We start from the raw sequence: 80,905 nt of genomic DNA, 5'->3' as shown, positions 1-80,905 counted from the left end.
TGCGCTCGGAAAATTCGGCATCGCCAACATAAAACCCGGCAGCTACGATATAGAAGTTACCCTCGTGGGCTACAACACCCTCACCGAAACAAACATCCGCTTCGCCCCCGGCAAAGAACTAAAACGCAAATACATCCTAATAGCAATCCTGCCACCTCCACCACCGCCTCCTGTTCAGGTTCCGTAGTGATCCTCAGAAAATAGTCAACTCAAAACTTGACTTTTGATTTTTATTAGTGTTCCTTTGTCCTCGTAATTTTTAAATCCGGCTATCTGATCATCGCAATCTTGTCTTTTTTCTGTAATCTGTTTACTCGCAGCATAACTAACACACCATAAACTTTTTCTATGAAAAAATCCATTACACTTTCTGTTTTCCTGATTGCGGCAGGCATTGCCTGCTGTATTTCATCGTTTGCACAAACAACTGGCAATCTTGATGTGCAAACTATTCCTGATGGCGCAAAATACTGCGGGCAGGTGCAGTATGAAAATTATCTCCGCTCCAAAGACCCGTATTTTGATATGAAAAAAGAACGCATGGAAAAACAAATTCAGGCACAGTTGGAAAATTTTATGCAGCAAAGAGCAAACGGAAATCCCAATACATATACTTTATATACTATCCCAACGGTTGTGCATGTGGTGTATAGCACCGCTTCGCAGAATCTCAGCGATGCGGCAGTCACACAGGGCATTACACGGCTGAACGAAGATTTCAGAAAACAAAACAGCGATATCGGGCAGACTCCTTCCGTCTGGCAATCTATTACTGCTGATTTGGAAGTGCAGTTTTGTCTTGCCTCCAAAGACCCCAGCGGAAATCCCACCACCGGAATTATCCACAAGTCAACTACACATGGCGCTTTTACAACCGATGATGCTATAAAAAGCACCGCTGCCGGAGGAGATGATCCATGGAATTATAATAATTATTTTAACATCTGGATTGGAGACCTGTCGGGAGGATTAGGCGGCTACGGGGTATTTCCTCCTCTTAGTGCCAGTTATGGAGCCGTGGCGGATTACTGCACTATCACAGGGCTTTGTGCGGGCTATGGATTGAACCGTGTGATGGTGCACGAACTTTCTCACTGCTTTGCTCTCTACCACATCTGGGGCGATGACGGAGGTGCGTGTACCGGGGACGACCAGATTTCGGATACTCCCAATCAGGCAGACGCAAACTTCGGATGTCTTAGTTATCCTGCTATGGATGCCTGCTCACCTAATGCTGACGGGCAAATGTTCATGAACTACATGGATTATACTTCTGATAACTGCAAGGTGATGTTCACTGCCGGACAAAAAGCACGTGTGCAGTGGTGTGTTTCCAATTATCTCATGTCGCTGGTTAACTACAGTGCCACTGCCTGCACTCCCGCTGTAGCTATTGATGCGGGAATAAACAGCATTCTGACTCCCACCGGAACAATTTGCAGCGGCACTTTCTCTCCGGTTGTTAAAGTGAATAATTTTGGTGCGACTACACTTACATCCTGCACCATCAATTATCATTATGATTCAAACCCAAATCAAACACAAAGCTGGACCGGCTCACTGGCATCGGGGCAATCTGCCAATGTTACACTGCCAAGCATGACCGTTCCCGGAGGAGCGCATATTTTTTATTCTTCCACCAGCAATCCCAATTCTTCTACTGACCAAAACACAAGCAATGATCAGTCAACGTCTAACTTCACCGTAGGCACCACGGCTTCTTTGCCCCCCATCGTGGAAGGATTTCAATCCGCGTTTCCTCCTGCGGGATGGTCGCTCTACAATCCTAACAGCGATGTAACATGGGTAGCGAATGCCTCCATCGGAAATCCCGCCCCGTCTGCTCTGTTTGACAACTGCACGCAGAATGTTCCGAACACGCGCGACCAGTTGAGAACCACCGTATATGATTTTTCAAACGCAACTTCCGCGCAAATGACTTTTGATGTGGGCTATTCTCCCTGGGATAATACCTACAGCGATACGCTTGCCGTAGATTATTCGATCAATTGCGGAAGCACCTGGACACAGATTTACATCAAGGGCGGAATGACATTGGCTTCTGTTCCCTGTGCCATGAGCAACACGGTTACCTGCGGTCCCTATGCCGATGCGCAGGGATGCTTTACGCCTAACGGAGCCGGTGCATGGAGAAATGACAATATTAATCTTTCTGTTGTGGTTGGGCAGCCGAGCGTGATGTTCGCATTTGAAAACCATGCGCAATACGGCTCCAATTTGTTCATTGACAATATCAATATTACTTCTGTGGTGGGCATGGCTGATTTGTCTTCTGCCAGCGGGTTCAGCATGTATCCGAATCCCGCTTCCTCATCCATTACGATTCAGGGAACAACGCACTCGGAAAAAATTCACTATTCCATCTGCAATATTATCGGAGATGAAATAATAGCGGGAGATATTTCTGCTAACGGGAATTCATACACCGGAAACATTCAGGTGAGCGATATTTCCAAAGGAATGTATTTCATCAAAGTTTCTGACAAAAATTCCTCCTTCACCAAAAAACTGAACAAGCAGTAAGAAACAGTAATCGTCATGAGCGAAAGGGGTTATCATATTGTGATAGCCCTTTTTTATTTTAAGCAGGTAGAAAAAAAATCTACATTTGTTTCATAGTAACTCTTCCCCTATGAAACGCTTTTATTCTTGCTGTGTTTTCTTTTTTGTTTTTTCCATCTGCCATCTTATTTATCCCTTCGGGACCTCTTACCTCTTGCATTCACAGGAAACCTTTCCTGTGAACGGTGCGCCCGACAATCGCCATAACTATTATGCTTTCACCAACGCAAAACTGTATGTAGATTATCAAACGGTGATGGATAAAGCAACCTTGCTTGTTAAAGACGGAATGGTGGTTGATGCAGGCGTTCAGGTGCCGATTCCGAAAAGCGCGGTGGTCTATGACTTAAAAGGAAAAAGCATTTATCCATCGCTCATAGATATTTATTCCGCTTACGGAATGCCCGAAGTGAAAAAACCCGAGCGCAGCGGAGGCAGAGGTCCGCAGATGGAAAGCAATACCAAAGGCGCTTACGGATGGAATCAGGCGATTAAGCCGGAAACAGAAGCCGACAAACTTTTTTCTGCCGATGCAAAATCAGCAGAAGACATGCGCAAACTCGGATTTGGTGCAGTGCTCACATTCAAACGTGACGGCATCGCGCGCGGCTCATCCGTTTTTGTTTCGCTTTCAAATAATAATGAGAACAAAACCATTCTCAAAGACAAAGCCGCTGCCATGTATTCATTTGACAAAGGAACCAGCACGCAGGATTATCCAAGTTCTCTGATGGGCAGCATCGCTTTGCTGAGACAAACGTATTACGATGCGCAGTGGTATAAACAAATCACAAGCGATAAAGAATATAACATATCACTCAATAATTGGAACAAACTCCAATCGCTGCCGCAGATTTTTGAAGTGAACGATAAACTTTCTGCGCTTCGCGCTGATAAAATCGGAGATGAATTCAAAATTCAATACATCATCAAAGGAGATGGAGACGAGTACCAGCGAATGGATGAAATCAAAAATACCAACGCGCGTTTCATCCTCCCGCTGAATTTCCCGGCAACGTTTGATGTGGAAGACCCTTACGATGCCGCCCTGGTTTCGTATGCCGAACTCAAGAACTGGGAAATGGCTCCTGTCAATCCTTCCGCATTTGAGAAAAAATTTATTTCGTTTGCGCTTACTACGGATGGGCTTAAAGACAAAAAAGAATTCTGGAAAAACCTCCGCAAAGCAATTGAATACGGATTGAGCGAGAAAACCGCTTTAAGAGCGCTCACCGTTTCTCCTGCTGAAATACTCGGCATGCAAAATCAAATCGGCTCGCTGAAAAAAGGAATGATCGCCAGCTTCATCATCACTTCAGGCAATCTGTTTGACGAAAAAAATGTTATTTATGAAAACTGGGTGCAAGGCGACCAGTACGTTCTGAGAGACATGAACGTGACAGACATTCGCGGCAACTACAATCTCAAGGTCGGAGCCGGCACATTCAATCTGAAAATATCCGGTGAAGCGGAAAAACCTAAAGCGGAAGTTTCCGCCAACGACACGCTGAAAGCAGAAACCAATATATCACTTTCAGGAAAACTTATTTCCATCAATTACATTTTCAGGAAGGACGATGGCACTGTGCGATTGAGCGGAAATGTTTCTGAAGTTCCGTTAGCGATGAAAGGTAAAGGACAAATGCCAAATGGAGACTGGATAGAATGGAACGCAGAATACAAATCCCCTCTTGAAACAAAAAAGGACACCATTAAAAAAGATACTATCCCCTCCCATTTAGGAGAGGGGAAAGGGCTGAGGAGCTATCCCACCCTCGATGATGTAATTTATCCTTTCACTGCTTACGGGCAGAAAAAACAAGACACTTCACTGATGGAAAAGTGGTGGAACCGCTGGGATGCCGTCATTATTAAAAATGCAACCGTGTGGACAAATGAAGCGGATGGCATTCTTAAGAATAAAGACGTGATGATAACAGACGGAAAAATTGTTGCGATTGGAACTAACTTATCAGCGCCTTCAACTGTCAAAGCAAAAATAATTGATGGCACGGGGAAACATCTTACAGCAGGAATCATTGACGAACATTCTCACATTGCCATTTCACAGGGAGTCAATGAGGGAACGCAGGCGTCAAGCGCTGAAGTAAGGATAGGTGATGTAATTGACTGTGAAGACATAAACATTTACCGGAATCTTGCCGGTGGAGTGGTTGCTGCGCAATTGCTTCACGGTTCTGCAAATCCCATAGGAGGGCAGTCAGGAATTGTAAAGCTCCGCTGGGGAAAATCTCCGGATGAAATGAAAATCAAAGGAACTGACGGTTTCATAAAATTTGCGCTCGGAGAAAATGTAAAGCAAAGCAACTGGGGAGATTTCAATACGGATCGCTTTCCTCAATCAAGAATGGGAGTGGAGCAGGTATATTATGATTTCTTCACGCGCGCGAAAGAATATGATTTGAAATGGCAAACATATGCCGCCACCGTTTCCAAGTCGAAAACATTTATTCCCGCTCCGCGCATAGATATTGAGATGGATGCGCTGGTGCAGATTCTCGACAAAAAAAGATTTATCACTTGCCATTCGTATGTCCAGTCAGAAATCCTCATGCTCATGCACGTAGGCGACTCAATGGGTTTTCAGGTGAATACCTTCACGCACATTCTTGAAGGATATAAAGTGGCGGACAAAATGAAAGCGCACGGAGTGGGTGCTTCTTCCTTTTCTGACTGGTGGGCGTATAAAATGGAAGTGAAAGAAGCTATACCTTACAATCCAACGCTGCTGGAAAAAATGGGAATTGTCACCGCAGTGAATTCGGATGATGCGGAAATGGCAAGAAGATTAAATCAGGAAGCCGCCAAATCAATCAAGTACGGAAATCTTTCCGAAGAAGAAGCGCTGAAGCTGGTTACGCTCAATCCCGCGAAACTTTTACACTTGGATTCTCACATGGGAAGCATTAAGGTTGGCAAAGATGCCGATGTGGTGTTGTGGACGGACAATCCTCTTTCCATCTACGCAAAAGCTGACAAGACAATTATTGACGGACAAATTTATTTCGATGCCGATGCCGATAAAAAACTCCGCGAGGAAATGCACAGCGAACGCGCGCGCATCATCAACCTGATGATTCAGGCGAAGAAAGGCGGTGAGCCAACTCAAAAACCGGAGAAGAAAGAGAAGAAGGAATATAATTGCCATGAAGAATTGGAAAGTTCTTCAGAGTATTAATAAAACACATACTCATACTGCAGAACGAGATTCCCCTCCACCAGATTTTTTTCAATAAGCAATCCTTTCGGATTATACGTTTCAGAGTAAACAAGTTTCTGTCCCGTATAGTGTTCAACAATTTTATTTTTTTTCTTGTCCGGTTTTACTTTTAAAATGGTTTTGTCTGGCGATGCTTGTTTTTTTTCCGCTTGTTTTTCAGCAACCGGATAAGGCGGATAAGCAAGCGTTGCGGGAGGAGCATACGGTTCGCTGAAGGTTTTCAAAACTTTTCCTTTCGTGCTCGTCAGCGTGCAGGTGATTTTTTCTTTCTCATATTTTTTCTTTTCGTTTGTTTTGGCAACCCCGTCTGTAATGTTTATCTCGGTAAGCGCACCCTGTTTATCATAGTGATAGGTAAAAAATTTGTGCTCCGTCATTTTTCCTTTTTCGTAGCGGATATACTCGGCAGGCAATCCCTTCGCATTATATTTTATAAAATCTGAAACGTTCTTTGGAAAATAATTATTGATGGTTCTTTCAAGAGGAACTCCGTTGCCGGCATATTTAATATCATCATTCGAAATGGTATCTTTTCGTACCAGGATTTTTGAAAAGGAAGATTCTGTTTTCTCTCCTTTGGCAGAATAAGAATATTCCCATTTCACAACCGTCTGCGACATTTCTCCTTCGTAAATATCTTTACGGTAACTGCTCAGCAGCCCTTCATAGTTGTAGTTATACGCTTCGCTGAAAGAAGCAAGCTTTGCCGAATCTGCATCAATCTTTCCTTCACGGTATTTAGCAAGCGATCCTTTTTCAGTAAACTCCCATTCTTTAAATCCATAAGTGCCGGGCGCGGCTGCATCAGGCCAGATGTGTTTGGTGAGGCATCCGTTCTCGCTGAACTCCCGCACGTTGCTGAATGTTTTTTTCTTTGTCTTTTTATCCGCCCTGTATTCCCATTGCTCCAGCACTGAATTGTTCCGGAGAACCGCAGTTCCGCTCGTGTCGCAGGGTGCGGGAGTGGTTTGGGAAAAAGAAGTTTCTGAAAATAAAAAGGTGACAACAAATGAATAAAGAAATAATTTCATAAAAAGGATTAAGTGAGCTAAGATATTATTTTTTTTTGTCCGCCAGCCCATAGGAAGTTTTCAGCCAGTTCAGTAGTTGCCTGTCCACTTCTTTTGGATTTTCCAGCCGTACATAATGAACCGTTTTGTTTTTTGTATAGCGAAATGTTTTATAAATCGGAAATTCATTTGTTTCTTCTGCAAGAAAAAACTCTATATCAAGAAATGACTTTTTCAATCCGATTCCAAGAAACGTGCTGAGATTTTTCAGCAGAATACCGTTCTTCACCGGACTCACATTCACTTTACCGAATTTTTTTGTTTCCTTCAGGATTTTTTCATACACCGCTTTCACGTTTGGATTTTTCCCGGTGAAATGTGAATCAGGATTCACCTTCACGCAGGAGTGATAACTGACTGCGTGTTTGAACAGGCGGTTGCATGTGGGACAATTCCAGGGCATGTAAATTTAATGGTGGTCAAATATACCACCCATTTCTATACCATCGGTTCGATAGCGGGCGAATCAATCCTTCGGCTGATAATCAGGTTTCCAAAATGAAAGTCTCACGTCTCAAGTTCCAAGTCTCAAGCCCCAAAGATTTTTTCTTGGAACTTGGTACTTGGAATTTGGAACTTGTCTGAAGGACTCCTTCGGAGGGGCTTTACTTAGCTGTTCCTCTCCATCTCCCCATGCGCCTCCGCAATCTTCCCCTCCTCAATCGTTGACAGCACATGCAGGTCCGTGTAAGCATCCTTCTGCATCTTCAGCGTATAATGACCCGCATGCAATCTTCGCATTTCATAAATTCCATTTGCATTTGTAGTGGTCGTCATCGTGCGTGTTGCGCTTCGTGCATTTATTCTTGCACGGTGAACGGGAGCGTTAATGCTTATCAGCACACCTTCAAGCGGTGCGCCCGTAATTTTATCTCTCACAACACCCCTCACACCGCTTCCACCGCTTCCGCTGTCCACAATGATTCTTGCATTCTTGTGCGTCTCAAAAAATTCCGGCTGGCTCTTCTTCAGCGTTTCCATAATGCCATCTATGATTTTTAGCGGCTCATCCATTTCTCGGAACAACCTCGTAATCGCCTCAGTAGCATTCTTGCGGATGTTCAGCGCCACTCTCGGTTTCGGTATCATCAGCGCGTAAGCCGCAATCGCTGCGCTCAGCGCGTTCACCTCCGTGCCCGTCACATTGTAATCTCCCAATGAACCAATAATGGCAGTGGCTTCATCCCTCACAATCTTCAACCGGTCAGCCACAACCGTATCCCTCGCCTTTTCTAGTTCATGTCGGGTGTAATCAATTCGCTTCAGCAGGGTGTTGTCATTGTTCGCCCTCGCAAACGCTTTCAATCCCCCGATTACAATCAATCCCGCATCAATCGCATCCTCTTTCTTCTCTTTCTTGTCAATACGCACACCGCGCAGATCCTGTTCTTGAATCAACCGCACGCTCTGTATCGCTGCAATGTTGGTTCCCAGTCTGCTCACAGCAATCACCATGGCGGCAATACCGCCCCACAAACTGCTGTTGTCGTTCATCACTTGCTGCGTGGTCAGTCCCATGTTCAGCTTGTCTTCCAAATGGTCTTTCATTGTATTTTGTTTTTGCTCCACCGTTCCACACGCTGCTCCCCTCTCCTGAAGGAGAGGGGCAGGGGTGAGGTCGGGTGAGGCGTTATCCTGTCACGTTATTGCTTCAGGATTCAGCTCGATTTTTTATGTCTTGCCTGAGTAGAGTTTCTTCATTATATATAGGTATCTGGTTTTATTTTTTTTGTCTTTTCCATCTGCCCTCTGCCATATTACATCTTACATATATGATGCCAAACCACCCGTTTTCCCTATGAAAAAGTTTGTTAAATTATGTTAAACGATAAAATATTTCTCTCCCGCTTTTCGTTTGCCCCGCTTTTTTTATTCCCGCTTTCAGAAACTTCTCTCCCCTTTGGGGGAGAGACACAGAGAGGGGGCAACACCCACCCCCGCAAAAAAAACCTCTCAACTTTCTTTTACTTTACTCCCTCTCTATTCATAGAGAGAGGGAAGGGGTGGGTATTTGAAGTAAATATCTATTAACAATTTTTAGGAATCGTGATTTTAGTATTACTTTCGCTGAAACGCCTGTAATATGCTCAAGGAAAAGAATAAAAAAAAGTATAAAAACAAAGTAAAACCAAGCTTTGTTAAAGAATCTGATGATGAACGCTATTTTTTACATCCGCCTAAACATCTAAGCCAAAACAGGCAAGAGACTTTCCTATCAATCAAGCAAGCGAGCGAATGGGCAACTGATTACTTGAAAAAAGAAGTTACCACATCAAATATTTCTTATCTCATACAATACGGCAGAGTAAAAAAAATGGGCGATAATGGCTCTACGCTCGTTGAAAAAAATGAATTGCTTAAATATTATGAATCGTTAAATGGTAGCAGAGAATTAAATTGGAAAGAAAAATTAGGCAATGATTTAAATTGGACACTTTCATTTGATCAATACAAAGAATCAGAAACCACCAAGCATGTTCACCGCCTTCATCCATACAAAGGAAAATTTATTCCTCAGTTGGTAGAATATTTTTTAGACAGCAAAAAGGATAAATTCAAAAAAGAAATTTATTTCAAAGAAGAAGATATTGTACTTGACCCTTTTTGTGGGAGCGGTACAACATTGGTGCAAGCAAGTGAATTGGGAATGCACGCCATCGGAATAGATGTTTCTGCTTTCAATGCGATGATTAGTAATGTTAAGGTAGGCAGATATGATTTTGTTCTCATTCAAAAAGAAATCGATAAGATTTCAGAAGAATTAAAAAAGTTCATAGCAAAATCAAAGATTGACGAATTTGAAAATGCCTTGCTGGAAGAATTAAATAAGTTCAACAATAAATATTTCCCCGTTCCCGAATACAAATACAACCTCCAGCGCGGAAAAATAGATGAAAACAAATACGGAACAGAAAAAGAAAAAATGTTTTTCCCAGTATTTGAAAAACTAGTTAAGAAATACAAGATTAAACTAAAGCAAAAACAATCCAAAACATTTTTAGATAAATGGTATTTTGAAAATGTTCGGCAAGAAATTGATTTCGTTTACAAGAAGGTTCGCAAAATAAAAGATAAAGATGTTCGGAATGTTATAAGTGTTATTCTTAGCCGGACAATCCGCTCATGCCGTGCAACTACACATGCAGATTTGGCCACTTTGCTTGAGCCAGTTAACGGAACTTACTATTGTTCCAAGCACGGAAAAGTTTGTAAACCTCTTTTTTCAATTTTCAAATGGTGGGATTCATACAGCAAGGACACAGTTACCCGCTTCAAAGAATATAAAGAGAAAAGAAAAAATAATTGTCAGCGATGTTTAACAGGAGATTCACGAAGCATAGACATCTTTAAAGAACTAAAAGAACAAGACCCTTATTTCTCCCGCTTTGCAAAAAAGAAAAAAATAAAAGGCATCTTCTCTTCTCCGCCTTATGTTGGCGTCATTGATTATCATGAACAGCACGCCTATGCGTATGATTTATTTCGCTTTGAAAGAAAAGATAATCTTGAAATTGGTCCGCTGTCTAAAGGGCAGGGGCGCGAGGCAAAAGAATCTTACGCAAAAGGAATTGCAGAGGTATTGAATAACTGCAAAAAATTCTTTGTTGAAGATTACAATGTGTTTCTTGTAGCCAATGATAAATACAATATGTATCCTACCATTGCTGAAAATGCCGGAATGAAAATCGTAAATCAATTCAAGCGCCCTGTATTAAACCGCACAGAGAAAGATAAAGGCGCTTATTCGGAAATAATTTTTCATTTGAAAGAAAAATAAATGTCTATATCCAAATCCGAAATACAATCCATAGAAGAAGTTCTGAAAAATTGCTTGCGCAATAAATTCAAGAACTACAATCCTGAGCCAGCATCAATGCCTTTTCACACGCGTTTGCTTGGCACAGATAGACTGGCATTATTTTCATTTATTCATTCCCTCAATACTAATTTTGGAACAAGTGTATTCGAACCCGTTGCCGTAGAAATAGCAAAAAAGAATTTCTTGACGGTGCAAATCCATAACAAAGTTGGAAACCAAATAAGCGAAAGCGCACATAAAGTGATTCAGGAAATAATGGATGGCTTATCTACTGCCGATGTTTCTCCGAATAAACATAAAGAGATTGAAGCCATCAGAAAAGTTTGCCAGAAAGGAAAGATGAAAAAAGTAAAACCTACTGTGGTGGATGTTTGGGTAGAAAGCAAATCAAAAGAATTATTTCTTTTCGATATTAAAACTGCAAAACCGAATGCAGGTGGATTCAAAGAATTTAAAAGAACATTATTGGAATGGGTTGCAGTTGTTCTTGCAGGAAATCCAAAAGCAAAAATCAATACGCTGATTGCGATTCCGTACAATCCGTATGAACCAAAACCGTATTCCCGCTGGACCATGCGCGGAATGTTGGATTTAGATAATGAACTTAAAGTAGGAGATGAATTTTGGGATTTCCTCGGAGGCAAAGGAACTTACCCGGAATTGCTTGATTGTTTTGAACGCGTTGGAGTAGAACTCAGACCTGAGATTGATAAGTATTTTTCAAGGTTTAAGTAAAAAGAGCCTACTTTTGAGCGATGTTACAACAGCAAGTTATTGAAGAGGAAAAGGCAAAACCATTTCTCAGATGGGCTGGAGGCAAAAGAAGATTACTTAAAGAAATTGAAAACTATATTCCGGAAAAATTCAATGACTACCATGAGCCCTTTTTAGGAGGTGGATCGGTATTTTTTCATTTATCTCCTACAAACAAATGTTACTTATCAGATTTAAATAAGGATTTGATCAATACCTATATTCAAATTAGAGACAATGTAGATAAAGTAATCACTGGATTGGAGGAATATAAGAATACAAAGAGATTTTATTATGAGGTAAGGAAAAACAATGAGACAGGAAAAATAAAACAAGCAGTACGATTTATTTACTTAAACAGAACTTCCTTTAATGGTATATATAGAGTGAACCGTGATGGAAAATACAACGTACCTTATGGATATAGAAAAAAAATTAATGTTGTTGATAAGGAAACTTTATTGATTGCCAGCGAACGATTACAAGGTGTTATATTAAAACATCAAGATTTTGGAAAATCATTAGCAAAAGTAAAAGAAGGAGATTTGGTTTTTCTCGATCCGCCATACACAGTTGCCCATGAGAACAATGGTTTTATTGCATATAATCAAAAAATATTTTCCTGGCAGGATCAAGTTAGGCTTAAAGAAGTAGTCACTATACTTGAAAGAAGAGGCGTGTATTTTATTGTTACTAATGCCTATCATCAATGTATAAAAGATTTATATAATAATATAGGAGGTTCTGATCGTCTTGAAAGATTCAGTGTTGTTGGTAAGTTAATACCTATTGGTGAATCAAGAAAGGCAAAAGTTATTTCAGCAGTTTGCTACTGTGATGGAAAAAATATTAAGATTTTCATTGGAGAAACAATAGGTAAGATCTCAGATAAAGGAAGAGGCTCAAAAGGGTTTCAGTTTGATCCTATATTTATACCAACTGGTAGTTCAATAACATATGCTGAAATGGATCTTAAAGAAAAGATGTCATTTTCACAAGCAACAAAATCTTATGGAGCATTAATTGCTTTTTTAAAAACTTTATGAATCTTTATTGAAACCTGCTTCATTATTCACTTGCGCTGGCCGGGATTTAGTTTGGATGTTAGTTCGGTAATCCCGACCTGAGAGTTCTAGGCGTGAGGTCAATATTCCCTCCCCCTTGGGGGAGGGACAAAGGGAGGGGGCAATTCAGGGTGAGCTTTGCAATCCGCACCAATTACTTCACCATCCCGCTCAATTTCCTGACAAAACCAGAAAGATGATTGACAATCAGAGGCAGATGATGAACACTCCGCTCCATGTACGGCACCCTTCGCGCCATCCGCACCATTTCCGCACCGCTTCCGCTCCTGTACGCACCTGCCCCGATGACAATCGGGGTCGCCCCGCTACTATACGTATCACTTCCGCTCCTGTCGCAGCGTTCCCGCTCCTGTACGCACCACTTCCGCTCCTGTACTCATCGTTCCCGCTCCTGCACGTATCACTTCCGCTCCTGTCGCACCTGCCCCGATGACAATCGGGGTCGCCCCGCTCCTGTCCGCACCGTTCCCGCACCTGTCCGCATCGTTCCCGCCTCTCTCCGCGTCTTCTGCATTATCCTCCCTCTCCTTTTTTATGTCTTTTTCTCCACTTCCCCGTTTCTCCGTTTCCTCTTCCAGCGTTTCTCCCTTTAGGGCGGGGCTTCTTACCGTGAGGCAAAACAAAAACCCCCGATACTTTTCAGCACCAAGGGTTTCTGTATTTGTTGTATCCATTCCCCTCTCCTAAAGGAGAGGGGTTAGGGGTGAGGTCATCTGAACAGCACCACCCTTCTGTTCACCGTTCCTTTCTCCGTCACGATCTCAATAGTATAAACTCCTTCCGTGAAGGCGCTGGTGTTGATCAGGTATGTATGTTTCATCAGCCCGCCTCCTTGCACCTCATCGCTCTTCATCACGCTTACTCTTTCTCCAAGCATGTTGAGCATATAAATGTTAATGGGAGTTTCTATCGTGGAGTTGAACTCAAGCGTGAACTGGTCTATCGCTGGATTGGGATAAATAGTTACATCCTGCACCGCGTTGCCGAAGTCAATCACGCCCAGCGGATTTACAAGAACCAGTATGCTTACACTGCTGGAGCATCCGTATTGGTTGGTGCCGGTTACGGTGTAAGTAGTGGTTACAGAAGGATTCGCCACAACGGTTGAGCCGGTAGTTGTGTTTAATCCCGCAGGCGGAGCCCATATATAGGTGGATGCATTATAAGCAGTGAGATTGGTGGAATTGCCCAGCAGAATAGCGGTGGAATATGTATTGGCAGTTACCAGCGGAACAGGATTGATGGTGAGCACAGCCGTATCAGCCGGAGAATTTCCGCATCCTGCAGCGTAATCAGTCACATAGTAAGTGTAAATTCCCACCGCGGTGATGCCTGTGGTGTATGTGCTTCCCGCATGCACCATGTTGATGAGCGTAACATCGCTGTACCACTGCGGATTTGCTCCGTTGGAACTGAGTACGGATGAACCGCCATAACAAATAGTCACATCAGTTGCAGTTGGTTCAAGCGGAACTGCGTTGATAGTGAGTGTTGCAGAATCTGCAGAACTGCTTACGCATCCTGTTAAACTGTCCGTCACCCAATACGTGTAAACACCCACAGCGGTTTGTCCGGTGTTGAAACTGTTTCCTGTGTTCACAAGAGTAGTGAGTGCCGCATCACTGTACCACTGAACATTTGTTCCGGTGGATGTGAGCGGAGGAATCGGATTGCCGGTACACACTGCCACATTGTTCGCAATCGGAACAGGAGGAGAGAGCATAATAGTGAGCGTTGCAGTATCAGCAGCGCTTTCGCAGCCGGTTATTCCATCCAGCTGAGTTACATAATAAGTATGCACGCCAACAGATGTTTGTCCGGTTGAATAAGAATTTCCGGTGAAGACAAATGCACCCGAAGTATCATACCACTGCACGTTTGTTCCGGTGGAAGTTAAATTCGGAATGGCTGCTGCCGAACAAACTGCTGTATCAAGTGCAACAGGTGTTGAAGGCAAAGCATTTATTGTCAGCAACACCGAATCCGCAACACTTGCACATCCGGTTACCGTGTTGGTCTGCGTTACGTAGTAAGTATAAGTGCCAGCCGCAGTTTCTCCTGTCGCGAACGTATCGTTCACAGAAACAATTGCCATCGCAGTATCATACCAGGTAATGTTTGTTCCAACGGCAATCAGATCGGGAGTAAGACTTCCGAAACAAGTGGCGGTATCATTCACTGAAAGTGTTGCCGGCAATGCATTAATCACAAGCACCGCAGGGTCAGCAGGACCTTCAGGACATCCCGGTGTGCTGTCAGTTGCGAAGAATGTATAGGAACCCACAGCGGTCATTCCTGTCGAAAATGGATTTCCGCTGAAGAGAGGATTCATCAGTGCATCATACCAGTTAATAATTGTTCCGGTTGTTGAAACTAAATCCGGAATCACGGAACCGAAACAAGCATCCGTATCAGAAACGGAAGGAGGCAATGTCGGTTGTGTGCTGATGATTAAGTAAACTGTATCCTGCGGACTGGAACAAGTAGTGACAGTGTTGGTCTGCGTTACATAATAGGTGTAAGTGCCCACTGCAGTTTGTCCCGTGTTGAACGGACTTCCGCTAAAGACAAGCGCCCCTGAAGTGTCATACCACTGAATGTTTGTTCCTGTGGCAACCAGTGGAGGAACAGGATTTCCGAAACATACCGCCACATCCGGAGCAAGAGGAGGAGCTATCGAATTTATTGTGAGCAGGACTGTATCGCCTAAGCTTTCGCAGGTGGTTACCGTATTGGTTTGCGTTGCGATGAAGGTGTAAGTGCCGGGTGCGCTTACTCCCGGAGGGAAAGGACTTCCCGTAGTCACAAAATTTCCTAAGCCATCATACCAGGTAATGTTTGTTCCTACAGCAGATAAGTTTGGAATAGGATCTCCAAAACAAATCGCGGTGTCATTGCTTGCTGTTGGAGTTGCAGGCAATGCATTGATGGTGAGTGTAACAGTATCTGAAGGACTTTCGCAAGTGGTTACAGTGTTTGTTTGAGTCACCATGTATGTGTAAGACCCAACCGCAGTTTCTCCTGTAGCGAACGGACTTCCGGTTCCAACTACAGCGCCTGAAGTATCATACCACTGTATGTTTGTTCCCGCTGCAATCATGTCAGGAATGATTCCGCCAAAGCATGCGTTCTGATTGGAAGATACCGGAACAGAAGGAAGCGCATTGACGGTGAGCAACACGGTGTCGCTCGGACTCTGAACAAAATTTATTGTCTGCGTAACATAGTACGTGTACGTTCCGGCAGCAGTTTGTCCTGTAGCAAACGGACTTCCTGTTCCTGCAAGAATTGTAAGAGCAGGATTGCTCCACCACTGAATGTTTGTTCCCGCAGCAGTTAAATCCGGAACCGGTTGACCGAAGCAGACTGTTCCTCCTACTCCCAGCGGAGCGCCCGGGAAAATGGTGAGTATAACTGTATCCTTCGCGCCTTCGCAATTATTCATCGTCTGCGTTACATAATAGGTATAAGTTCCTATTGCAGTTTCTCCGGTGTTATAGGAATTTCCTGTACCCACCACTGCGCCTGAAGTATCATACCACTGAACATTTGTTCCGCCTGCGGATAACACCACAGGAGGTGTTCCAAACGAAACGTTCGTATCATTCACAGCAAGGGCAGGAGTGAAGTTGATTAAAAAGTTTACTGTATCAGAAGGGCTCTTGCATCCGGTTGTTGTCTGCGTTACATAATACGTGTAAGAACCGGCAGCAGTTACTGTGGGCGTAAAGGCAGCTCCTGAAAAAACAAGCGTTGTCAAAGTTGGATTGCTCCACCATTGAATATTTGTTCCGGCTGCTGTGAAAGTTGGATTCGGATTTCCAAAACAAATGGTATCTCCCTGCGGAACAGAAACCGGAGCAACGGGAATGGGATTAATGGTAACATTAATAACATCTGTTCCGGTGCATCCTCCGGCATTAGTCACCACAACTGAATAAGTTCCGGTAACCGAAACTATGATTGACTGAATGGTTGCACCTGTTGACCACAAATAATTTGAAATCGGATTTCCTGCATTCAATGTTACCGTTCCACCGCATTGAGTGACATCGGCTCCAAGATTTACAACAGGAACAGGATTAATTCTGAATGTAACTGTATCGGATGGACTCTTGCAACCAAGCGAAGACTGAGTAACATAGTACGAATATGTTCCGGTTGCAGTCACAGTAGGAGTGAACGGACTTCCAGCGAAAACAAGCGTTGTTGTTGTCGGATTGCTCCACCACTGAATATTTGTTCCGGCTGCGGCAAAAGACGGATTCGGACTTCCAAAACATATCGAATCTTTTTGCGGAACAGATACAGGTGCAATAGGAACAGGATTGATCGTAAGCACGGCAGTATCAGCAGGGCTTTGCGGGCATCCGGCAACACTATCCGTTACAAAGAATGTGTAGGTGCCGATAACTGTGAGCCCTGTATTATAAGGACTTCCCGTGTAAATCACAGGAGTCAACGCTGGATTATTGAACCACTGCGGAATTGTTCCGCTTGAGGTAAGAACCGCAGGGCTTCCAACACAGACCGCTACATCATTTGCAGTTGGTTCTACAGGCGCGCCATTAATGGCAAGTGTTACTGTATCGGATTTACTCCTGCATCCGGTTGCTGTATCAGTCTGAGTTACATAATAGGTATATGTTGCAACTGCTGTCTGCGTTGTAGCAAAAGGATTTCCGGTAAATACAATCGGTGCCAGTGTTGGATTGCTGTACCAATGCACGGTATCATTTCCTGTAATGTTTGTTGCAACTAAATCAGGAGTCGGATTTCCGAAGCAGACAAACGTATTTGTTGCAATTGGGGTAACAGGCAGCGCATAAATATCCAGATAAACAGTATCAGATGGACTCGGGCATCCAGATGTTGTTTGAGTTACGTAGAAAGTATAATTTCCTACCGCGGTCAATCCTGTGTTGTAGGGACTTCCTGTTGCTACCAATACAGTAAGCGCGGCATCGCTGTACCATTTTATGTTTGTTCCGGTTGCCGTAAGGGGTGGAGTAGGGCTTCCGAAACAGGAAGAAACATCAGGAGCAACAGGAGCTGATGGAATTGGATTTATAGTCAGCGTTACCATGAGCGGATTGCTTGGACATCCGTTCAATGTTTGAGTTACATAGAATGTATATGTTCCTACAGCAGTCAATCCGGTTATGAGCGTATCATTTGCTGCGAGTGGATTCATTAAATTATCATACCACTGAATAGAATTGTTTGGTGTTGCAACCAGCGGAGGAGTAGGACTTCCGAAGCAGGAAGAAACATTATTCGAAGTTGGCAGAGGAGTGCTGTTGATGGTGAGTTTTGCGGTATCCCTCACGCTTTCGCAATAAGTGACGGTATCAACGGATGTTACGTAATAAGTATAAGTTCCGGCAGCAGTTTGTCCGGTGTTGAATGTATCACCGCTTGCCTGAAATATCATGGCAGTGTTATACCAGCGGATGCTGTCGGTTCCGGTTACAGTAGCTGTCAAAGGTGGAATAGGCCCGCCAAAACAAACGGCAGTATCTTTTGCCAGCGGTTTATTCGGCAAGGCGTAAATACTAAGTACAACTGTATCGGCAATACTTTCAGGGCACCCACCCGTACTGTCGGTAACAAAGAACGTGTATGTTCCCACTGCAGTTAATCCAGTGCTGTAGGGTCCAGTACCTACAGGTGCTGTTGGAGGCAATGAAGTGTACCATTGTATTATTGTTCCAGAAGAAATAAGAGTAGGAGTTGGATTTCCAAAACAACTTGATGCATCTGAAGCTGTAGGTTCTAATGGAGCAGTGTTAATGTATAAATGCACTGTATCCGCAAGGCTTTGACACATCGTAGTGGTGTCAGTTGCCGTTACATAGTAAGTATAGGTGCCGACTGCTGTTTGTCCGGTATTGAAAGTTCCTCCGACATAAACAAGAGTAGTTAATGCACCATCGCTGTACCACTTAACCGTATCGCTTGAGTTTACAGGAACGGCAATCAGCGGTGGTGTTGGATTTCCAAAACACACATTTACATCATTTGCAACGGGCGGAGCTGATGGAAGAGAATCAATAGTGAGATTTACAATCACTGTATCAAATGAATTCAGAGGATCATTGGAGTTGATTAGTATCGGAATGGTGTAAGTTCCGGCAACCAACCCTGAATCAGTAAAATAAATAGTAACGATGGTTGTATCGCCAGCAGCAGTTGTGTCAGAAGACGGAACCGGAATAATATTGGCGCTTCCTGTGGTTATGCAAACATTATCAAGCGCCCAATGATCGCAGCAGGATCCGCTGTGCGATAATTGTCTCCATCTGAATCGGGTTGAAGAAGTTTTAGCTCCAGCCGGAACCGGAATGACGTATGAAGTAAATGTAAGATTTGTTCCTGAATAATAAGTGGAAATGTTTGTCCAGCTACCTCCTCCGTTATTGGAATATTCAAAAACAATATCTTCTCCCGGATCTAGATACTCGCAGATTCCTCCGCTACCGAGACGAATTGCGAAATTAATATTTCCGCCTGCTAATGTGTTGAGGTCAATAGTTGCCGCCTGCCTTACACCCGCATTATTAAAGTAGAGCGCATTGCCGCTCATAGAACCGCAGTTTGTACTGAGGAATCCATTTTCAAATGACCACATGGGATTGTTAATCGCTGGATCAAAATCATCACAAATGCTTGATTGAGTAAGAATGTTCCAATATAAATTGGAGCCGCCTGAATTACATATAAGCAATTGGCTGGTAACTGTATCCTGACAAATGTTTATGGTGATATTAAATGTATCCGGATTGTGGCAGATAATCGGGCGCGGATAGGCATAGCCATTCAAACAAATTGCAGAGTCGCCAGCGTTGGTATAAAGGTTGAGAGTGCCGGTAAAATTTCCTGCAGAATCAGGAGAAAAGAATATTGGAATTTTGGCGGTGTCTCCAGGTAAAATATATCCGCTTGCAGAATCTACACTTAGTGAATCAATCCAGAAGTTTAATGTAGTTGTTGCGCTCACAAACAAAGTATCGCAGCCGGTATTTGAAATATAGAAAGTGTCTGCTATGTTTGTGAATTCCATAATGGTATCAAAGAACAAACACGTATCAGAAACTGCAAGCCCTGCAGCGCCCACAACGGTGAGATTAACCGGAACAATAAGCGGGTTATTGAGCGGGTCGTTGGAAGAGATCTGGATGAAATCAGAATAATTTCCAATCGTTAATCCGGTAGAAACAAACTGAACTGCAATTTGAGAAGAATCACTAGGAGCAACTGTGTCGTTCAGATTTCCATTCAGAGAATAAAATGTAGCAGCGTTGTCATTAAGGATTGTTGCATTGCCGGCTAATGAACAGTTATTGGAACCGGCTAAGTCATTTGCATTTATGTTGTCAAAATTAAAATAGCTAACCAGATTTGGCTCATTGCCTGTGAGTTCCTGATTCATGGTAGAAAGAATTTCTGCCTGTGTTCTGGCTTTATTCCATATTCTGACCTCATCAATTCTTCCTGTAAAGAATCTTCCCCACCAATCGGTGCATCCTATGGCGAGATTTGTGGATGTGAATCCTTGAGTGGGGGAAATAGTTCCGCTCACAGGAACTCCATTCATGTATAGAGTTACAGAAGTTCCATTGAGAACGCAGGCAATATGGTTCCACTGATTCAATGTTGCTGCAGGTCCTGAGCCCGGAACAAAATCGTTGCACCACAAAGCCATGCTCGGACGTCCGTTGCTTTGTATGGAAAGTACAAATCCGTTTCCGGTGCAGCCGCGGTTTCCCCACGATACAATTCCGTTATAACTTGCATCATTATAACCCTGCGGATAAATCCATGCTTCAACGGTAACAGGCGTGTTGCCGGTTGGTAATCCTGAAGGGACGTTTCGATAGATCACGTCTCCGTTTCCGTCAAAACGGGCAGAATAATCTGAAGTATCAATATTGTAAATCAGATTATTTAATCCCGTGTTATAAATGGTCAGTGTGTCAATAAGCGTATCGCTGCAGGTTAAAGTAATATTGAAAGTATCAGGGTCAGTAGAAATAACCGGGCGCGGGAATGATTTCCCTTTCAAACAGAAAACAGTATCGAGATCATTCGTGTAAACGCTGGCAGTGCCTGTGAAATTTCCTGCTGAAACAGGGGAAAACTGTGCTACAAATCCGCCCGTATCTCCCGGGAGAATGTAAGGTGTAAAGATACCTGATGAAAATACGGATGGAGAAAATTTCAAACTGTCAATGAAAAGAGTGTCGCATCCGTTGTTGGCAATATAAATTGTGTCGTTGCTGGTTGTGAACTCCATGATGGAATCCAGATCGAGGCAGTTAGGTGCAGTAATGTCACTCATGCCGGCATAAACAAAATTTCCTACACCAGTTACATTAAGAGTGCATGGAATCTGCACATTAGGATTTTGAGGATCATTGCTTGCAATAAAAAGTGTAGTAGTATATTGACCAACGTTTAAAGTTGAAGCGTTGAATTCCACATTCACAATCATAGTATCATTGTATGCAACAGTTCCTGAAGTTGTGTCTGGACAAATCCATTCCAATCCTCCGCCTCCGTAACGAACAACTTCCTCTATCATATCCTGAACAACTGCATTGTAATTCGGAGCATCCTGATAATCCCAGTTGAAGAGAATTATTTTTCCCTGACCATATTTTTTTTCTACAAGAAGTGGATTTATCCCGTACGCACTATGATTGACATTTATAATTGTTTTTGCAGCCGGGTCAGTTATATTAAGGTCATACATAAAATCGCAAGGGTTTGCTCCAACAGGCATGCTTGCCCAGTTAATGTTTTGCGCTAGATAATGAGATGGGTCATTGATGGAAACACTTATTGATCCGCTTGTTCCTCCACCCGTAGTACCGGTAATGGCTCCCCAAGTGCTTATTGGAAAAGGGTTGCTGCTCCATTCGCCAATCCATGTTCCGCCATTGCTGATCCAATTCAATACTGCTGCCTGATCTAAATTACTGTTGCGAATATTCATAAGTACATCATAGTTGGCAAGAGAGGCAGCATTGTATGTTGAAACGGTAGTTGCTGTCATGTCTGCTTGAGTATTCAGCAGGGCGGTAATGGTTGCATTGTTGTAAACTGCAACCCTGATGTTTCCTGCTGTGCCGCAGAATCCATCTTGTCCTGTGAGTCCAAAGTTCAGGTTTTGATTTCCGGTGTTGCAAATAATAAGCGGTAAGGTTATAGAATCACCGCAGCCAAGCGTAACATTGAACGTGTCCGGATTCCAGCACATGATAGGATTTGGAAATGCTTTTCCTTTAAGGCATATTGCTGTATCCAGTTCATTTGTGTAAATATTCAAAGTTCCGGTAAATGTTCCGGCAACAATTGGAGAAAACCTTACAACAATATTTTTGGTTTGTCCCGGAGCAACTTTTGCCGGTGACGATACCAATGAAAATATTGAAGGAGAAAATTTCAAACTATCTATTCTCAGCGTATCGCAGCCGGAATTTGAAATCGCAATGGAATCTTTGCTGGTTGTCAGCGCCATGATGGAATCCAGATCAAGGCAGGAAGGGGCAATAATATCAAAAAGAGAAACGCCCATATTTGGATTGCCAACAACACTAAATGTAACAGGAACCGTAACAACAGGATTTACAGGATCATTAGAAGTTACTGAAATGGTTGTGGTATAGGTTCCGGCAGATAAACCGGTTGAATTAAATTCTACGGCAATTTTTGTAGAGTCACCGGGACTAATTGTATCTGCAGCGGGTGGCGACAATGTCATCCAATTCACACCACCGTTTGCACTATAGTGAAGAGCATTTGCCATGAGAAGCGCCCCATTAGTTGAAGAAACCCATGAGTTGCCTCCTGTAACATCATTAGAAGCGGGCCACATTCCTAAATCCACCCTTTTGTGACCATTCACATTTTTAGTTACAACCAAAGGTATTCCGTCCGACCAATCAGCAATTTTGACTGCGCCAGCCATTATCGCAGTGGAATTCGGACGGGAATTGCCTGTCAAGCTCACAACATTTTTCATGATCGGATGTGTCGGGTTATAAATTGTTCCGAGCGTTTGATTGGCTCCCCCATAATAATAGCCCGTAGGGTTAATGCACCAGTAATTTTGAGAATCAAATCTGCCTCCAATGCGCGAATAATTACCGGTAGTGAAAACGGCAGCAACAACGCCACCACCCCCATCTATATAATCTGCAAGATTATTTCCGAGTAGTGTGGAATTACTGTAAGAATAATCGGTCCATGTCAATACAGCATCATATGCCTGCAGTTGAGCTAATGTGGGCGTTCCGTTTCGGGCATCAAAAATATCTACTACAGAAAATTTTCCTGTGCTCATGAGTTTGGTCTGAACATCTGTGTAATAGTTTGCATAATCAGCGCCCGCCAAAAGCACTTTTATTTTTTGCGCACCTCCTCCTGTAATCTGGCAATATAAATCTGAGCCGCCAACATTATAAATAGTTAACGTATCAGTAAGTGAATCACTGCAGGCAACAGAAACATTAAATGAAGTTGGATCTACCACAATAGTAGGCGGGGGAAGAGCAACTCCCTGCAGACAGAAAGTGGTATCGGCATCGCTGTTCTGAACCAGTATGCCGGTAGCGAAACTGCCGACAGCAGTCGGCTGAAAGGTGATCAGAATGGTTCCGGTGGAGTAGGGGGATATTTTAGCTGGGAAAGTATCAACTATAAAATAAGTGGTGGAAGGTACATTTGAAATATACAACGTATCGCATCCGAGATTTTGAACCTGAAAAGTATCCTGATCCTGTGCGCCAACGAAGAGTGTATCAAACTTTGGGCAAGAGTTGAGAAGAGGAATGTTAATGTTCGGACTTCCGTTTACGGTTAATGTACATGGAACTGCAACTTGCGGAGTTAACGGGTCATTTGAATTTACAAGTATATTTCCGTAATAAGTTCCATCAACAACATTTGACGACTTCATTTTTACATTCACTATTGATGAACCAAAAGGAGCAGAAGTTCCTGAAAGAGGAGATGGGAAAAGCCATGCAGAAGGATCGTTGCCAATAACGATCTCATCGTATTTTGACGTTTGACCAGGATCCCATCCCATCAAATGAATGACATTAATGCTATTAATATTTGTATTCCAGAAAGTAAGATTAGAGCCAACCAGACTTCCATTTACATAGTAATCAAATTTTTTTGTAGTGTAATTTATATTTCTGTATTCGATTTTATACCATTGCCCCTGAACCATGGGTACTGTATATGTTCCGGATGAACAATACAGATAAACTTCCATAGATGCATTATCAATCCAGGAGTCGGCAATTCCTTGATTGGTCGTAATGTCAGAAGTTCTTCCCACTCCAACACCGCAGTTCCAACCAGTAGAACCAATAGGAGACATGAATTTGTAGGATAAATAATTTGAAGTGCTAAGCGGAAACGTGTGATTTACGCCATCGTAATTAACGCCATTGCCTCCAATTAGCTGGAAGGAATATAATCCATTGGCAGGATTAGTTGTTGTAACAGTTCTTGTATATGCTCCTGCTCCGATATTCCACGATGCAAAATTCCCGCTTTCAAAACCATCATAAAACTTTGCTCCGGAAGTTGACGGGCTAAGTATTAACGAATAATTAAGAGGGCCTCCGCCTGTATTATTAATAGTAAGAGGAAGCGTGATTGAATCATTACATGAATTAATTGTAGCGCTCAGTGAGGCAGGAGAAATACCAATCGTGGGAGCAGGAAGAGAAACTCCCTGCAGGCAGAAGGCAGTATCGGCATTGTTATTTTGAACAGTAATAACAGTAGTTTTATTTCCGATTGAAAGAGGATTGAATGCAACAATAAGTTGTCCTGAAGAATATCCGGGAATGGATGCAGGATAAGAAACAATATCAAAATCACCTGAAGAAGAAACAATGTTTGTAATGTTAAGGGTTCCACAATTCAGGTTTTGAATATTAAAAGTGTCAGCATCAGCAGCATTTACCAGAATGGTGTCAAACTTCGGACATGAATTAGCCAGAGGAATATTAATATTAGGGGCGCCAACAACAGTAAGTGTGCACGGAACGGCAATACTCGGGCTCGAAGGAGCGTTTGAATTAATATAAATCACGCCCGTATAAATTCCGGCACTGAGTCCCAGCGCGTTGAATTCTACATTCACTACAGTGTTTCCGCTTGCGGCAATAATTCCTGACTGTGCACTCTCATTCATCCAGGTTGCCCATGAGTTAAGGGATGCCAAGCCCGCGGGCCAAGAATTTGCTCCACCGGAAGTATTTGTACTTGATGCAATGGTGTTATTGGAAAGATCGATGATGATAAAATTAGGGTTGTTCCACTTGTTTGTTACGTAGGCATAATCACCTTTTGGAGAAATCACCAGATCCCAGCCGTTGTAAAACCGACCATCAATAATTGTATCAACTACAGTATTTGTACTTGTCTGAATTACCTGCACCCAGCCATTCCATTTATCCAAAGCATATAGATATTTTCCATCAGGAGTGATATCAATTCCGTGCACTTGGTCAAAAATCCCCACGCTTGCAACTACTGTGTTGGTGGCAGTGCTGATGACTACAACATTATCAGTAGAAAAATTTGCTTCTCCAACATATACATATCTGCCATCCGGATGCATTACAATGGAATGGCCGTTCATGATACTTGCAATCGTAGTAATATATGCATTGGTATTTGCGTTATAAACGGTTACATTGTCTGTGTTCTTATTAATAACATATAGCTTGTTGCCGTCAGGAGTAACCGCTGCATCCATGGGTCCGCTGATATTTACCGTAATAGTTGCTATTACTGTATTTGTAGAGCAATTAATTTTTGATACTGAATTTCCATTTCTGTTTGTCACAAAACAAAAACGCCCGTCAGGAGTAAAACACATTCCGGATGGAAAATTTCCTACGGGGATTATTGTTATCAGAGCATTATTAGCAGTATTATAAACATAAACATTGTTGCTGTATCTGTTAGAAGCAAAAATCCTATCTCCTTTCGGGCTGATGGCTAATCTCCACGGGCTGTTGCCAGACGAAAAAGGGCCACCAGTGAAAGTATTGGTATTCATGTCGAATTCCGAAATATTATTAATGTCTTCATTGCCGGCATACAACTTCATGAACGTTGTCTGGTGGTCATAGAGATTGAAAGTAAGAGGAGCGGTTCCGGTATTATTTATCGTCAGCGGAAGAGTGACAGAATCATTGCAGTTTGCAATGGTAACGCTGAAAGATGCAGGCGCTATCGTAATATTCGGCTGTGCGTAAGAGTTAAGTGAAAAACAAAGGGCGATGATAAGTGAGTGTAAAAACTTCTTCATGAGTTGTATTTTATAATATGATTTATAGAGCGCATAGTAAGAGTCGTAAAACTAATAAAATGTTTCGTATCAAACAGTCAAATTTTTTACATCAATATTTCATAATTAATCCATGTGTCTAACAGAGGAATTATTTACATTTGTCGCTCGAATACTGCAACTAAAAATAAATTCACATGAAAAAATATTTTCTACTTTCTTTTTCTCTTCTTTCACTCTCATTGTTTGCCGGAGGCGATGAAAAAAACAAATCACCCATGCCTTCGCCCGCAAATACGCTGGTGGATAATGGCAACAAACTTCTCACTAAAGGAGAATTCAGCGCGGCAATAGCAATATGGACAGAAGTGCTAAGGCAGGATGTCGAGAATGCCAATGCGAACTTCAAAATGGGAATGTGCTACTACAATTCCATTGACGAATCTCCCAAGGCGTTGCCCTTTCTGAAAAAAGCAGCAAAAAACATTTCTGACAAATATGATTTCTTTTCTTCAACGGAAAAAAATGCTCCGTATGATGTTTTGTACTTTCTTGGCGAGACGTACCTTACTGCCGACCAGCCCGACAGCGCCCTTTGGATGTTTTTTCAATACGAAGATAAGTTCGGAGGATTTCCTCCCATTCCCGTTGACCGCCAAATCCGCAATTGCATCAACGCGAAGAATTCAAAAAAGAATCCGCGCGATGTAACTATGAAAAATCCCGGCAAGAATGTGAACACCACTTTTGCTGAAACTAATCCTGTCATCACCATTGATAATTCCGTTATGTTCTTCGCATCGCGTAAAGCAACGAAAGAACAGAACAAGCAAGTGAGCAACGTGAATGGAAAATATGACATGGATATTTATTACACGCACAAAGACGCTTCGGGAAAATGGGACCCTGCCATTGCTTTCAAGTGGAACACCGACAAAGATGAAGCGCCTCTTTACATTTCTCCTGACGGATTGACTTTTTACTTCTGCAAAATGGTGAACGGACAGAGCGATGTTTACATGAGCAATTATGTGGACAAAGTATGGAGCAATCCAAAACCTATTGCAGAAATTAATTCACCGTCAAACGAAACAGGGCTCAGCATTTCTGCCGATGGAAAATATCTTTACTTCTCTTCTGACCGCGCTGGCGGAAACGGGAAATTCGATATTTATCAGTGCGTGAAGACAGGAGCAAAATGGGGTGCGCCTGTAAATCTCGGCACAGCGCTCAATACAGGGTTCAGCGAAATTTCTCCCTACATCAACCCCAACGGAAAAACTTTATTCTTTTCTTCCAACGGCTACCGCGATGGAATGGGCGGCTACGATATTTTTTATTCTGAACTGAAAGATAACGGAACATGGTCTAAGCCCGCTAACATGGGCTTTCCCATCAACACCACGCGCGATGACATAAATTTTTACATCACAGGAGGAGGAACACGCTACTATTCCACGGTGCGCGATAATGCCAACAGTTTCGACATTTTCAAAATTGAAGGAGGCGGGTTTGCGGTGGAGAATATTGAATCAGGTGGAATGGTAACACTTACTCAGGAAATGAATGTATCGGATGTGGTGGAAGTTCAAAAAACCGTGGAGAAAGAAGTGGAAGTGGTGGAAACCGTTGAAACCACCGTGGAAGTGATAAAAGAAGTAGAGAAAATAGATGTGGAAAAAGATAAAATGAAAATGGATTCCATGATGGTGCTTGCGAAAAAGGAAGCGCAGCTGGAAAAACAGCAACTCGAACTTGAAAAAGCTAAATACGAAGCGCAGAAAGTTCAGGCAAGAGCCGACAGTGTAAAAGCAATTGCGGATATTAAAATGGCAGAGGCAAACAAAGCCAAAGCAGATGCTGAAGCAAAAAAATCTGATGCCGACAAAGCAAAAGCAAATGCGGACGAGGCAAAATCAGAAGCGGCAAAATCTGCTTCCGATGCAGCGAAAGCAAAATCAGACGCAATGATTGCTGCAGCGCAAAAAGCAAAAGATGATGCAGCGGCAGCCAAAGCAAATGCCGATGCAAAAATGGCTGACGCGAACAAAGCAAAAGCTGATGCGGCATTGGCTCAGGCAGAAGCCACCAAAGTAAAAGCCGAAGCCGATAAATTAAAAGCGCAGGAAAGCGCAGCGAAAGCCATTTCAGACAAAGCAGTTGCCGAACAAAAAACACTTGAATTGAAAAATCAATTAGCGGAAGCCGAAAAACCAAAGAACGAAGCGATGAAAGCAAAGGCAGAAGCCGACAAAGCAAAAGCCGAAGCCGATAAACTCAAAGCGCAGGAGACCATTGCTGCTGCGAATAAATCAAAATCAGACGCTGTGATTGCCTCAGCCGAAAAAGCAAAAGCAGACGCAGATGCGAAAAAATCTCAGGCGGATATTGCCAATGCCGAAAAAGCAAAAGCCGATGCTGCAAAAGCCGATGCCACCGCAAAGACAACGCAAGCAACTGCTGAAAAAGCAAAAGCAGATGCAGACAAAATAAAAGCGCAAGCCGACATTGCTAATTCAGCAAAGGCACAAGCGGATGCAACAAAAGCCGATGCTGCTGCGAAAACAGCGCAAGCCGTTGCTGATACGAAAAAAGCAGATGCAGATAAACTAAAAGCGCAAGCCGACATTGCTAACTCAGCAAAAGCACAAGCCGATGCTGCGAAAGCCGATGCCGTTGCAAAGACGGCACAAGCAGCAGCTGACAAAGCGAAAGCAGATGCAGACGCGAAGAAAGCCGATGCAGAAAAATTAAAAGCGCAGGCAGATATTTCCGCAGGAGAAAAAGCAAAAGCCGATGCTGCTAAAGCTGAAGCAAATGCCAAGACCGCACAGGCAAATGCCGATAAAGCAAAATCAGATGCGGAAGCAAAGAAAGCGCAGTTGGAAATTTTGAAACTAAATCCTCCTAAAACAGGCGGAGCAAAGCCAAATCCAGCGAACGAAAAATAATTTTTTAATGTTATCGGAGAGAAAGGAGGGAGTAACATTCCTCCTTTTTTATTTCTTTCATTTCGCCCGGCTGCAGTTTTTCTAAAGAAAGTTTTTCAATTGCGGTTCTGATTAACCGAAGAGTGGGGAAACCCACGCTCGCGGTCATCTTTCTCACCTGACGGTTTTTGCCCTCGTGCAGAGAAATAGTAATAAATGAAGTGGGAATGTTTTTCCTGAAACGGATGGGTGGATTTCTTTCTGATAGATTATTTGGCTCGCTAATAATTTCAATTTTGCAGGGAAGAGTTTGGTATATTTTTCCTTCAACTGAAATCGAAACTCCTTTCTCCAATTTTATTTTTGCTTCCTCAGAAAAAATTCCTTCCACTTGCGCGAGATAAGTTCTGTTATGTTTGAACTTCGGGTCAAGGAGTTTGTGATTGATGGATTTATCATTCGTCAGAAACAATAATCCTTCGCTGTCGGAATCCAATCTTCCCACGGGATAAACATCTTTCGGGAAATTAAAGCCGAGTCCGGCAAGAGTGGTGTGGTCGCCATCTTTCGTAAACTGCGAAAGCATTCCGAATGGTTTGTAGGTGATGAAGTATCTCAATTTTAAGAGAATTACCCGCCAGAATGACCCTGTTGGAGCGGCAAGGTACGAAAATAAAAAAGGGGAAATATTTTTAGATTTTATCGAAACGTGTCAGCAGGGCATGTAGAATAAAGGTTTTTGACAGTGCAAAAGTAAAAGAATGATGTTGCTCATGTCATTACAACTGCTTTTTTAATTCCTTTGTAAAAAAATAAATCATGAAAAAAATAATCATATCTGCAATTTTTTCAGCAGCTTTTTTCTCCGGTGCTGCTGCCCAGCAAATTGCCAACGGAAATTTTGAAAACTGGACTACACAAACTCTTTATGAAGATCCGAACGGTTATTTATCTACAAACGGATGGACCTACACGTCTCTGCCGGGAGGGAATGTTATAAAAGTCACACCTGCTTATCACGCCCAGTATGCAGTGCAGCTTACTACCATTCAAACACAAACTGATACTATGTTTGGTGGATTATTTATCGGCACACCGGGCAATCAAACCATTGATGGCGGTATTCCTTACACAGGTCAGCCCGATTCTATTTCTGTTTATGTAAAATATAACATCATGCCCAACGATACAGCATTTTTTATTGTGGCATTTAAAAACAGCGGAAGCATAATCGGCATGGCTGTGAAAACATTCACAGGATCACAATCAACCTATCAACGCGTATGTATTCCTACTAACCTTCCCGTTTCTCCTGCGCCAGATTCGCTGGTCGCAATTTTTTCAAGCTCGAATTTAGATCCGCCTCGTTTTCCAGGAAGCACGCTGACGCTTGATAGCATCACCATGATAGGAACAACACAGGCGTTTCCCAATCCAAGTTTTGAAAACTGGACTCCGCTTGTAACAGAAGAACCAGATAACTGGGCAACAATAAATTATGCAAAGACTTCAGTTGCCTCTTCAACAAAATCAACCAGCAGTTACAGCGGAACGTATGCGCTGCGCCTTGAAACAATTCAAACAAGTTGGGGAGATACATCGGGGTATATTACAAACGGCTATATGGGTCCGAGCGGTCCTGCAGGCGGAATGCAGGTTTTTGCAAATCCAAGCAAGATAACGGGCTACTATAAATATTTTCCTGTCGGCAACGACACGGCACTGGGTGGTGCGTTCTCTTATATAAATTCCGGACTTGTTGACAGCAACATAGTTTATTTAACTGCGAAAAATACCTACACATATTTTGAAATTCCGTTGTACTACACAGGGTGGCCATTTATTGATACACTAAATATTATTTTTACATCCAGCAATATGATAGACAGCTCCTATGTTGGATTAGGAAGTGTATTATTCATAGACGATTTGACTGTTTTATATAATCCGGTTTCTGTTAATTCGCCTGATAATTCTTTTTCTCATTCTGTTTATCCGAATCCGTTTTCCAATTCGGCAATTATTTCTTTGCCGAACATACAGGGAAATAATTATGACTTTGTAATGTATGACATGTTGGGCAATGCGGTGATGAAGAAAGAAAACAGTTCATCGAACAGCATAGTGATTGACAGAAACAATCTTCCGGCAGGAATTTATAATTACAAAATCACATTACGCAGCACATCCAACATTATTGCAACCGGAAAAGTGGCAGTGCAATAACTAAAAACATAAGTTTGTGGAACGGTGGTAATTCTCTCTGAGGTCAATAAAACAAAAATCCGCGTCATGCGAATTACGTTGCTCTTCAGCGTTGCGCTGATGGCAATTAAATTTTTTGCCTACTTCATTACGCACTCGGTTGCGGTTTTATCAGATGCGCTTGAATCTATCATCAATGTTGTGGCAGGGGGATTTGCTTTGTACAGCATTTACTTCGCTTCTCAGCCCAAAGATGCCGACCATCCTTACGGTCACGGGAAAATTGAAAATCTTTCAGCAGGATTTGAAGGTGCACTCATTTTCATAGCGGGAATTTCCATTATAGGCAACGCAGTATATTCTTTTTTCTATCCGCCTGTTCTTGAAAAGCTGGATGTAGGACTGGCATTTTCCGGATTTGCCGGGTTCTGCAATTTTGCTATGGGAAGTTATCTTGTGAGAAAAGGGAATAAATTTAATTCTCTGACAATGATTGCTGACGGGAAACATCTCATCAGCGATACCATTTCAAGCGTAGGGTTAATTATCGGTTTAGGATTGATTTACTTCACAAATATTTCATGGATTGATAATGTGATGGCAATTATTTTCGGAAGCGTAATTCTGTTTACCGGATTTAAACTCGTTCAGGAGTCAGTAACAAATCTTCTAGACAAAGCGGATATTGAAAAACTGAATCAACTCGTTGCTATTCTTATTAAAAACCGAAGAGCAAAATGGATTGATATGCACAATCTCCGCATTCTTAAATATGGTTCACGATTGCATATTGATGTTCATCTTACACTGCCTTGGTATGATTCGCTGGAAGAATCTCATAAGGAAATGAGTGCAGTAGAAAAAATTGTGAAAGAAAATCTCTGGGACGAAATAGAGTTTTTCATTCATGCCGATCCCTGCCCGACTTCATCCTGTCCATTATGCACGATTGAAAACTGCGCTCACAGAAAACATGCATTTGTAAAGAAACTGGATTGGACAATAGAAAATCTTTTACCCGACATAAAACATGAAATTTCCTGATTATGGCAAAACTTCCGATGATAATTCTCTATGTTGCAAATCAGGAGAGTAGCAGAGATTTTTATTCAACCGTGCTTCAGCAACAACCTTCCCTTGATGTTCCGGGAATGACAGAATTTTTTCTTGCCGATAATTTGAAGCTCGGATTGATGCCGGAAAAAGGAATTGCCAAAATCCTTGTTCCATTTACTCCTCATCCTGAACTTGGCAATCGAATTCCCAGATGTGAATTATATTTGTTTGTAGAGAATCCGGAAGAAGCATTAGCGCGAGCGGTAAAAGCAGGAGCAAAAGAAATCAGCAAAGCAGAAGCAAGAGATTGGGGCGACCTAGTTGCCTATTGTGCCGATCCTGACGGACATATTATCGCGTTCGCAAAATAAACACAACGCTTTTCGTAATAAATCAGGTTCGTGTTGAACTTTTTTTCTGAGATTGAATTTCAACTTCCGGCTTCATCAGTTTTTTATGAATGTTAATAGTGAGCACAGGCAGCGGAGAATGATTCACTAAATCTTCGGCAATGCTTCCGTTAAAGAAATGGGACAAGCCGTGTCTGCCGTGAGTGCCAAGCGCAATCATATCGGCTTTCATAGTGTTGGCATAACCTCTAATGCCTTCCTGCTTCACATCGTCATAATATATGAATACCGAATGTTCTTGAGCGCCTGCCTTTTTCTTGAATCTATTGATTGACTTTTGTGTTTCTCGTGTGGTTTCAAAGTCAATCCTTGTAACTACTTTCATGAGATCCAGTTTGGCTCCGATTGTTTGTGCGATTTTTTTAATGATAGGAAATACGATAAAGGTTTCTTCTGAAAAATCTGTGGCATAAATAATATTTTCCAATTTAAGATTTTTTATTTTGTTCTTGATGGAAAGTACAGGCACGTCCGCATCGCGGACAATGCGTTCTGCATTACTGCCGATGAACGCCTCGTGCCAGCCGCTTGCGCCATGAGTTCCCATTACAATCATATCAGCTTTGTGTTTTTTTGCCGCTTCATTTACTTTCCGACTAATAGAACCAACTTCAATGGCATCGGTAACTTCAACACCTTTCAGTATCGGTTCTCTCATTAATTTTTGCATTCTGACCTTGGTGGTGTTCATCGCGGCTATCATGTAAGGTGCGTCAGAAGTATTTCCTTGAACGTCCAACACGTGCAGGAGTAAAATTTTCGCTCCTGTTTTTTTTGCGATAAGAACCGCATAAGGAAATGTTGCTGTGGAACATTCGGAAAAGTCAGTGGGGACAAGAATTGTTTTCATAGGGGTAGAATTAATTAATTGTTTTTATGTTGATTTATAATCTTTTCAAAATAAGAATATCAAGATAGGTCATTACTGCGGTTACTGCAGGTTGTTATCGTGATATTTATCATGTAGGGGCAAATATCAGTATTTATTTTTGTTCTCCGCCAAATTTATACTTTCGTGCCAAATCTACTCTACAAAAGAAAATGGAAGGAAAAGAAGGTATTGAAGCCCTTTTTTTATTTGCTGTGGAAGGAATTCTTGTGATTAATGAAAAAGGCGAAATCACCAGAATGAATCCAAGCGCTGAAAAACTTTTTGGCTATGGAAAAAATGAACTCATTGGAAAGAGAATTGAAGTGCTTGTTCCACAGCGGCTGGCTCAAAGGCACGTTGAGCACAGGGATAAATACAATGAACATCCGCACGCCCGTTCGATGGGAGGTGGAATGGAACTTTTCGGAATGAAAAAAGATGGAAAGGAGTTTCCGGTCGAAATTAGTTTGAGTCCTTATTCAACAGATGAAAAAAAATTTACTATCGCATTCATTGTTGACATTACTCATCGCAAACAGGCAGAAGAAAAAATGAAAAATTATTCAGCTGAACTTGAATTGCAGGTGAAGAACCGCACGCTGATATTGGAGGAGGCGATAGAGGAACTGGAAAAAACACAAAAAGATTTGAATGTGTCTCTTGAAAAAGAAAAAGAGCTGAATGGTTTAAAATCACGTTTCGTATCAATGGCATCGCACGAATTCCGCACTCCCCTTGCCACGATACAGTCTTCGCTTTCGCTTGTGAAAAAATACGGTGAGATACAGGACATAGAAAAACAGGACAAGCATATCAGCAAAATAAAATCATCTATAAGTAATCTTACTGATATTCTAAACGATTTTCTGTCTGTCAGCAAATTAGAAGAGGGAAAAGTAGAGAATATATCGGAAGAATTTAATTTGAATGAATTTGTTTCTGAAATAATTTCTGAAATGCAGTCAATAACAAAAGGTGGGCAGAATATTTTTTATACCTATTCAGGAAATGAATCCGTTTCGCTTGACAAAAAACTTCTTAAAAATATTCTGTTCAATCTTGTTTCCAATGCAATAAAATTTTCTCCTGAAGGAAAATCTATCGAAATCTCATCTGATGTAAAAAAATCATCTGTGAAAATTATCGTAAAGGATAAAGGCATAGGGATTTCAAAAGAAGATCAAAAGTATTTGTTCGAACGGTTTTTCAGGGGTCATAATGCAACGCATATTCAAGGAACAGGATTGGGGCTGAATATCGTGGCAAAATACATTGAGCTAATGAACGGCTCTATTGATGTATCGAGCGAAGAAAATAAAGGAACAACATTTATTATTACATTTCCACAATGAAGAAAATTCTTTTGATTGAAGACAACAAGGATATGCGTGAAAATACCGCAGAGATTCTTGAGCTTTCCAAATACAAAGTTATTACAGCTAAAAACGGGAAAGAAGGCATTGAGCTGGCACAAAAAGATAAACCCGATTTAATTATCTGTGATATTATGATGCCGTTGATGGATGGGTACGGAGTGCTTCACTTGCTTTCAAAAAGCACCGAAACGGCAAAAATTCCCTTCATATTTCTTACCGCAAAAGCAGACCGCACTGATTTCCGAAAAGGAATGGAAATGGGTGCAGATGACTATGTAACGAAACCGTTTGACGACATTGAACTCCTGAATGCTATTGAGAGCCGGTTAAAAAAATCAGAAATGATGAAGAAAGAGTTTTCAAAGAGCATAGAAGGATTAAATGAGTTTATCACCAGCGCAAAAGGAATGGAGGATTTAAAAAAATTGTCTGAACAGCGTGAGGTAAGAACCTATAGGAAAAAGGAAAATATTTATATAGAAAGCAGTTATCCGAGAGGGATTTATTTCGTGGTAAAAGGCAAGGTGAAAACATATAAAACACACGAGCAGGGAAAAGAATTCATCACCGGGCTTTATAAGGATGGAGATTTCTTTGGTTATCTTGCTTTGCTCGAAGAGGGTCAATACACAGATTCCGCTACGACATTGGAAGATTCTGAAATATGTTTGATTCCAAAAGAAGATTTTTTTGCGCTTGTTTATAAAAATGCTGAGGTGTCGCGCAAGTTTATTAAAATGCTTTCTGACAATCTTCAGGAAAAAGAAGAACAACTTATCAAACTTGCATACAACTCAGTGAGAAAACGAGTTGCCGAAGCACTTGTTACACTCTGCAACCGTTACAAAAAAAACGAGGAACAGCAGTTCAGAATGAATATTTCCCGCGAAGATTTGGCAAACCTTGCAGGCACTGCCACTGAAACTACCATCCGTACCCTCAGCGATTTTAAGGATGAAGGATTAGTTGATATCAAAGGTGGAGCTATTGCTGTGGTTCAGTACGACAAACTCGCCAGGATGAGAAACTGATTTCTTTCCTGATATGATTTTTATCATTACCCTATGTGACAATAGTCATTTCATGTTCTGTTGAACAGCCTTATTTTCGCTGTTATACAATATTCTCTAAGAATTTAATTTATTGCAGCACCAAGAAAAAAATTGCAGTTCACACGCATAGTTCTCTATTCGCACTGCACGGTTAACAATACAACAATGAAAATCCTTATTAACGACCACCGAAAAATTTATGCCATTCAGAAAGAATTCAGCAAAATATTTCCTTATCTGAAATTGCAATTCTTCGGCAAACCGCATAAAGTGGGTGCGCCTTCGTCAAAAAAAATAATGAAGCATCCGAGCAAAACTATCGGGCAGTGCCGAGTAATTCACAATAAAGGAAAGCTCACCATTACGCCCACTATGTCCGTTTCAGATTTGGAACAAGGGTTCAGTGATGTATACGGATTATCTGTTCAGGTTTTCAGACAATCGGGAAGGGTATGGCTTAAAGCAACTGCCACTGATGACTGGACATTGGAATCTCAAAACAGGCAGGGCAAAGAACTTTCAGAATATTACGAGAAAAAATATTTAAAAGAAAACGAAGCGGCAGAATGAACATTCTGGCTATTTTATTGTTTTCATTTTGAAAATGCTTTATTGTTTTCCCAAATGGGTTTTCTTTTTTCGATAAATGAGTTTATTCCTTCATTTGCATCGTGGGTTTCCATCAACTGTTTTACGTACAGACTTTCTAACTGAGGAAGAAAATTGCTGAGCAGATGATTGAATTTTGCGCGTGAAGCACGCACAGCAAACCGCAGAGATGAAGAGCTTTTAGGTAAAATGTTTGTTTCAATCCATTTTTCTATTTCTGTATCCATGGCAACTCTATCGTCATACAACTCATTTACCAGTCCGATGGATTTTGCCTCTTGTGCTGAAATAGTTTTTCCTGTCAGCAATAAATCTTCAGCCCTCGCCAATCCGATTTTTTCAGGAAGAATGAGAGAAGCAGGTGGAGGAAAAACTCCGAGCATAATTTCGGGTTGACCGAACTTTGCCGTTCTATCTGCGAAAAGAAAATTACACATGATGGCAAGTTCCATTCCGCCACCCAAACATTGTCCGCTGATGATTGCGGCAGTCGGAATGGATAAATCTCTCAGCGAATAAAATAACTGATGAAACCCCCTGAGCATAGCTGCGGCAAATTCTTTTTTGTGTTCTTCCACACTTGCTCCAAATGAAAAATGTTTTCCTGCTCCTTCAAATGTGATGAGTTTGATTTCGGGTTTGCTTTTGAATTCATTAAAAACGGATTGAAGTTCTTCCATCATCAGATGATCCAGAACATTTCCTTTTCCATCCGTAAGAGTTATCCTGGCAATTGAGTTACCGTGAGAATATTTTACAATTACTTTTTTCATGCTTTTGCAGTTTGATATTGAGGAGAAATTAATTTATGCATTTCTTCGTTCCATTCTTTACCTTCAGCAAGCAGTTGTCGGAGTTTGATGAAATCCGCCTCGCGATTATCTTTGGGCCCGTCATTGAATGCTTTAAATCCTGCTTTCGCTTCTGTCATCATATTCAGTGCAAGCCATTCTCTGCTTGATTCTTTATTTTTATCCCAGTGCTCGAGTTTTTTCTTGCGCACTTCAGACAAAGTTTTTGCGAGACAATTCGGAAACGTGTGCAATAGTTTCGCAATAAGTTTATTGACGGCTTCATCCAGTATTGATAAATCAACCGTTCCTTTTGACATTACTTCTTTTCCTTTCTTCATTTCGTCTCCTGTTTTCATCGTGCCAAAAATAATTTTTCCGAATTCATCAGTATATTTATCTACAACTACAAGTGGGTTGGCAATAAATTTTCCATCTACTTTCAAGGCAGGAACAATATCTGTGATCATTCCGAAATTGTATGCCTGATGAGCTGTCCATGGTTCGCAAAGTGTGAGTGACATCATTGCTCGTTCTACTCCCACGTATAGATGAAGAAAATCTGTTGCACCGCCAATTGCTGCGCTTCCGTGTTTTGGACCTGCTTGCCCAAAGCGAGCCATATCCTGAGCAATCGTGAAATCACAAGCCATTCCGATTTCTTGTCCACCCCCTATACGCATTCCGTTCACTCGGCAAACTACGGGTTTTTCGCATTTCAGAATAGCGCTGACCATATCATTGAACAAACGCATATACTGTGAATACTCCTGAGGATTTCCCGAATAATATTCTGCATATTCTTTTGTGTTTCCGCCTGTGCAAAATGCTTTATCACCAACACCGGTAAACACAACCGCAACAACGCTTCTGTCATTGGACGCTTCGCCAAACGCGAGAATAATTTCTTTTACCGCCTGTGTAGTGTAAGAATTATACTGCTTGGGATTGTTGAGAATAATCCATGCGTTGTATAAATCCTTGACAGGTTTGCCGTCATGATTTATACAGGGGCGTTTTTCGAAAATAATATCCTTGTAGTTAGTTTCAACAAGGTTATGGTTTTTAAGTTCTCCCATCTGTTTTTTTATTTAATGATTTGTATTTTTTTTAGTTGAAGTCCGGCACCATTACCGAACGTTTGGAGTATTTATGTTCTAACGTATTTTTAAACACTTCATTTATTTTTGACATCGGGAAAGTTTGTACAAATTGTGAAATTTTTAATTTATCAGTTGCAATCAAATCCAACACTTCAGGATATAATTCGGCACGACAACCCCATGTTCCAATCAACTTCGCATCAAAAGCCATCAGATTACTCAGGCGAACTTCTACTTTATCCATCGTGAATCCAACAATGGAAAGCGTGGATGTGAACGTGATGAGATTAAAGGCCAAATCCTGTCCGGCTTTTGTGCCGCTGAATTCAAAAATCTTCCAGCCGAATTTTGGCGCTTTGATTTCTTTGGCAAGTTCTTTTACTTTTTCTTTAATTGTTTTTGAATCCAATTCTTTGATGTTAAGTGTGGCATCAACACCATTAGATTTTGCGGTAGCAAGTTTTTCATCATTAATATCAAGCGCAATTATTTTTGCTCCGAATATTTTTGCAATGAGCGCACCATAAATCCCCACACCGCCCACGCCAATTACAATGGCTAAATCTCCGGCTTCCAGTTCCGATTTTTTTATGACCTGATACGGTGTAGAAATGGCATCGGCAATTACGGAAAGTTGTTCGAGCGGATATTTTTTCAAAACCGAATCAGGAACAGGACATAAAAACTTGGAAGGAACTTTTATATGCGAAGCAAATCCACCCTGGAAATCATTTCCCGGCATGAGTTGGTTTCTGCAAATATTGCTTCTTCCTTTTTTGCATAGTTCACATTCTCCACAGGGAAGTACGGCAGGAATTATTACCGCTTTATTCATCCACTTGTCATCACCTGCTACAACTGTTCCGCTAATCTCATGGCCGAGTGTGAGCGGAAGTGCATGCTTTGTTTGCACGCCATAATGCCAGAAACTTAAATCGGTATGGCAAACTCCACAGCCGGCAATTTTCACCAGCACTTCCCCTTCTTTCAAATCAGGAAAATTAATTTCCGCGAGTTTGAACTCCTTATTGAGTTCTGTCATTTGCCATTGATATAATTTGTCGTTGCTCATAATTACAAATTGGGATTTTCAAATAAAATTGCTGTACCCTTACCGCCACCAATGCAAGCCAAGGCAATTCCATATTTCACTTTTCTGATATTCATTTCTTTTGAAATGGTGAGCGATAACCGCGCTCCTGTTGTGGCAAGCGGATGACCCATCTTGATAGCGCCACTGTTTACCAGATAGATATCATCGTAAATAATTCCGATGCCTTTTTCTTTGTTGTGAAATCCTTGCATAAATTATTTTATTGGTTGATGAGTTGCTTCTGTTTTGTCAAGCGAATCCGTTTTAGCAGTTGATTCTTTCGCATAGATTGCCGCCCCAAAAGAAACAACAAACTGTGGTTTTTCAACCACACTTACTTCCTTTTTATATCGCTCCTGTAATAAATTTTTTAAAAACGGATTATGTGCAATCACTCCTCCAATCAGATAAATGGGTGAGAGAGGATCAATTCTCAGTTTCATAATGCGGTTGACAATTGAGATGTAAATTCCTTTTGCGATGTCTTCAATCGGCAGCCCTTCAAACATCCAGCTCATGATTTCTGTTTTTGCAAACACAGTACAGAAACTATTCAGTTCTTTGCTGAAAGTTGATTTTCTTGCGAGGTCGCTCATATCGGAAATGCGGATGTCAGCGCGTTCAGCAACTTCGGTGATGAACGAACCCGTTCCTGCTGCGCATTTATCATTAAGATAAAAATTTTCAATGTTATTATCCTCTTTGCATTTAATCACTTTAATGTCTTCTCCGCCAATGTCAATAATGTTTTTTGCTCCCGAAAAATATTTTGAAACTCCGAGCGCAGCGCAGTTTAATTCTGTTTTAATCAGGTCGGCATCCGCAAAATGCTTGCGCCCGTAACCGGTCGCACAGATGTGGGAAACTGTATATTCTTTTTTCAATGCTTCAATCACATGGCGCACAGAAATTTTATCGCGGTTTAACGTTTTGAGCGCTGTTTGAAAAACTATTTTTTCATGTTCGTCAATGACCGTGAATTTTGTGTAAGCCGAACCCAAGTCAACTCCCAGAAAATACTTGAGCAATTTCGAACTGCCGTTTTTTGCGATCATTTCTTTCGCAACCATATTTTGCGCAACAGCAGCTTTAGCCGTCTGAACGGATGTAGAAAAATTTTTGTCCGACATCGCTTTCACCATGTTCGTGAAAGTAAGATTAAGGGAAGTGCGGACGTAATGCTTGCGTCCGTACTCCACAATTTTTCCGTTGAGGTAATCAATTTCAGTCGGACGACCGTTCAACAAATCAACAGCCAATGATGGAAAATGATTTCCTGCTTTGCCTAAGTAGCGAAGACAGGTGCGAATAAAATCGTCATCAAATTTTATTTTTTCAGCTTCTGCTACTTCCACCGCTTCCTCAATAATCTGCTCCACCAATTCAACGGTATCCGAGTTGCTCATGGCTTCTTTAATGGTCATTCTTCCCACGGCACACAAGGCGCTGAGTGATGCATTCAGAATGGTTTTTTCCCAAACACGTTTGAGTAATTCAAATGAACCGATGGATTTTGTTTCGAGCGAAACTTTATTCAGCCATCCGCAAATTTCTTCTGCTTGTGTTTTTCTTGAATCATCTACAGACGCAAGGTAATTCGGAGGAGTGAAGAATGTAACTTTCGTGCTGTTTGGCGCAGTGAGATTGCCTGCAAAATTGATGACCATGCGGAAAGTTCTGCTTTCTCCAATCACGCGAGAAGCCATCTGCTCGACATCAATTCCGTTCATTGCGCATATTACTCCAAGCGAAGTGTTGCTTAATTTCTCAATCTCCTTCATGGCGGAAGGAAGATGAGTGGTCTTTAGACAAACCACCAGCAAATCAGGATTAAATTTTTCAAGATCCGCAATGGAACTAAAAACATTTTTAAAAGAAGCTTTTTTGTTAATCACACCTTCCAGCACAACTCCGTTTGTTTTGATAAGATTGCTTTTTATTTTGTCAAGGTCACAAACAGCAACTTCCAGTCCCGCTTCCTGCAAGTGAACGGAAAGGATCATTCCCACGGGGCCGATTCCAATGATGGCAACTTTTTTCTTTTTATTTTCTGATATCATATCTTTCATATTTAAAAGATTATACTGATTGCCATGAATGATTACTATTCATTGTCTCCATTATTCAATTTATAGTTTTCAAAAATTTAATTATTTCATCTGATTCTTTTCCTATTAGGTAGGCGCGTACTCGCATGTGTGCTCCAATCACATCCCATTCTGCATCGCTGAAAGATGCCGGAGAAGGACTGTTATGACAACGAGCGCAGTTCTGCTCCCATAACTTCAAACCGGAATATTGATTTGCTGCAGTACCTTGCGTATTATCTTTTACTGCACAGCCCGAAATAATCAGAATGAATAATAATGAGTATAGCAGCTTCATTTTCTCTGTGCTTTTATTGAATAGTAATTGATTTTGAAATTTCATCCATTTTATCTTTCTTTGACATTGCCATCATCTTGATTGTGTAATTTCCTGCAACAGCGTATGTATGCGTTGGATTAGCATCGGTTGATTTTGTTCCATCACCAAAATCCCATTCACAGTTATCCATGTTAGTTGCGCAGGAAGAATTAAATGTAATGGATTCATTAATAGCTGCAATTGTTTTGCTTGCGTCAAAACACGCTGTGGGTTTTTTGACACATCCGGAAGAAACGATGGTTGCCACCAACAATGCAGTCAGAAATATTTTAATCCTGCTTTTATTGTTGTGGTGTTTTAGAATTATCATTTTTCTGTTTTCAGATTTGTTACAAATAATTTTTACATTTCAAAATCCTATTACCCATTGAAACATCAATAAGTTTTGGTTTTTGAAAAATATATTTTCCGGCACTCCAACCTGATAAGCAAGTTTAAAGGCAGATCGGCTATCCAACCAATATTCAATTCCCATTGTAAAGCGTGATCCGCTATTGTTCCATCGTGAAAAGACCGGTTCCTTTAAATAATCATACCTGAAAATATATTCTGTATTCTTTAAAAAATGTTCAGATGCAGTTGGACGATAAGAAATCATTACAAAATATAGTTCAGTAACATTGTTAAACCGATAGGTAGAATCGTTCAGGTTAACATCTTCTGCAGGAACGTTGAGTATTAGCATCGGATTGGCTTTGTAATAAACTTTATCTGCCGAAACTTTGCAGTGCTGTCCTTTAAAATCAATTACTCCTTTGAGGAATCTGAAATATTGATGATACATAATATCAGCTCCATAGAGCATTGCCTGCACGCCTGCATGAGGCGTTTCGTCTTTACCGACACGAGCCCGTTGTGCAAAAAATCCAATCTCCAGAGAAGAGTTGTTGGGAATGGGAAGGAAACCTACTCTTCCGCCAAGCGCTTTGTTTTTGTTATTATCAGTAAGATTATCGTAAGAAAGTTTTCCGGCACTTTTGCTGGTGTCATCCACCAGTGAAGGGCCGTTCGAGAAATACAGCGCGTAAACTGCTTTGATCTTCCAGATAGGAATTCCACCTCTCGCCTGCATGCCCAATTCTGTTTCAGGAAGCACTTGTTCGCTTCCCATTCCTGCCGGAGCATCGGGCAGACGATTCATCCAGGGCGCGTGCATACGTTCAGGATATAATCCGAATGGAGACAAGAACATTCCACCTGTGAGTGTCACGTAAGGATTTATGAAGTAAACCAGATCAGCATAAGCCAGCATGATGCTTGCACTAGTGGTAGCGGACGAAGCAGAGGATGTTGAAGTAGTGGTTGAACTCATTCCTCCATGCAAGGGTGAAGGAGAATTTGAAGTTCTCATTATCATTCCTCCCATGCTGCCAGATGATGTATTGCTTTGAGGTGAACCGGATCCTGCTGAAATATGAAAATGCGATTCAAACAATAAATTTTTTGATGGTTGCCATACTATAAGAGGCAAAAATCCCACTGCGAATCCTGCTGAGTTAAATTTTTTTCCGTCAATATTCATATCAATGTTTGCAGAGCCGGTAAGTAGAACTTTTCTTCTTTCTTCTTTTGAATCTTCACTTTGATAATTTGGATTCATACTGTCTGATGAAGCAATAACTGGCAGAGAAACGGGAAACGTATCTTTAGCAACAGTGTTTTTTGACAGTGTGTCAATATTAATCTGTTGTATTTTTTTGGTTGCAGCAATGCTATCCTTGTGAACCACCATTGTATCGAGTGCTTTTACTGCAAGCTTTGTTTTGTTCGCTGAAGAAGTATCATTGGAAATATTTTTCTGCTGAGTAGAAGTGGAAGTAACTGAAGGAGTAACAGCAACAACCACATTGGTTTTCTTTGAGGGTATTGGTTTATCCAAAACGGCAAGTGTGCGGATATAATTGATAACATTCCACCTTTCATTTTCGGAAAGTGCTATGCTGAAGGGTGGCATTGCATTTCTACCGGTAGTTATTTTATAAAATATTTCTCCGTCTTTCTGCTGCTGAAATTTTTTACTTGTGTGGTCGGCAGGATGCGGATTAAAATTCAACGATAAACTACCGTTTCCTTTTCCGGTTTCACCATGGCAGGCAATGCATAAAGTGCGGTAAGTATTCTTCCCGGCTTTTATAGATGCGTTGCTTGAAGGGATTGGATTTTTTTTGGCAGACCAACCTTGCGGAGCCACCCATGGCTGCCCCTGAGCAGAAGCAAAACATACTCCGAAAAGAAGCCATACAATGCCTGAGAAAAATTTATTGACTTCTTTCATATTATTTTATTCTACTACAGGAACAGTTACCATTATCATTTCTTTTTGCTGAGAACGTTTTATTTTCAGAGGTATTCCACCTCTAACCCGCCCACCGTAAAGACTATCATACCCCACCATATAAACGTAATACTTTCCCCACTTTAAATTATCGCAATCAACTTCATCGTTTCTTGGCGTGCCAACAAAAAAAATATCATAGTCAGATGGTTTTGTACCGGGCAATTCATCGGCATTGTATTTCAGAAAAACGGTGTCAGGATATCCCACATGATTGATGATTTTAATGCCGTGATGTTCAGCTGTAATCATCAACATTACTTCTCCTCCGGAACCGGCTTTGTGGCAGGAGGTAAGAACAAGTACAAAGTATAGCGTACAAAGAACAAAGTACAAAGAAGAATACTTGATACTTGTCCAAAGGACTCCTTGCGGAGATACTTGATACTTGATATTATTCGTAATTCGTTTCATTTGCAGTTCATAGTGTTAATGATAATGACCTGCCATTGCAGGGTAATAGGGGTCGGCACCCAGTTCAGGTTTATAGTTAGGAACAAGCTGTAATGTTTTCATATCAATTGCCGTCATATTTCCATTACGACCTCCACAGGCAGAAGAATGATGCGGAGCAGGTCCTGTTGGGTTTACATTGCGGTTAAGAATATAAACTTTACCGCTCATATCATCCGGCATATTGCCGTGTGGCTGCCATCCTGTAAAAATTTTACTTACAACAGTATGACTTTTGTAATTAATCACGTATACAGAACCGGTCTTTCCTGGAAATGTTACATCATCTTCCTCACAAGTGCAAAAAACATAATCAGTTGAACTGGAATAATGCGGGTGCTGAGGATATTTTCCTACGGGCACAACTGCAATTAAGCTGTCATTGACTGAACTGAAGAATCTCACTTCATTTGATTTCTGGCAACTCACATTATATTCAGTGCCATCGGGAGAAAAATGGATGGCATGCGGGTCGTATTTCGGAGGAATGTTGATAGGTTCACCCGGTTGAAGAGGCAATTGGAAAAATTCAGGATTGTAAATATCCGACACGTTTATTTTATAGATAAAATTTCCGGGCAATGAAGTTACATAAAGCCAATTATTTTTTAATGCGCTTCCATGTGGAGATTGCAGCAGCCCGCTGCCACTGTATGATGTAAGCAACGTCATGTTTTTGATGTTGACTACAGCAATTTTTCCATCGGCTTGCCAATCAACAACAAACGCTAAACTATCATCTGGCGAAGTAACAAAACTGTTCCATGAACCTTGCCCTATGTTTACCTGCCCGGCTAAAGAACCATCAGCAATCCGAAATTTCTGAAACACGCTTCCACTGTAAAAACACACAAAAAAATATTTACCATCGCGTGACATAGCAATTTGATGAGGCGACTCAATAGCATTGGGATTGCCACCCACATTTATACAGCGCATGATGGACCCGGTTGTCGCATCAACATTATATACATTGTCGCACCCTTGGTTGATAACGAATAATTGCTGATGTTCTGAAAGAGGTGAAAATGGAATCAAACCGTTTCTTGCTGGCGCACCTGCATTTATCCAGTCTCGGAGGGTAGTCATTTCGTCTCTTGATAATGGTTCCTGCCCCGGAGGCATGGTGGGTTTATTGGAAATTCCAAAATCACTATACGTGTTAGAAAAATACATAAGGAAACTCAGATCAGCGCGGTATGGAACAACGGCTGTATTTCCGTAGCGGCTTCCTTTGAATAAACTCGTCCAGCTTTCGAGTGATAATCCGTTTGCAGCATCTTTGCTTTTATCAGTATGACAGCCGGCAACCGCGCATTTAGTGAGAAGAATTTTTCCTACTTCAAGCGGGTATCCTTTATAATCAGAACCTGTCTCATCTTTCCTGCAAGTGATGACAAGAAAAGCGATACCCGCTAATGACATATATAGTATCAGTTTCTTGTTCATAAAAAAATAACTTGCCTTTTCTCAAAGGGATGAATACGCACAATTTATTCAATGAATCTAAAGGTAATTTTTTTTTCAAACATTCTTTATAAAATAAATTTCTTCATCGGCAGGCACTTTGTTTCCGTGTTTTTCACGAAGCAGTGTTTTGTATTTATTAATAATTGATGAAGAAGTGCTTTTTGTTTCGCTTTCATCCGGCAAACCCACATTGATAATTGCCGCTGATTTTAATTTTGTTGTGCCGTCTTCTATCTGTCGGTTCACTAATTTCAAACATCCGGTGAGGCATCTGCCTAATTCATCTAAGCTGCGGGGGCAGAAGCATCCTTCTTCCGGAGTTAGTTTATAATCGGGTTGAGATAGCAATGTTTTATTCGGAAAGATTAACGCAATGGGGTTTTCTTTTTCATCCTCGCTCACCGCAACATATTTAATGTAATGGCATACTTCACCGATAAGTTTTTCTAAATCGGCAGGACTTATCTTTTCTCCTGTAGATAGTTTAAATATATTGGTCATTGGTGATTGGTTATTGGTCATTGGTCAATGGTTATTGGTCAATGGTCATTAGTCATTGGGTCTTTGCCAATGGATTTGATGTAATTGTTAAGCATTTTTCCAATGGAGTAGTTAATTCTTGTATTTCTCTGCGGTTCTCAGCGTGATTTTTCTCTGTGAACTCAGCGGTTAAAAATTTTTCCCGAAGGGATGGAAACCCAACCGCAGAGAACGCTGAGATTTTCGCAGAGAGCCGCAGAGTGTGGATAAGTCCTGTCATGCTTGGGATTCTTATGTGCATATACCTATAACAATATTCCAAATCTTTTCTCCCATTTCCATGGAGAATTGATACACATTTAATTCTTCTATACTTTTCATTTGCTGATAATGACTAATGACTAATTACGGCTGTTGGTTTATGTATTGTTTTTGTACTTTCAATCTGTTCAAGAAAGGTTTCTATCTTGGTGGTGCTTTGTGCTTCGGAATAAAAACGCAAATCACACAAATCTCCTTCGATGGTTAAGGTGGGAATGCCAAGTTTCTCTGAGATTCGTTGGGGCATTCCGAAGCGGGAGTTGGAATTATTGGCGCAGGTTTTTGCATCGTGAAATATCATTCCGTCAATACGAAAGTCTTTTACGTGTTTTGCCAATAATTTTTCTTTCGCTGCTTCGCTTCGGTTGATAAATATTTCGGTGTATGCTTTGGCAGAGGATTCAAACGGATGTTTTTCATCAAAGGCATCAAACACCCAACTGTTGCAGTAGGTGGAAGCCACCACTGCGGCTTTGTTTTCGATAAACAGGTCTGACATCGGTCTTAGTTTTCCCCATATCGGCATTCCATCCCAATAAATTCTACTGCTTTCTTCGGCAAGAAACCCGATTTTCTTTTCCACATTATCCTGAAGTTCTTTTAACAGGGCGGTGTAATAATCTTTTGCCAGTTGTGTTCCGCGCAAAACCACAATGGGTCCCATGTGAATGGTGGCATCGAAGAAACTTATGGGCGATGGCGAAGCGGTTGCCGTCCATAATACTTTTTTCCATAGGTCGGTTGCTTCTTTACTGAGTTTTAATGTTTCGCGAAAGCGGTCGATGTCAAATTTTTTACCGCTTGCTTTTTCACAGGCAGGGATCATTGCCTTAAATTGCGCGCTCACATCAGCAATATGCGCATCGCTTACTTCATCCATATAGCGCGGAGGAGTGATTCCGGCAATGGGGCAATTCATTTCCTTGGCAAAATAGTTCATCCAATCCTGAACTTCGCGGCATTGGTTGGTGTTGTAAACTATCAGAGCGGGTTTTGGAGGTCCAGCCAAACCATAATGTTCCTGCAGCGGAGTTTGCTTTTTTAAATACGAACCAATATCGGCAGTCAGGTAGGAACATATATCATTGTTATATCCAAGTTTTGTGCTTTCGGGAATAAGGTCGCCTGCCGTGCGTGTGGCGCCTAATAATGCTCCGTGATTTTCGGGAAAGTGAACTTCAAAGCCAAAGGAGCGAAGCAATTCGGCTGGTCCAACACTGGTGCACCATGCCATCTTCTTGGATGTGTCTTTCATCCCCAGAAAATAGTTTGTCATTATTTCCTTTAACAGTTTTGCGGATTGGATTTTGTACATAGTTGTAGTATTTAAATTTTTATCCTTGCATCCACCACAAGCGCTTTATCCTCAAAAGCCATGATAGGGTTCAAATCCATTTCCTGAATTTGAGGGAAATCGGTAACCAATTGCGAGAGCCGTTGAATAATTTCAATCACGCTTTCTTTGTGAATTGGTTTTTCACCCCGCGCTCCATCCAATATTTTTGATGCCTTGATGGAGGAAAGCATTTCTGTTGCTTCCAGTTCTGTTACAGGCGCGATTTTGAAAACAACATCTTTTAATACTTCCACATAAATTCCTCCTATGCCGAACATAATCAAAGGTTCGAGGTCGCGTTGCGCGCTCACACCGGCAATCAGTTCTCTTCCTCCGGGAAGAAATTTCTGGATGAAGAATTTCAAATCTTTTAGTTGGAATTTCTTTTGAAACTTTTCCACGGTGGTCAGCACTTCATCCATATTTTTCAAATTAACCACCACTCCTCCTAAATCGCTTTTATGAACCAATGATTCTGCATCGGCTTTCATCACCACCGGAAAACCTATTTCCTTTACTGCCTTTGCCACATCATACGCACGGTCAGCAATTCTCCAATCCGCTATTGGAATTTTATAGGCGGAAAGCAAATTATATACCTGCGTGGAGGAAAGAAATTCCTTGCCTTCTTTTTTAGCTTCAGCAAAAATTGTTTCGGCTTTCATTTTATTTACATCTGTAAAAACTTTTGCCTCGCCAATATTCCTCGAACGCACTTTGTGATATTTATACAATGCGCCCAGCGCCTTTGCGGCAGTGGTAGGGAAACTGTAACAAGGAATGCCTCCTTCTTTCAGAATCTTAGCCGTTACTTTGAAACGATCCAGCGACATATTCGTCATGAAATTGCAAACGATGGGTTTGCGCTTCATCTTATTCACTTCAACAATATTTTTTGCCACCTCATCAACATCGGTAAACGGTGCAGTTACAAAATTTATATAGATGGAATCAATTGTATCTTCCTCCATCAGCACATCCAGCGCGCTGCGGAAATGTTTTCCTCCCGCAGTTGCAACCACATCAACCGGATTTCCGATAGATGCTTCCGGAAGCATTGTTTCTTTTAAAATCTTTTTTGCTTTTTCGGAAAGCGCAGGAAGCTGCAAACCAGCACTTACCAATTCATCAGTAGCGATAACGGCAGGTCCTCCTGTATTTGTGATAATGCCCACTCTGTTCCCTTTCGGGATGGGCTGTGTGGCAAATGCCATTGCAATCTGACACATTTCTTCCTCATTATTAAATGCGAGTATTCCGGTTTTTTCAAAAATCAATTCGGTGGCGATATCCACACCGGCAAGCGAACCTGTGTGCGAGGCGGCAGCTTGCGCTCCTGCTTCGGTTCTTCCGGCTTTCATAGCGAGAATTGGTTTTTTCTTTGAAACTATTTTTGCCACTTCCATAAATTCTCTTGGATTGTGAAATCCTTCGGTATATAAAAGGATGGCTTTTGTTCCTTCATCCTCACCGTAATAACTCACCACATCTGAAATAGAAATATCGCAGGCATTACCGTTGGAAGCATACATGCGCATGCCGATATCCAAATCAAACATGCTCTGCATAATGATAGCGCCCACTCCTCCGCTTAATGCAACAATTGAAATAGCGCCCGGTTCAGGAAATGTAAACGTGAAATCGCAATACGCTTTCAGGTCAGGATCTGAATTAATTATTCCCTGGCAATTCGGTCCGAAGATTCTCACTCCGTATTCTTTTGCTTTTGCCAAAAATGCTTTTTGAAGAACCATGCCTTCAGCACCCATTTCGCTGAAGCCGGCAGAGTTAATGATAACGGATTTGATTCCTTTCTTGCCGCAGTCCTCAATTATCTGCGGAACAAATTTGCTGGGGATTATTACATGTGCCAAATCAATTTCTCCGGGCACATCAAAAATGGTTGGATATGCTTTTACGCCTCTTACTTCCGGTTCTTTTGGATTGATAGGATAAATTTTTCCTGTATAGCCGTAATGAACAAGATTTTTTAAAATGACATTTCCAATGGAAAGTTCTTTGGATGAAGCGCCAATAATGGCAATAGATTTAGGTTTGAAAAGAGAATCCAGTTCATGCACCACTTTTGATGTTGTCTTTTTTTCTTTTGTTTCCACATAATTCATGACAAACTATTTTTTTAAGGTCAACTATTTAATTCTTCCAACCCCCTACAAGTCCTTCCCTTCGGGAAGGATTTACCCCGTTGGAATTATTTCCTACGGGGTTTAGGATGGGCTTCATTTCACCGAAACAATGATGCCAAGGCAGGCAAGAACTGCCTGCCCTTTGTAAGAGAATTTATTCATGAGTGAAACGCACGCGCATGGAAACCCCCATAGTTCCTAAGTCGTACTAACTCAAACACGTTGTATTCTCTCCGGCACCAAAGTTCAGTGAATAAATTTTTTATATGTCGTTACCAATTGTTTCATGCTGCTACTGCTTTTTTTTCTTTCAGTTTAATATGGCGGAATCCTCCCCACAAAGCTGCACCGATTGCTCCTGCGTAAATCGCATCAGGGTGTGTTTTGATTACAAACTTTTTTCCTGTTTCTGCCAGTTGTTCTTCAATCGCCTGAAGCATTCCTTTGTTCAACGCCATTCCTCCTGTGAGAATAATCGGAGATTCCCCTTTCAGCGAACTCATGAGTTTAATGATTCTGTTTGCGATGGAAAGATGAATTCCTTTAATAATGTCAGGCGTAGTAATTCCACGCGAGACCATGTTGATGACATCGGTTTCGGCAAGAACTGCACAAATTCCTGAAGAGATTTCGGGATTTTTTGCCGTAAGTGAAACATCACCGACTTCTTCAATAGACAAGCCGAGATAGCGCGAAATATTTTCTACAAACTGCCCTGAACCTGAAGCGCATTGACCTGTCATTTTATAATCCTGCACGCGCGCATCTTCCGAAACTTTTACCGCACGTACATAAAGCGCTCCCATATCAACAACCGTTTTTGCATCAGGAAAAAAGAAATTGGCACCTTTTGCGTGCGTGGTCATTCCGTAAAAATGCCCGCGCTTGCGTTTCACCAAATCCCCTTCACCTGTGGAAGCCAGATACGCAACACCTTCATACTTTAAATTATTTTTTTGAAGCATCGTGTTTATCATCTCATCAGCCACTTGAGTAGGATTTCTTTTGCGGATTTTTTCAGTTTGCTTGTCAACGAGTTTTGATTTGTCCGAATAATCCATGAGAACTAATTTGATGAAGTTGCTTCCGACATCAATTCCCATTGTATAAAATGATTTTTCCATAGGTAAATAATTATTTTCTCTTAGGCAAAATTGACGCAATTACTTAGCTTATACTATGACATGCATCATGATTTCCAGAAGTATCAGAAGAAAAAAATCCTGATAAATATCATTTCTCAAGGACTTAAACTTTTCAGGTTTGTTCGGTTATTATGGATTCAAATTCGTACGCATCTCTCATGATAATTTTTTCCATTCAATTTTTTTTCCGAAGCCGAGTTTGTTATCTGTAAATTTTAAAAAGTTCAGTTCAATAATCCAGAGTTCACCGGCAAATGCTAACGCGAAAGGATATTTTTTGTAGTACGTGTTCTTGGCGGTCGTCAGAATCTCACCCTCTGCTTTTGACATTTTTCCTGTGAACTGAATTCCCTGTATTCTTGTTTTGTCAAGTTTATCAGGAGTAATTGTGCCGGCAACTTTATCATTTCTGAGCGCAATGGCAATGTGGTTGGTATCGGAACTTGATTTAAAAATAAGAAGGTTCTTTTTTTCCGCATAGGCGTAAAAACAATTCGCGCAGTAGGGGTGATCGTTCTCTGAAACAGCAAGCGTCAGGTTGGTATGCGCTGCAAGGAAAGCAAGGATCCTTTCGTCTATTTCATTTTTTTCTTTCACATCATCCATGAATTAATCAGCCATCAGCAGATTTTTTCGCAGCGTGTCAGCAAGTTCTTTCAGTTCTTCCTTTTTCGCATTGCCAAGTTCCCGGTCGCAATCCTCGAAACGGAAATATATTTTTTCAAGTTCCTCTTCTGAAAAAATTGTTTCAGCGGTTTGAAACACTTCATCGTTCTCCACTGCAATATGATCGAGCAGCGCTTCGGTGTACTCCTCCAGCAGCAGCTGTGCATGCGGATATTGTTTTTTATTTAAAGACGTTTCAATGTTCTTTATCATCACCCGGAAATCAGCATGGTTCTCGAACATTTCCTTGATAACGCCATCGGCAAGCAATTCATTGCGCTTTGCCATTTCAGGAAAAAGGATCTCTTCTTCCTTGAAATGATGGTACTTGTCGGCATAGTTTCTGAAAAAACCGATTAACTGTGTGATGAGTTTTTCATAGGCGGCATCGTCTTTTCCGATAAGTAATTTTGCCTGTTGTGCAGTATCAATTGCGTTGACGATGATTTCGTGTTCGTCAAACAACACTTTCATGGATTTATTCATAGTGGGGTATTTATGCTTTTGTGAAAAATTTAATAATTCAGCTGCGAAACCAAAAGGAATAATGGAATGTTGGATGGCTGGGTGGATTCCAATCTTCCAACCTTCCAATCTTCCAATCTTCCATCATTTCCATTTCACATAATATCAACTCCGAATTTTTTCAGCCTTCACCGATTGAATCGCCTCCAACACTTTTTGAGGAGTGATCGGAAGTTCAAATATCCTTACACCAATGGCATCAGCAACAGCATTGGCAATGGCTCCGAGGATCGGCAAGGTGGCTCCTTCTCCCACTTCTTTTGCTCCATAAGGTCCTGCAGGTTCATAGCTGTCCACTATATTGGAATCAATAGGCGGCATATCTGCCGAAGTAGCAATTAAATAATTGTGAAAGTCAGCATTCACCATTTTTCCTTTGCTGTCGAACACTTCATTTTCAAAAAGTGTTTCGCTCATTCCCATCAATACTGCGCCTTCTGCCTGTCCTTCCACCAGAAGCGGATTCACGGCAGTGCCGCAATCGTGCGCATCCCAGAAATTCAGCACTTTCACTTTTCCTGTTTCCATATCCACATCCACTTCGCATACGGTTGCTGAAAAGGAATAGGCGGGAGAAGTTCCAACGGCTGCTCCTTTATATTTTCCGCCAAGCCCTTCGGGAGGAGAATAATGCCCTTTGCCGAGTAGCGGTCCCTTCATAGAGAAATGTGCAAAGCCCGCTTCTTCCCAGGGAATGAATTTTGAAGGATTGTCCTTTACAAATACCTTGTTCTCTCTTGCCTCTAATTTGTCTTCATCAACTTTCAAAATTCCAGATGCAGCAGCAAGAACCTGTTTCTTAATTTCTTCTCCTGCCATTTTAGAGGCATTGCCTCCCATCAAAGTTACACGGCTGGAATAAGCGCCAAATCCGATTGGTGTGAGGTCGCTGTCGGCAGATACAACGCTGATCCTGTCGTATGTAATTCCCATGGCTTCGCAGGCTGCCATCGCAAGGACTGTATCTGATCCTTGTCCGATATCGGCATCCCCGATAAACAACACGGCTCTCGATCCGTCTTCCACAATTTTGATTGTGGCGCTTGAATGAGGGAATTTGGAACGGTAGATCGGATAGCCCGCTCCGGAAACAAATCCTCCGCAGCCGATACCTATTCCTCTTCCTTTTGGAAGCTTTCCTTTCTTCTTGTCCCAGTCGGATTTTTTTCTCACCAGGTCAATGCAGGCGGTGAGTTCGCATGAATTAATATCAAGGTCGTTGCAAGTGTGATAATCAGGTGTCATCGCGTTCTTCAAACGGATATCAACCGGATCCATTCCGATATCATCGGCAATCATGGTTAATAATGATTCAAACGCAAACCGCGGATGAGGACAGCCATGTCCGCGGAAAGCACCGCAGGGGGGCAGGTTGGTGTTCACCCTGAAGCCGTCATATTTATAGTTAGGAAATTTGTAAAGCGTGGTAAGCATGGATCCTGCATAATACGTGGAAACAATTCCGAAACTTGAATACGCTCCGCCTTCCAGCACCGCTCTTTGTTTGACGGCTGTGATGGTTCCGTCTTTTTTCACTCCTATTTTCAGGTCAATGTATTGTTTATGACGGCCTCTTCCGAACAAATACATTTCTTCGCGGTTAAATCTCATCTTGACAGGGCATCCTGCAATTCGTGAAAGGAAAATGGATGCCACTTCAATTGTGGTAGTAGCTGCTTTGGCGCCAAAACCGCCTCCGCAGTTTGTCATAATAACCCGGATATTTCCGAGCGGCAACCCGAGTATGTGCGAAAGCTGATGATGCACATAATGCACAACCTGAGTGGAAGTGTGAAGCGTTACTCTTCCGTGCCTGTCCCATTCTGCAATGGAACAATGCGGCTCCATGGGATTCTGATAGGTTCTGTTTCCAACAAACCGTTCTTCGCGGATATGGTCGGCTTCGGCAAATCCCTTTTCTATATCCCCGAAGTGATGATCTACATGCGTGTTGATGTTATTTTCATATTTATCATCAAAGAGGCGGGGCGCGCCATCTTTCATTGCTTCTTCAGGATCAAAGACAGCGGGCAGTTCTTCGTATTCAACCTCAATTAATTTCAGCGCTTTGTAGCAGGTCTCTTCATCAATTGCAGCTACTGCGGCAACCACGTCTCCTACAAACCGTACTTTTCCTTTTGCAAGAATATTTTCATCGTAGCGCGGGGGAGAAGTTCCCCATTTCACATCCGGAACATCAGCGCCTGTCAATATCACTTTCACGCCCGGAAGTTTCATGGCTTTCTTTGTGTTGATGGATTTTATCAGCGCATGAGGAACGGGACTGAGCAGCAATTTTCCATAGATCATATTCGGCAGCGAAATATCATCCGTATAAATTGCTCTCCCGGTTGCTTTATCCGGTGCATCGTGTTTTGGTAAGCGTTTGCCAACAACGGAAAGGTCTATAGCTGATTTCTGAGGATGAAACTCTAACGGTTTCACTTCTTTGCCCTTCAGATATTCTTTTGCAGTTTCAACCGCTTCAATAATTTTTGTGTATCCTGTGCATCGGCACAGATTGCCGCTCAGTCCGGACTTAATTTCTTCTTCTGTTGGGTTCGGATTACTGTCCAGCAGGGATTTTGTCCGCATGATCATTCCCGGTGTGCAATAGCCGCACTGGATGGCTCCTTTCTCAACAAATGCCCGTTGAATAGGATGCAGCTCTTCGCCTTTCGCGAGGCCTTCAATGGTTTCAATCTTTTTTCCATCGGCATCTAATGCAAGTACGAGGCATGAATTGACTGCTTTGCCATTCATAAGAACAGTGCATGCACCGCAGTCACCAAGTTCGCAACCTTTTTTAGTGCCTGTGAGTTTCAGTTCATCTCTTAACAGGTCAGCCAACGTTGTTCCGGCATGAACGGCTACATCGTAATCATTGCCGTTGACGTTTAGTTTTAATAGGTGCTTCATAATTTCTTTTTATAGTTGCGTATCTTTCTGTTGAATTTATTTTTTTACCGATGCAATTGCTTTTGCAATAGCCCGTGAAGTAAGAACGGATAAAATAGTTCTCCTGTAATTTGCTCCTCCGCGTATGTCGCCAATCGGAACGGAATCCTCAACGGCTGCTACGCCTGCCTGTTTAATTGAAGATGAATTCTCAGAGAGTTCGGAAAGCGTTTTCCCTTTCAGCATTTCAGTTGCTTTGAAACTAATCTTGGGGGTAGGGGCAACCGCGCCAATGACAATGCAAGCGTCAACACAAATATTTTTTTTCGCGATCACCATTACAGCCACCGAAGCCACAGAAATATTGCCGGATTCCCTTAATCCGAATTTTTCAAAATGCGCGCCCAATCCCGGCTTTGGAAGAGGAAGAATTATTTTGGTCATCACTTCTCCTTTTTTGAGAATAGTTTTTTTATTGAAGATAAAAAAGTCCTTCAGGGAAACAGTTTTTGTCTTTCCGGCACTTGCAATTTTCACCTTTGCGTTCAGCGCGATTAAAATAGGTGCGGAATCACAGCAGGATGCCCCCGTGCAAAGATTTCCCCCGATGGTCGCGGTGTTGCGCACCTGCTCGGATCCGATCTGAGATAAAGCATTTGCCAATGCCGGGTAATATTTTCTGACGAGCGGATTGGCAATTATTTCATTGTGCGTAGTGGTTGCACCGATGCAAAGATTTGTCCCCTCTTTTTTTACAAAGGACAATCCCTTTACACCTGAAAGGGAAATAATATCCGCGGGATACCTGAGTCCCTTTTTAATTTCAACCAGCAGGTCGGTTCCTCCGGCCAGCGTAGCTCCATTATTGCTTTTCTTCAGAAGTTTGAGTGCTTCGGTCAGCGATTTGGGTTTGTAATAATTGTAATCCGGGATGTACATAAAAAATAAAATTAAGTTTTTTCTATTTTAATAATTTTTACAGGACAATTTTTCACTGCTTTCATTATTGATTTGTATTCATCGTCTTCAACTTCTGTTCTGAAAACTCCTTTTTTGCTTATTGCTCCTAACAACATACTCTTTCCATCTTTACGTGACATTCTCCATCTGTTTTTATTCGTTTCCACACAGGCATTGCAACCAATACATTTGGCGCGGTAGTGAAATATTTTCACCATCAGGCATCTACTATTTTATACAACTTGTCTGACGAACGGATTTTCATTTTTACCGGCATGGAAATAGTTTCGCCTTTTTTTACTTTTTCTTTTTTTCTGTCATTTACTCTCAATTCATTTACCTTGTCCTGAATAATTCCTGTAGTAGGACCGCTGATTAAGATTTCATCTCCAACTTCCAGCGATTGAGATTCTATCTTAAATTCTCCTATGCCGATGTTGTCGAAATATTTTATTCCTTTCCCAACATAAATTTTTTTCTTCGTTGCCTTTGAACCGTACTCGTCATTCCATTCTCCCGTCTTTTTACCGAGATAATACCCGTCCCAGAATCCGCGATTGAAAACTGTTGTCAGCTGCTCTTTCCATTTTTCAATTTTTTCTTTTGTGTAATTTTTTTCTGCAATTGAATCAATTGCTTCGCGGTAACATTTTGTAGTTGTGAAAACATAATCTTCGCTTCTTCCTCTTCCTTCAATTTTTAAGACCAAAACCCCGGCCTCAATAACTTTATCAAGAAAATCTATGGTGCAAAGATCTTTTGCAGACATAATGTATTCGTTATCGATCTCTAATTCTGTTCCGTCCTCTTTGTCAGTAACAATGTAACTTCTGCGGCAGTTCTGAATGCAGGCACCACGATTGGCGGAAGCAAAATTTGAATGCAAACTCAAATAGCATTTTCCTGAAACCGCCATACAGAGAGCACCATGGCAAAATATTTCCAGTCGTATCAATTCCCCTGATGGACCCTTTATTTTTTTTCGCTTTATTTCAGCAGAAATTTTTCCGACTTGCTCAAGAGTTAATTCACGGGCAAGCACCATCACATCGGCAAACTGTGAATAGAATTCAACTGTTTCTTTATTGGTGATATTGGATTGCGTGGAAATATGAATAGGTATTCCAACCTTCTTCGCATAACTCATCACCGAATGATCAGAGGCGATAATAGCATCAATTTTATTTTTCTTTGCTTCATCTACTATCGAGCGCATCAATGAAAGATCGTGATCATAAAGAATTGTGTTCAGTGTGATGTAAGTTTTGATTTTGTTTTCTTTCGCAATGGAGGAAATTTTTTTCAAATCATTGATTGAAAAATTTATGCTCGACCGCGCACGCATGTTTAGTTGCTCGATTCCGAAATAAACTGCATCACAACCTCCTTGTATGGCAGCCATCAACGATTCCCATGAGCCGCAGGGAGCAAGCAACTCAATTTTAGTCTGTGATTTCATTTTAAATGAAAGTTTTCAAATTTCCCCTTATTGAGTTGCCTGAACTATGATGAATATCATATTTCATGAGCGTATATAGTATGTCCTTTGCACACCAACACGGAGGACTCTCATCCTCCAGTTATATTGCATGCACAATACTGAATACCATACATTTCACATTCCCGTAATGGGTTTGGGATATACAATTGACACGCCTGTGAAAGTTGCCCGCTTCGGGATTTCTTCCGTCATTTCAATCATTGAAGACCATCTTATTGAACGCATGAGAGAATTTCACAGTGTTGGAGCCGGAGAAAAATATACTCCCATTACTGTAGATGAAGATGATTACAGAGCAAGACGCATTAAAGAATACTTGAATTTAGTTAACCGGATTGTAAATAATCAAGTAGAAGAAATAAAACTTCAGCCGTTCAATAAGGGGTTGGATATTGTAAAATATTTTGAAATGCTCCCCAAAAATTCATTATTGAGAAAAAGATATTTATGGATGAAATCGTTGGAGGATGGAGCAGAAAAAACCATTCTTCAGAAAAATCTTCGAAATAAAATTAAAGCAGGTTCCATAGATGTAAATATTATGACGAAGTGCGATCGCATGAATCATGATGAAGATGGTGCGCCTTTGCCCGCAGAATTTGCTGATGCAATGTCTGCCCTTCGCGGATTTGCTCTAAGCGATTTGTCCTCATCGGTTGTTTTTTCGGCTGGAATGAACCCAAGATTATATTCTTACTGTGAAACTTTTGAAGATTTTTCTCCTGATATTAATGGAAATATCAAAAAGAAAATTGTTTTGAAAGTAAGCGATTTCCGCTCTGCTATGATACAAGGAAAATTTTTGGCAAAGAAAGGATTATGGATTTCAGAATACAGGATTGAAAGCGGACTTAATTGTGGCGGCCATGCTTTTCCTACCGAAGGATTTTTGCTGGGTCCTATTCTTGAGGAGTTTAAAGAAAAGAAAAATGAACTTACGGATGAACTTTATAAAATGTGCAATGAAGTACTTCGGCAGAAAGGCAAACCGGTTTTTACCGAAAAACCTTTTATGAAGATAACAGTGCAGGGTGGAATTGGCACTGCAGAAGAAGATAGATTTCTTTTAGAACATTATGAGATGGATGGAACCGGATGGGGAAGCCCCTTTTTACTTGTACCCGAAGCCGTAAATATTGATGAGGATACTTTGAAGCAGCTTTCCACCGCGAAAAAGGAAGATTATTATTTGAGCCATGCATCACCGTTATGCATCCCATTTAATAATTTCAGAAAAAGTTCTTCTGAAAAACAGCGCCATGATCGGATTGAGAGAGGAAGGCCCGGAAGTCCGTGTTATAAAAAGTATCTGGCATTTAATACAGAATTTACAACAGAACCAATTTGTTCATCCTCCCGCGAATATCAAAACCTGAAAATAAAATCTTTACAGGCAAAAAATCTGTCTGCGGAAGTATTGAAAAAAGAGATTGAAAAGGTAGTAGAAAAAGATTGCCTATGTGAAGGGCTTGGAGCATCCGTATTGGTGAAAAATCATTTAACTCCTGCTCATGAATTAAACGCTGTGACTATTTGCCCGGGACCCAATCTTGCTTATTTTTCTGGCGTTTTTACTTTAAGTGAAATGGCGAGTCATATTTACGGAAGGATCAATATACTTAACTCGTTGCCGAGACCGAATATGTTTGTGAATGAACTGGTAATGTATGCCGATTATCTGAAAAATGAAATAGATAAAAACATGAACGAACTTTCACAAAAGCAAAAAAAATATTTAGACAGTTTTAAAAGCAATCTGGTTGAAGGGATAGAATATTATAAAAATCTTATTCCGACATTAAAGCACAATGCCGAAATGCAGTTAGAAAGTTTCATGAATGATCTATCAGAATTAGAATCAAGAATTCTTGAACTTGTTCTTCCGGAAACGATTGTTATAATTTAATCAGCCACATTTGCTGTGTCCGCAACTTTTGCACTTCAGGCAACCTTCTTCATAAATTAATCCTTCAGGATCTCCGCAGTCAGAGCATTTTTTGTCAGCAGCTTGTGTTCCATCGGGAATAAATTTTTTCAGCGCCCGGATAACGCCACTCTTCCAGGTATTAATGTTATCGCTGATAAAGTGAAGATTTTCAATCAGGTTGACTACATGAGGCAACGGCATTCCGTGGCGGAGTACGCCTGAAATGAGTTTTGCGTAATTCCAGAATTCTTTATTAAACGCACGGGATAATCCTTCAATGGTGCAACGATATCCTTCCTTATCCATAAACTGGAAATCATATCGCTTCTTGCCATCCTCACAGACATTTTTTATCACCCACCCTTTTTCCACCCAGGATGGAATGAAGATAGAATCTTCCACCTTTCCTGTAAAAACCTCATAAGGCCTTCCGTTCATAATTCCGACAACAGCAATCCATTTTTCATTGTGATTGAGAAAACGAATCACATCTGCTTCAAGCGCTTTCGGGCGTTTGGGCGGACGGGTTTCTATAATAGAATCGGATTTTTTATTTTTTTTCTTTTCATCGTTTGCTACAAGCACACCGCTTCTGGAACCATCCCGATAAACAGTAATTCCTTTCAGTCCTTTCTTCCATGCTTCAAGATAAATTTCACCTACCTGTTCCATTGAAACATTCGATGAGAGATTAATTGTAGAAGAAATTGAATGAGTAGTATATTTTTGTACGACAGCTTGCAGTCCTATTCTCTTCTTCCAATCAATTTCAGAAGCAGTAGATCCGCTGTATGGGCTTTTTGTAATATCTGTTTCACCGGTTGCGTCCATCCACATTTTTAGTTTTGGATGGTATACAATAAATTCCTGCCAGGAATCTCCTGAGGGATCAACAAAATCAACACGTGAATTCTTGTCGTGTACGTTTACTTTTCGTCTTCTCTTATACGTGAGCATAAATACGGGTTCAATGCCCGAAGAAGTTTGAGTCAGCATGCTCAATGTTCCTGTGGGGGCTACAGTGCTGAGAGAAATATTTCTTCTTCCGAAGGTCATCATTCGGTTGTAAACGTGCGGCAATTCTTTTTTAAGTGTTTGAATAAATTCAGAAGTGTTTTCATATTTCTCATCAAAAGCTTCAAACTTTCCGCGTTCAAGCGCCATATCAATGCTGCTGTCAAACTCCGCTTCACATTTTGATTTCATAATCTTTTCCACTTCAACAATTGCTTCCGCCGAATCAAAATTATATCCAAGTGCTGCAAGTGTGTCGCCAAGAGCGGTAAATCCAAGCCCTGTTCTTCTGCCTTTTTTTCCAGCATCATAAAGAAGTTTCCATGTGTTTACTTCTACTTCCTTAATGTAATCGGGTTCTGAATCGGTTTCGACTTTTGCAAGTATTCGTTCAATGGCTTCGAGTTCAAGGTCTACTAAATCATCCATGAGGCGCTGCGCTTCATAGGTGGTTTTATAAAATTTCTCGTAGTCAAATTTTGAATTTTTTGAAAATGGTTTTTCAATAAAACTAAAAAGATTGAGTGCGATTAAACGACAGCTATCTCCGCCTTGCATGGCGATTTCAGAACAAGGATTAGTTGAAACATTTTTAAATCCGGGATAGATAGACGATGTGGAATAATGATGCTGCCTGTCCCAAAAAATAATTCCCGGTTCGGCTGTGTTATGAGCACATTTGATAATTGTACTCCAAAGTTCGCGTGCTTTTACTTCTTTTGAAAATACCGGATTCTCCGAATCAATAGGCCAACGCAAAGTGAAATTGGTATCGTTTGAAACGGCATTCATAAACTCATCTGAAATCCGAACAGAAATATTTGCTCCCGTAACTTTTGATAAATCCTGTTTCACGGTAATAAACTGCTCTACATCAGGATGGGCAACGTCAATAGTAATCATCAAAGCACCGCGTCTTCCATTCTGCGCAACTTCACGCGTTGTGTTTGAAAAACGATCCATAAATGAAACTGCTCCTGTTGTTGTTCCGGCTGAGTTTGAAACATGTGATCCTGTCGGGCGAAGCGTGGAAAGATCAATGCCCACACCGCATCTTCTTTTAAACAACTGAGCCATTTGCTGATCGGTGTAAAAAATTCCTCCGTAGGAATCAAAAATTTCAGGAAGAACAATGCAGTTGGAAAGAGAAGCAATAATGTTTTTATTTCCAAGAGAAGACATCACACTTCCTTGGGGAACAATGTATTTAAACTCTTTGAACAACTCAAAAATTTTATTTTCAGAAAGATGCTCGCGCTGCTGTCCGTATTTTGAAAGCTCAGGGAAACTGCCATTCAATTTTGATTTTTGAAGATATTCATTTTCCTTTCGCGCAAATTCTTTTGCCATGCGCTGATGCATATCTTCAGGAGTATATTCAAGAATATATCCATCCTTATCTTTCATTGCATACTTGTTTATCCAGGTGGATGCGGCAAGTTCGTCACCTTGAAAATACGCTGTGCACTTTTCAAGAATTTCTTTGTAAGAAATTTTCGTTTCATTTTGCTTCAGTGCTGTTTTGCGTGCATCAAGGAAGGGGTCGGTCTTTTTGCTGGTCATTTCTTCAGTAATCATTTTGCGTAAAGTAAAAAATTATTTTTTGAAATTGTTGTTTAGAAAATTCGAACGCAAATTAAGCACAGATAGAAATCATATCAAGTTCTTAATTTTAAACTTTTAAACTTACTTTTTAACACACTTCCTTTTATCATATATTCATATGATATATATCATATATTTCAATGATATTGCTCATATCGATTTTTCATAGCGGATTCCCTCTTTAGAAAATGGCGTGTCAGAAAAAAAAGTACAAAAAAAATCGGCACCAAAATATTTTTTTGCTAAAAATGTTTTTGGATCTATTACATAGAACAAACCGAAGGAGAGAAATTTGATGAAACACAAAACCGAATTTCTTAATGTTCGACTTAATGCCGAATTTTTTAAGAAAGATTGGTTAGCGGCAACGAAACTGCTTTTTAAATTTCTTTCAATCTGTTTTTTTAATAATGATTAATGTCATATTATAGGTAAGGATTTGCCTGCAAATTTGTTTTCTAAATTATAAAAATGAAATCAGAAACAATCATAATAAATTCAATTACGAGTTTTAGCTACTCAGCATATAAGGATTTAGTTATCCGCTTATCTGAAACTGAAAGCACGACCGGCATTGAACAAACTATAGAAAGAATTGAAGCAACAAAACTAAATGCATTCCGCATGAAACGAATTGATAAACAAATTCAAATCAGTGAAAGCTTAGCGAAATTGATAAAAAGTGTAAATAGAAAATGGAGATGGACAGTATTAGTGGAAGCATGGTGCGGTGATGGGGCACAAAATATTCCTATCATTGAAAAGATGGCATCGATCAATCCGAATATTGATTTGAAAATTATTCTTCGTGATGAAAACACGGATATTATGGATAAGCATCTTACAAATGGATCGCGTTCAATTCCAATTTTGATTTGTGTGGATGAAATGACAAATAAAGAAATTGGAATATGGGGCTCTCGTCCTCAAAAAATTATGGAGATGGCAAAGAATTTCAAATCAGAAAATCCGAATAGTACTCATGATGAGTTTGTTAAATACCTTCATCTATGCTACGCGAAGGATAAAGGAAAGTCTATTCAAAACGATTTTCTATTGCTGATCCTTTCCTGGAAAAATAATTCTATATAGTACTGATTATCCAGTTCATCATTATTATTCCACAAATAAATGAGACAAGTATAAAGTAAAGCCCCTGCTTGAGTGCATTTTTTTTTGAGAGGCGAATTGCTCTCATAAATAAAATTATTCCTGCACTTGCCACGAAAGTAAGAATGCTGAAAAACAAAGCAATGTATGTGCTATTCATAAAGCGAAAGTATATTTCATTTCTGCGTTTGATTATGAGCGGTATCATAATTATATAAATACTGATTTTAGTCATGTTTATAGCAAGTGCCTGCACTTACATTTGCAATAAAAATAATAATTTATGGAAACATTAAGAGAACCAACAGTAGGAGAACTTGCCGCACGTGATTATCGCAAAGTGGAAGTGTTTAAAAAATATGGAGTGGATTTTTGCTGCGGAGGAAAAAAATCTATAGCAAATGTTTGTAAAGAAAAGGGAATCAATCAGGAGCAACTGGAAAAAGAATTACATATTGCTGAAACAGCGACTGAACTACCATCGCAGAATTTCAGTGCATGGGAACTTGATTTTCTCTCAGAATATATAGTAAACACTCATCATAAATATGTTATTCAATCCATGCCTCTTATTTTTGAGTTCACACAAAAAATTTCAAAAGTTCATAGTGTTCAACACCCTGAGGTAATTGAAGTAGCAGCTATTTTTGTGAAGGTGATAGATGATCTTAATCAGCACATGCTGAAAGAAGAAAATATTCTGTTCCCATATATAAAGCAGCTATCTGAATCGAAAAAGTCAGGAAAAGCTGTTGCACCCACATTTGGCACGGTAAAAAACCCTATAAGAATGATGGAGCACGAACACGATGTTGTCGGAGAATTGTTGGGAAAAATCAGAGAAGTAACGGGTAATTATTCTATTCCCGCAGATGCTTGCAACAGTTTTCGTTATGCTTACGAAAAGCTTCAGGAGTTTGAAGAAGATTTACATCAGCACATTCATCTCGAAAACAATATTCTTTTTCCAAAAGCTATTCAGCTAGAAGAGGAATTAATTCAGTAAATCCCTTAAAATTGTAAATATGATATTTATCATATGTCAGTATGATGGGTATCATAATACATTTTATCCTTTGGTCATACTTTTGTTTAGAAAGTTCTTCAAAATAAATAACTAAATAAAATGTATGAAAACGAAAAATCTAATTCTTTCGATTACTATATTCATCTGCAACGCTGCTGTTTCATTTGCACAGGATGGAGAACAACTTTTTAAAACCAACTGCGCCAGTTGCCATACGGTTGGGAAAGGTAAATTAGTAGGACCCGATTTGCGGGATGTTCAAAACAGGCATGATATGCAATGGATGCAGAAATGGATTAAGTCATCACAGTCACTTGTGAAAGCTGGTGATGCGCAGGCTGTAAAATTATTTAATGACAATAATAAAATTCCAATGCCCGATTTGGCTATTAGTGAAGATCAAATAAAATCTATAGTAGAATTTATTACAGCAAAATCAACAGAGTTATCATCTGTCAAAACAGATCTGGCATCAAATACTTCAAATACATCCGGGAATACTACTTCAATAGTTGTTTCTTCCGATTCAAAAAAACAAACAGTCAATTTGCTTAATTTATTTAGTTTTACCGAGTATTTGCTGATTGGTTTATTGTGCTTGTTGTTAATCGTAATTTGGGTTCTTTCAAAAACCATTAAATCCATGTCGTTGCAACTTGCAGATAAAATTGATATTGGTAAATAATTAATGAGTGATATTATTTTATTTAAAAGAATTTTGTAAATTTTTTATGTATCTTTCGTTTTATAAAAAAAATAAAAAGAATGTCACAATAGTAGTTACAAAGAAAAATATCACATGAAAAAGGCAAACCCCCATCTTGATTGCCAGTTTTGTGATGCTAGGTTCAAATCAGTTTTTTGCGACCTAAACAAAGAAGAAGTAAGAGAGTTAAACGAGCACAAAGGATGTACTGTTTATAAAAAAGGACAGGATGTTTTCAAACAGGATTCTTATCCCCATGGAATATATTGCATCAATGCAGGTAAAGTAAAATTATTTCAGTTAGCAGAAAACGGGCGCGAACAAATTGTCCGTTTGGCAAAATCAGGTGACCTTCTTGGATACAGAGCGCTTCTTGGAGGTGAAAAATATACATCCACTGCCGAAGCAATTGAAGAAACTTCAATATGCTTTATTCCTAAAAGTGTATTTTTCAAATTTGTGGAAACAAATAATGCCATTACTCTACAGGTAATGAAACTTCTTGCCAGCGATTTAAAAAATGCAGAACACAAAATAACGGATCTAGCCCAAAAGCCTGTCAAAGAACGAATGGCGGAAGCAATCCTTTTTATGAAAGAAGTGTATGGTTTTGAAAAAGATAATGCAACGCTGAATGTCATTCTTACCCGCGAGGAAATAGCTAATATAGCTGGAACAGCAACAGAAACTGCGATACGTATCCTCGCAGATCTTAAAGAAGATGGCGTTCTTGAATTCATCGGAAAGAAGATCAAGGTTCTTAAGATTAATTCGCTTCTTCGCAGTGCAAATCTGAGCGATTGATTATTATTCAGATTTTGTTTTCATGCCTGACCGATAGTATGTTCTTTTCTCATTTTATTTAACAGCTTTGTGAATCAAATAATTTTTATGGTGAAATCGTATTGTGAATTCTGTTCGAAAAATAATTCTGGATGGATGAAAGCAGGTAAATTATTGAACCGCATGGTTCAAATAACAATTGCCGCAATCGTATTGTTTGCCGCCTATCAGCAATTTCTGAACAGATGAAAAATCATTCTTCCATAGTGCGGATCACCAAGATATTTCATTTTGAAATGGCACACGCGCTTTACGGCTATGACGGACCCTGCAAAAATATTCACGGACATTCTTACCAGCTATCTGTAACTGTAATAGGTGAAACGAACTCTGAAAGTAAAAATTCCAAACAAGGAATGGTAATGGATTTCTCTGATTTAAAAAAAATTGTAGAAACATCCGTAATAAATAAATTTGATCATACGCTTGTGCTGAATGAAAATTCCCCTCATAAAAATTTTGTTAAGGAAAATCTCCTTATTGGAAAAGTGGTACTGGTAAACTATCAGCCCACCAGCGAGAATCTCTTAATTGACTTTGCAAAGATCATTCAAAATAATTTACCTGCACCTGCCACACTACATCATCTGAAGCTGAGAGAAACGCCCACTTCATTTGCTGAATGGTATGCCGATGACAATACATAAAATGAATTCTGAATTAATAAAAAAATATAATGTTCCTGGTCCTCGCTACACAAGTTACCCGACCGTTCCATACTGGGATAACCTGCCTTCAGTTGAGCAATGGAAAGAAGAAAGCAGTGATTGCTTTATAAATACAAACAGCAAGGATGGAATCAGTTTGTATATACATCTTCCTTATTGCGAAAGTTTATGCACTTATTGCGGATGCAACACGCGTATCACCGTAAATCATAATGTCGAAAAAACATACATTCATTCTTTACTTAAAGAATGGAAATTATATCAGAATGTTTTTGGTGAAACTCCAAGAGTAAAAGAAATTCATCTTGGAGGAGGAACCCCAACATTTTTTAGTGCAGAGAATCTTAAAATGCTTATTGATGGAATACTCTCAACTTCTCTTACCACAAAGGATGCGGAATTTAGTTTTGAAGCTCACCCAAATAACACAACTGATTTACATCTTCAAACACTCTACGATATTGGATTCAGAAGGTTGAGCCTGGGCATTCAGGATTTTGATTTTATGGTGCAGGATATTGTTAATCGGGTTCAGACATTTGAAACAGTTGAGAAAGTTGTATCGCATGCGCGTAAGATCGGATTCACTTCCATCAACTTTGATTTAATTTACGGTTTACCACTCCAAAAAAAATCAAGCGTAGTGGATACAATAAATAAAGTAATGCTTTTGAATCCTGACAGAATTGCTTTTTATAGTTATGCTCACGTACCGTGGATAAAGCCAGGACAAAGAAAATTTACAGAAAAAGATTTGCCGAAAGATGAGGAAAAAAGGCAACTGTATGAAACAGGAAGAAGCATGCTTGAAGAAGCTGGTTATGAAGAAATAGGCATGGATCATTTCGCCCGCAAAACAGATTCCCTCTTTAAAGCTTCGCAAAATGGAACGTTGCACAGAAATTTTATGGGGTACACCCATTCGTATACAAAGTTAATGATTGGCTTAGGAGTTTCTTCCATCAGCGATAGTTGGAATGCTTATGCACAAAATGTAAAAACAGTTGAAGAGTATCACAAACTTGTTAATAGCGGAACTCTGCCGATTTTCAGAGGACATATTCTTAATGAAGAGGATTTGATTCTGAGAAAACACATTTTGAATATCATCTGTAAATTTTCTGCTTCCTGGCAAAATAAATCAGAACAATGCGCAGCCATTTACGATGCGTTTGAAAGAGTAAAAGAAATGGAGAAAGACGGATTGGTAATTATCAATCCATATTATTTGAAAGTAACTGAAAATGGTAAACCTTTTATAAGGAATATCTGTATGGCGTTTGATGCCAGACTTTGGAAAAACATTCCGAAGACAGAAATATTCAGTAAGGTGATATAATAAAATTTAAGCCGAAGGAGCAGGGAGCATCCTGGAATATTTTCTTCTCTCTTTTTCTTCAAGAATTAATTTCAACTCACGGCTCATTTGCCCAGCGATAGCAGTATTTTCTTCTGCTCTTCTGATTAAATAAGGAAGCGTTGATTTTACCGGACCGTACGGAAGATATTTTGTTACGTTGTAACCCTGGTCAGCAAGGTTGAATGTAATGTGGTCGCTCATTCCATAGAGCTGAGAAAAATATACATTCGGATGATTATTTTGAATGACAAGGGTTTTCATTTTATCAATCAGGTGAATGGTGCTTGCTTCGTTATGAGTTCCCGCGCAAAGTGTGATGATGTCAATGTTTTCCAGACATAAATCCACTGCTTTGTCAAAATCTTTATCCGTAGATTCTTTGTCCGGCTGGATGGGTGATTTGTAATCAAATTCAAACGCACGTGTGTTTTCTTTTTCCATATAAGCTCCACGCACAAGTTTAATGCCGATGAAGAATTTCTCTCTACGGGCTTTCTCAATAAGTTTTTTCAGGTAATCCATCCTGTCCCATCGGTACATTTGTAAAGTGGTGAGCACAATTGCTTTTTCACGATTATATTCCCGCATTGCTTCTTCGGCAAGAAAATCTATCACGTCCTGAATCCAGCTTTCTTCAGCGTCAAAATAAATCGGAACTTCGCATAGTAAAGCTTCCTTACAGATTTGGTCAAGACGTCTGCGCACTTTAAAAAATTCTTTGCTTTCATTTTGAAGGTATTCTTGTTTTAGATTTAATTTTTCAAGCAGTTCATGGCTGGCGATCCCGGTTATTTTCAAACTTGTATAAGGAATGGCTCGATTCCCCTTGGCTACATGAATAATTTTAATCACTTCGTTTTTCGTATGTTCAAAATCTTCTTCGCATTCTTTTCCTTCAACCGAATAATCCAGTATAGAGCCAACACCTGATTTTACCAGACGTTTTACTACTACTTGGCTTTCATCAATCGATTCTCCCGAACAAAACTGTTTATAAATAGTTGCTTTAACTGCTGAAGAAATCGGCAGGTGTAATTTCAATGCTATTAAAGTAAGTTTAGAAAATAATTTGACCAACGATGGACTTCGCATTAACTTAAACAGCCAAAGTGATTGCTTTAACTCTTTATCATCTTTATTCTTAAAAGCGATTTCGGTATTGGAAAAGGAAATTTGTTGAGCATGATCTTTCCACAAATTCATAATATTTTTCTTTTTTTTACTTCAGCAATTTATTTATAATCATGTATGCAAAATATGATAATTATCATAATTTAATAATCTTTACGAAGGTATTCATATGCCGAGTTTAGCAGGGGAACAATTATCAAATACAATCCAATTAATATTCCAATTCCCGAAAAAGCAAACACAATAAGAATGGGATTTATCTTCATCATAATTTCCTGAAAGGAAAGTTTATCATCTATTATAAGAATTCCCTTTTCGATTCCTGCTGAGATTAGCGCAATCCAGAATATTGTAAAAAAAATATTGAACATCCAAAAACCAATTGAAATGCGTTTTTTTTGACTAATTGTAAATTCATTTTTTGTTACATCGGTGATTAGAAAAAATGCGGACGCAAGCAAGATCATTGTGTTGATGCCAATCGAGCTTCCCATTGAATGTGCAACCGTAACGTGTGTTCCATGTGTATAAATATTAATTGCAGGAACTGATATGGCTAAAGCAAGTGCAAGGTTAAGAAAGACCCAAACATCGGATGCGACAATAAATTTAATAGGAAGAATATGAAAATCCTTTTTTGCTTCAGCCAGGGAATTTTTCCAGTCGATTATTATTTTTCCGAGAAGTAATAATTCGGTCATACTTGTGGCATATGATAAAATGCGAATCCACTTCGCAGCTGGCACTATATAAATATGATGAGCCCATCCGAAAAGTAAATTTGTGAAACCCAGAAAATACATGAGGAAAGCAAGGCGCGAGTGAGCCATTTTTTCATCGCCTTTTATTTTTGCCATCACAAAAATTGCTGTGCCATACACAAGCATATTCCAGGAACCTACCAGCGCACCGTATGCTTTCCATTGAACAGTGAGGTCGCGGATTAAATTATTTCGGAAATAGGGGAGTACCCAAAGATACGCTTCACTGAAGGTGATAAAGAAAAAAACAATTCCTGTTGCCCACATCCACATATATACTGGCCAGCTTCCGGCTTTTTTGAAAGCAGATTTAAAATAATTTATGGCGAATAATATCCATGAAATAAAAATTGGAATGGAAAGGATTGCAGGGAACTCCCAATATTCCCGCCCTCCGAATTTCCCCATGAAATAGCAACCAAGAATTAATATTCCTGTAATCACAAATATCCAGAAATGGATTTTAGAAAGTTTTTCCGACCAAAGTTTTGTTTCGCAGTAATGATTTGTGTAATAATATATTCCACCGATAGCACAGAGAAATATCCACGCAATCACAAGCGAAACATGTAAGGGTCTCGTTTTTACAAAAGAAATTTCTTTCAGGAAATCAGGAAAGATAAATTGGAAGGCTGCAATACATCCAAAAAACATTCCGACAAGCAGAGAGATTAGTCCCATTGAAACAAACCATATACCTGTTTCTTTTTTCATTTTTGAGTTATAGTTCCGTCATAATTTATTTCAAATTTTTTCACAGGAGAAATTCCGGTTTTGTCAACATATTTTAAGTAAGCCACCAACGATTTTATTTCATCTTCTGATAAATGAAAATTAGGCATGCGCTGAGTTCCTCCTTGCAGAAATGCACTCACATATAGTTCCCCAATTCCCTGCTTTGACATTGCATTGGTCAAATCCGGACCCATAAAACCGCCTAGCCCGTAAAGTTGATGGCAGGCGGTGCAATTGTATTTTTGAAAAAGAAGTTTCCCGTTTTCAGCATCTTCGGTCATAAGTTTTTCTCCGTAGTCCGTATTGGTGCCGACAGTGAAAACGAATAAAGAATGAATTGCAAACAGAATAATTAATGTCCAGAAAATAATTCGCCTTGTTAAGATTGACATGAAGAAACTTATGTAACGGATTCTTCTCCTATGGCTATTAGCGAAAGCTTATCAAAATCTTTTATCACTAATTTTTTATTGCGAATTGACACAACATTTTTTTCATTCAAATCGGATAAGATTTTGTACAGGTAGTTATTCGTAGTGCCAATAATATTTGCCAAATCTTTTATGGAATAGTTAATAGAAGTATTTCCTACAATGGATTTTTTATTTTTTGTGGCAATTGATATAAGCACTTCAGCGAATTGTTCTCTAATTGATTTTTGTGAAATACTTGTAATCCTGGTTTCAATAAAATTAATTTCTTCGCACAATACTTTCATTAATTTTCTTGCAATTGCCGGATCTTTGCTTACAAGTTTCTTAAAATCGGTGTCAGGAACAAAACAAGCACTGACCGGTTCAACTGTAATGGCTGTAAACGAATGATTTTTGTTATTAATAAATGAATCAATACCTATCATATCCCCCGGGCGTGCAAACCAAAGAATAAAATCTTTGTTTTTATTTCCAGAAGTAGAAACCTTCACAGTTCCTTCCTGTATGCAGAAAACTCCTTCAAATGAATCATTTTGTCTTATGAGTATTTCATTTTTACCATACTGCCTGAATTGTTTATTTGAAAATAATTCGTCAAGAAGTTCATCGGCACAATTTTGAAATACAGAAGATTGTTTTAGCCCGCATTGATGACAACTGGTAGTTTTTATTTTATGATTTGCAAACTCCTTTTGGGTTTCCATTTTAATAAATAAATTTTCAATCGAAGGTAATTGCCATTAATTTTTTAAACAATGACTTGAATCATAAAGAATTCTGATGAAAAGAATTTTTTCACTCCGAAATATTGGCTATGTGTAAAAGTTCTTTTTTGTTAAGGATTTTTATTTTTTTCCCAACAATCCTGATAATTTTATTTTTGTTAAAGTCAGACAATATGCGAATGGATGTTTCAGTAGTTGTTCCGGCAATATTGCCAATGTCCTGACGGGTTAATACAGTGTTGATAGTTGCGCCATCTTCTTCTAATCCAAAAAAATCTTTCAGATATAACAGCGCACCCGCCATTCTTTCTCTTACCTGCTTTTGCGCCATGTTGGTTATCATCTGCTCCGCAATACGTAAATTTCCTGAAAGCATTTTTATTGTTTTCATTGAAAACTCAGGATTGTTCATTAATAAATTAAGATAGGTTGCTTTCGGAAAAAAACAAACAAGAGTGTTCTCCAATGCAGTGGCAGTTGCATAATAATTATCGATGCTCAGGAGTGCGCGATACCCTACCACATTTCCTGTTTTTGCGAGACGAACTATCTGGTCTTTTCCGTTATCGCCAAGTTTGTGAATTTTCACTTTCCCTGAATAAATACAATACAATCCCTGAGGCTGATTCCCTTCATAAAAAATGACCTGTCCTTTTTTATATAAGTGGAATGTCTTATGACCTGAAATTTGCTCTTGCTCTGTTTTGTTTAATGAACAAAATACTGAATTGCTAAAGTTCCTGCATTTTTCACAGGGCGGAACTTCAACTTTTTTTTGAGAGGATTTCATTGCAATTATTTTTTCTGACACAAAGTAAAGAGCATAAATTTCAAAAAATGATGATACAAGTCATAGTTTTCGTTCACTAATAAAAAAAAGTCTTTTGTGCGATTTCATTTGCCGGCAGTGATTCTGAATCAATTATTTTTTGGAGGAATCCTCTTTTCCAAAAATTGGAAATACGAATATTTCTTCTGTTCAAATTCTAAATCACTCGCTGATAATGAAAGAGAGCAGACAATGCTTTCCTCGAACGATAATGACCGATAAAGTTTATTTAATTAATCAGCAAGAAACAATAAACCAATATGTTTAACTTTATACTACTTAATTTTCTCAGATTCTTTTTTCAATTATTGGACACACTACATTTTAATTATGGAACAAAACGTAACAGGAACATCTCACCGGATACTTTTTCTGAACACACTCGCCTTCACGGTGTGTTTTGCAGTATGGATGTTTAACGGTGTGATGGTGACTTTTCTGGTTGACAAAGGAGTTTTTAGTTTTAGTCCAGTAGAAATCGGCTGGCTGCTTGGAATTCCTGTTCTCACCGGCTCTGTTTTCCGGTTGCCGATGGGAATTCTAACGGATAAGTTCGGAGGCAAATGGGTGTTTGGTTTACTGCTTTTGTTTTGCGCCATCCCCATGTATTTCCTGAGCACGGCAAACAGTTTTTGGAGTTTTGCTCTGTTAAGTTTCTGTTACGGAATGGCAGGAACAGGTTTCGCTGTGGGAATTGCCTACACATCCGTTTGGTATCCGAAAGAATGGCAAGGTCGGGCGCTCGGAATTTTCGGAATCGGAAACTCAGGAGCGGCAATCACCACACTGCTCGCGCCAACTATTTTAAATAATCTGACCAAGAACGGATCGGATATTGAACAATGGCGCATGCTTCCTAAAATTTACGCTGCCGGATTGGTTGTAATGGCTGTCATCTTCATTCTTTTTTCCATCAACAAAAAACCCAGCACGAAAGCCCGCACAGTAAAACAAATGCTGAAACCCCTTGAAGATACCCGTGTATGGAGATTTGGCTTGGATTATTTTTTAGTGTTCGGATGTTTCGTTGCTTTTTCTCAGTGGCTTATTCCATATTTCGTAAATGTGTATGCGGCATCGCTGGTCATTGCTGGGCTTTTTGCTTCACTCTTCAGCCTTCCTTCAGGCATAATTCGCGCACTGGGCGGATGGATGAGCGACAAATTCGGAGGAAGAAAAGTCATGCGGTGGGTTTTTGAAGCATCCATCGTTATCAGTTTACTTCTCATCATTCCAAAAATGGAAATTCAAACTCCCGGCAAGGGAATTCAGGCGGAAAAAAACGGAAAAGTTTCTTTTGTATCTGATACATTAATAAAGGTAGACACCAAGGAATACCCCGTGAAAAAGAAAAATGAATTCCTGACACAAAATAACGAGCTAAAGAATTCCATCTTTCCAAGAAAAGAAAGTTGGCAGTTACCCATTGTGAAAAAAGAAGATGAGGTTAAGAAAAAACAATTGCTCGCACAGGGAACAACAAAAATAAGTTTTGAAGCCAACATGTGGGTGTACGCAATTCTTGTAATGCTCATTGGAATCGTTTGGGGAATCGGCAAAGCAGGAGTGTACAAATTCATTCCCGATTATTTTCCAGACGATATTGGAGTAGTGGGCGGAATGGTGGGCGTCATTGGCGGGCTTGGAGGATTCCTCTGCCCGATAATTTTCGGCTACCTTCTGGAATGGACAGGATTATGGACGAGTTGCTGGATGTTCATGCTGGCGCTTTCCATAATATGCTTTACCTGGATGCAGCGCGTTATAAAATCAATCAATCAAAAACAATCACCACATCTTTCAGAATAGAAGTTGCACAAACCAAAACACCCATTAAAATTTTGTTACTATTCGAGTTATTATGGCGTTCGGCTTTCGCCACTCACTTTTTTTGCGTACCGTCATTGCGAGGTCGTTTCGACCGAAGCAATCTCACAAATGGGAATAAAGGGGGTTGTATTTACCCCATAGGGGTTTAATATGAGTAGCCACCGATGAAATCGGGGGTAAAAGAATTCCCACCAAAAACATTCCCTCTGCGAAGAAACCTATCTGTCAAAATAAAATATCATATTTTTATCTGGCATAAAATCTTTTTTATTCCAATAATAAATTGCCTTATCATTTATTTGTTTTGTGCTATCTGGGCTAAATGACGTTGATGTAGTTCTCATTTTAAGGGGAGTTACTAATTTATAAATGGCATTTTCAAACGGAACACTCCATTTTTGAGTTGTCACTAAAATATATTCTGCCTTATTTTTCAGTAATTTTTGCCTGTAAGAAATTTTGTATTTCCCGATTCCATAAGGAGGAAGGTTTATTTTTAAAAAGATTCCATTTTCTGTTTTATTGATAATAATATTTTGTGATTTTGTATTTACATCAACTGCCTTGATGGAATCAACTTCACCGTAAACACTATCTGTTGGAAATGGGTAAAACAAAACCTGTTGTATTTCTTTATCTCCGTTATTGCAAAAATTATAGATGCCATCAACATAAAAAAAACCATTCTTTATTTCAAAGGTTAAATCTTCACGGTAAAATTGAAGGCTTTGAGAAAAAATAATTCGGGGGAAAAGAAATAAGCAAAATAAAATTAACCCATTCACGAACTTCACTTCGCAATAATTATTTTATTAGTAGCAACTTTGCGCCCATCCAATTCCAGGTTACAGTAATAAATTCCGGATGCAGCCACATTATCGGAACATAAACCATCCCACTTAACAGAATAGTTGTTTTGGGAACTACCTATGCTTACAGGCAAGATGCGTACCATCTCGCTACTTGAATTATATATTTTTATCAGGGCTTTTGTATATTGCCTGCCTGCCGGCATCCCGAATGAGATGGTTGTTTCTCCGGTTGTTGGGTTGGGTGAACTCGATAAGTTAATATCCTTCTGAAAAGAATTAGGATTAACATTCGTCAACAATGTATCAATTGTGAATTCAAAATAATTTATTGAATCGGGTTCTATGTCTAATAATGAGTCTAACAAAATCAACGAGAACGAAGGTTGAAAGGAAATACCAACAGAGTATTTACCGCTGTATTCAGGTATACTAAATTTTCCGGCAGAATCACTTAATGCACTTCCAAAAAATTTTTCGCATACATAATTAGGCGCCATATACCACCACCCTCCCTTGCCAATAATTATTCCTGAAACAGGGTTATGTACATTGTCATAAACAATTCCGGTAAAAGTACCGGTAGTAGTAGAAGCGGTAGCGTTAAATGGCGTAAAAGAATTAAATCCTATGGTAGGATTATTATCTTTTACTATATGATATTCCATTTTAGCATCTGTTGCCTGCCCTCCTGCTGGAATGCACCAATAACCATAGTTGACTATTGATTGCCCATAAGCCGGAGCGGAAATCTGAGAATATAAAATATTCCCAAAACGTAGCTCATCCATCGGATTTCCAGTAAAATCTTTGAGAGATATAAAATCTCCATTCCTGTCTATCTGTAAGGGGCTTTGTAAACTATCCTGCGTGATAACAATAATACTATCAGTGGTAATATTGATTCCGTTTTTAAAATAAAATGTACCGATTGAAGTAGTGATATTGCATCCATCAAGCGTAGTGAGACCCATCGGACAAGAATTCTGTAGGAAAACTAATTCAAGATACCAATGTGAACTATCAACAAGATAAAACTCACTTATTACAGGAGTACATGGAATCGGATTTGCCTTTATAAACCCAATTGAACACGTTAACATTAATAATACAAATACCTTTTTCATTGTAAGATATTTTTTACAATTACTTGTAACTATTCACAAAGGTAAACAATAAATCACAATTCCCAAAATAGCTGTGTTGAGCCAATAGTTCCCGCTGGTTGGGCTGTTCTGTAATCCCGACCAAAGAGTTTTCGGATTTGTAATCCCAATCCCCCACAATAAAAAAGCCCCGCAAAAATGCAGAGCTTCCTAATTAGTCCTTCGTCCCTCGTCCCTCGTTCCTTTTCCATATATTTGTCTATGCAATTTTAAATCCCTTGCATCGTTCATGTAACCAGATTATGAAAAAAACATATCTCATAGCTCTTCTCACTTTCTCACTTTCTCACTTTCTCACTTTGGCTTCTTCCATTCTCATTCCCATGGATGAAACCCAAAAGAACCATCTCAAAGCATACGGAATCACCTATTGGATTTTGAAACAAGGCGGCACAGCACAGTGGCTCTTGAATTACAAAGGCGGAAGTTTCATGTTTATTTACACTCCCGATTTTGAAAAAGAATGTACCATCCGCGGAGTAAGTTATGAAGTGATTGCCGATGCAAAAGCAAATGCCATCCTCTCTGAAATTGCCGACCCCGAAGCAAACATGGATGCCGTTAAGTTGGAAAAATGCCCGAAGGTTGCCGTGTATTCTCCCAAAACAAAACAACCCTGGGACGATGCCGTAACGCTTGTTCTCAAGTACGCGGAAATTCCTTACGATGTAGTGTTTGATGAAGAAGTGATGAATGAAAAATTAGTAACCTACGATTGGCTTCACTTGCACCACGAAGATTTCACAGGGCAATACGGAAGATTCTGGGCAAGCTACAAGAACGCGCAATGGTATCTTAACGAACAAAAAGAAGCGGAAGCAACCGCACAAAAACTCGGCTTCGCAAAAGTTTCTCAAATGAAACTTGCAGTGGCAAAAAAAATCCGCGACTTTGTTACAGGCGGAGGATTTCTTTTCGCCATGTGCTCCGCCACCGATTCATATGACATCGCTCTCGATGCCGAAGGAGTTGATATCTGCGAAAGCATGTTCGATGGAGATCCTGCCGACCCTGACATGAACAAAAAAATTGATTACTCAAAAGGATTCGCTTTCCGTAACTACACGCTCAACTCAAATCCGTATGAGTACGAATTTGCGAACATTGATACGTATCACACACGCATTCCGAAATATGGAGTCACCGAAGCAAATGATTTATTCACGCTCTTCGAGTTTTCCGCCAAGTGGGACCCGGTTCCAACCATGCTCTGCCAGAATCATGAGAAAGTCATCAAAGGTTTCTGGGGGCAAACAGTTGCCTTTGATAAAACATATGTGAAACCCGATGTGCTCGTGATGGGCGAAGCAAAACAATTCAATGAAGTTCGCTACTGCCACGGAGATTTCGGAAAAGGTTTCTGGACTTTCTATGGCGGTCACGACCCCGAAGATTATCAGCACCAGGTAGAAGATCCGCCAACAGATTTAGCGCTTCATCCCAACTCTCCCGGCTATCGTTTGATTCTTAATAATGTTTTGTTTCCTGCCGCAAAAAAGAAAAAACAGAAGACATAGGAAGCCCCTCTCCAACTCTCCCCCAAGGGGAGAGGGTAAACAAAAAAGTTTTTCAGTAATAATTATTCTCCCTTCCCTTGGGGAAGGGGCAGGGATGGGCTTCTTTTTTTAATCATAAAACATCCAATTAATTCCCACCTTAAAACTCCTGTCTGGTGCCGGATTATTCGGAGCAAGATAGTAAGCGCCCATCAATCCCGAGTTCACATGCTCTGTCTTGAAGAAAATTCTTGCATGCTTTACTTTCATGTTGAAGAAAAAATCTATGAAAGGATAATTGCCGATTTTCTTTTCGTTCTGTAAATAATATTGTCCGAGCGCGGGCATGTAGGCATCGGCATAGTAAGCAGAAAAATAAGTTACATCAAAACCAATCTGAACATTTGTTGCGCCTTTGAACCAACTTCCTTTATAGTAAATAGAATTATGACTAACGAATTTTGGGAGATGAATTACTGCTTTGGGAACATCCTCTAAAGAAGTCCAATTAATAAGATTATTAAAGCCAAAATGTTTTAATTGAAAGTTTTTTTCGATGGATAAAGTATAAAAACCAATATTATCGTGTTGCTTGTCAAGAACTGGAAAAAAGGTACTGTCGAAGTAAACATAATTGTCAATATATGTATTCATTGCGCTAACGACTAACTTGTTTTTCAGGTCGTAGTATGAAATCTTCGAAGTTCTTTCTGTTATATTATCAAATGAGTTCCTCCACCAAAAATGATTAGAGGTATAATAGTTATAAATGAACGGCACCGAATGATACGAGTCTTTATAGTCAAGAGATATTTTTTTATTCTTATTAAACAGCAAAGAGATAGTGCCATATACATAATCATCCCCTTGATGCGCTCCCGATAAAACATATTGTTTCCCGATGGTCCAAAAGAATCCATTTGATTTATCTTTTTTTGTCATATTTCCAATTTTCAATTTCACAATCTGATCATAAAAACTGGTATCAAGAGCAAGAGAAGAATCAGTATTGTATTCGACAAGGCGGCTGTTTTTTTGTTCAAATAATACTTCTGAATATATATTTTTCATTAAATAACTCTTCCATGAAACAGTATTGTTGAAAGAAAAAATATAGGTGGAGTCATGAGTTAGAGTGCTGTCAAAGAAAATGTTTTCATAAAACCCTGAAGATGGATTTTTGTCTTCATAAACAAACCAGTTGTCTTTTACAAGGCATGTGTATGAAAAAAAATTTCTCGGAATAATTTTTCTTGAAGTTGAATCTGTTCTTGATGAAGTATCTGTCTTGCCAAAATTCAAAAACTGAGTAACAGAAAATTCTCTTTTTCCTCTTCTCGTTCTTGCATCTAAAAGATTTACAGGAATAAGTTTTTTATTGACAAATAGGTTCAATTCAAGCATATCATCCCGCACTCCTCCATTCTCATCCGCCTTGATAGAGTTGATGATTCCATTTGCCAAAAGCGAGTAGCGGTTATTCTTAGAAGTATAATTAGATGAAAGAGAAATATTGTTGTCAGTGCAATTCTGTTTGTTGTAAAAACCTTCGCTCCGCAAACGAAGCATGTTCAAGGCGATGTTCCATTGCTTGGTGATGTTCTGCGTATGAAGTAATCTGGCAAACTGTTCTTTCTTCATTCCGAACAACACAAATATTTCTGTGTAAGGCGTCCGGGTGCGGTAGTATTTTATTTCATCCCTGTTGTAGCCAAACAAATCTAAACTCTCAAACCCGTTTCTGAATCCTATTTCAGAGAAAGTTTCAAAAAATAATTTTCTATTTGATAAACCCAAACCATAAGGAAAGTCATTCGGAAAATATTTTTGAATTCCATCCAGCGAAGTATCAATGGATTTATAAGCTGAATTATTTGGAAAGAAATCTTTTTCCTGAAAATATTCTGCAACTGGCGCTTTAATAATAATTTTTGCAGAATCAGAATTTTGAGCTGATAGAATTAACGAGATGAAAAGAAATGAAAATATGGAATAGATGGCTTTCAGAAAAATATTTTTTACAAAAGTACTAAAACAAAAAACCCCGAACTGATTTCTCAGACGGGGCTTTTTGAAAGATTGGCAACAACCTACTCTCCCAGCTGTTACGCTAGTACCATCGGCCCTGTGGGGCTTAACTTCTCTGTTCGGAATGGGAAGAGGTGATCACCCACGGTATAGTCGCCATAAGTCTTGCCTGCTACTTCCTAAGTAATACTTCGGAAGCAAGTCAGGGTTGAATACCTATGACAAATTGAAAAAGAAAATACAAGAAATAAAAAATCTTTACTGACCTGAAAGCGCACGGACAAATTAGTATTGCTCGGCTGAATTCATTGCTGAACTTACACCTGCAACCTATCAACGTGGTAATCTTCCACGTTCCTTAAGGGAAATCTCATCTTGGGGCGAGTTTCGCGCTTATATGCTTTCAGCGCTTATCTCAACCAGACGTAGCTACCCAGCGGTGCAGTTGGCACTACAACTGGTACACTAGCGGTCTGTCCGACTCGGTCCTCTCGTACTAGAGTCAGACCCCCTCAAATCTCCTTCGCCCGCAACAGATAGGGACCGAACTGTCTCACGACGTTCTGAACCCAGCTCGCGTGCCACTTTAATAGGCGAACAGCCTAACCCTTGGGACCTTCTCCAGCCCCAGGATGTGACGAGCCGACATCGAGGTGCCAAACCCC

Annotated in this window: 58 protein-coding genes and 2 rRNA genes; 22 read left to right on the top strand and 38 right to left on the bottom strand. The window is 40.2% G+C overall.

What is annotated here, in order from left to right:
* The 3 genes from HY841_06560 to HY841_06550 all read left to right on the top strand — a co-directional run.
* Positions 1-187 (top strand): carboxypeptidase regulatory-like domain-containing protein (locus HY841_06560; protein MBI4930405.1); only part of this gene is annotated, 187 nt, incomplete at its 5' end.
* A gap of 161 nt (positions 188-348) precedes the next feature.
* Entirely contained in the window at positions 349-2,544 is a 2,196-nt protein-coding gene (locus tag HY841_06555; protein ID MBI4930404.1) for a T9SS type A sorting domain-containing protein, read from the top strand.
* Between the two features lie 109 nt (positions 2,545-2,653).
* On the top strand, positions 2,654-5,782 hold the full coding sequence (locus HY841_06550) for an amidohydrolase family protein (GenBank protein ID MBI4930403.1): 3,129 nt from the start codon (positions 2,654-2,656) through the stop codon (positions 5,780-5,782).
* On the opposite strand, the gene HY841_06545 is transcribed toward HY841_06550, so the two are convergent.
* From HY841_06545 to HY841_06535, 3 genes are all read right to left on the bottom strand, one after another.
* Complete coding sequence (locus tag HY841_06545; GenBank protein MBI4930402.1) at positions 5,779-6,855, bottom strand: hypothetical protein; 1,077 nt, start codon at positions 6,853-6,855, stop codon at positions 5,779-5,781. The genes HY841_06550 and HY841_06545 overlap by 4 nt on opposite strands.
* Positions 6,856-6,880: 25 nt before the next feature.
* Complete coding sequence (locus HY841_06540; GenBank protein MBI4930401.1) at positions 6,881-7,297, bottom strand: hypothetical protein; 417 nt, start codon at positions 7,295-7,297, stop codon at positions 6,881-6,883.
* Positions 7,298-7,503: 206 nt separating this feature from the next.
* The gene (locus HY841_06535) at positions 7,504-8,442 is read right to left on the bottom strand and encodes a carboxypeptidase regulatory-like domain-containing protein (protein MBI4930400.1); all 939 of its coding nucleotides are present in this window, start codon (positions 8,440-8,442) and stop codon (positions 7,504-7,506) included.
* A 535-nt stretch (positions 8,443-8,977) separates the two neighbouring features.
* On the opposite strand from HY841_06535, the gene HY841_06530 reads away from it, so the two are divergent.
* From HY841_06530 to HY841_06520, 3 genes are read left to right on the top strand one after another with little or no spacing between them, the layout of a single operon-like run.
* Positions 8,978-10,672 carry a site-specific DNA-methyltransferase gene (locus HY841_06530; GenBank protein ID MBI4930399.1) on the top strand — a complete coding sequence of 565 codons (1,695 nt, stop codon included), beginning with the start codon at positions 8,978-8,980 and terminating at the stop codon, positions 10,670-10,672.
* The gene (locus tag HY841_06525; GenBank protein MBI4930398.1) at positions 10,673-11,449 is read left to right on the top strand and encodes a TdeIII family type II restriction endonuclease; all 777 of its coding nucleotides are present in this window, start codon (positions 10,673-10,675) and stop codon (positions 11,447-11,449) included.
* 20 nt (positions 11,450-11,469) lie between these two features.
* Complete coding sequence (locus tag HY841_06520) at positions 11,470-12,513, top strand: Dam family site-specific DNA-(adenine-N6)-methyltransferase (GenBank protein ID MBI4930397.1); 1,044 nt, start codon at positions 11,470-11,472, stop codon at positions 12,511-12,513.
* Positions 12,514-12,869: 356 nt separating this feature from the next.
* Here HY841_06520 and HY841_06515 read toward each other — a convergent pair whose 3' ends face one another.
* Both HY841_06515 and HY841_06510 read right to left on the bottom strand, forming a co-directional pair.
* Positions 12,870-13,226 carry a hypothetical protein gene (locus HY841_06515; GenBank protein MBI4930396.1) on the bottom strand — a complete coding sequence of 119 codons (357 nt, stop codon included), beginning with the start codon at positions 13,224-13,226 and terminating at the stop codon, positions 12,870-12,872.
* 35 nt (positions 13,227-13,261) lie between these two features.
* Positions 13,262-25,897, bottom strand: coding sequence for a choice-of-anchor D domain-containing protein (locus tag HY841_06510; protein MBI4930395.1), 12,636 nt, complete (start codon positions 25,895-25,897; stop codon positions 13,262-13,264).
* Between the two features lie 176 nt (positions 25,898-26,073).
* On the opposite strand from HY841_06510, the gene HY841_06505 reads away from it, so the two are divergent.
* Positions 26,074-28,827 carry a PD40 domain-containing protein gene (locus tag HY841_06505; GenBank protein ID MBI4930394.1) on the top strand — a complete coding sequence of 918 codons (2,754 nt, stop codon included), beginning with the start codon at positions 26,074-26,076 and terminating at the stop codon, positions 28,825-28,827.
* A gap of 10 nt (positions 28,828-28,837) precedes the next feature.
* Here HY841_06505 and HY841_06500 read toward each other — a convergent pair whose 3' ends face one another.
* Positions 28,838-29,425 (bottom strand): pseudouridine synthase, encoded by a 588-nt coding sequence (locus HY841_06500; GenBank protein MBI4930393.1) that lies wholly within the window; start codon positions 29,423-29,425, stop codon positions 28,838-28,840.
* 200 nt (positions 29,426-29,625) lie between these two features.
* Here HY841_06500 and HY841_06495 point away from each other — a divergent pair, with 200 nt between their 5' ends.
* The 3 genes from HY841_06495 to HY841_06485 all read left to right on the top strand — a co-directional run bounded on the left by HY841_06495 (position 29,626) and on the right by HY841_06485 (position 32,438).
* Positions 29,626-31,032, top strand: coding sequence for a T9SS type A sorting domain-containing protein (locus HY841_06495; GenBank protein MBI4930392.1), 1,407 nt, complete (start codon positions 29,626-29,628; stop codon positions 31,030-31,032).
* Between the two features lie 66 nt (positions 31,033-31,098).
* The gene (locus HY841_06490) at positions 31,099-32,055 is read left to right on the top strand and encodes a cation transporter (protein MBI4930391.1); all 957 of its coding nucleotides are present in this window, start codon (positions 31,099-31,101) and stop codon (positions 32,053-32,055) included.
* Positions 32,056-32,057: 2 nt separating this feature from the next.
* Positions 32,058-32,438 (top strand): VOC family protein, encoded by a 381-nt coding sequence (locus HY841_06485; GenBank protein MBI4930390.1) that lies wholly within the window; start codon positions 32,058-32,060, stop codon positions 32,436-32,438.
* Positions 32,439-32,460: 22 nt separating this feature from the next.
* Here HY841_06485 and HY841_06480 read toward each other — a convergent pair whose 3' ends face one another.
* On the bottom strand, positions 32,461-33,327 hold the full coding sequence (locus tag HY841_06480; GenBank protein ID MBI4930389.1) for a universal stress protein: 867 nt from the start codon (positions 33,325-33,327) through the stop codon (positions 32,461-32,463).
* 191 nt (positions 33,328-33,518) lie between these two features.
* Here HY841_06480 and HY841_06475 point away from each other — a divergent pair, with 191 nt between their 5' ends.
* From HY841_06475 to HY841_06465, 3 genes are all read left to right on the top strand, one after another.
* Positions 33,519-34,700, top strand: a complete 1,182-nt coding sequence (locus HY841_06475) for a PAS domain-containing sensor histidine kinase (protein MBI4930388.1) — start codon at positions 33,519-33,521, stop codon at positions 34,698-34,700.
* Positions 34,697-35,755, top strand: coding sequence for a response regulator (locus HY841_06470; GenBank protein ID MBI4930387.1), 1,059 nt, complete (start codon positions 34,697-34,699; stop codon positions 35,753-35,755). Before HY841_06475 ends, HY841_06470 begins: the two co-directional genes overlap by 4 nt.
* A gap of 186 nt (positions 35,756-35,941) precedes the next feature.
* Positions 35,942-36,346 carry a hypothetical protein gene (locus HY841_06465; protein ID MBI4930386.1) on the top strand — a complete coding sequence of 135 codons (405 nt, stop codon included), beginning with the start codon at positions 35,942-35,944 and terminating at the stop codon, positions 36,344-36,346.
* A 23-nt stretch (positions 36,347-36,369) separates the two neighbouring features.
* Here HY841_06465 and HY841_06460 read toward each other — a convergent pair whose 3' ends face one another.
* The 20 genes from HY841_06460 to HY841_06365 all read right to left on the bottom strand — a co-directional run bounded on the left by HY841_06460 (position 36,370) and on the right by HY841_06365 (position 57,994).
* A complete protein-coding gene (locus HY841_06460; GenBank protein MBI4930385.1) occupies positions 36,370-37,158 on the bottom strand; it encodes an enoyl-CoA hydratase/isomerase family protein in 789 nt (262 codons plus the stop codon).
* On the bottom strand, positions 37,155-38,255 hold the full coding sequence (gene oah / locus HY841_06455; GenBank protein ID MBI4930384.1) for a 6-oxocyclohex-1-ene-1-carbonyl-CoA hydratase: 1,101 nt from the start codon (positions 38,253-38,255) through the stop codon (positions 37,155-37,157). The genes HY841_06460 and oah overlap by 4 nt, the downstream gene beginning before the upstream one ends.
* A gap of 31 nt (positions 38,256-38,286) precedes the next feature.
* Positions 38,287-39,351 (bottom strand): 6-hydroxycyclohex-1-ene-1-carbonyl-CoA dehydrogenase, encoded by a 1,065-nt coding sequence (had, locus tag HY841_06450; protein MBI4930383.1) that lies wholly within the window; start codon positions 39,349-39,351, stop codon positions 38,287-38,289.
* Positions 39,352-39,353: 2 nt separating this feature from the next.
* Positions 39,354-39,584 (bottom strand): hypothetical protein, encoded by a 231-nt coding sequence (locus HY841_06445; GenBank protein MBI4930382.1) that lies wholly within the window; start codon positions 39,582-39,584, stop codon positions 39,354-39,356.
* Between the two features lie 3 nt (positions 39,585-39,587).
* Complete coding sequence (locus HY841_06440; GenBank protein MBI4930381.1) at positions 39,588-41,432, bottom strand: 2-dehydropantoate 2-reductase; 1,845 nt, start codon at positions 41,430-41,432, stop codon at positions 39,588-39,590.
* A 64-nt stretch (positions 41,433-41,496) separates the two neighbouring features.
* Positions 41,497-41,757 carry a cytochrome c gene (locus tag HY841_06435; protein ID MBI4930380.1) on the bottom strand — a complete coding sequence of 87 codons (261 nt, stop codon included), beginning with the start codon at positions 41,755-41,757 and terminating at the stop codon, positions 41,497-41,499.
* A gap of 13 nt (positions 41,758-41,770) precedes the next feature.
* On the bottom strand, positions 41,771-42,109 hold the full coding sequence (locus tag HY841_06430; protein ID MBI4930379.1) for a PKD domain-containing protein: 339 nt from the start codon (positions 42,107-42,109) through the stop codon (positions 41,771-41,773).
* A 39-nt stretch (positions 42,110-42,148) separates the two neighbouring features.
* The gene (locus tag HY841_06425; GenBank protein ID MBI4930378.1) at positions 42,149-44,074 is read right to left on the bottom strand and encodes a cytochrome c; all 1,926 of its coding nucleotides are present in this window, start codon (positions 44,072-44,074) and stop codon (positions 42,149-42,151) included.
* A 6-nt stretch (positions 44,075-44,080) separates the two neighbouring features.
* Entirely contained in the window at positions 44,081-44,548 is a 468-nt protein-coding gene (locus HY841_06420; protein ID MBI4930377.1) for a hypothetical protein, read from the bottom strand.
* A 15-nt stretch (positions 44,549-44,563) separates the two neighbouring features.
* Positions 44,564-46,036, bottom strand: a complete 1,473-nt coding sequence (locus HY841_06415) for a YncE family protein (GenBank protein ID MBI4930376.1) — start codon at positions 46,034-46,036, stop codon at positions 44,564-44,566.
* Between the two features lie 75 nt (positions 46,037-46,111).
* Entirely contained in the window at positions 46,112-46,558 is a 447-nt protein-coding gene (locus HY841_06410; protein ID MBI4930375.1) for a hypothetical protein, read from the bottom strand.
* A 373-nt stretch (positions 46,559-46,931) separates the two neighbouring features.
* Entirely contained in the window at positions 46,932-48,173 is a 1,242-nt protein-coding gene (locus HY841_06405; GenBank protein MBI4930374.1) for a 2-hydroxyacyl-CoA dehydratase, read from the bottom strand.
* A gap of 11 nt (positions 48,174-48,184) precedes the next feature.
* Positions 48,185-50,275 (bottom strand): acetate--CoA ligase family protein, encoded by a 2,091-nt coding sequence (locus HY841_06400; GenBank protein ID MBI4930373.1) that lies wholly within the window; start codon positions 50,273-50,275, stop codon positions 48,185-48,187.
* A gap of 350 nt (positions 50,276-50,625) precedes the next feature.
* Entirely contained in the window at positions 50,626-51,465 is an 840-nt protein-coding gene (bcrD, locus tag HY841_06395; protein ID MBI4930372.1) for a benzoyl-CoA reductase subunit D, read from the bottom strand.
* A 177-nt stretch (positions 51,466-51,642) separates the two neighbouring features.
* Positions 51,643-52,092, bottom strand: a complete 450-nt coding sequence (locus HY841_06390; GenBank protein MBI4930371.1) for a hypothetical protein — start codon at positions 52,090-52,092, stop codon at positions 51,643-51,645.
* A 3-nt stretch (positions 52,093-52,095) separates the two neighbouring features.
* Positions 52,096-52,638 carry a hemerythrin domain-containing protein gene (locus HY841_06385; GenBank protein ID MBI4930370.1) on the bottom strand — a complete coding sequence of 181 codons (543 nt, stop codon included), beginning with the start codon at positions 52,636-52,638 and terminating at the stop codon, positions 52,096-52,098.
* A gap of 144 nt (positions 52,639-52,782) precedes the next feature.
* Positions 52,783-55,596 carry a molybdopterin-dependent oxidoreductase gene (locus tag HY841_06380; protein ID MBI4930369.1) on the bottom strand — a complete coding sequence of 938 codons (2,814 nt, stop codon included), beginning with the start codon at positions 55,594-55,596 and terminating at the stop codon, positions 52,783-52,785.
* Positions 55,597-55,632: 36 nt separating this feature from the next.
* On the bottom strand, positions 55,633-56,514 hold the full coding sequence (locus HY841_06375; GenBank protein ID MBI4930368.1) for a xanthine dehydrogenase family protein subunit M: 882 nt from the start codon (positions 56,512-56,514) through the stop codon (positions 55,633-55,635).
* An 11-nt stretch (positions 56,515-56,525) separates the two neighbouring features.
* Complete coding sequence (locus HY841_06370) at positions 56,526-56,753, bottom strand: ferredoxin (GenBank protein ID MBI4930367.1); 228 nt, start codon at positions 56,751-56,753, stop codon at positions 56,526-56,528.
* On the bottom strand, positions 56,753-57,994 hold the full coding sequence (locus HY841_06365) for a U32 family peptidase (protein MBI4930366.1): 1,242 nt from the start codon (positions 57,992-57,994) through the stop codon (positions 56,753-56,755). The genes HY841_06370 and HY841_06365 overlap by 1 nt, the downstream gene beginning before the upstream one ends.
* A gap of 130 nt (positions 57,995-58,124) precedes the next feature.
* Between HY841_06365 and HY841_06360 the strand changes: the two genes are divergently transcribed.
* The gene (locus tag HY841_06360) at positions 58,125-59,942 is read left to right on the top strand and encodes a hypothetical protein (protein MBI4930365.1); all 1,818 of its coding nucleotides are present in this window, start codon (positions 58,125-58,127) and stop codon (positions 59,940-59,942) included.
* On the opposite strand, the gene HY841_06355 is transcribed toward HY841_06360, so the two are convergent.
* A complete protein-coding gene (locus HY841_06355; protein ID MBI4930364.1) occupies positions 59,943-62,555 on the bottom strand; it encodes an adenosylcobalamin-dependent ribonucleoside-diphosphate reductase in 2,613 nt (870 codons plus the stop codon).
* Between the two features lie 498 nt (positions 62,556-63,053).
* On the opposite strand from HY841_06355, the gene HY841_06350 reads away from it, so the two are divergent.
* From HY841_06350 to hemN, 6 genes are all read left to right on the top strand, one after another.
* Entirely contained in the window at positions 63,054-63,674 is a 621-nt protein-coding gene (locus tag HY841_06350; protein ID MBI4930363.1) for a thioredoxin family protein, read from the top strand.
* A gap of 301 nt (positions 63,675-63,975) precedes the next feature.
* A complete protein-coding gene (ric, locus tag HY841_06345) occupies positions 63,976-64,698 on the top strand; it encodes an iron-sulfur cluster repair di-iron protein (protein ID MBI4930362.1) in 723 nt (240 codons plus the stop codon).
* A 124-nt stretch (positions 64,699-64,822) separates the two neighbouring features.
* On the top strand, positions 64,823-65,404 hold the full coding sequence (locus tag HY841_06340) for a cytochrome c (GenBank protein MBI4930361.1): 582 nt from the start codon (positions 64,823-64,825) through the stop codon (positions 65,402-65,404).
* A 114-nt stretch (positions 65,405-65,518) separates the two neighbouring features.
* Complete coding sequence (locus tag HY841_06335; protein ID MBI4930360.1) at positions 65,519-66,229, top strand: Crp/Fnr family transcriptional regulator; 711 nt, start codon at positions 65,519-65,521, stop codon at positions 66,227-66,229.
* A 224-nt stretch (positions 66,230-66,453) separates the two neighbouring features.
* A complete protein-coding gene (locus tag HY841_06330; protein ID MBI4930359.1) occupies positions 66,454-66,915 on the top strand; it encodes a 6-carboxytetrahydropterin synthase in 462 nt (153 codons plus the stop codon).
* 1 nt (position 66,916) lies between these two features.
* The gene (gene hemN / locus HY841_06325) at positions 66,917-68,275 is read left to right on the top strand and encodes an oxygen-independent coproporphyrinogen III oxidase (protein ID MBI4930358.1); all 1,359 of its coding nucleotides are present in this window, start codon (positions 66,917-66,919) and stop codon (positions 68,273-68,275) included.
* 6 nt (positions 68,276-68,281) lie between these two features.
* Here the strand turns inward: hemN and HY841_06320 are convergent, their stop codons facing one another.
* The 5 genes from HY841_06320 to HY841_06300 form a co-directional block, all read right to left on the bottom strand.
* Entirely contained in the window at positions 68,282-69,499 is a 1,218-nt protein-coding gene (locus tag HY841_06320) for a proline dehydrogenase family protein (protein MBI4930357.1), read from the bottom strand.
* A 71-nt stretch (positions 69,500-69,570) separates the two neighbouring features.
* Entirely contained in the window at positions 69,571-70,902 is a 1,332-nt protein-coding gene (locus tag HY841_06315; GenBank protein MBI4930356.1) for a cbb3-type cytochrome c oxidase subunit I, read from the bottom strand.
* On the bottom strand, positions 70,899-71,315 hold the full coding sequence (locus HY841_06310) for a cytochrome c (GenBank protein MBI4930355.1): 417 nt from the start codon (positions 71,313-71,315) through the stop codon (positions 70,899-70,901). The genes HY841_06315 and HY841_06310 overlap by 4 nt, the downstream gene beginning before the upstream one ends.
* 8 nt (positions 71,316-71,323) lie before the next feature.
* Positions 71,324-72,061: a Crp/Fnr family transcriptional regulator gene (locus HY841_06305; protein MBI4930354.1), complete on the bottom strand. Its 738-nt coding sequence runs from the start codon at positions 72,059-72,061 to the stop codon at positions 71,324-71,326.
* A 91-nt stretch (positions 72,062-72,152) separates the two neighbouring features.
* Positions 72,153-72,872: a Crp/Fnr family transcriptional regulator gene (locus HY841_06300; protein MBI4930353.1), complete on the bottom strand. Its 720-nt coding sequence runs from the start codon at positions 72,870-72,872 to the stop codon at positions 72,153-72,155.
* 369 nt (positions 72,873-73,241) lie between these two features.
* On the opposite strand from HY841_06300, the gene HY841_06295 reads away from it, so the two are divergent.
* Positions 73,242-74,720, top strand: a complete 1,479-nt coding sequence (locus tag HY841_06295) for a NarK/NasA family nitrate transporter (protein MBI4930352.1) — start codon at positions 73,242-73,244, stop codon at positions 74,718-74,720.
* A gap of 239 nt (positions 74,721-74,959) precedes the next feature.
* Here the strand turns inward: HY841_06295 and HY841_06290 are convergent, their stop codons facing one another.
* Positions 74,960-75,526, bottom strand: a complete 567-nt coding sequence (locus HY841_06290; GenBank protein ID MBI4930351.1) for a hypothetical protein — start codon at positions 75,524-75,526, stop codon at positions 74,960-74,962.
* 5 nt (positions 75,527-75,531) lie between these two features.
* The gene (locus HY841_06285; protein ID MBI4930350.1) at positions 75,532-76,677 is read right to left on the bottom strand and encodes a hypothetical protein; all 1,146 of its coding nucleotides are present in this window, start codon (positions 76,675-76,677) and stop codon (positions 75,532-75,534) included.
* 281 nt (positions 76,678-76,958) lie between these two features.
* On the opposite strand from HY841_06285, the gene HY841_06280 reads away from it, so the two are divergent.
* Positions 76,959-78,233, top strand: a complete 1,275-nt coding sequence (locus HY841_06280) for an asparagine synthetase B (protein MBI4930349.1) — start codon at positions 76,959-76,961, stop codon at positions 78,231-78,233.
* 108 nt (positions 78,234-78,341) lie between these two features.
* On the opposite strand, the gene HY841_06275 is transcribed toward HY841_06280, so the two are convergent.
* The 3 genes from HY841_06275 to HY841_06265 all read right to left on the bottom strand — a co-directional run.
* Entirely contained in the window at positions 78,342-80,273 is a 1,932-nt protein-coding gene (locus HY841_06275; GenBank protein ID MBI4930348.1) for a hypothetical protein, read from the bottom strand.
* Between the two features lie 16 nt (positions 80,274-80,289).
* Positions 80,290-80,401: ribosomal RNA gene (gene rrf, locus HY841_06270) — 5S ribosomal RNA — on the bottom strand.
* 107 nt (positions 80,402-80,508) lie between these two features.
* A 23S ribosomal RNA gene (locus HY841_06265) occupies positions 80,509-80,905 on the bottom strand; the annotation flags it as partial.

The sequence above is a fragment of the Bacteroidota bacterium genome (assembly GCA_016213405.1).
Classification (GTDB): domain Bacteria; phylum Bacteroidota; class Bacteroidia; order Palsa-948; family Palsa-948; genus Palsa-948.
The sequence above is the reverse complement of the archived record's forward strand: the minus strand, read 5'-3'. Positions and strand labels throughout refer to the sequence as shown.

Bases quoted from the DNA above. Each gene is read 5' to 3' on its own strand.
- HY841_06495 (MBI4930392.1), top strand. From the start codon at position 29,626: ATGAAAAAAATAATCATATCTGCAATTTTTTCAGCAGCTTTTTTCTCC.
- HY841_06470 (MBI4930387.1), top strand. From the start codon at position 34,697: ATGAAGAAAATTCTTTTGATTGAAGACAACAAGGATATGCGTGAAAAT.
- HY841_06295 (MBI4930352.1), top strand. From the start codon at position 73,242: ATGGAACAAAACGTAACAGGAACATCTCACCGGATACTTTTTCTGAAC.
- HY841_06525 (MBI4930398.1), top strand. From the start codon at position 10,673: ATGTCTATATCCAAATCCGAAATACAATCCATAGAAGAAGTTCTGAAA.
- HY841_06540 (MBI4930401.1), bottom strand. From the start codon at position 7,297: ATGCCCTGGAATTGTCCCACATGCAACCGCCTGTTCAAACACGCAGTC.
- ric (MBI4930362.1), top strand. From the start codon at position 63,976: ATGGAAACATTAAGAGAACCAACAGTAGGAGAACTTGCCGCACGTGAT.
- HY841_06335 (MBI4930360.1), top strand. From the start codon at position 65,519: ATGAAAAAGGCAAACCCCCATCTTGATTGCCAGTTTTGTGATGCTAGG.
- HY841_06550 (MBI4930403.1), top strand. From the start codon at position 2,654: ATGAAACGCTTTTATTCTTGCTGTGTTTTCTTTTTTGTTTTTTCCATC.
- HY841_06475 (MBI4930388.1), top strand. From the start codon at position 33,519: ATGGAAGGAAAAGAAGGTATTGAAGCCCTTTTTTTATTTGCTGTGGAA.
- HY841_06385 (MBI4930370.1), bottom strand. From the start codon at position 52,638: ATGAATAAATCCATGAAAGTGTTGTTTGACGAACACGAAATCATCGTC.
- HY841_06535 (MBI4930400.1), bottom strand. From the start codon at position 8,442: ATGAAAGACCATTTGGAAGACAAGCTGAACATGGGACTGACCACGCAG.
- HY841_06350 (MBI4930363.1), top strand. From the start codon at position 63,054: ATGAAATCAGAAACAATCATAATAAATTCAATTACGAGTTTTAGCTAC.
- HY841_06310 (MBI4930355.1), bottom strand. From the start codon at position 71,315: ATGTCAATCTTAACAAGGCGAATTATTTTCTGGACATTAATTATTCTG.
- HY841_06505 (MBI4930394.1), top strand. From the start codon at position 26,074: ATGAAAAAATATTTTCTACTTTCTTTTTCTCTTCTTTCACTCTCATTG.
- HY841_06365 (MBI4930366.1), bottom strand. From the start codon at position 57,994: ATGAAATCACAGACTAAAATTGAGTTGCTTGCTCCCTGCGGCTCATGG.
- bcrD (MBI4930372.1), bottom strand. From the start codon at position 51,465: ATGGAAAAATCATTTTATACAATGGGAATTGATGTCGGAAGCAACTTC.
- HY841_06320 (MBI4930357.1), bottom strand. From the start codon at position 69,499: ATGAATTTGTGGAAAGATCATGCTCAACAAATTTCCTTTTCCAATACC.
- HY841_06315 (MBI4930356.1), bottom strand. From the start codon at position 70,902: ATGAAAAAAGAAACAGGTATATGGTTTGTTTCAATGGGACTAATCTCT.
- HY841_06460 (MBI4930385.1), bottom strand. From the start codon at position 37,158: ATGAAAAAAGTAATTGTAAAATATTCTCACGGTAACTCAATTGCCAGG.
- had (MBI4930383.1), bottom strand. From the start codon at position 39,351: ATGAGCAACGACAAATTATATCAATGGCAAATGACAGAACTCAATAAG.
- HY841_06380 (MBI4930369.1), bottom strand. From the start codon at position 55,596: ATGAAGCACCTATTAAAACTAAACGTCAACGGCAATGATTACGATGTA.
- HY841_06405 (MBI4930374.1), bottom strand. From the start codon at position 48,173: ATGTACAAAATCCAATCCGCAAAACTGTTAAAGGAAATAATGACAAAC.
- HY841_06480 (MBI4930389.1), bottom strand. From the start codon at position 33,327: ATGAAAACAATTCTTGTCCCCACTGACTTTTCCGAATGTTCCACAGCA.
- HY841_06430 (MBI4930379.1), bottom strand. From the start codon at position 42,109: ATGATAATTCTAAAACACCACAACAATAAAAGCAGGATTAAAATATTT.
- HY841_06435 (MBI4930380.1), bottom strand. From the start codon at position 41,757: ATGAAGCTGCTATACTCATTATTATTCATTCTGATTATTTCGGGCTGT.
- HY841_06330 (MBI4930359.1), top strand. From the start codon at position 66,454: ATGAAAAATCATTCTTCCATAGTGCGGATCACCAAGATATTTCATTTT.
- HY841_06510 (MBI4930395.1), bottom strand. From the start codon at position 25,897: ATGAAGAAGTTTTTACACTCACTTATCATCGCCCTTTGTTTTTCACTT.
- HY841_06305 (MBI4930354.1), bottom strand. From the start codon at position 72,061: ATGGAAACCCAAAAGGAGTTTGCAAATCATAAAATAAAAACTACCAGT.
- HY841_06375 (MBI4930368.1), bottom strand. From the start codon at position 56,514: ATGTACATCCCGGATTACAATTATTACAAACCCAAATCGCTGACCGAA.
- HY841_06360 (MBI4930365.1), top strand. From the start codon at position 58,125: ATGCACAATACTGAATACCATACATTTCACATTCCCGTAATGGGTTTG.
- HY841_06440 (MBI4930381.1), bottom strand. From the start codon at position 41,432: ATGATATCAGAAAATAAAAAGAAAAAAGTTGCCATCATTGGAATCGGC.
- HY841_06390 (MBI4930371.1), bottom strand. From the start codon at position 52,092: ATGGATGATGTGAAAGAAAAAAATGAAATAGACGAAAGGATCCTTGCT.
- HY841_06370 (MBI4930367.1), bottom strand. From the start codon at position 56,753: ATGGTGAAAATATTTCACTACCGCGCCAAATGTATTGGTTGCAATGCC.
- HY841_06490 (MBI4930391.1), top strand. From the start codon at position 31,099: ATGCGAATTACGTTGCTCTTCAGCGTTGCGCTGATGGCAATTAAATTT.
- HY841_06300 (MBI4930353.1), bottom strand. From the start codon at position 72,872: ATGAAATCCTCTCAAAAAAAAGTTGAAGTTCCGCCCTGTGAAAAATGC.
- HY841_06425 (MBI4930378.1), bottom strand. From the start codon at position 44,074: ATGAAAGAAGTCAATAAATTTTTCTCAGGCATTGTATGGCTTCTTTTC.
- oah (MBI4930384.1), bottom strand. From the start codon at position 38,255: ATGGGAGAACTTAAAAACCATAACCTTGTTGAAACTAACTACAAGGAT.
- HY841_06520 (MBI4930397.1), top strand. From the start codon at position 11,470: ATGTTACAACAGCAAGTTATTGAAGAGGAAAAGGCAAAACCATTTCTC.
- HY841_06545 (MBI4930402.1), bottom strand. From the start codon at position 6,855: ATGAAATTATTTCTTTATTCATTTGTTGTCACCTTTTTATTTTCAGAA.
- HY841_06340 (MBI4930361.1), top strand. From the start codon at position 64,823: ATGAAAACGAAAAATCTAATTCTTTCGATTACTATATTCATCTGCAAC.
- HY841_06420 (MBI4930377.1), bottom strand. From the start codon at position 44,548: ATGAAACGAATTACGAATAATATCAAGTATCAAGTATCTCCGCAAGGA.
- HY841_06515 (MBI4930396.1), bottom strand. From the start codon at position 13,226: ATGGATACAACAAATACAGAAACCCTTGGTGCTGAAAAGTATCGGGGG.
- HY841_06530 (MBI4930399.1), top strand. From the start codon at position 8,978: ATGCTCAAGGAAAAGAATAAAAAAAAGTATAAAAACAAAGTAAAACCA.
- HY841_06415 (MBI4930376.1), bottom strand. From the start codon at position 46,036: ATGAACAAGAAACTGATACTATATATGTCATTAGCGGGTATCGCTTTT.
- HY841_06280 (MBI4930349.1), top strand. From the start codon at position 76,959: ATGAAAAAAACATATCTCATAGCTCTTCTCACTTTCTCACTTTCTCAC.
- HY841_06555 (MBI4930404.1), top strand. From the start codon at position 349: ATGAAAAAATCCATTACACTTTCTGTTTTCCTGATTGCGGCAGGCATT.
- HY841_06355 (MBI4930364.1), bottom strand. From the start codon at position 62,555: ATGATTACTGAAGAAATGACCAGCAAAAAGACCGACCCCTTCCTTGAT.
- hemN (MBI4930358.1), top strand. From the start codon at position 66,917: ATGAATTCTGAATTAATAAAAAAATATAATGTTCCTGGTCCTCGCTAC.
- HY841_06445 (MBI4930382.1), bottom strand. From the start codon at position 39,584: ATGCAAGGATTTCACAACAAAGAAAAAGGCATCGGAATTATTTACGAT.
- HY841_06485 (MBI4930390.1), top strand. From the start codon at position 32,058: ATGGCAAAACTTCCGATGATAATTCTCTATGTTGCAAATCAGGAGAGT.
- HY841_06285 (MBI4930350.1), bottom strand. From the start codon at position 76,677: ATGAAAAAGGTATTTGTATTATTAATGTTAACGTGTTCAATTGGGTTT.
- HY841_06410 (MBI4930375.1), bottom strand. From the start codon at position 46,558: ATGACCAATATATTTAAACTATCTACAGGAGAAAAGATAAGTCCTGCC.
- HY841_06465 (MBI4930386.1), top strand. From the start codon at position 35,942: ATGAAAATCCTTATTAACGACCACCGAAAAATTTATGCCATTCAGAAA.